A 115343-nucleotide genomic window follows, 5' to 3' on the forward strand; every position below is an offset into this window, starting at 1 on the left:
GCCACATGCAGTAATGTATATTGCCATGGCGCTTTTACATTTGAAAAAGCAAATAGCACGAATTCCTGGATTTATATCGGTGATGATATTAGTGGTAAAAATCCAAATATGGTTTGGAATGATGTTGGTAGTGGTCAGGCCGATTGTGGAACTTGCCATGGATTACCACCGGCAGGTCATCTTCAAAATACAGCTTGCGAAGCCTGCCATAACAGCGTTGCTGGTCCCGGACTTACAATAATTAATAAAAGTCTGCATATAAATGGAAAGATTGATTTGAACAATTAAATTCTATTTAAATTAAAAATCCCCGGTTGCTTAATAACAATCGGGGTGATAAGAAAAAGAACCAAAGCTAGGAATAAATGTTGTTGTTTTATTGCCTGTATTAAAACAGTGGGTGTTTATAAATTGAATTAAAAATCGAAAAGTTGAATAAACTATGAATCACTTCCAAACTGGATTCCCATTTTTTTAAGCAATCCAAATGGAGGTTCTCCTCCTGCAAAAATAAATACATAATCATTTTTTATTCGCTGCTCTTTATCCTGATAATTTATAACAACATCTGTTTTACCAATTTCTTTTACACCGGAACTGAACATTACATTAAGTGTTTTTTCTTTTATCATTTTATTAACACGCTCTTCATTGCGGGTTTTTATTCGGAAAAATTGCTCTTTTCTGTAAGACAAAGTAACTACATTCCCTTTTTGCCTGGCAAGTCCCATTGCCGCTTCAATAGCACTATCGCCTCCGCCAACAACAAGCACATGGTTGTTTTGATAGGTTTCTGCATCCATTAGCTTATACATTACTTTAGATTGTTCTTCACCAGGAACATTTAGTTTACGCGGAGTGCCACGACGGCCTAAAGCCAAAACAACTGTTTGTGCCTTATTGGTTCCATTTTGTGTTGTAACTTCAAAATGACCATTTTCCCTTTTGATATCATGGAGTTTTTCACCAACGACCGGCTTAATATCAAACTTTTCTTCGATTTTTTCCCAGATTTCCAATAGCTCTTCTTTAAAATATTCCGGTTTCGTAAGCGTTCCATACAAAGGAATTTCAACAGGTTTCGTCATAACAAGTTTTTTGCGTGGATATTGTAGAATTGTGCCACCTGCACCCTGTTGATCTAAAAGCTGACATGAAAGGTTATTCTTTTTAGCAGTTAAAGCAGCGCTTAATCCTGCAGGGCCCGCCCCGACTATCAAAACATCTTTTATGGAATCATCAGAAGATGGTTTAATATTTTTTGAAATATGTTCTACAACTTTACTGCCCTGGTTTATAGCATTTTTTATAAGTGCTAAACCTCCTAATTCCCCTGCAATATATATCCCCGTAATATTTGTTTGGAAATGTTCATCCATAAATGGAATGTCATCCCGTTTGCTTAAGTCACCGAGGCCGACAACCAAGCCCTCTACCGGGCAAGCTTCTTCGCATAATCCATGACCAACGCATTTTAACCCATTTATTATTACGGCTTTACCCGAAACTATCCCAAGTACACTGCCTTCCGGACAAGCTGCTACACAGGCACCGCAGCCAATACATGCCAAAGAATCTATTTGGGGATGCTGAGCAACAGCTTTGGTTGCTCCCAGGCGAACAGCTTCTTTTCTCCGGGCATGGTCCGCTTTGCGGGATTTTCTTTCCTTAATTAAATATGGCAGGACTATTACTAAAATAAGAAAAATAGTTCCACCCCAAATTATTAGGTTTTCCATAATTGCTCTTTAATTAACAGGACGATATTTCTAAATGGCAAATTGTAATTGCATTGAAATGGTAGGAGTTAGTTTTAATAAAACAACTTTTAGAAACGGTAACCAATTTCTGAAAAAATCCGGTGTCCCTTACTATCATCGCCCCAGGTATATTCATAATTATTGGATAAATAAAATCTAAATGGTAATTCAATCTGGCCATCCAAGCGGGCCCATTGATTTAAGCGTTCATTCCCGCCAGTTTTTAGATTATAAAAATAATTACCGTAATTCAAGCGTAAAGAATGCCCACCTCTAAAATATTTAGAAACAGATATGGATGGACTCATACCTTCTGTATAGAAATTTGAAAATCCGGAAAAACGTGTTGCCAAAGTCATTCGCTGTTTAAATAAATTGGCTATACTAAAGCCACCGGTATAAGAATATGTAAGATCACGGTTTGAATCCCTTTTCCTCGCGCCAATATTGGTAAATACACGATAATTTTTAAGAAACCTCCAATTAAATGAAACGCGCATTCCCTGGCGTAAAGCATCATTAAAAAGGCCCTCTACCAGATTGCGTGTTTCATATGTAAAATAGTTTTTTCGGTTGTCATAATTTAATCCAACATACATTTTATTTGTAATGTTATAACGCCCATTAATATAAACACCAGTCAGGCTTATTGTTTCCCCGGTGGCATCTTTACGCCAATCGCGATTGATATCCAGCTCAAGGCTCTGATAAAAATTCCATTTTCTACCGGAATTATAGCTGTTTTGAAAATAGAGAAACTCCCTGCTTACGGTAGAACCATGGTATGCACCGGCTAAAGCAAGTGTTGATTCAAATCTTTGCTGCCCATAATCGCCACGTACATAGTTAAGATATAGTCCATACTTCTGAAACCCGGTTTGAACGCCGGAATATTGCCATTCAGGTTGAGTCCCGCCAAAAAGCCCCCAGTGGAATTTATTTGTGACATTGTGTTGCAATAACAGGCCATCGATATAGCCTACACCGCTAAACTTGTTAGAGATAATCCGACCCGCTTTATAGTTTAGGAATGATGAAGGATTATCGTATGAAAAGGAGACTTCATAAATCCGGTTTCGCCATTCTTTTGCTGGTACGTCACTGCTAATGGAACGTGTACGTTTATTATACCTGGACCGTGCTTTTATTTTAAGATTATATGCATCATCCCACATATTTTTTACTTTAAGTTTAAACCGAACTGTAGGCTGGTTAAAATTATTTCTTACATTTTGAGCGTCAACAAACTGGTACCACTGGGCTCCTAAATATCCGGAAACACGTGTGGAGCTTTTTTTGCTTTTCTTGTTTTTTTTCAATTCCTGCCTTGTGCGTCTGCCATTTGTTTCTTTTTCAGTTTTGGGAGTAATTTTTATAGGATTTATTTTGACAGATGCTCCTACTGTTATTGCACTTTTTCCGGATACTATTTCACAAGAGGCAGAATGTTCCGCTACATAAACAACCCTTAACCTGGCAATTGACTTTCCATTTTTTATTATATCGAGAATATCGTTTACATTTACTCCAACTGCTTTACCGGCATCAATATACACCTTGTCTGCAGAAATATATTTCACTTTTACAGATTTTGTTGTTTGTGTATAACCTGATATAACAAAAACCATTGAAAAAAGGACAGCGAACAAAAGCCTTTGCCCTGATTTTATCTTTCGTTTATAAAAGAAATGAGATATTCTTCTCATAATATTTCCTTTAATAGCATTAATCACTTCCATTAGGATGACATGTATAACAGGCCTGGCTTTCCCATACATAATCTTTCTCTTCTTTGTGTTTATCATCCATTTCACTCTGGCGGTGTTCGTGACAGTTTATACATTCAAACTGTTTGAAATCATTGGCATCAACATGACAATCCGAGCACAAATCCCACTCCTCGCGGTGTTTACCGGAAAAAATAGGAAAGAATTGTTCATCATGATCCCAACTTGCAGGAACCCACGCGGATGTTGAATGACAATCTTCACAACTGTTTGGGAAGTTTGCTGCATTATGGTTTGGATCCGTTGTATTATTATAATCTAAATCGTGGCAGGCAAAACAATCGGTTGGAGCATTTTCAAATCCATTTGTATGACAAAGAGTACAATCAATTGAAATATGGGCACCGGTTAATGGAAACTCTGTTTTATTATGATCAAAATCTGCCGGGCTCCAGGCATTGATGTTATGGCAAATCGTGCAATCAAAATCAAAGTTATTTTCAACATGGTCTGGGTAAACCACATTATCATAATCCTGCCTGTGGCAACTAACACACTCTTTTGGAATCGATTCAAGCTTATTATTTAAATGACAAGCCTCGCAATCCAAATTGCCATGACCACCAGTCAAAGGAAATAGTATTGAATGAACATACGTGTCTGCTTTCCAGGTTGTGGCGCTTGGTTGATGACAATTGTTACAATCAAGGTTAAACCCTGCTTTTTGGTGCTCCGGACTTAAGGTGTTCATATAATCATCCAAATGACAACTTTGGCATTCAATTGAAAGATTGGCATACTGGCGTTGTTGCTCTGCAATATGGCAGGATTCACAATCCAGGTTTGCGTGTACCCCAACTAGAGGAAAGTTGGTTTTATTATGTTCTTTAAAAACCTGATCTCTGTTTTCCCAACTATGAGCTGTATGACACGATTCACATTGGTTACCCAATTCAGCCTTATGAAAATCCGTATGACAATCTGCACAGGCTGTTCCAACATCATTAAAAACGAGTGTATTATGGCAGTCAATACATTCTACATATTTATGCTCACCGTCAATGGAAAAACCAACCTGATCATGATTAAATTTGTGCCTGGGAACGTCTCTCCAATCGGATGTTATATGACAAACTTCACAGGCAATATCCAATTGATCTCCATGAGGGTTTGAAATGCTGCTCTGGGCATTAACAAAAACTGAATTAATAATAAAAATGAACATAAATATCTTAGTACATCCTGCCATCGGATTTCCCCTTTGGGTGACATCTAAAACATTCCTGACTATCATAAGAATAATCATTTTCATCTTTATGTTTTCGATCCATATCTGTCTTGTTATGCTCGTGGCAATTTATACACTCGAACTGGCCATAATCACTTATATTTTCGTGACAATCGATACAACTATCCCATGCTTCTTTATGTTTGCCAGAAAAAATTGGGAAATATTGATTATCATGGTCCCAATTTGCCGGTGTCCAGGCAGATGTTGTATGGCAATCTTCGCATGTACCCGGGAATTGAGCTGTTCTATGATTTGGATCGGTTGTCTCATTATATTCCTGCTCATGGCAAGCTATACATTCCATTGGTGTATCATCAAATTTGGTAGAATGGCATAATGAACAATCTAAAGTAGCATGAGCACCCTCCAATGGAAAGTCAGTAATGTCATGGTTAAAACTTTTAACTGGTTCCCAAGATGTTGTATTATGGCAAACTGAACAATCATTATCAAAATCATTAGTCACGTGGTCCGGATCTTCCACGCCTTTAAAATCTGTTTCGTGACAAGACCAGCAATCTGTTGGTAATTGTTCTGAATAACCCTTTGTGTGGCAATCTGCACAATCCACTGATGTATGCGCTCCGGTTAGTGGAAAATCTGTTTCTGAATGATCAAAGTTTGCCGGAGTCCAGGCGGAGCTGCTGTGGCATTTTGTACAATCATGATCAAAATCATTGGTCACGTGGTCCGGATCTTCCACACCTTTAAAATCTGTTTCGTGGCAAGACCAGCAATCTGTTGGTAATTGTTCTGAATAACCCTCGGTGTGGCAATCTGCACAATCCACTGATGTATGCGCTCCGGTTAGTGGAAAATCTGTTTCTGAATGATCAAAGTTTGCCGGAGTCCAGGCGGAGCTGCTGTGGCATTTTGTACAATCATGATCAAAATCATTGGTCACGTGGTCCGGATCTTCCACACCTTTAAAATCTGTTTCGTGGCAAGACCAGCAGTCTGTTGGCAATGTTTGGGTATAACCTTCAGTATGGCAATCTGCACAATCCACTGATGTATGCGCCCCGATTAATGGGAAATCTGTTTCTGAATGATCAAAGTTTGCCGGAGTCCAGGCGGAGCTGCTGTGGCATTTTGTACAATCATGATCAAAATCATTGGTCACGTGGTCCGGATCTTCCACGCCTTTAAAATCTGTTTCGTGACAAGACCAGCAGTCTGTTGGTAATGTTTGGGTATAACCCTCGGTGTGGCAATCTGCACAATCTACAGATGTATGCGCCCCGATTAATGGGAAATCTGAATTGTTATGGTCAAAAGTTGCGGGTTCCCAAGCATTTTGACTATGGCACACAACACAATCTAATTCAAAGCGATTTTCCACATGGTTCGGATCATCCACATTATTATAATCTTCTCTATGGCAGCCAACACATTCTCTTGGTATTCCGGTTAGTTGATTATTTATATGACAATCTGTACATAAAATATTTTGATGAGCTCCCTCTACTTCAAAGCCGGATTGTGCAAAGTGATCAAAACTGGTCCCTTCCCAACTAACCCCATTATGGCATTCGTCGCAAACTGTTGGAAATCCAAAAGTCAAATGATTCGGATCTGTCGCCTGGTCATAATTTTTCTTATGGCACACATAACAATCCGTATCTGTTCCGCCAAAATTATTTAAATGACAATCGGAACAATCCAGGCCTGAATGGCCGTCTTTAAGGGGGAATGTTGCCGGGTGCTCAAAAATGGCTGTTTTCCAGATTGAAGTACTGGGAAGATGACATTTCTGGCACTCCAAATCGAACCCTGCTTTTTCATGTGATGGGCTTATAGTTGCTGCGTAATCGAGAATATGACAGCTTTGGCATTCAACAGAAAGATTTGCAAATTGGCGCTGTTGTTCATTTATATGACAAGATTCGCAATCCAGGTTGGCATGTACGCCAATCAACGGAAAATTTGTTTGGTTGTGCAGCTCAAAAACCTCACGCCTGTTTTCCCAATTTTGCGAATTATGACACGACTCACAATCAATGCCAAGTTCACCTTTGTGGATATCGGTATGGCAATCGGCACAGGCAATTCCTACCCGGCTAAAAACCAAACTTTTATGACAAGAGCTGCAGTCGGCAAATTTATGCTCACCAATCAAGGGATATCCGACCTGATCATGATTAAACAGGTGGTTTGGAACATCATTCCAATTTGCAGTTGTATGGCAACTTTCACATGAAAATTTTAAATCATCACCATGTGGACTAGTGATTGTGTTTTGAGAAAACAGTGCGCTTGCCATTAAAATTAAAATTGAAAAAATTTTCATGGATATTCAGTTTTTCCTTTTTTCTACTTCACCGTATTTAAATAATCGGTTCTATTTGGTACGGTTTCTATTAAGCTCTTTCAGGTTTGTATCTAAATGACAAGACTCACATTTAGTCTCTAACGGCTTATATCTTACAAATAATTTTCCATCTTTGTTTTCATTTTTATGACATTCCTTGCATGCAACAAATTGATGGCCGCCTTCCAGGCTGAATTTAGAGTTTTTTTCATGATCAAATTTTTCTGCAAACCAGTCTGTTGATGTATGGCATTTTGCACAGTCAGTTTTACCGGATTTATCAGTAAACTGTCCCTGGTGCTGATCTTTATGACAAGATGAACATGTTGTCTCAACATCAGTAAACTTCCACATGTCCGTTGATTTTTCATCTTTTTTATGGCAGGAAATACAGCTGGTTGTTTCATGCCGTCCATTTAAAACAAACTTTGTTTTACTGTGATCAAAACTTATTGATGACCAAGACTGTACACGATGACAAAATTCGCAATTATCTTTGTCTTTAAGTGAGGAATTTTTTCTTGAAATTTCCCTTGTTTGCCCTTTATGAACATCCCGGTGACAATCAATACATCGTGTAGATTTAAATGAGAATTGTGTTATTTTTTCACGCCGTCCGGAAAAAACGATTTTTTTATGACAGGCGAAACAAGGCACCGCAAGATGACTTCCTTCAAGCGGATAATCACATTTTTCATGCATTGCAGTTGTAAATGTAGATGGTAAAAAACCATTTACAGTATGGCACTCCTCACAAGCTCCTTTTTGGATGCGACCGTTAAATTGACCTCGATGCGTATCTCGGTGGCAGTCTTTACACTCATTGAATTTTTTTATCTTTAGCGGTTTGCCCGGTTTATGGCATTGCTCGCATTGTAGCTTTTTGTGTTCACCTTTTAAAGGATATTTGGTTTTTTTATGGTCAAAGTTTTTCTGAGAGTAATTTGCCCATCCCGATGTATTATGACATTTTGTGCAATTAGAACCAAACTTGTTTTTATGGATATCTGTGTGGCAATTAAGACATGAATTGAATTTTAAAGGTGAAAATTTTAAATAACTATTGTCATCTGAAAACTTATTATCTGTAACAGATTTATGGCACTTTTCACACTTTACATTTCTATGTTTTCCGGTAAGTTTATATTTTGTTTTATTATGATCAAAATCGGGAGCAGGTTTCCAGCCATTCATATTATGGCAGCTTAAGCAATCGGTTTTCAGCTGTCCACGGTGCTCATCATGATGACAGCTCAAACATTTATCGCCCAGCCCTAAAAAAGTTCTCATTAAATCTTTCTTTTTATCTTTTAATTTTTGAGGATCAAGAATATTTTGAGGGTTATGACATTTACTGCATTCCAGCTCTTTATGTTTTCCCTCCAGTTTGTATCCGGCTTTATTATGATCGAAATTTTCTTTTTCTTCCTCCCAATAAATCATCTCATAGTTTTGCCCTAAATGATCTACGTGGCATGTTTCGCATTGACGGTATTCTTTATTGGAGTGTAAGCCTTTATTATTTTCAATACGTTCTTTAAGAAGTGTATGGCAGGATAGACAATTATCAGGATTAAGCTGTTTACCTTGTTCATGACAGCTGGTACAGTTTTCAATACCTTCCAGGTGCATGTGGCTTTTATGAAGGTCGCCAGGAGAAAGCTGGGCAAAGCTAATTGAAATGCTCAAAAAAATAAATAATATAACTTGAATAAAATGCTGATGGTAGAATTTGCCACAAAGACCTGCAGGGAAGTTACAACGTGGTTTCAAAAAATTTTACTCCAAGAATTAAAACAAAATGCTAACTATTTAATAGTAATTACTTTTTTAAGCTAAAAAAAACAAAACTCTAAAGAAAATCATTTCACACAACTTCCCCCACATGAAAGAGAGCAAATAGTAAACAAAGTTCATGCCAAATAATCCATGGTAGAAAAAACTGACTATTGAACAAGAAGACAAATCCTGCCGTGCACATTATGCACGGAAATACTATTAAGTGAGAATTATATGACACTAAAGTGTGGAATTTAGATTTAAATTATCTATATTTGCGCAATGTATCTATTAAAAATAGCAGTTTGATGGAGCATCTTCGTCTTCTTAAAATATTTTTACTTATCCTGTTTACTAATTTCTTTCTTAGTTGCCTGGATGATGTACCACATGACAACCCGTTGGATTCGCATAATAACCAGGGATTTGTGTTGCAGGGAAAAGTAACAACCTTTTATCCACCGGTACAAACCATTTCAAATGCAGTAATAACTCTTTTTCCTGATGAGACAAAATTCTTTTCAAACGCTGATGGTGAATTTGAGATTTCCGGACTATCGCCTGGTAAATATACTGTCTTATGTTCAGCGGAAGGCTATGCCCAGGATTCAATTACAGTCGATATACAATCTAATATTAATATCGATTTCCACTTGGATGGTTTACCGTTTTTTGAGAATATTTCATTGACTACACACCATGAAATACATTCTTTCCAAGCTGAAGATTTTTTCTTTCTAAATATTGAAAGCATGGTAAATGACCTGGATGGAATAGCTGATATTAACAAAGTTTTTTTTGAAATCCCTGAGGTTTCTGTAATCGACACGCTAGAACCAAGCCTTGATGCTGGACTTTTTAGAAAATGGCTAAGTATTGATGACCTACCGGTTAGTACCATCCAAACACTTATTGGACGTGCATTTATTCTAAACGTTTCCGATGATGCCGGCACAACAACACAATCTGAAAAGCGCTTTTTAACTCGGGTGATTGAGCAAACTCCGAGCCTAACTGCGCCTATTAGTTTTCAAACTGAATTTTCAGATACACTAATATTTGAGTGGCAAAAATTAAATCTATCCTACTGGTTTGAGTACACTATTGAAATTTCTCAAATTATTCAAGGCAGCCCGGTAAAAGCTCAGGATATAAGTAATATTAGCGCTTCTGAAAATAGTATTGCAATTGTAAACACACTTTCCCGCGGCGATTATACTTGGCTAATAAAGGTTACAGACGAATTTGGTAATACAAGTAGCAGCTCAAGCAATGGTCGCTTTCACATTAATTAAACAGGTAATTTCATGGCATTAAAAAATCCATTTGAAACTTTGCTTGCAATAAGCGAAGAAATCAACTCAACACACGAAATTAGTGTATTATTAGATCGCATTATGGACTCGGCATTACGGGTTTTGGATGCAGAACGAGGATTCATTTTATTAAAAAACAAAAGCGGAGACAGTAATTACGAAATAGTTACAGCGCGGAATTTATCAAATGAAAATATTGCATCCATTAAAGATCATTCATCCAGTGTAGTGAATAAAGTTTTACAATCGCACGAGCCCCTGATTAGTGTTGATGCGCAACAGGATGATCGTTTTAGTGGGGCAGAAAGTATCGTAATTCAAAAAATTCGATCCGTAATATGTACTCCGCTTTTGCTAAAAGACCAGATAATCGGCGCAATTTATATGGATCGCCAAATGTCAGAAGATCAATTTGATGATGACAGCCTGCAGTTTTTAAGTGCTTTTTCTGCACAAGCAGCAATCGGGATTCAAAATGCCCGTTTATTTACAGACCTTCAATCAGAAAACAAAAAATTAAAAAACCAGATCTCATTAAGCGATCGATTCCCTGAAATAATAGGTAAAAGTGAATCCATGGTTCGCATGTTCGAAATGGTTCAAAGTGTTGCTTCCTCAACAGCCACAGTTCTAATCGATGGTGAATCTGGTACCGGCAAGGAATTAATTGCACGTGCAATTCATAATAATTCAAATCAAAAAGACATGCCATTCATCCCTATTTTTTGCGGGAGCCTTGCTGAAAATTTATTAGAAAGTGAATTATTTGGGCATAAGAAAGGCGCATTTACTGGTGCAAGTGAAAACAAGCCCGGTTTATTTGAAGAAGCCAATGGAGGCACTGTTTTCCTGGATGAAATTGGTGAAATTAGTATGAACCTGCAAACAAAACTTTTACGTGTTATTCAGGAAGGCGAGTTGAAAAGAGTTGGAGAAACAAGTGTACGCAAAGTAGATGTAAGGATTTTATCTGCTACAAATCGTGATCTTGAAAAAGAAGTTGCTGAAGGCCGATTCAGGGAAGATTTATTTTACAGGCTTAATGTAATAAATATAAAAATGCCTCCACTTCGCCAACGGCCTGATGATATAATTCTACTAGCCGAACATTTCTTAAAGATCTTCTCGTTTAAAAATAAGAAAAGTTTCACTGGTTTTACTAAACGTGCCATTAATTATTTGCAAGAATATAATTGGCCCGGAAATGTCCGCGAGTTGGAAAATACAATAGAACGGTCCGTCATTTTATCAAATGGCAAAGAAATAGACATTGAAGCTTTTCAACTTCGCAAAACAGAACCCAAAATGCCAATTGGAAAAACGCTGAAAGAGATAAATAAATATGCTATTTTAAAAACCATTGAAATGACGGGAGGAAACCGTACGAAGGCTTCAAAAGTTCTTGATGTTTCCAGGCGCTGGCTGCAATACCAACTTAAAGAATGGGACATGATTGATGAACATTAAGAATCATGAAATCATTCATGAAATTAGCCGCGGTGCGATTACAACGGTTTATAAAGCAAAACATCTGAATTTAGACCGTATTGTCCTGCTTAAGGTTTTAAACCAACAATGGCTGAAGGAAGAAGATCTGCTAAAGCGGTTTAAGCAGGAAGCCCAAATTAGTGCTCATTTGCAGCATCCCAATATTGTAAATGTATACGATTTTGAAATCTCACCTGAGCTTGTTTTTATTTCTTTAGAATTTATTGATGGCCAGACACTAAGTGATTTAATAAAAGATGCAAACACACTACCCATTGACAAAATAACATTTATATTACATGATGCTTTAAAAGCACTTCAATACGCGCATAAAAAAGGTGTAATACATAGGGATTTAAAGCCAGATAATATTCTTATTGATCAAAACCTAAAAGCATCAATTACAGATTTCGGTCTTGCTTCTTTTAATGACATCCCTGCAATTACAGAACAAGGTCAAAGCATGGGCACACCTGCTTATATGGCGCCGGAACAAATTCAGGGTAAACCGGGAAATGCTCAAAGTGATTTGTATAGTCTTGGGATTACGCTTTATGAGATGTTAAGCAATACGTCACCTTTCCTAAAAGAAAATACAGCTGCGACTCTTCAAAGCATCTTGTCAGACGATCTTAAAGATATTTGCTCTTTCCGAAATGATATTCCAGATTGGCTAATTGCTTTGACAAAAGAATTAACAAACAAAAAAGTGGAATCTCGATCTCAAAATGCGACCACCATTTTAGAAAAATATTTTAATGAAAAGAATGATGTACAACTGGCAACAAATGGGCTGAAAAATAAAAAGGCATTCACCTATTTTGTTGCGGCCTTAATAATTACCTTTTTTGTTGTGATTTTTTTTAATACGGATAGTGAAGAGAATAACCCTTACACCACCTCACCTCAACTGGAAGTATTAACTGACTCAGTTTCAGAATCTAAAGCAGAAATTACTAACAACAACCCAGAAAAAAATGACAACGAAATTTCGAAAGTTGAGACGATAGATAATCCTGAGAAAGAAAATGTCTCGGATTTAACCCGGACAAAAAGAGAAGTAAAAAGGGATACATTTGGAGGTTTTTATGTGATTTGTACTCCTTGGGCCACTGTTTTTCTAAATGGCGATTCGATAGATACAACACCAATGAAAGAGCCTATTCAGGTTAAAACAGGTAAATATTTAATAGAACTTGTCAATCAAAATTATAAAACCCAGCTTCATGAGGTTGAAATAAAAATGAATATAGTCGACAGTCTAAATATCCGCTTGGAACCAAATTTCGGTTATTTAATGGTAAAAGCATCGCCATGGGCAAAACTATTTATAAATGGATCATATAAAGAAGATACACCTTTGCAAAAAGCAATAATTATACCTGCTGGAAAGAACATTATAAAATTACAAAACCCGACTTTTAAAACAATCACAGACACAATATTTGTTGAAGCCGGAAAAAGCATTGAAAAATATTATTCCTTTATTAATTAATGGCACAGAGTTTGAAATAGAAAGTTTTGTTTATTTGATCTTTGGAGCAACATCATGAATAGATTTATGAAAATAATTGTCATAACACTATTATTGATTGCCGGATTAGGCGCAGGTCAATGGAAGGACCGTGCTGTGCTAAATGTACCGCGTGCCGGTGCAGCAGCGGTTACCTGGGGCGGAAAAATATATGTTTTTGGAGGTAAATCTTTAAATAACAATGTTTTAAACAGCGTAGAAGTTTACGATCCTTCCTCAGACACCTGGGATAGCACCATAGTTGATCCATTTGTCAATGCTCGATACAATACATCTGCTATCGTTTGGGAAAACAAAATATATCTTGTTGGCGGCAGGACAAATGACGAGGTAGAAGATAATGTTGAAATATACGATCCTGTGCAAAATAAGTGGGAAGAAGCGCAAGAATTGCACGAAGGGCGCGAAGGTCATTCTGTGAACATAATAAATGATCTGATTTATACGATCGGTGGACAAGAAGAAAACTATCATTATGTAGATGATATTGAATATTACAATGATCTTAAAGGTGAGTGGGAAGACGCAGAATTTGAAATGGAATATCAACGGGCAGCCCATTTTGCCGAAGTTTTTAACAATGACTACTACATGTTTGGCGGGTATTACTTTGGTTTAACCAACACCATTTACAAAACGGTTCCGGACTCTAAAGAATATGCATGGGTTTTAATTGACACCCTTGTTGAGCCACGGGCATATGGGGCCACAGCCCGCATAGGATCTTCAATATATATCCTTGGAGGAGAAACCCGCCATGGAAAAACAAACCGTGTAGAGATTTATAATGCTGAAACTGATTCACTATATGCAGGTGTTAATTTAACCGAAGCAACCAGCGGAATGGCATCAGCAGTTCTGGATTCAAGTATCTATATTATTGGAGGATTTCAGGGACCTGACAATGAGATAATTGATCATGTTAAAGTTTACAATTCAAATGTAACCAGCATTAGAAATGAGTTTTTAACCACTCCCACAAAAACTCTTTTAGCCAAAGCCTATCCTAATCCCTTTAATGGCAGCATTAAAATTGAATTAAAGATCCCATATAGTGAACAAATGCAGATTGGAATATTTAATACGTTGGGCCAACAAATACGTTTTCTTGAAAATAAAAAAGTAAACCCTGGAAAATATTCGGTTTTTTGGGATGCAAAAGATAACAGTGGAAGTCCTGTTTCCTCAGGACTATATTTCGTCATTGTCAAAACTCAAACACAACACCAGGTTTTGAAAATAACTTATGTTAAATAGAATTGTCCTGTTTTTCTCCTGTGTATTCATATTTCAAACTAACCTGTTTGGTCAATCAACGGATTATGAAGTTTTTCAACTTCGCTTCTTATATGATGAAATTAAATTTGAAGAGGTTATTTTATCGGGGCAAAAATTGCTTAAAAACCCGGATTTAAATAAGAGCAAATTAATCGAAATCCATAATTTTATGGCTCTTTCGTTCTTCAATTTAGGAAAACAAGATTCTTCACGCGCGCACTTTTATTCTGTGCTTTCAATTAATCCTGCCTTTGAACCTGATCCAGTAAAAACATCTCCTAAAATCCTGTCTTTCTTTCAGGATATAAAACAGAATTTTCAAATGGATCGAAATGATCGAACTGCTATCCCCTACAAAAATTATATTTTCGTTAAGGATATCCGCCCACAAGCGGCGTTAAGATCATTAGCTTTTCCAGGTTGGGGACAACTTTATAAAAGGGATGACCAAAAAGGATATATTTTGGGTGGTGCCTTTGTGGGTAGCTTATTAACAACAGCCGTTACCTACACTCTGGAGAGAAATTTGAGGCATGACTATTTAAATGAAAATAGCACAGCTAAAGTAGATAACCGTTACAGAGATTATAACAATATGTCCAAAGTTCGAAGGGTATTTCAGTATACAACCATTGGCATTTGGGTGGCATCAATCGCTGATGCTTTATACTCAGAATACACACCTGCCATTTTAGTAGATGATGAATATGTAGCTTTTGCACTTCAAGTTAGATTCTAAAAACTTGCTTTAAACCAACTACTTTAACAATCTCAATTGAATTACATCCATGTTGAAAAATATTGGTTTCTACTTAACTTGCTTACTTTCATACCATGCAATTCATGGTTTTTCGCTTCATCCACGGAGAGTGATTTATACATTTGTATTTTTTTTAATAACACCTCTTTCGATCGTAATCCTCCACGTCTTTCAACAAGAATTCCGTGCTGAAAAATAAGTGTTGTTGGAACTTGTGTAACCTTGTATGTTCTGAGGACTTCTATATTACATTCAACCTTCAACTTAAAGAAATTAACTACTGTTTTGTTTTCTTTAACAACTGCTTCTACTATTGGCGTCATTTTTCTGCATTTTGAACAGCTTTCTGTCCAAATGTAAACAAGAACTGTTTTCTTGTTTAGAATATTTTCTGAAATATTTTTAAACATTAGTTATCTCCAAAAAAAATCCCCGGTATTTAGGAAGGTTACTTGGGGCTAAACATACCGGGGACTGTGGGATTATTTACCTACATTTTAGCGAATTAATGTCATTTTGCGGCTAAAGGTATTTGCACCTGTGGATAACCTGTAAATATATAATCCACTCGCTACATTATTTCCAAACTCATTATTACCTTTCCACTGAAAATTATAGCTTCCCGCATTTAGCAATCCACTAAAAAGTGTTTTAACTTTGCGTCCGCTAATATCGAACACATCCAGCTTTACAAGACGAAAGCCATCAAAACCGATTGTAAATGAAATTGTAGTTTCTGGGTTAAACGGATTTGGGTAATTTGATTTTAAATCAAACACTTCCGGTAAATTCCTATTTTCATTTGGATCAGTAATTGATGTTAAAGCGTTGGTTCCCAATTTAGATTGCAAAAGCTGAGGGCTTCCGGTTGCGTTCTCAATGGCCCAAAGCGTAACATCATCACCTGGTTGATATTGACTTAGATCCGTTGGTTTATAATTATTATCAAGTATAACTGATGATTCTGTTAATTTGTATTGTGGCCCATCTATCCAAATATGATCTGAACTAATTGCTGAAATTAGGCCGCTTACAACCATTAGCCCCGGCCGATTTTCAAGTTCAATTTTCACGGCATAGAAGCTGCCATCGGCTTGTAATAAACCCTTAATTTCTACAAGATCGCCTACACTCAAGGAATCATATGAAATTGGATTTCCCTGTAAATCGAGCACAACGGTATTGCTATCCACAAAAAACGAATATTCGTTAACAGTAATTGAATCTGTAGACAAAAACTCTATAAATCCGGTGAACTCAATTTCATCACGGTTACGATCTTCAACTTTAATTCGTACAGCCCAGAGGTTTCCATCAGAGCGGAAATACCCTTTTATTTCGACAAGTTGCCCAACAGAAAGCTGATCAAATGTGATAATATTATGATTATCATCCATTACAACCGTCATGCTATCAACAAAGAACAATGTCTGTTCAACCTGAATTTGATCATCCGCAAGGAAAGTAATTGTGCCCGTAAACTCCACTTCCCTGTCATGGAAACGCTTTACTTTAATACGGCGGGCATGGATTATATGATCTCCAGTCAGGCGGCCTTTAACTTTAACACGCAAGCCTTTTTCCAAATCAGCAATGCCAAGAGAGTCGTGATTATGATTTGTTATTTCTGTTCGGTCATCAATATTTACGTGATAACCCAAAAGTTTAATAAAATCATTTCCGACTGAGTCGATTATTCCGGTTATTTCTATTTTACTTTCATCATCTTCTACTTTAATGCGGATTGCAATCAGGTTGCTGTCAAAAACTACTGCTTTTACTTCAACATACATGCCGGCGTGAAGATCGCTAAACTCGCCTAAAACATCGTGGCGGAGTTCAATTAAGGTACGATCATTTACATGGATAATATGATTATTTATAGCAATCGCATCACTTAAAACCGAATCAATCGTTCCGCTAAATTCAACTTCATTATCATCATCGTCATCATCATGATTACGCAATTTTATTTTTGTTGCGATTAATGATGAATCATTGTGCCAATATCCTTCAACTTTTACATCCATTCCTATTCGTAAATCTGCAAATACAAGACGCAGATCGTGTTCTGCTTTTATTCTGGTATTAGCTGTCACTATAAATGTGTAGCTGTTTACTGTGATAGTACTATCACCGATTTCTGAGATTAAGCCTTCCGTTTCAAGCTCATGATCATAGTCATCGTCATCCTCATCATCCTCATAGTCGTCATCAGATTTGGATTCCCGCTTAATCTTCTCAGCATAAAATCGGCCATTCCCTTTTGCCCGACCTTTAACTTCAACATAATCACCAACCCGGAAATCGGAAAAAGATGCATAATCTGAGTCATCATCTTCAATTTCGGTATGGTTAGTTACATCAAAGATAAACCCGTTTACAACCAGGCTATCCGCACCAATTGATTGTATATAACCTTCCGTTTCAAACTCAGAATCATCTGCTAGTAATTGACCTGCCATAAATAAAAAAGCTGAAACAAAGATAATCAGAGGCCTCCATATCCGGCCTGAACTTATAGCTCTGTTCATAATAAATCCTCCATATTGTTATTGTTCAGACGCCATATTTCAATAAATATGCCAAAGGTACAAACCCTTTATTTATAAGGGTTTGTAAGTTATTTTAGTTTGAAGAGAATATTTTAGGAGTGAATTATAAAACAGAATAGTGCACGATTTGCGCTATAATTTAAAAGATCCAGGTATAACCCAGCCAAATTGAGACGCCTGTATGTATCAACATAATTACATACATAATTATAGCAAAAGGTTTGTGAAATACATGCCAGTAATGAAATAGTTTGTGTACCTTGGCCCAGATCATTATGCGGCGATCATACAAAGCTTTTTCAGTTAAAAGTTCTACAAACTGTTTTGATTTATTCTTGGGGATATTTCGCCGGCGTTGTAATTGTCTCTGGATAGATCTGCTTTTGAAAAAACGTGTAATATCTGCAAAAAATATTGCAAACAAACTACCCCTAACTGAACCGGAAATTGCCTTTTCAAGCTGATTAATTTCATCTATTGATATGTCATAAATTGCCTGTAATTTTTGGCCAATTACATCACTCGCTTTTTTAACATCATCCATTGAAAGTTCCTGACCGCGAATTGTACGTGGAATTTGAACATAGAGATAACGACCTACAAACCCACTTAGTGCTACAAGAACCATGGACCAAAAACTTACAGAAACAATTCCGTTCAATTTAAAAGTAGAATGCAGGATTATTAGCAAAGGGCCAACTGTTCCAAAAAAGATATGGATATCAAGCCAACGGCTTATTGCTCCAATTTTCCCAAAAATATTGGTGCGTTTTCTTAGCGAGTAGAATAATAGAAGGATCATCATTGCAGAACCAATTATCCCAACACCATGTCCAAATAGACCACCGGGTTTTAAAAAACGGTATTCTGCATGACGCGGTCTTAGTTCTAATGGAAGAATATAATAATCCCAATACGTGAACAATGCATATCCAATAAACAGAAAAGAGATTAGATACAATGAATATTTAAGAAATTTAAACATTTAAAATCTCGCATTTACTATAACAAAATGAAGATATTATTTAGGCATTCGAACATTTACTTAATCCATTTGAACAAATCGCAAGAACAGAAATAATAAAAAGTGAATATATAAAAAGATATATATCAAATCACATTTCAGAAAAACGGCTGTTTAATTTTGAATTTCATACTTATATACATATATTCCCGCCGCAATTTTTTTATCTAAAATAATATTTTACATTTTTATGAGGTTATTTTTCTTTTGATTTCAACTAATAAAATTACAATGCAATTTGGGGCAAAACCCCTTTTTGAAAATATTTCTGTTAAATTTGGTGATGGAAACCGTTATGGATTAATCGGCGCAAATGGCTCAGGCAAATCAACATTTATGAAAATTTTGGGGCACGATCTTGAAGCATCTTCTGGCTTTGTAACCTGGGAACCAAATAAACGGGTTGGTAAACTAAGGCAGGATCAGTTTGCATTTGAAGATTACAGTGTTATCGACACCGTTATAATGGGGCATGGAGAACTATACAAAATTCGGGCTGAGCGTGAACGCTTATATGCCCTTCCGGAAATGAGTGAAGAAGAAGGAATGCAGGTAGCAGATCTGGAAGTTTCGTTTGCAGAAATGGATGGATACACAGCCGAGGCAAATGCAGGTGAATTGCTTCTTGGAGTTGGGATCCCGTTGGAACAGCATGAAGGTCCGATGAGTGCCGTGGCGCCAGGATGGAAACTTCGGGTTCTACTGGCACAGGCATTATTTGCAAACCCTGACATTCTTTTATTGGACGAGCCAACAAACAATCTTGATATTAATACAATCCGCTGGCTTGAAGATGTTATAAACCAACGTAATTCCACAATGGTCATTATCTCGCACGATAGACATTTCCTTAATAGCGTTTGTACGCACATGGCCGATCTGGACTATGGTGAACTGAGGCTTTTTCCGGGTAATTATGATGAATACATGACAGCCGCGAGTCAAGCCAGGCAACAGATGCTTTCCGATAATGCCCGCAAAAAAGCACAGATTGCGGAACTTCAATCTTTTGTTAGCCGCTTTTCTGCCAATGCATCTAAAGCCAGGCAGGCAACTTCACGTCAAAAACAAATTGAAAAAATAAAACTGGAAGAAGTAAAACCTTCGAGCCGGGTTAATCCGTACATTGTTTTTGATCAGGAAAAAAAATTGTACCGTTTAGCAATGGAAGCCCATAATATCAGCAAAGGCTTTGATGAAGGGCCATTATTCGAAAAACTTGAATTGATGATAGAAGTGGGGGAACGTATTGCGATTATCGGGCCAAACGGAATTGGAAAATCCACTTTATTGAGAACACTTTTAACAGAAATAAAACCAGATAGCGGGAATGTAAAAATATCCGATAATGCAAATATTGGCTTTTTTGCACAGGACAATGCCGATCAGTTTACATCGGACTTATCCCTTTTTGACTGGCTTAGTCAATGGAAAAAAGCAGAAGATGACGAACAAGTTGTACGGGGAGTTTTAGGCAAGCTTCTGTTTCGTCAGGATGAAGTAAAAAAAGCTGTAAATGTTATTTCCGGTGGTGAACAGGCTCGGATGATGTTCGGAAAACTAATGCTTCAAATGCCAAATATTCTTTTTATGGACGAACCGACCAATCACCTTGATATGGAATCTATTGAATCATTAAACACAGCTTTGGAAAGATATCCAGGAACTTTAATTTTTGTTAGCCATGATCGGGAGTTTGTGTCATCGGTTGCAACAAGAATCCTTGAGTTTACAAATGATGGATTAATAGACTATACAGGAAATTATGAGGATTATCTGATAGCCAAAGAAAATAAAAAAATAGTTAATACAATCTAACTAAAAGAAATCATTGTTCTATGGTGATGGTAGAATGAAGAATTTTTTTTATGTCACTTAAAGTAAAAGGCTTAACAATAACCCCGCTAAAGCCATATGCTTTATAATTTGCCATAACCGGATCATTTGAGTAGCCGCTTGAAACAATCGCATTTATCTTTGGATCAATTTCTAACAAGGATTTTATTGTTTCTTTTCCACCAAGACCTCCGGGAATAGTTAAGTCCATAATAACGAGATCAAAAGGAATACCTTCATCCAATGCTTGTTTAAAAAATGCAATTGCTTCATCGCCATTTTTAGCACACTCTACTTCGTAACCAAGTTTTGTAAGCATTGCATTTAAAATATTTCTAATAGATTCTTCATCATCCATAACTAATATTTTACCACGACCATGGTCTTGATATTCAAATGGTGTTTGTTTTTCCTCTATTTTTGCATTTGCAGCTGGTAGGTAAATATGAAATGTGGTTCCTTTGCCCAATGTAGATTCAACGTTAATGTGGCCATTATGCTTAACTATTACTGAATACGAAACAGCCAAACCTAAACCATTTCCCTTTTTCTTTGTTGTAAAATATGGATTAAAAATACTCTTAAGAACTTCATCTCCAATCCCTTCACCAGAATCGATTATTGTGAGTAAAACATAATCTGTGTTTTTAGGCAGGTTTTCAACAGAACCTTTTGGAACATTGCTCATATTTAATGAAATGGTACCACCATCAATAATAGCTTCCTTAGCATTTAAAACAAGGTTTTGAACAACCTGGCTAATTTGTCCTTTATCAATATCAGCATTCCATAAATCTTCTGATGAATTAAAATATGACTTTATATTTGTTCCTGATAAAACAAATGATGCAGATTCTCGCACTACCTCTTCCAGAGAAGCTGTTTCCCTTACAGGTTCGCCGCCTTTTGAAAAAGTTAATAATTGATGCGTTAAATCTTTTGCGCGCATTACAGCTTTCTGGGCAGAACCTAACAATTTATATGCTTCATTTTTTGCACCGATGTACATTTGGGACAATTCAAGGTTACCCAATATGGCAGTCAACAGATTGTTAAAATCATGTGCAATTCCCCCAGCAAGCACTCCAACCGCTTCCATTTTTTGAGTTTGTAGTAGTTGTGCCTGCATCTGTTCTTTTTCTTTTTCTGCCTTTATTCTTTGCTCAATTTGAATATTTAAATTATCATTAATCTCTGACAGGCTTTTGTTATGATTTTTAATTGAACGGACACGCAGCCTAAATAAAGAAAATAAAGATAATACCAGAATAAAAAAGGCAAGTGTTTTAAACCAAAGTGTATCCCAAAATGGTGGAATTATTGTAAGTTTAACCGTTTTAATTTTGCTTTTCCAAATACCATCACTATTGGTTGCCTTAACTTTAAAAACGTATTCACCACCGCTAATATTTGTATAAGTTGCAAAGTTTCGAGCCGCATTTGTATATAGCCAATCTTTATCAATTCCTTCCAATTTATACGCATATTCTATATTTTTAGGTTTTGTAAAATCCAATGCAGCGAATTCAAAAGAGAAAACATAGTTACTATAGGGGATTTTTATGTGTTGTGTATTATTTATATTTTTTTCTAAAATTGTGTTTTGATTTGGTGTAATACTCTCATTTAATACCCTGAAATCTGTGAAGGCAATTGGGGGTCTGTAGTTGCTAATTTGGATGTTTTTTGGATTAAAAAAATCAAGCCCCTGCTTACCACCAAAATACATGTAACCTCTATCATCCTCAAAAATTGCCCGCGGAGTATATTCTGTATTTTTCAATCCATCCGAATGGTCGAAATTAACAAATATCTTTGACTTGGTATCAAATCGGCTTAGTCCGTTTTCAGTGCCAAGCCATAGCATGTTATTTTTGTCTTTCAAAATTGAACTGATTTTATTATCCGGTAATCCATCTTTGATATTATATAATTTGTATTTTCCATTTTCGGGATAAAACTCAATCAACCCATCTTCTGTCCCTAACCAAAAAATTCCTTTCGTATCAACATAAACAGAGAAAAACCGACGGTCGTGGTTTAAGCTTTTCTTAAATTTGATATGACGAAAAGTGGAAGTCTTTTTATCAAAATAATCAAGGCCATTTCCGGTTCCAATCCAAATCCCTAAACTGTCATCACCAAGCAAAAAATAAATTTCATTATGACTTATTGAGTTTGTATCATTCGCCGAATGAATGAATTGACGGATTATTTCTTTTTTCTCAAGACTGAATTCTGACAAACCGCTATTGTCATTCCCTAACCAAATATTCTTTCCATCCTCAAAAAAAGAACTGACCGCAGAAAAGCGAATACCGTTTTTACCACGTTTGGGAATTCTAAAAACGGTAAAACTATTATTGGAAGCATTATATTTGTAAAACTTTTGTTGAGCACCTATCCACGCTACGTTGTTTTCTTTAATTGATGGAGTAATATTTTTAAAGTAAAGAGTTCGATGGTCCTTGGAATCAATGAGTTTTGTTGGAAAATGATTTAATTTTCTTTTTGAAATATTGTAATTGAAAAAACCAAGTATGTTGGAAAATAGAAGCATATTCTGGTTATTAAACTTAATTCCAGACATTGATTGCACTTCCTTACCTTTCAAGCTGAATGTCATATTTTCATCAAATGAAAAATCATTAAATTTCTTATTGGCTGGATTATATTTACTAATACCATTGTTCTTAGTACCAAGCCAAATTATCCCAGATCTGTCTTGAAAAGCGGAACGAATCTCATTATCACTAAGACTTTCAGGATTTTTTTCTATTCTTAAAATCCGATAACTCTGTTCTGTTTTGGGATCAAATACAATTACCCCATTTGCAGTACAGAACCATAGTTTATTTTCTGTATTATATAATATTGAGTTAATCGAATTATTATTATAACGGTACCCTGTTGGCTTTTTGTACAAGTACCTTTTAATTTTCATTGTTTTTAGATTAAGCCTGTTAAAACCTTCAATTGTGCCAATCCACAAAGTTGAATCTTTTGTTAATAGAACACGAGTGGCATTATTATTTATACTATTATCATCTTCATGGGCATGAAAATAGTGTTCAAATTTCCCTGTTTTTGGATTAAGCCTGTTTAATCCGTGGGATGTTGCTACCCATATATATCCATATTTATCTTCTGCTATGGACCAAACCCGGTTATTGCTTAAACTCGTTTTGTCATTTACATCATTTTTAAAAATTGTAATTTTTTTTCTATCTTTATCGATTTTATTTAATCCGCCGGAAAAAGTACCAAGCCATAAATTACTATTGCTATCTTCAAATAAAGTTTGAACCCGGTTATCACTTATTGAATTTTTTTGGGATAGATCCATTACAAAGTGTTTGGCTTTATTGGTTTTAGGATCAAAAGCGTCTAATCCACCACCCCATTGCCCCACCCAAATGATACCTTGTTTATCTATATAAATATTACCAGCATTGTTTAGAGATAAACTTGTCGTATCATCAATAATATTTTTAAAAATTGTAAACCGTAAGCCATCATATTTGTTTAGGCCGTTTGGTGTCCCAAACCAGAGGAAACCTTCATGATCCTGCAAAATAGAATAAACTGTGGAGTTTGAAAGCCCATCTTGTACGGTTAGATGTTCAAAGCGAATTTTTCCTGAATTTGCATAAATCGGATTAAAACAAATTAGAAATAAAAGAACCCGGAAAACTATTCTTTGGATATTTGGAAATAAGTTATTAAGCGACATGCTCTTGAATATCGGAAATTTGACAAAAACCTTTATTTATTGCAGAATTCATTTATGTGGAAATCTGATGAATGGAATAAAAAAAGGGCTCGTAAAAAAGAAATGAGCCCTTTTAAAAAATCATATTTGGTTAATTAATTTGATTTGTTTTCCTCTTTGTCAATATCACGGATTTTGAAAAACAATGCAATTGAGAGAATTGTTATAAAAAGAGTAGCAACACCAAGCCCCATTCTTCGAGAATCATAATCTTCAAGCTCTTTAATCCCAAGCTGAATGGCTGCTTGCGAATTTTTCAAAGCTACATCCGTTTTTTCTTTTACCTGCTGAGGATCAAAAGAATGTACCAGCGTTCTGGAATGAATTAGGTCCTGCCTTGCATCTTGCAGCATAAAACCCATTTCAACATCATCCATTCCTATTATTTGTACTTCTTTTAGTTTGGCCTCTGCAGAATCATATGATGCCGTAACACGAGTAAGCATAATATGAATTGAATCAGCAGCTAAATATCCTTTTTCTCCTTCATCATGACATTCCATGCAAATAGATTTTTCTCCAATTCCCACCATTTCATCTGTTGGTTTTGCAATTTCATGGTTTCCATGGCACTCCTGGCATGCATGCATATCATCAACTGCAAACTCTTTAGCCATTTTAGTTTTAGAAAAATATTCTTCATTTTGAACATGACATGAACCGCACACATGACTCACAGATGCAACACCGGGCGGAGCGGCACCATGGTTTCCATGACAGTCGTTACAAGCCGGGGCGCCTGTATCTTCGCGGTCTAATAAAGCTTTGCCGTGTACGCTCTCTGCATATTTCTCAAACTGATCGGTTTTAATATTATAATCTGCCATATGTTCACTGTTTCCGTGGCAAGAATTGCATGTTTTTGGAACATTTAAAGCATAGACTGATGACCGCGGATCTTTTGCAGACATAATACTGTGAGCAGTGTGACAACTAATACAAGTCGCAACGTTTTCATCTCCTTGTTTAAATTTTTTGCCATGAGTACTCGTATAATATTGTTCTAGCTGGTCTGTTGCTATTCGGGGTTGATATTCACGCATAAATCCAATATCTGAATGGCATTTTGCGCAAAGCGAAGGTATATCTTCAATTTCCGGAGCCCCAGTAAAACCAATGTCTTCGTTCATACTTTCGTCTTCATCATCGATTGTATTATCTCCGCCATGGCAACCAGCACAAGATAGGCCTGCCTGCATATGAATATCATTTTCGCTAAACCCCTCGGGCAATGCCTCTTCTTCAATATGGCACGAAATACAAGTATCATCCGCAGGAAGCTTTGCATACCTGGCTGAAACATCTAATGAATCCTGAACTATTTTCGTCACTTCATTTTCACCTGCCAAACTTAGCGAACAGGAAAAGATAAGAATGACTAAAGTAACTATCGCATTTTTAAATTTACTAAGATATGTTATTTTCATTTTCACCACCTTTATTCCATATAACCGAGAATGGTTAAAACCACAATGTAAATTACCCCAATCGTTCCAATAATATTCATAGGACGAAAACGTGCACCCGGTTTTTTTCTAATTTCCCAGAAAGGAACCAGCACCCAAAGAAGTGCAATTAAACCAAATCCTAAAACCCCAAGAACCTCTCCTTCAATAAACCATACATGTGCCGGAATATATTTTAGTGTTTGAAACATAAACATAAAATACCATTCTGGTTTTATACCTTCCGGAGCAGGTAAAAATGGATCGGCTTTTAAACCAAGCTCCCACGGAAAAAATACGGCAAGATAAAGCAGGATATTTAAAACAATCAGCCACAAAAGAGCATCGCGTAAAACAAAATTTGGGAAAAATGAAATTACTTTCCTTTTAGGGTCATTTTTAAAATGATCCGGTTCATGCATTCCCTGACGCTGAACAAACATTAAATGCAGTCCAATCAAAAGGGTCATTATTGCTGGTATCAAAGCTACATGAAAAGCATAAAACCGTGATAATGTAGCACCTGTCACATCGTCTCCACCGCGCAAAAGCACTTTCATCATATCACCAATAACAGGTACAGCACCAGTTATATCGGTACCAACTTTTGTAGCAAAAAAGGCAAGTTCATTCCAGGGAAGAAGATATCCGCTAAAACCGGCACCCATTGCAACAAACATTAAAAGCATACCGGTAATCCAGGTTAACTCTCTTGGTTTTCGGAAAGCTTTAGTAAAGAAAACACTAAACATGTGTAAGAATATGAAAAATACCATCAGGTTCGCAGCCCAACCGTGAACCTGGCGAATCAGCCAACCAAAATTGACTTTTGTCATAATAAAACGCACACTCTCGTATGCACTATCCACACCCGGCTGATAATAGAGTAATAAAAGAATACCGGTAAAAACCTGAACGATAAATAAGAACAAAGTTACACCACCCATATAATACCAAATACTGTGTTTATGGACAGGAACTTCTTTGTGTTTCATAAAGTCGATAAGCGGCGAAATGTTAAAACGCTCATCAACCCAATTAAATATTTTTGATTTCATAATGATCACCTATACTTGTTTCGGTTTAGAAACAACAATTTCATCACGTACAATATTTACATCAAATTCGATAAGCGGTTTTGGTGGAGGTCCTGATACATTTTGACCATGAAGATCATATAACCCATTATGACATGCACAGAAAATTTGTTTTTGATCGGCTTTATATTGAACTATACAATCCAGGTGAGTACATGTTGCTTCAAAAGCCCTAAACTCACCATCTTCTTTACGAATAAGAATTACAGGCATACGCCCAAATTTTAATATTGCACTTGAATTGACTGCAAAATCAGTCATCAAACCCGCTTTAACCGAATTCACGTTTGCTTCTGCAATTTTAGGTGGTTTTAGGTACGAAAGTATCGGATATAAAGTACTGCCTAACCAGCCAATCAAACTTCCACCTAGAACATAATCAATAAACTTTTTTCGACTTATTCCCATACTTAATACCTCAGTTAATGACTTGGTTTATTTCGGATAAATTTATCTTAATTTAATTATTATATTTATTAATTTAGTATCTTTAAATATTGCTCACAATTTTTTTTCATTTCCTTTAAGAAACATACTTCCAATATTTAAATCATAAAAGGGTTATTATGTTAAAAGATGTTTCAAACGACTATTTTGAAAAGCAATTAATATATAAGGTAGATCAATTTATGGTTTTTGTCTGGGCACCATGGTGCAGCAATTGTAAAACAATGATGCCCATAATTACAGAGCTTGGATCAGAAATATCTGATAATTTCCAGATTGTAAAATTGAACGGCGATGAAAACCAGAACTTTATTAAAAAATACAAAGTTTTTGGATTACCGACTACATTAATCTTTAGTCATGGTTTATTAATAAAAAGAAAAACAGGCATGCAAAGTAAAAAATTTTTAGTAAAACAGATAATGGAAAACAAAAATTTTTCATATAGCAAGCTAAAGAAAAAGAAATTAAGGGATTTTTTGGGTGGGCATTTAAAAAAATAAAATAATAGAAAATAAACGTACACCAAAAATGCGTTACTTTGCTTGTTTTAAAGTAAAATTTCTGTTGATAAAGCCAATAAAATCAATTTTTTAAAAAAACACTTGCTTTTTTTAATCCTGCTTTGTAGAATTATCCCGCAAATAATTGTACATGTTTTTTCGCTTTGTGTTTTAAGTAAGTTGCTTTATGTAAATAGCTTGTAAAAATAAAATTCGTTGAGAGTAGGGAAAATAAAGTCCTATTCAAAACGATTTTTTTTTGCCCGGAGCAGTTTTAGAATTAGATGTACACAACCCATATTTTTTTTAAGTGAGGTGTTTTCATGGAAACAGGAACAGTTAAATGGTTCAATAGCTCTAAAGGCTATGGATTCATCAGCCGCGAAGAAGGCGATGATATCTTTGTTCACTACAATGCGATTAATTCAGAAGGATACAAATCGCTTGATGAAGGTGATAAAGTAGAATTTGAAGTTGGCGAAGGCCCTAAAGGTTTACAAGCAGTAAACGTTTCAAAGGTTCAGTAAACAATTTTACAAAAAAACCCCGGTTGTAATAACCGGGGTTTTTAATTCTTAAATATATCTATTTCTTAAAACAATTCTGATTATTTCCCCTTTTCAATAATCTTTAAAAGCATATTTGCTTTAACATTATCTGATAAAGCCATTGCACCATTTAATAATGCATGTTGCTCTAAATCTTCATCCTTAACACCAAGTTTTTTTAAGGCATCTTTTAAGCTAGATCCTCGGGTAACTTTCTTAATCCGGATTCGGTCTGGCTGGCGGTTTATTTTATTGCGGTCTGTCAAGGTTTTAAACCCTGTCATCGTTGCTTTAAAGGCAGGTTGGTAAGTTACAAATCCCTGGGTAGAAGAATAACCTAAGAATGAATAAACATTTTTCCCCTTTTTAATAAAATATACCATCAGCTTTAAAACACCATTTTGTGTTTGAACTGTACCGATAACCTCTTCAGCATTTTCACCATGGACTTTTACAGATTTTTGGGATTCAACAGTCAATTTTGCATTTGTAATAAAAGTAGTTGCAGCCTGTTTTTGGTTATCTGTTGGCTCTAGTTTAAAAACCATCACACCTTGTTCATCTGCAGCTACCATCTGAACCTGCGATGGCAAATTATTTACATTCCAACCTTCCGGTGTAGGAAACTGAAATTTTAAACCAGGATGATAAAAGTTATTATTCTCAACAAAACCTTGCCTCGGATCTGGGCCAAATACAATCCCGTTAATCTGATTTAAATATTTATCTCTGTTTACAACAAAACTTTTACCGGGTAATTTTTTCTGCCATTTGTCTGTTTGCTTATTAACTTTTACTACTCTATCAGCCGGATTAGGATGAGTAGACAGAAAATTTGGAAGACTGTTTCCGGAACTACTGTGCATTTTATCCAGAACGTTAAAAAAATTAGCCATATAATGTGAATCATAGCCGATTTTGGTAGAGTATTCAACCCCTAACTTATCTGATTGCGTTTCATCATCACGTCCAAATTTTAGAAAAAGTAAACCCGTAGCCTGTTGCGCTAAGCCGGCATATTGATCAAATCCTTCTACAAGCACAGAACCCAGCCCCAAGCCAATTTGTGCCAATTGTGCCTTGCTTTGCTGGCTTACGGAATGTTTTGCCGTTATATGGCCAATTTCATGCCCCATAACACCGGCCAGTTCTGCTTCACTATTTAGATATGCCAAAATTCCACGAGTGAAATAAACATAGCCACCAGGAACAGCGAAAGCATTTATCACCGGGCTATCCATCACCTTTATTTCATATTTTAAATGCGAACGGTGAGAGATTTTTGCCATTCTCTGACCTAAGTCATCAACATACTTAAGTAATTTTTCATCATCATAGACACCATACATTTGTGAAATTTGCGGATCGTATTCTTTGCCCATTGCAATTTCACGTTCTTCTGAGATTAGGCTAAGTTCTCTCTTTCCTGTAACAGGGTTTACAGCGCAGCTAACTATAAAACTGAATAATAACAGAAAAGAAGTAATTCTTTGTAACATTTTGCCTCCTGATTTTACATCTGAATTAAAAAAAGAAAGTATATATTTTTTAATCATAAATCACTTTTTTTTAATGTAAATAAAAAAAAACGATAGTTAATTTATTTTGTTATAAAATGTATATCCACTCAACTTTTTGCCTAAAAAATTAATAAGTTTTAAATTATTGAAATACAAAATGGAAACTATGGCAACATGAAAATTATAGACCTGAAAACAACAGAAAAATTTGTTGTATATTTGCTGGATCAAATAGAGAAACATAAGGAAGACTGGTATATAGAAAACCAGGAAATGCAGTCCACAAATAACGAATTAAGACATTTTAAAGCTCTTGTTGAAAAATCACCACTTGTACCCATGGATATCAAAAAGAAAATTGCTGATATTAATTTTACCTTTGATGAAATAAAACACAGCCGAAAACAGTTTTTCAGAAATTTTTTTACTATCTGGCAAAGGAATATTTTTAGTAACTCTGCAGAAGAAACAGATAGTGATAAATTTAAGCTCAAATTAGAAAAATTGCGGGTTGATTTAATTAATATAAAAAGGATGATTAATTTGCATAAATAATCTAACTATTTCCTTTTGCCTAATAATCTCTCCACTAAATCTTCACGCTTCAGTGTGCGCAACGTGTTTCTTATCCAATCCCAGTTTTCTTTTTTATACCAAAAGAAAAAACGATGCTGCTCTTTTTTCTCAGTTTTGGAACGGGCGGTAAAAACAGGTTTCAATGTGTAAGGATGGTAACCGGAATAATAAATTACTGTCGCTACTGTCATCGGGGTTGGAGTAAAGTCCTGCACTTGTTCCAGGCGGAAACCCAGGTCTTTGGTTTCGCAGGCAAGATTTGCCATACTTGCTGCTGTTGACCCGGGATGGCTTGAAATAAAATATGGGATCAATTGCTGATTCAATCCTGCTTTTTGGCAAGCCTTTTCAAATTTCTTCTTAAAATCATAAAAATACTTGAAGGATGGTTTGCGCATTATTTTTAACACATCATCCGATGTATGTTCCGGTGCAATTTTTAAACGCCCCGACACATGATGACGCGTCAACTGATCTATATACTTATCGTGAGATTGATCGTTTTCATTATTAGATTTTGGACGCACGAGCATATCATAACGGATGCCGCTGGAAACAAAAGCTTTTTTTACCTGCGGGATTTTATTTACTGATTTATAAATGTCAATCATAGATTCATGGCTTGTATCCAGGTTATAACAAATAGTCGGATCAACACAAGAAGGGCTGACACATTTATCGCAGATAGCCTGATCAATGCCTTTCATTTTGTACATATTTGCCGATGGCCCGCCTAAGTCGCTGATATAACCTTTAAAATCTGGCATTTCAGTTATTGCTTTAACCTCATTGAGAATTGATTTTTTAGAACGGCTGGCTATCATTTTTCCCTGGTGAGCAGAAATGGTGCAGAAACTACATCCGCCAAAACATCCACGATGCATATTAACCGAATGACGAATCATCTCATAAGCAGGAATGACACCCCGTTTTTCATATTTTGGATGAGGAAGACGGGTGTATGGCAAATCAAATGAGGCATCAATTTCTTTTTCATTCATGGTTTGAAAAGGCGGATTGATTACAATTGTCTGTAAACCATTTTTTTGGGTCAACCGGTCAGCAAACTGTTTGTTCGATTCGCGCTCAATATGCTTGAAATTTGCTGCAAATTTTAATTTATCTTTCTGGCAAATTTCATGTGAATTAAGATCGATAGTATCCCAGCTTTTTACTTTGGGAAGTTTTTCATCTTCTGAAAGTACTACTGCTGTTTGTGGAATGTTTTTTAAGGAACTAATAGGAACGCCTTTATCCATTAAGCGAAGCACTTCTTTTAATGGCTTCTCACCCATTCCATAAATAAGCATATCTGCAGCGCTATCAACTAAAATGGAAGGTTTAAGCTTATCTGACCAATAATCGTAATGAGTTAAACGGCGAAGAGAAGCTTCAATTCCGCCAAGAATAACAGGGGTTTCCGGGAAGAGTTTTTTCAGGATTTTAGAATATTCTATCGAGGCATAATCTGGCCGAAAAGACTGTTGGCCTCCGGGAGTATACGCATCATTTTGGCGTCGTCTTTTTCCAGCCGTGTAATGATTCACCATAGAATCCATGCACCCGGACGTAACCCCAAAAAAAAGCCGAGGCGTACCCAGCTTTTTAAAATCCCGCAGATCATCTTTCCAGTTTGGCTGTGCAACAATCGCCACATGAAAACCAAAACTTTGGATTATTCGGCCAATAACCGCCGGCCCAAAAGCCGGATGATCTACATAAGCATCACCAGAAATAAGTATTACATCAAGCTGGTCCCAACCAAGGTTATCTACTTCCTTTTTTGTTGTTGGCAACCAATCTGTTAACGGGCGTTTATTGTTCATAACAAAAATCAAATCCGGAATAATTTAAAATCAAAGGGCACTAATGTGTCGATCAACAAATACATATTAAAAAGATTACTTTATTTTAGCTATCAATTTCTCACTCTTGCAAAAAATAATCCGAATAGTTTAAACTTCACTTTATTAGGTTTATTATGCTTAACTCAGTTATCGATTCTGAAGAACTTGCGATAAAAAATGCAGCAATCTTTCTATTTGCAAAGAAAGGGTTCAACGAAACTACAATTGTAGATATTTCCAAACATGCCGGTGTAGAGAAGAAAAGTGTTTACCATTATTTTGTTAATAAAAAGCAAATCCTCACCAGTTTACTGGAATATATATGGGAACAACTTGCTGATGAAATGATATCGCTTTCCGAGGAAAACTCCCTTGATCCATTAGAAAAAATTGATAAACTGATTGACCAGACAATCGATATTTTTGTGGGAAAGCCCAAACTGGCAATGGTCTTTTTTAATGAGTATAATCCTGTAATCCGCGGAAGCAACGATCTGCTAAATGCGCATTATATAAATTACCTAAAAGCTTTTGCCAAAATTTTTGATACCGGGGTTAAAAAGGATTATATCCATCAAAATATCGATGGGCGTGTATTTTTATTTTTTATTCATGGCGGTTTGCGTAACCTTATTAATGAATGGGCCATGCATTCTAAAATTTTCCCACTTGAAAAAATCCGGGAAAGTATAAAGTACCAAATAAAACATGGTATTTTAAAATGGTAACTTCAAAGTTATCTTTAGTATGTTGTTATAAGAATTCCTCTGGAAACCCAACAACCTCTAATTCATCAAAAAGCTTATCAGCCGCTTCTTTTTTTAAAGGCAAATGAGGTGGACGCATATTAAGCCATTCAGGTTGAGCCAAGTGTCTGGCCAAAACCATTTTCAATGCGGAGATCATCGGGTAGCTCGAAACAATATCACGTAAATTATTAAGTTTGTTTTGTAAGGTTTTTTGATTTTCATTTTCATGAAATAATTTTGCTGCCACTTTACTACTTATATTAGTAGATGCTGATATGCAACCTGCCAAGCCATTCTTTTTTACATTAGTCAGCAGTTTTTCTGTACCTGCAAATACTCTAAAATTTGAAAACTTTTCATGCATTCCCAGCATATTTTGCCAATCACCACCGGAGTCTTTTATTCCGGCAATATGATCAGGAAAATGATTTAGTAACTTTTCAATTAATTTAAACTCAATCGGCATTGAACTCATTTGTGGAAAGTGATATAAATATATTTCTAATAAAGGATCATTAATTTCGTTGATTATTCTTTCGAAAGAATAGAACAATCCATCAACACTAACATTTTTGTAATAAAAGGGAGGCAGCATTAAAACTCCACCAACACCTTTTGATAATGCATGTCTTGTTAAATTTAAGGAATCAGGTAAAGCACAACAGCCGGTACCGACTAATAACTTTTGTGCTGGGATACCAGCGGATATAACACGGTCCAAAGCATCTTGCCTTTCTGCAACACTAAAAGAATTTGCTTCACCCGTTGTCCCCATCAAAACAATGCCATCACAACCACATTCCAGTAGATAAGTGCAATGATCTATTAGTTTTTTATTGTCAATCTGCAGATCGTCCTTAAGCGGTGTTAAAGTTGCTGTATAGAAACCGTGTGCTAATTTCCAATCGTTCAAAGTTTATCCTGAAAAAAATTTAATGTTTGTAGAATACTCAATCCTTGTTCAGGTCTTTTGCCAAACCACTATATTTGCGTTCAACCTTAAAGCCAAAGCGGTAAAAATATTCGGGCCGGAAAAAACCGGTGGTTACAGTTTCAATATGTTCGCTACGCATACGGTTAAAAAATTCCTGCATAATTCCTTCACTTATGCCCTTACGGCGATACCGGTTTGAAACTACAATTTTTTCCATATAAACAGTTTGGTGATCTATATAACTGTAAAAGAGACCGCCAATAATATGCCCGCGCTCTGAAATGGAGACAAGGAATTGATGCTCCGGTCTAAAGCTGACCGGCATTTGGGCATCCATAAAAATTTGATGCAGTTTTGAAATCTCTTTTGGGGAAACCGGCTTACGCAACAAATATGGCAGGCCGTCATAATCCTCCAATTGGATAACAACATCGGCATGCTGCTCACCTTCGCCATGTAAGCTGATAAACTCTGCTGTATCTTCAGGCTTAAGATGCGGATAACTTAAGCGAGCAAGGAAGAATGTTTCCTTTTCAGTAAGCTCAAAATCCTTTTGTAAATGAGATATTAATACAATGCTTTCATCGGCAGAATAATACTCGTTGTGTTGTTTTTGAACGATATTAAAAAGTGCTTTTCTAAACGCCTCAGAAGAATCTGCAAAAACAGTATTTAGGAAGAAGTTGGGACGGGTTTCAGGATATTTTTTCTCAATCTTACTCAACTGATATGTATCGTATAATTCATTTAATGTCCTTGCCTGTGCGCTCAATGCAGCATCTTTATTTATTAAACTCCAACGCTCAAACCTGCGGATTGCAAAAAAGAGACGTTTGGGCAAGTAGCCATTTCTTTTATAATTATTTTTATATTCTTTTGCTTCCCTTGTTATTTCTTCTTTATCAGAGCCTGTTTTTATGATTTCATCAATTAGTTCAAAACCACGCTCTTCTCCTTCAGAATTTAAGACCGCGGAAAAAATATAATGCCAAACTGAGCCTTGTTTAAGCACTTCATGACTTGCCTCACCCTGCACAACAAATTGCTGATGAAAATCATTAAGCAGTGCTTTTAAGTTTGTTGATTTTACTCTTTTTTGAATTGAGATATGTTTTATTCCCATCTGATAATCATGGCTTGGGATAACAATATTGCCAATTGTTTTATCAGCCAGTTCCATTGTAAAATTTGTTCTCCGCCAAAACTGGATATGTGCCCAGGCCGCGGACCAAATAAAAAATGGCCACAGAAAATAGAGTCTTTTATTATTCTCAGGGCTGCTTTTGCGATAGACTCTCTGCATAAACTTTTCGATTGAGTTGCTTGGGATGTATTCTTTCGTCCACAACTTATACGCCTGCCAGTAACCGCCAAAATTATCAACCAGATTTTCGCCGCTCTTAACCGTACTAATGTGGATTAGCCAATTTATTTCATCACGCAATTCTTCATGCATATATTTTTTATTTAAACAAAGAACAAGATCATAAGCACCCTGATACCTTGTCTGGACCGATAATCGATAAAAAGTCTCATTTTCTTTTTCTTCAATTAAACTAACCCAAATTCCACCCGGAGGAATATCGTACAAACGCACCATACTGCCGCTGGATAATAAAAAAATAGCTTCACGCACAATGGACGATTCTGAAATCCCTGATAGAATTGAATCCCTGTCTTCTGCAACAATATCTTCTTCAAAAGTAATTACTTCCGACCATTCATATTCTTCTCCTGTTTCCACATCTACCGCAACAGGCTGGTTTAAGCCAAGCCAGCGACGGAAACCATCCAGCATTTTTAAACGAGCCTTATGTGCGGTTTTTACAAGCGCAGGTATTTGATAGGTAAGCTGGTAACGCACAATTAACTGGCGTACGCGTTTATACCGTGTAGGATGGTGGATTCCATATTCAGCAAGCAAATCAAAAAGTGATGGGATAAAACTGTTATCAGGGAGTTTATTGTCTACAAGTTCTTTTATTTCTGTTTTCAATATTTTGTAAATAGCTTCAAGATTTTCATCGCCCTTAGCATCTTTTATTACATGCAGAATAGTTTCCTCATCTAATAGCGCCCAATCGACAGACAAATAATCATGTAAATATTTTTGAAACTCTTCTGCTTTGAAATATGGCAAACCTATATTAAAAAGCAATCGGCGCGCTTTTGTAGATAGGCATAACTTTGGCCTTGAAACAATGTCTTTTGCAAGGTTAAAAAGCGGTAGGCTGTCATCTTCCAGAATAAATTTAAAATAGTCAATTGCCTGCTGTTGCAACTCCAAATCACCACTTTGAAAAAGAAGTACTGCAAAATGCAGTCCTTGCAAAGAATATTCTTCGCCATCGGCAATCGATGTAAATTTCTCAATTGTTTCCTGCTCTACTTCCTGATGACTGACAATTGAATTAAAGTGCATTCTCTTATCTGTTGTATCAAGCCGGTACCATTGGTAGATCGAATCACCGGTAAAATTGACAATATCATAATCTCCAAGCCAGTAAAGCGGGTTATTTAAAATAATCTGGAAATCAACAAATTTTATATAATTATCAAATATAAAATTACCAATAATGATTTGAGACTTATCATGGTCAACTGATTTTAGGCTAAGCGATTGATTATATTTCGGGATAATTAAATTATCTTCTTCGATTAAAATATCATGAGTCAGACATCCTTTCTCACGTAAAAACCAATTTGGGATGCGAATATCCTGATCTTTCCAGCTTAAGTCGATGTAGTTTTTTGTGTACATCGTTTTAATAACTGAGTCAAAATTCTTTTCAATCACTCGCCTTTTATATGTTCCTTTGGGTGTCAGCTCACCTTCTTTTTCAGCAAATGGCCTATCAATCAAACGGAAATCAACAATTCGTTCAAACGATGCTAAAAATTTATTAACAGTAACAACCACGGTGGAGAAATAATTTTGTTTTTGCTCATCATCCATGGCCACAAATTCCTTCTTTTCAATATCTGGAAAAATAAGCACTGTATTAAATTGCTGATGATCACCAACAAGAAAAACTTGTTTTACAAACTCAAAATCACGGAAAAAATTTTCAATTTTCTGGGGTGCAATCGTCTCCCCTTTTATATTTTTATAAATCTCCTTTTTACGGTCAATGATTGTATAAAAGCCGTCATCATCCAGCGTCATTATATCACCGGTGGGCAACCATCTTTTAAGGTCCGCTTTTATATCATCTTTACCGTCATAATAATCCATCATTACATATGGACCACGGATAAGCATTTCACCGTCATCACCCAGTTTTACTTCAATTCCGGGTAAAGGCTTTCCTAATGAATTCTCTTTATATTTGCCAACAGGGGTCATCGTTATTCCACCGGTCGCTTCCGTCATCCCAAACCCGCTCATCAGTTCAATACCGTTGCGTTGAAAAAAGCGAAAAACATCCGGTTCCAAAAATCCTGCGGCAGAAAGTCCCCATTTTAGGTTTCCACCACTGGCTGCATTCACCGCATTTAAAATCTTTTCCGGTTCGTCAAATTCTATATCAACTTTTGAAGAAACGTGATTATACAACTCATACCACTTCTTAGGTATGCTGATAAAAATGGAAGGTTGGATTCGTTTCATATTATCTAACATTGTTTCCATAGCCGGGTTTTCCATAAAGGCATATTCTGCACCCCAGAAAACTGCACCAAGCATTTCCAAAAAACGGCCAAATGTATGAAACAGCGGTAAGAAAGATAAATAACGATCCGAATCACCAATCTCCGGCAAAGCCATGGCTCTGCAAAATCGTTTGTAAACCAGGTTCATATGAGAAAACATTATCCCTTTTGGATCTCCGGTTGTACCACTTGTGTACATTATTGTTGCCAGAGATTCTATGTTCACAGAGCCTTCTAATTCAGCCACCTTTTTTGCATCCAACTGCTGCCCTAATGAAATCATTTCCGACTGGGTAATGACCCATTCTTCAATACTACTGCCGTCCATTAAAACTACAATCCGCAGATGATTTAATTTATGTTTTATGGATTTTATTTTAGCAAGTTGTTTGTCATTTGAAACAAGCAGTATTTCAGCTTTAGATTGGTTTAAGATAAATTCGATATGTTCCGGAACACTGTTGGCAGCAATCATGACATTTATTATTCCACTTGTCAGACATGCCAAATCCAAAGTTGCCATTCGTAAACTATTTTCCATCAAAAAAGCAATTTTTGCATGCGGTCCGTTAGAAGAATATGCCAGGGCCGCAATACCGTTTTTAAGTTCTTTTATTTTTTCGCTTACGGTTTGCCAGGAATAACTTTTTACTGTGTTCGCTTTAACAACATTAAATAAGGTTTTCCGCGGGTATTCTTCCAGGCGTTGATTAAATAAATAGCCAATATGAAAGTTACTTTTTAGAATGAGCTGATAAACTAATTCTTCCCATATTTTCTGATCATATATATTTTTTAAAAAGGACGATTGACGAAAGAAGTTTAAATAGAAATGAACTAAAGAGTCGGATTGACTTGAGCTTTTGTTGCCTTTATAATCTGAAAGGAGCAGCGAGCCAAACTGAAAAAAAAGGTCCGGTTCAATTCTTAGGCTTAATGAATGCAACATATCGCTACTTTGAGCAGAACTGCCTATAACTTCCCATTTTTCTCGAAATGAAAGCTCATTTCCCTCAACAGTTTTACGAAGAAAAGAATTTAATTGGCTGCCTATTTCGTCAATTTCTTTTTCAGTTTTAGAGCTGGTTCCGGCAGCAATCTCCATAATCCAATTATCTAACAGGATTTTACTTTTTGGAGGAAGGTTTTCCATTATTTCTCCAAGTATAAATTTTTCCTTACAGCAGGAAGTCTGGTTTGAGTTTTAAAACACGCGGATTTAATTTCTCCACTTATTACCCAATCCTATTCCTACCAAGGAGGCGAAGTTGTACTTTATTTATTCTGTTGGTTTAAGATAGTAAGATTGAGGACAAAAAAAAACCTTCCAAATAATCAATCTGAAAGGTTTTAAAGAGTTAGGCTAATTATTAATCAGCTTTCGCGAATACGTATACTTCCATTTGTTGTTTTTAAATAAATCATCATTCCGCCATCGTTAACAACAGCTTCCATTTTTCTTTTGGAGCGATTATAATCTCTCATATTTGGTAAGTCGCAGCTTATACTGCCATTGGTTGTACGCGCGCGGATTTCTGCATCAATATCATCCGGGACAAAAAGTTTTATAGATCCATTTGTAGATTTAAAGCTCATTTCATCATCTTCAGAAACTTTAATCATAGACACATTTATTGAACCATTTGTTGTTTTACAGCGCACAGAACCGGAAATATCATCGGCAATTATTTTTCCATTTGTTGTTTCCAGACGCATTCGGCCATCACAATCAAGAATCTCCAGCCTGCCATTTGTAGAACCAACATCAAGGTCAAATTTCATTGGAACACGTATTTCGTAAGAAACAGAATAATGTCTTCCGCTGGACCCGCCCATCAACCAACCAAAAAATCCACCGCCACCCCTTCTATTATGACGATCCGGGTACTCTGTAATTATTTCAATTTCATCACGGTCTTCAGTTATGGAAATTTGCAGTTCTTCCATTAGGCGCTCTGCAGTTTCGCGGTCATCAGCCCGTACTTTTTTATAAGCAACAATTTCCACCTCATCATTGTCCCATGCTTTAACCTCGATATTCCCATTCCGGTTATCAACGGTCAGCCTGGTAGCAGTATCTACGGAAATATTTTTCTTAAAAGTTTCTTCAAGTTCACGGGCAGAAAGTGAGGAAACAAAAAAAGTTAAAAAAATTGCTGTTAAAATTTTAAAAAAGTTAGTCATTATTTTGGCCCCTGTTTATCTAACTACTCTAAAAATAGTAATACCCCATTTATTTTCTTTGTATGGTGCACTTGCATTCCAATCTGCATAAGAATGGCTGTCATCCGAAATATAATGTACAGTATAAGTTCCCGGTTCTAAAGTGATAATCGTATCAATTTCACGGTTCTTTTTTGCGCCGCCGGCATGGTCGGTATTTCTATAACGCATCCGCCATACTTTTCTACCGGTCCTTTCATTTTCAATCCAGCCATAATCATACATTTCATCCCAATCGCCCTCACCAAGAGCATTTATTCGGATTTGTGTTTCACGGTCCAGAACAAATTGTTTTCTTATATGTTCGTCATCGCCAACACGGGTCAGTTCAGCAAGCAGGTTTTCAGATTTAAAATTCCGGACATTTGTTTTTTTAGCAATTATTTCTTTCCCGATTGGTGAAATTGTAATTCCCCACATTTCAGGCTTATGAGGTTTTGTTGAGTTCCATTCTTCATAAGAATGTGAGCCGTCTGTTTTAAAATGAACAATATACTCGCCTTTTTTCAGAGAGATAACTTCATCAATTTCTCTGTTTTTACTTGTACCTCCGGCATGGTTGGTTTTATAGTATTCCATTTTCCAAACCCTTGCCCCATTCCGTGCATTTGTTATCCAGCCATAGTCAGCCATTTTATTACCACTGCCTTCGCCAAGAGCATACACACGAAAACTACCATCTTTTTCAACAATCAGGCCTTCTTCTTCATACTCACTATCACCCAACCGGGTTATGCTAACAATTGGTTCTCTCTTTTTTTCATAATATTCTTTTACTGCCGAGCGATCAAAGTTTTTGTCTTTCGCAAATATCGTTACTCCCCAAAACTCCGGATCGTATGGTGGATTTGCATTCCACTCTTCGCTGGAGTGGTTATCATCACTTTTGTAATATAGAATATAGTCGCCAGGACTAAGTGTTAATTTTTTCTGTACCGATCTGTTTTTTATCGCACCGCCAGCATGTTCTGACCTGGAATGTTTCATTTGCCAAATTCTTCGCCCTGTATTGGCATCTATCAGCCACGGATAATCAAACATCTCACCATCGTGGCCTTCACCAATGGCATAGATTTCCACATTGATGTTTTCGTCAATGGAAAACCCACGGCTTAAGTAACTTCCATCTCCGGCGCGTGTTAAATTAATTAAGGCATTCTCTTTTAAGGCACGTTGATATTTCCTGACAGCGCTTTTAGAGAGTTTAGCATCTACCGGTGAAACTGATATTTTTAAATCACGAGAGTGTTCTTGCCAGTCATCCTCAAATAATTTATCTATTATTCTTCCAATCGACAGGTTACCCCTTTGGCTACCTGGCTCCATTGCTGCATAATACAACTCATACTCACCCTCAGGAAGACGGACGTTTTCATCAAATTCTCGATTGTCCTTTTCCCACCAATCCCCGGAGGAATTACTTATTGTTGTCCTCCAAACCATCTCACGGCTGTGGGCATCTAAAATCCATGCATAGGCATATAAATTAAAAGGATCAATTTGGTAATCAGTTTTATGGACTTTTTTATATTCTTTATCTCCGCCGGCGCAAACACCATTTATTTTTACAATTCCATCATTCTCAAGTGTAAAACCAACAACCTCAACTTGATCTACACCCATTCTCGAGAGTTTAACAGACTCTCCCTGGGCTAAAATGAAGGCCGGAATAGTAAAACCAGCTAGAAATATTTTAAGTATTTTTATCATATTTAGTCCGTTAAAATGGTTTAACCATCCTGAATGAAAATATTATCGGGCTTTTTCCTGTATCCAGGCGTTTGGCAAAGCTAAAACGATATTTACCTTTATCCATGGTAATTGCCAAACCAATATCCGATTTTAATTTATTGAACTGCATTTTGTCAAAACCTTCGTACCAGTTTTCATCTTTATCTTTATTTGATGCCCAGGCATCACCAATATCATAGAATACAACATAGTTTAGTTCATCAAAAATAAAAACATCAGTAGAAAAAATTCTTGGGTTAAGGTTGTATTCAAAATTTGCTAAAAACAGCCTGTCACCAACTAGTGATTTATTTCTATAAGCCCTTAATGTGCTTAAGCCACCCATTTGAAATACCTTCTGTACAGGAAGATCGCCTTCAGCCGTTCCTAATTTTACCCGGATATCCAAACGCTCTTTATAACCAAAAGTCTGGTATCGTCTCAATTCCAAAGTATATTGATTGAATGAAAAGTCGCTTTTAAGTTTACTGTTTGATGTTTCAATGGCTAGCTTTCCAAACCATCCCTGACGAGGCATATCAATGTTATCACGCGTATCAAGATAAAGTTCGCCATATATACTGCGCATATTGCCCTCATCGCCACCTAAAGATGGATTTGCCCGGAATTTGTCTTCCTTGTTAAACAAAGACCAGCTTGCTCGTTTGGAAACCGATTCATAATCATCATTGCGATAAGCCAATTTACCTTTTAAAAATATTGTGAAGTTTTGGCTGGCATGTATTTCATATCCTGTACGTCTGTAAAAATCATGATAATCATCTTTTAAGAAAAAGGAAGCAAGGCTGTTTTCTGTCATAGAAATCAACCAATCATCACGCGAATCAGTTAAATCATATATTTTGGCGCCAACTTCAAAACGATATTTCCTTTTATCAAAAAACCAACGGTCGAGCCCTAACTCATAGCGCCATTTTTTCTCTTTAAAACCATACCCTGCAAATCCGTGCAAAGTAAAATAATTATATTTTCCACCAATAAATTTTGGAATTCTTGGCCCAATAAACAATCCTTGAACGCGATTATATCTTAAAACTACCGGCTCATCTAATTCACGAAGAGTAAGCGTGCTATAATTACCATAAAACCTGCGAGACCAACTCCAATCCCAATCTTCATCTTCATACTCCCGGGCTCTTTCATAATCATATTCACTGTCGTAGTCATCATACCATTCATCATGCGGAAATAAATTCTTTGCCTTTGTTTCAATCTGGTTACCGGTAACTTTGGCATTGCGCGACTGATGAATTCTTCCGTTTACTGCGGTAGCATTGCCATCAACAACGGCATCTTCTTTCAAACGAACATCACCATAAAGTACAAGAACATCGCCGTTGATCTCTCCTTTAATCGTAAGGTCTCCCTTTACAACCACAACATTCCCGTCGATCGTTTCATCTTTATCAATTTTAGTGTTACTACGGTAGCGGTATTCTTTCTTGGATGCGTCTTTGAAATATTTTTGTTTAGCTTTCTGTTCTATTTTACTGGTTTGATAGTCTTGGCCGACTAACATTGTACTAAACAATAGGATCAAAGTTAATATTAGTACTTTTTCTGAACGCATGAATCCTCCAATTATAATTTCAGCTTAAGTTACGCGCAGACAATTAAAAAGTTACATTCAAATATAGTTACTAAAGCAATTAATTTAACAGACAAATTTTGCTCAATTAGCTAACCGAAAACAGGTATTTAATTTTAAGTTAGAAATATTTTAATATAGTTTAACTATACCTTTTTGTAGATTGTTTAATAATTAAATGATGTGAAAAACAGGTCGATTTAAAAGTAAAATTTACATTTTTGAATTTATTATTACAAATTTGAAACCTTGTTCCCCTAAGTGAAGTAATTATTTCAGATAAACATTTAAGGAAATATCTATATGACAAACTTAAGAACTAGTATACTGCTACTGATATTTTTAATTTCTTCTTTAGTTGCTGACGATCAAAAAACATTTCAAGTTCAAGAATTAAAAGCATTACCCCAGCATCAAAGAGTCGTCCAAAAAGTAACACAAATTCTAACAAAACTTCATTATAAAGATGTCAATATCAGTGATTCTTTGTCATCCCAATTATTTACAAATTATTTGGACTTCCTCGATTATAATAAGAGTTATTTTTTAGCAAGCGATATTGAGGGATTTGAAATGTTCAGATATAATTTTGATCAGTATATAATTACCGGCAATCTCGAACCTGTTTATTTTATGTTCAACACCTTTCAAAAAAGGATGAGCAAGCGGCTTGATTATATTTATGAACGTATTGATATGCCCTTCGACTTTACAATTAATGAGTATTATGAACCCAGCCGCGACAGTATATACTGGGCTTATAATATGGATGAATTGGATAATTACTGGAGAAAGAGACTAAAGAATGAATTCCTAAGTTTAAAAATTTCCGGAAAAGATGATGACAAAATAAAAGATGTTTTACACAAAAGGTATACGAACCTGAAAAGGAGACTTAGTCAGAGCCAAAGCGAAGATGTCGTTCAAATATACCTGAATGCATTATCCAGAATATTTGACCCACATACATCTTATTTTTCACCAAAAGCAACTGATGATTTCCAAATTAGAATGAAACAATCTTTAGAAGGAATTGGGGCGCGGCTCTCAACAGAAAACGAGTATACAAAAGTAGTAGAAATAATTACCGGTGGCCCTGCTGATAAAAGTGAATTGCTAAAGGCCAACGATTTTATTATCGGTGTAGGACAAGAGGAAACTGGTGAAATTGTTGATGTAGTTGGCTGGAGAATTGATGATGTCGTTCAGTTGATCCGTGGACCAAAGAATTCAAAAGTAAGGCTACAAATTTTGCATGGTGAGGATGAGTTGATTGCTGATGCCGAGACAATTACAATCACACGTGATAAAGTAAAACTTGAAGATAGTGCCGCAAAGGGAGACACAATTCATATTAAACAGGATGGTGAAGAATTTATACTTGGGGTTATAGACATTCCCGCCTTTTACCTGGATTATGAAGCCCAAAGAAAAGGGGATCCAAATTTTAAAAGTACAACCCGAGATGTTGAAAAAATCTTAAATGATTTTGAAGGACAGAATGTAGATGGAATTATTATTGATTTACGCCAGAACGGCGGCGGTTTCTTGTCGGAGGCAATTGATTTAACAGGCTTATTTATTGAAAATGGACCGGTAGTTCAGGTACGTAACATGCGTGGCCAGATTAAAGTTGAACAAGACCATGACCCTAAGCTGAAATATTCCGGACCAATGGCTGTTTTAGTAGATCAATTCAGTGCCTCTGCATCCGAGATTTTTGCAGCTGCAATACAGGATTACGGTCGTGGAATTATTGTCGGCAACCAGACTTTTGGAAAGGGAACGGTACAAAATATGTTGGATTTAAACCAATATATTCCAGGAAGTACCCACAAATATGGACAGGTTAAATTGACCATAGCCAAATTTTATAGAATAAATGGTGGAAGCACTCAGCATGTCGGTGTTATTCCAGATATTGAACTGCCATCTCGTTTTAATCATGATGAAATTGGTGAGAGTTCGCAAAAGAATGCATTATTGTGGGATCAGATTTCCGCAGTAGACTTTTTAAAAGATCAACAAAAAATATCAACCTTTTTACCATCATTAAAATTGAACCATAATTCTCGCTTTTCCACTGAAGAATCGTTTGCTTCGTTCAATGAGAAAATTGAAAAGATGAAAGAAAAAAAACAAAAAAGACGTTATTCCCTAAACGAAGAAACCAGACGCGCTGAACGAGAAAAAGCAAAAAACAAAAAAGAGAATAGAAAAGAAAATGAAGAGGATTTACTACTTGTAGAAAGTGGAAACATTTTGGCAGATTATATAATGCTAATTGAAAAATAAAATTTCCCCGGAATATTGCGGGTATCAATCCGCAATATTCTTTTTTAATTTCCTCTAATCTCTCCCTAAAAATTATTCAAAAACATATCTTAATTTGATTGTTTTCAACAAATCAAAACCTTATATTTAAATTGTTTTAAACTTATTTAAGACAAACAAATCTTAATTACTATTAACGGTTCAGTTTTTTTGTTAACTATTTATTATTCGGAGGTTATTATGAAGAGGGCTTTACTATTCAGTATTTTACTTACTTCTTTCTTATTTTCAGATTTATTAGCTCAGGATGGAACATGGGTTGTAAATGGCCAGGTACGTCACAGATTCAATATGATGGGACAAGATTTTAATGGAGATACTAAAACTATTAATAACAATGAGTTAAGGACACGTATTGGTGTTAAGTTTATGCCAACTGAAGACGTTATTGGTTTTATTCAGCTTCAAGATTCCCGTGTGATGGGCACCGAGAGCAGCACATTGACAGATGGGTCTGCCGATGCATTAGATGCACATCAAGCATATGCGCAAATTAACAAATTATTTGGCATGCCACTTTCTATGAAAGTTGGGCGTATGGAAGTAGCGCTTGGAAATCAAAGATTAATTGGCGCAGTTGGTTGGCATAACATTGGGCGCAGTTTTGATGGTATTCAATTTACCCATGCAGCTGACAATCATTCTTTACATGTGTTTAATTTTAAAACCGGGGAAGCGGGTGGCTTTGGAGATACAAGTGATGTTGAAGTAATGGGGGCATGGGCAGATTTTAAAGTTAATGAAGATCTTCGCGTTCAAGGATACGGAATTTGGGACAGAACTGTTGGTCCAGGAATGATGTCTCGCATAACTGCCGGTACACAGGTAGATTTTAAAATGGGTGACCTTTCTGCTACCGGTGAATTTGCATACCAAACAGGCCAAATAAGTTCGACTGTTGATTATGCAGGAATGATGTATGCTTTAAATGGTACCTATAATATGAATGGAACTTCTTTCTCAGCTGGCCTTGCTTCATTAAGTGGTGATGATCCAACAACAACAGATAAAGTAGAATCATTTAACACTTTGTTTGCAACAAACCACAAATTCTATGGAATGATGGATTATTTCTTAAATGTTCCTGTTCATTCAAAAGGTGGTGGATTACTGGATATCCATGTAAAAGCTTCTACAAAAATCTGCGAAAAAACCAGCATAAAAGGCGCTTTTCATATGTTTAGTGCAAATGAAAAAGTTGGTGGAGAAGATGCTATTGGGAACGAAATTGATTTATTCTTAACACATGGCTATAACAAAAATGTTAAATTCCAGGGTGGATTTGGTTATTTTATGCCGGGTGATTTTGTGAAAAATGTTGGAATCAATAAATACTCAGGTGAAGACGCATCTACATATCTTTATCTTATGACAATTATTAATTTGAACTAAAATTCAATTGTTCTTAAAAGGCTTTCGGCTTACCGGAAGCCTTTTTTATTATCTCCAATTCACTTTTTTCAAAGTATGCCCATCACTTTCAATAACTATTGCACCAATCTGGTCAGTCCTGTAAAATTCAATTCCCAAATTGGAAAATTTTTCCAGTGTTTCCGGTGCTGGATGTTTAAACTTATTTTTTCTACCTACGGATATGATGGCAAACTCTGGTTTTACCAATTCCAGAAATTCTTTACTGGATGAGGTTCTGCTGCCATGATGCCCAACCTTTAAAACATCAACGTCCAAAAATGATTCATAGTTTTGCATTGCTTCTTCACTTTCAACTTCAGCATCCCCGCTAAACAAAAAACTATTATTTCCATACATTAATTTAAATACAAGTGAGCTGTTATTTATTGTCTGGCCTCCATGCGAGCCACTCGTCTCAAAAGTTGTATCAGGATGCAGAATGTAAATTCGTGTTCTTATGTCAGGAATAATTATATCCCCTTCGTCCGCATATTTAATAAATACACCCTTTTGTTTTGATTTAGAGATTATCCGCTTATAAATCTTTGATGATACCTTAAACTCATTCATGACAAGTGTATCAACAAAATAGTTGTCCAGTAAAAACTCAAACCCACCAATATGGTCACTGTGAGGATGGCTGCCAATGAGATAGTTTATTTTTGAGATCCCGTAATATTTTAAAACAGGATCAACATATCTTTCACCAGCATCAAATCCGAAACCTTTATTGCCTGCATCAACCAAAGCATTTTTTCCATTTGGAAATTCAATCAATGCGGCATCTCCCTGGCCAACATGGATAAATGTAATCTTCAGATTTTTTCCCTGGAAATTGGTTCCAATTGTTAAAAACAAAAAAAGTGCAGTAACTGCCAGAAAAGCCAATCTTGCCTTAGAGTTTTTTGCATTGAAAAATAGAAAAATGCCAATTGTAACTAGAATGATTGAGACAAGGGATGGGTGACCAGTAACAATTTGCACATAAGGAAGATTGGCAAAATTTGAGATAATCCAGGTTAAAAAATCCAAAACTGAGTTTAAAAGAATAGCTATTCCGGTTGCGGGTAATATTTTAATCGACGCTGTTATTAGAAGGAAAATGCTTAAAAAAACGACTATACCAATTATGGGAATTACAAAAATATTAGCAACCAATGCACCAATCTGAAAAGTACCAAAATAAAACCATGTTAAGGGCAATGTTGCCAGGATAGCACAAAATGATGCAATAAAAGGTTTCCTTATAAATTTATTAAAAACCTTACGAAACCATGTATTAGATTTAAATGCCGGAAGCAAAGAGTTCAGTTTTGAGTTGCCATAAACTAATCCGAAAACAGCAGCAAATGAATATTGAAATCCCGGCAGTAAAAGTTCTTCCGGTTTGAAAAGTAAAATTGCTATACCAGACAATGCCACAATGTTAATAGTATTTTGCGGACGATTTGAAAACTTTGCAATAAAATACACCGTCATCATTAACGATGCCCTTACCACCGGTGCTTTAAAATTTACAAGGGCCAAAAAGAACACCAGGAAAAGAATAATAAGAGCCATATTTATTTTTTGTGGTACCCTCAGAATAGACAAAATAAATTGCAGGAACAAAGCAATAAATGCGACGTGAAGTCCGGAAATTGCCAGAACGTGGATAACACCTGTTTTTTGAAAATCTGCAACAACCCCTTTTTCCAGGTTTCCACGTTCACCTAAAATTAATGCTTTGACAATTGACGCTGAATTGCCAGTTAGATGTTTATCAATTATTGAGCGGATTGAATGACGTGTTTTATTAAAAATATTGCTTTGTGCCCAATTACCTTTTCCACTAAAGATATGTAAAACTTTGGTCTCTTTATGCAGACGGAACTGTAAAAAACGGTTATTTAATTGCAAGTACCGCCTGTAGTTAAACTCTCCCGGATTTGTTGGTAAACCCGCTTGCTGAGGTTTGCCGAAAATATGCAGGACATCCCCATATTTAAAGCGTTTGCTATACTTACCCTGACTGATCACAACAAATCCATCTGAAACAAGCATTTTGTCTTTTAAAAATACTTTGTCACATTTCATCAGGTAAATATCAGGTTTACCTTCACGAACACTCACACTTTCAATCGTTCCCTGAAAAGCATCAATATTATTATAAAAAAGATTATTCTCTGCTTGCGAAAATGGATACAAAGAAAACCAGGATTTTAATATACCGGATAATAAGAAAAGTATAAGTACAGCATAAAACAATCGGAAATCATTTTTAAAATTAAGTGCAGCATAGATGAGAATGACTAAAAAAGCAGCCATTAGATAAATTGGAGAAACAAAATTCCCGCTGATCCATCCAATGGTAATACCAGTGCTGAATATAAAAAAAAAGTAAAGCGATGGCAATGTATGATAATACTTTATGAGTTTCATTAAATAAGGTTTAGTTTCATTAAATCGTCTGCAATTTCAAGATTAAAATTATTATCTTTTAGTATTCTATTTTTTAAATCCGGCGTATCGTTTTCAGGATAAATATGAGAAACAACAGTATGTTTGATTCCACTGTTATTTATAAACCTGGCAAGTTTAGCTGGTGTCAAATGCCCATCTACAGCCTGTTTATCACTTCTTGAGCATTCAACAATTGCCATATCTGCCTTATGGGCAAACTTAACCAGTTCATCCTGGTAATCGGTATCACCACTATAAAAAAATCTTTTCAATCCTATAAACATGTAAGCAATAGAATTTTCAGTATGTAATGTTTTCTGTGTTTTTATCTTGTAGCCAGCCCAGTCATATTCCGAGCTATCGGATTCAATGAGAATTGGTGGTAATTTTTTTATCCAATCCCCCTGGGTTAAAGATAAACAGTTAAACCAATATTTCAACCCAACCGGTCCAAAAAGTACCATTTTTTGATTAGAATCCGCTTTTAATAAATATCTTCTCATCAAAATAGCCATAACGTCCGAACAATGATCTTGATGAAAATGTGATAAAAAGATAGAGTCAATATCAAGCACATCTACATTAAGTTGGTTTAATTTTTGCAAAACTCCAGGGCCACAATCTAACAGGGCCTTGTGTTTTTTACTTTCCAGCAGGTAACCTGAGGGGTTTCGCTTAAAAGGAGAAACCATAGTTCCGGAGCCTAAAATTGTTATATTCATAGAAATATTTTTATTTGTAAATTTTATATGTATTTTATATACGATTTTTTATTTGGTACTTAAATTATTTTATGATCGACCAGAGGGGGTCTGTATGAAACAGTTAGTATTATTAATCTTCATTGTTTCTACTTTTTTTCTTTTACAGTGTGGCGGTTCAAAACTAGAAGAGGGCGATCAACAATATGCCCAGAAAAAATACACACACGCACTAAACAATTACCTTGCTTATAAAAAAGACAATCCACAGGATGAAAGTGTGAATTCTAAAATTGCCTTATCTTATATGAACAGAGGTAAAGAATTATACACAAAGACACGCAATATTGAAACTTTTTCAGGAAATTTTGAGAAAGCTAACAAGTTCTTAGGAAACGGTTTCTCTACTACTGAACACAAGAACGAATATAGTGAATTACTTTTTGATCTAGCCTTAGCATATAAAGCGACAAAGCCGCAAAACGAGATACAAAAAGAGCAATACTTTAGCAACACCTTGGATTATCTGGCAATGGCGCTGGATAACAATGAAAATAATTATAAAGCCGACTCTTTGCTAAACCAGATTTATGATGAGAACTTTCAAAAAATGTATGACAAAGGGATTGCTTTTTACAATAGAGCAAAAAAAGAAAGAAATAACCCTGATTTATATTTAAGCGCAGAGAGATATTTAAAGCAAGCTGTGGAGTTTAACTCAGCAAGTGAAGAAGCTGAAAAATATTTAAGCAAAACACGAAAAGAAACAATAGGCATATTACAAAGCAATTATCCATTTTCATTTTGTGTTCCAAATTATCAAAAAAAGGCAAATATTGTTTATATAGATTTTACCATTCAAAACTTTTCCACAGAAACGATTACTTTCGAGATGGATAAATTACAGTTAATTTCCACAATGGGTGATGCGTATAAAGTTGACCTTAAAAAAACAGAAGAGTTGGAAAACGCTTTTGTTGATAAAACAAAATTAGAACCACGTAAAATGGTCGATGGCCAGATTGCCTTTGTATTTGCAAAGGATGCGCAAATTGAATCGTTGAATTATTTTTATGAGGACAAAGAGATTACCAAATACTTCCCATAATCTCTCACCAAAGTGTTAAAAAAAAGGCGTCCCGAGTATTAAGGACGCCTTTTTAATTTAAAACCAATGCTAAATTATTTAAGCATTAAGATTTTCTTACGTAGTTTATGTTTATTATCCACTGTGATTTGATAAACATAAAACCCGGAACTCACACTATTACCTGATATATCTTTACCATCCCAAACAGATGTTTGAACTCCGCCTTCAAGTTGCTGATTAATCAGCGTTCTTACTCTTTGGCCGAGAACATTGTAAATTTCAAGCTTAACATGTGCCTGCTCAGGAATTAAAAATGTAATTGTTGTGCTTGGGTTAAATGGATTCGGGCTATTTTTAGCGACCTTAAAACCAACTTCGCCTTCAATATCTTCAAGTCTTATATTTGAAACCTGAACTGCCGCTGAAGTGCTTCCATCTGTACTTGCACAAGTAACAACATTTGCGTCAGAATCATAAGTGTATCCTGTTTTACTTACATCATCAACGCAGAACTCAAAAGTTCCATTACCAAAAATCCAACGTGATGAGCTTGAAGCTTCGCCATTTGAATTTGTCGTTAACGATACAGATTGTGTTACACTTCCACCCCAGCTGCCATCAATAGATGCGTTGCTAACCGGATCACCATTCTGATCAACGATTTTAACTGTTGCATGGGCTCTGCTAAAAACAAAGAATGTCTGTTTAGAAACATTAATACTTTCAACATGCATTTCATCTCCAGCAGGTGGATCAGAAACAGTAATATAATTTACCTTGGTTTCAGTATCATTTCCACAGGCATTAGTTGCTGTTAATGCAACTGTATAGCTGCCGGCGCTGTTATATGTATGGTTTGGGTTCTGTGCTGTTGAAGAACCACCATCGCCAAAATCCCAGCTGAAGCTTGTTGGATTATTTGTTGTGTTGTCTGTAAATGATACATTCAATGGAGTATCACCGGATACCGGTGTTCCACTAAATTCAGCAACAGGTAAATCACATGGAGGATCTGTAACAGTTATATAATCAACTTTTGTCTCAGTATCAGTTCCACAGGAATTTGTAGAAGTCAAAGCAACTGTATAAGTCCCGGCTGAGTTATAAGTATGGCTTGGATTCTGAGATGTAGAAGATCCGCCATCACCAAAGTCCCAGCTCCAACTTGTCGGATTATTTGTTGTATTATCAGTAAAAGCTACATTCAACGGAGAATCACCGGACAATGGTGTTCCGCTAAAATCTGCAACAGGTAAATCACAAGGAGGATCAGTTACCGTGATGTAATCTGTTTTTGTTGCACCATCACTGGCGCAAGCGTTTGAAGCTGTTAAAGTAACAGTGTATGTGCCGGCTGCGTTATAAGTATGATTTGGATTCTGCGAAGTAGAGGATCCACCATCACCAAAATCCCAATTCCAACCGGTAACATTTCCTGTTGAAGCGTCTGTAAAAGCAACATTTAATGGCGAATCACCTGACAGTGGTGTTCCGCTAAAATCTGCAGAGACTGTTGGATCTGTTACAGTAATGTAGTTGGTTTCTGTATGAGTATCGCTTCCACCTGGTCCTGTAACAGTTAAAGAAACTGTATATGTTCCTGCGGAAGTATAATCATGAGATGGGCTTTGTGCAGATGAAGAACCACCATCACCAAAATCCCAGCTCCATGTATCAATTGTGCCAGAAGAGTTATCCGTGAAATTTACAGTAAGAGTTGGGCAACCACTTGTTGGGCTTGCTGAAAAAGCTGCCGTTGGCGCTGTAGGTGTTCCTGTATTAACTGCATTAAAAGCATTGATACGACCAGCACCTAGTTTTCCTGCATAGGCAGAGTTTCCTGCAATACCATAAATGTCATCAGCAGTATCAAATAATCTTTGTTTAACTTGTTCTGCTGTCCATGATGGGTTTTGAGACCAAATTAAAGCTGCTGTACCGGCTGTGTTAGGAGTAGCCATAGATGTACCACTTAGTGAAGCAACATAATCATTGTTTGGATCATCATGATCATGGTAAGTGGCATAAATATCTGTTCCAGGAGCAGAAATATCAACAAATGTTCCATAAGTAGAAAAGTCAGATTTTACATCATTTTGATCTGTTGAAGCTACACCAATAACATCAGCTCTATCTAACATATAATCTGAGCCTTCATCATCATCATTTCCGGCTGCTTTAAATACAAGACCGCCACTGGCAATAAAATAATCAAGAGCATCGCCTAAACCACCAGAGTTAGAAGAACCCCAGCTACAAGATGCAATACGCGCACCATTATCTGCGGCATAAATAAAAGCATCGGCAATATGGCCCATATCAACATAGCCAACTTCAAAAATAAACAGGCGTCCGGAATAACCAATACGCAACGCCATTAATTTTACACCATTTCCATTTACCTGCTGGCTGCCATTTCCCCAACCACCGGCAACTGATGAAACAGCATAACCATTATTGTTTATCGCGCCAATTGTTCCGGTAATATGTGTTCCATGGCCGTTAAAATCTCTTGGATCATTATCTGGAGTATCCGCATCTTCACCGGAAAAACCAGTTTGATTGTCAACAAAGTCCCAACCGATCCAGTCATCAACATACCCATTATTATCATCATCAACACCGGCAACACCATTTTTCTCTGCTTCATTAATCCACATATTCCCGGCAGAATTTTCAGGATTATCTATAGAAGCATTTGCACCACCCAAATCTTTATGAAAATAACGAACACCTGTGTCCATACAAGCAACAATTATTTGGGAATTACCGGTTTCAATATCCCATGCTTCAGGCGCATCCATATCATGGTCGTTTGCCTGGTCCAAATGCCATTGATCAGCTAAATTTGGATCATTTGGAGTACCATATACTTTGTGTATTCCGGAAGGTTGAGCATCAATTACACCTGGAAGTGCTTTATATCTCTTGGCAACTTCTTCAATGTCTAATTTGGAGTTAACGGTAACTTTAAACCAAAGCGAAAGATCAATAACCCTATCTTGATAGAACTTTGGTTTTTTATTCGGATATTTTTGCAGCAATTCAGAAACGCCTACCAGCTTATTTAGAGCATCTAATTGTGGTAAGCCAGTTACGCCTTTTTTATGTGCTGCAGAGGCAACGATTTTATTTACGGTTTCTTTACTGAATTTTACAACCAAATTTGTTTGGTTATACCCGGCAAATGCTGGGACGTCATTTTTCTGGTCAACAGTTTTAACTTTTAGCTCGGATGCAAATAGAAAAGAGGTAAAACATAACAACAGTAAAATGGCAAAACGATTCATAAATATCTCCTTCAATAAAATGAATGGTTAGTAAAAGGTTAGTTGATTAATACGATATAAAAGTTCCTCCTTTCATTGAGTGAAAAAAGTATTGTTAATATTTCAATTTTAGCAGGGAAAATTAATGGCTGATTCTATGCAACAAAAAACACGAATGCAATAATTTAATTTATGGAAAACAGATCAATCGAAACATTTATCACAATAATTACATTTATCGTTTAACATTTCTGTAGATTATTATATTTTTTTTCTAAATAGTGTAGTTAGATTATAAAAAGAAGGCAAATTCGTATTAGAAAAATTTATTATATGAATTCATCTTTTATATTAAAAAATTCCGGGTGTTTTCCTAGCCTGACAAATATTTTTACAAGCTCCGGATCAAATTGAGTACCGGCATTTTTTTCCAATTCAAAAAAGGCCCTCTGAGGAGTTTCTTCCGTTCCATAATATCTTCGGGAAACGATAGCTTCATAAGTATCTACGATGGCGAGAACACGGGCCAATATTGGTATGGCCTCTCCTTTTAAACCATCAGGATAACCATTGCCATCAAACCGCTCGTGATGATGCCGAATTATAGCTGCAACCTCATGTAGCTCATCGATATTACCAACTATTTTACTGCCGATTAGCGGATGTTCTTTTGCCTCGTGATATTCACTTTCCAGTAATGAACTGTTTTTTTTCAGAATATGGTCAGAAAGACCAATCTTTCCGATATCGTGTAAAATCGCCGAAAGATTTAAACAATATTTTTGGTCATCAGTCAAATTAAGCTCATCTCCCATTAATTTTGCGTAATGAGCCACTCTCATAGAATGGCCGGAAGTATAGCTATCTTTCGCTTCTAAAGCACTAATCAATGCCTTAATAGCTTTTAAAAGGGCGGTTGCGTTACGTGGATTTTGACGATCATGTTCGATGCGTTTTCGTTCAATATTTCGACTGATAATGGTTGGGATATTCTGCAGGTTAAATGGCTTGGATAAAAAATCTGATGCTCCTTTACTTAATGCCGACTGAAGCAATTGTTCATTTTCGGAGGCAGTAATAACAACAAATGGTACATCCAGCAAATAATTATGAACAGCATCCAAAAGCTCTAAACCAGATCCATCCGGTAAAACTATGTCTGAAAAAATGATATCAAAGTGCTCTGTTTTTACTTTTACCATAGCATCAGAAAGGCACTTTACCCCAACATAGTTATATTTGTGTTTTTCAAATGTTTTACAAATTGCGCGATGAGTTACTGCCTCATCTTCAACTAATAAAACCTTATGACTCAATCCATTGCTCATTTAAAAGCACTTTCACCTGTTATATGCTGCCCCACAATTAAGGTATGTATCTCATGTGTACCTTCATATGTGAGTACAGATTCCAAATTCATTGAGTGGCGCATTGCCTGATATTCATCTGAAATACCATTAGCGCCTAAAATTGTACGTGTACTACGGGCGATTTTTAAAGCATTGTTTACGTTGTTTCTCTTAGCCAGCGAAACATGGTAATGTCTCGCTTTACCCTGATCTTTTAACCGGCCAAGTTGATAGTTTAAAAGTTGTGCTTTAGTAATCTCAGTTACCATTTCAACAAGTTTTTCCTGGGTTAATTGAAATCCGGCAATAGGTCTATCAAACTGAATACGATCTTTAGAATAGGACAAAGCCTCATCATAACACGCCATGGCTGCACCAATTACACCCCAGGAAATTCCATATCGAGCTTCGTTTAAACAGGATAACGGCCCTTTTAATCCGCTGATATCCGGCAATCTGTTTTCTTCAGGAATTAGGCAATCCTGAAAACTTAACTCAGCCGTATCGGAGGCACGTAAAGAAAATTTACCACTGAGCGCAGTAGCTGTAAAACCCGGTGTTCCTTTTTCAACCAAAAAGCCTTTTACTCCGTCTTCCGTTTTTGCCCAGATAACCGCTACATCAGCAAGTGTACCATTAGTGATCCACATTTTTGAACCATTAAGTAACCAGCCGTCATTCGTCTTTTTAGCTTTAGTAAGCATTCCATTTGGGTTGGATCCAAAGTCAGGTTCGGTTAATCCAAAACACCCAATTTTTTCGCCCGATGCCAGTTTTGGCAACCATTTGTTTTTCTGTTCTTCCGATCCATATGCTTTTATTGGAAACATTACCAGGCTACCCTGAACAGAAGCAAAAGACCTTAAACCGGAATCGCCTCTTTCCAGTTCTTGCATAACTAACCCATAAACAAAGTTAGATAATCCCGGTCCACCATATTTTTCAGGAACGGTAACACCCAATAAACCCATTTCACCCAATTGGGGAATAATATCCATTGGAAAAGTGCTTTCACGGTGATGTTTTTGAATTACAGGCATAAACTTTTCGTCCACAAACTCGCGGACAGTTTGCCGGATCATCAATTCATCTTCGGAAAGCTGATCTGTTATGTTATAATAATCAAGACCCTGAAACATTCTATACTCCAGATAACATAACTATATAAGAAGAATACTTTTCAATAGCTATGATGCACATTACAAATATTAAAAAATAAGCACTCCTCATGCTTATTTCTGCATAAAAAAGTGCTGAATTGTTTTTTGTTATTTTCGTGAGATAAACCGGTTCAACAAACTTAAAAAATCCAGTTTATTTCAGCACCATAAATTAAAGCATTATAGGTCTCATTGCCATTAAAAAAGGTAGGTTCTGTGTCAGGATTTTGAAGCACCTTTAGCGCTTCGGAAGTAGAGAAATCCATTTGGCGTGTATTTGTGCCGCCAATCAATTTCAAAGAGATGGTATTGTTGAAAAAATATTCCAATGATACGCGCCCATCGGCTTGCCAATAGTTGTTAATTAAATCATCATCACCACCGTTTTGTGCTTCATTCATTGCAAAATTAAGCGTAGACTCGAACACAAGTTTACGTGGCATTATATCCCAACGGCTGCTTTGGTAGATAAAGAAATTATTACTAGATTTAGAGTCCGTGAGTAACAAACGGCTAAAAACGCCGCCTCCTGAAAAGAAGATATTATTTGTAGGCCGCGTGTAGAAGTTAAGGCTGCCAATAAACTGTTCCGTTCCAAGAGGAGCACCTCCAGGGATTTTGCTGTCATCATCTAAATCAAGATAGATTGATGTGAGGGAAATGCGGTTGATATTAAAATCATGCGAAATACGGGCTTCCCACTTTCTGGAAATTTTATTCGTCCTTGTTTCCTCTTCTTCATCATTAAAAACCGATCCACTAATATCATCACGAAAACCAAATGCTAAAGTTAGTTCAGGAAATTTTTTTATTCCGGTTGTAACTGAAAGATCGCCAATACGGGTTGTTGTGGTTGGGATATTATTTTCATTTTCAAGATTGTTATCATACTGTTCTACATCCGCACTGAGTAATAAAATATTTGGGAAATTGTAAGCGCTTTGAACCCTGAAACCCTCACGATCATTCAAAAGAAACGGGTAGCCTGCAGAGTAAAAATTGAAACCCAATCTCTGGTAAAAAGCGATCAACTTAAACTGATCATAACGGAAATCCAGACCACCTTTATAAGTAAGGTCGCTTACACTTCCAAAACCTACCGTATCCTTTTCACTCAAAAAACCTTCACCGAAAAGCTGGATATGATTATCCCATAAAAACAGAGATGCATCACCACCAAAATTTTGATTGCCAAGTGGATCATTTAATGATTCGCCAATTGAGCCTTCTTCATCTTCAGCACGTAAATAATGAAAACCTGCTTTATAAAACCCACGTTCACCTGCTTTTACAGACACAGCTCCAAGATATCTCCTAAACTGACCGCTTGTCTCAAATTGCTTATAAATGTTTCGAATTCGCGAACCCTGAGAAAATGCTTTTTGGGCTAAACCGTAAACAGTCTTAAACTCGAAAAATGACTTGCGGCTCCAGACATTATCAAAGGCGAGCTTTACTTTTCCACCTCTAATCTCACGGCTTTGAAGGAAAAATTCCGAGCCGGATTCATAAAAATCACCCAAAACAACTTCATGGTTAGAAATGCGCAGACTAAGGCTCAAACGGTCTATATCATTATGACTGCTAAAATCCAAAGTATTCCAATCATTATTGCGAATATCACCAAGAAGACTTACATCAAAATCCTGCGTTCTTGCAAAAATTGAAAGATTTAATGATTGACTTAAACCAGGGATCAAAGTTGTTTTACCGTAATCTTTGCTAGACACCGTATCCGGTTTGATTTCCGATTTTTCATCGTAATCAAAATTAAGGGTGCTTAAAGAAACGCGCCCGGTAACATCAACGCTTTTTTGGGCCAGTATTAACGTTGGTAACACCAGTAAGAGAATGAGATATTTTTTCATGTTTTTGTCTTGGTAGTTATCGAATAATAATCCGTCTTGTATTATCGCGGGTAATGTTTCCGGCCAAATCTTCTGCATAAATTTGCAAAGGATTTTCGCCACGGACCAAATAGATTTCGGTCTGAAAACTACCATCGGTATTTGGCTGTATTTCTTTACCGTTAATCAAAATTCGTTTTAGCTGTGAAGAAGGTTGCGGATCAATTATAACACCTCTGATAATCTGGAGAAATCTTTCGCCACGGGCATTATTGATTCTATCTGGTGGCGGTGGCGGCTCCAATCTAAAAAAATTAGTTTGTGCAGGCTCGGTTATTGTAATGATTGGTTTTACCGTATCCAGGAATATTCTTTCGGCCATTTCCACTGAGTTTTTAGAAAGATCAATAGCTGCAATTTTGATATCGTTGCGCCCTTCATGCAAAATAACTGTTCTGTTAAATGTACCACGACCCCGTACTTCGGCAACTTCATCTCCGTTAAAAAATACTTTTATTTTATCAAGAGGTGTTTCATCAAAGACAGCACCACTTAAACTATAATTGCGTTTATTTAAGAAACCGCTAACCAACGGTGATGAAAGCTGAATTTGCGGACGGCGCGTATTTACAAAAAGGCGTACAGTTTCTACTGCGGACTTGCCATCTTTTTCTGCAGCAACCCGAATATTATTAAATCCCTCGCGGATCGTAACCTTTCCGGAAAACTGTCCGTTTGGCGCTACATTGATTGGTACTCCGGCAGCCATAACTCTTGCGCCTGCAACTGTACGTCCGCTAATTTGAATGCCACTTCCTAATACAGCAGGATCAGTTTGTTGAGCCGGAATTTTATCTACCTGTAAAACAAAATCACTTGGCGTGGTTTGCTGGTTCTGGCCGGTGGATTGAGTCGGCTCGGTTGGTGCCTGCCCTTTTTGAACCGTTGTTTGCTGATTTGCACCAACTAAAACCTGTCCATCTGCATCTTTGGATGATACTGCTACCAGACCCTCTGTTACACTTACTTTGGTGGTTAATTGCTGGTTAACATTAACTTCCAGCTCCGTTCCACGGATAGCCACAACAGCACTCGGACTTTCAATTCTGCGGCTTTGGCGGCCACTGACCACTTTTTTAAACTTGGCCCAAATATTTCCCGCCCACAAAGAAAAAGACATTTTATCTTCGCCATCTTCATCTTTGGTTTTTATTTCTTTTATATCAAAAATTGTGCTCTGGTCGATTCTTAATTTCGAACCATCGGGCATTTCAATTTCCACCCGCGAGTTAGAGGCTGTTTTAATGCGGTCGCCCTGATAAACACGTCCATTAATTTTTGCCTTTAACCAGGATGTTTGTTTAGCAGGCAAGCGCTGTACATCACCAATAACAAATTTAATTTTGGCCGAACTTTGCTTTTGGGCAAATGCTGCAGGCAATAAAAACAGAACAATTAGAAATATGTATTGAAGTTGTTTCATTTTGGGTCCTCTTAACTCAGAATTTTTCACAGGATTCACTGGCACGATATTTCCTGCGCATTATCAATTTGTTATCGGATTAAGATCATTTTTTTGGAAGTTGTAAAATCACCGGCACTAACCCGGTAAAAATAAATACCGCTGGCTACCTGTTTCCCGAGGCTGTTTTCACCATGCCAACTGACCTCTATTTCGCCACTTTTAACCTTTTTGTTTAGCAGATTTTTTACTTTTCTACCAAGGACATCAAAAACATCCAGTTTGGCCTGAACGCCATCTGCAAAAAATGGAACGGAAAGTTTGATTGTCGTGACCGGATTAAAGGGATTTGGATAGTTTTGGGAAAGGGCATATTTAACCGGTAAAATTTGAGGCGTAAAATTCTCATCTTCAGAAGCAATCAGTTTTAAATGGTTTTGTGTTTTATTGTTTTCAATCTTAAAAGAATCGCGCTCTTTTAGATTGAACCACTCACCGCTTTCCAAATGATACAAATAAAAATGTATTTCTGATGAACTGCCAACATTCTCCCAGCTTAAAACAATTTCTTCTTTATTACTTCCTTCCACAATTAAGTCCCAAACCTGGGATGAGTCGACTGAATTGAAATCTTCAAGACCTGATGTAAACAGACCCTTTGTTTCTTTCGAAAAGAGACGGATATTATCATAAATTGCCGGAGGTTCTAAAGCACTTTGATAAAAATAAGGATACTCCTTTTTATCAACGGCAAGACCAAAATAATTATCTGTATCAGCCGAGCGGCCCTGCTTTACTTTTAAGCGGATAACTGCATCCTGTTCATTTTTGCTGAGAATTGAGCTTGTTTTTGGCAGGCTTGTTTCGAGCAGAACAAAAGGTTTCGGATTATAGTGAACTGAAAGCTCCTGGTTTGTTTTTAACCAGTATCCTGTGTTTATGCTCATTTTTGAGGATGTTTCGTGCCGGTAACCACGAGAGATATTTGATGCATTCCAATAATAAATTCCGGAATTTATCAAACCATCAGAAACAGCCTGTTCAAAAGTGAAAGAAGTTCCTGAGTTCGTTGAGAACGTAATTTCATCAAAGCTGATATTCCATGACCAGGGATTGCCGATCATATTCCAGCCATTCTGCAGTTTAACAACAAAATTGTTATTTGCATCAATCATTTCGTATTGCTGCAGATCCACATGAATTATTGATGTGCTGAAAACCCAATAACCCAAACCAGCCAGAATCGAATCTGGCGTAATAAACTGATAGCGCTCATCCTGCCAATGGCGTAGTGCCTTTAGATTTGGTGCGTTAATTTCAACACCACTTCCTAATATTTTGCGCGGCAAAGCTACCATCTGCCAGTAACCATCCATAATATCAATCTCGCCCGATTTGACATTTACCGAAACTGAAGAGCTGTTATCACCCAAGGCGCCATTCCCGGCTGTATCAAGAGCGGCCACCTGGAAAAGATAACGGCCGTTTTCCAGCGGATAAAAATCCAAACGTTGTTCATTTGTTGTATCGGATTCAATAACTGTTGGCTGTGCATCGTCAATTTTTGCAAAGCGGTAAATATAACGCATCAGGTTTTGTGGAGTGCCAATTGTACTAAAAGCCGTATCATTTGCCTCAAATGCAAAAGTAAGATTTGCCTGACGAACCGTATCGGGATATGATTTGAATAAAGTGGTTTGCGGGGCGCGTAAATCCCGATAGGAAACCAGCATTTGAACATCCATACTTGTGTGAACAGTTGTATCTTCCTGGACTACAAAATCGAGTTTACTATTATACAAAGAGTCTTTTACCAAACTTGCAGCGTCAAACCGAAATACAAAAACATCGTTACTGTTTCTATCCAGCTGAAGTTGTTTTGGAAAAACCGTAAGCCAATCCGGGAGATTGCCTTTTATAGAAACGGTAACCGGAACTGTTCCGTTATTCAGTAAAGTAACAGGCCGGGTTAGAGTATCGCCCTGTCCAAGCTGTACACTTAAAAGTGATAGAGAACTTCGTATTTCCTTAAAATCAATCCGCCCCTGCAATACTGGTGAATATGCGTTCGATGCTCCGTTGGTATCCACAAAAGCAAAGCGGTAATAAAACTCTTTGCCAAAATTTAATTCGTTGTCTTCAAAAGAAGTTGTGCCAAGCGGTATAAGTGAAAGGGCATTTAATGTATCAGGTTCAAAATTATCAAGGGAATCACGAAAAATCATTGTTCCTTTGAAAAGCCCTTCTTCTTCTGCGGCCACCTGTTGCCAACTCAAAGTAACTGATGAATCTCTTATTTCAACTGCTGCCTGAGGAATAGAACTTAAGGCCTGGGGCAAAGCAAGGTTTCCAAACAATCCAATATCTGACCGGGATTCTGTTTCACCATTGAATATTGCCGGATCGCCTTTATCAATAAGGCCCGAACCCGGAGATAATTTAAGATCATTAAATCCATCGACGTTCCCATCTGCACCAAATGGGTTGTACATAAACACCATCAAAGGGTCATCGGCAATATTTCCACTTCCCAGAGATGCGCCTGCTAATGCAGTATTATTCACGTAAAAATCATTATAGTTAATATCAATGCTGGAATTATCAGAACTAACGGCTGTGTTATTGGCCAATAAAATAGAATTTCGTAAATCTACAATGCTGTTATTTTTAGCAAAAAGACCACCACCATTTTGATTGAAAAGTGAATCATTATTGGCAATAATGGAATTTAAAATCGTTGCCTGACTATTTTCTAAAGCCAGCCCAATTTTATAATTATCTACCAGCACACTGTTTTCAATATTTAAGATTGCACCATTTGTTGCAAAAACTCCATTTCCATCACTATTCAGGCCATTGCTCAGAGCTTCGCCAACAAACGTAAATTGCATGTTTATGGTAGAATTGTCTATAAGAATATTAGCATTCCCATTCTCTGATAGAGACGTTTCCAGCAAGGTTACATTAGAATTATTTCTAAGATTTAGTCCTGTGCTGTTTGAAGAAACGTTGCTGCCGTTTTCACGAATTTCTGCATTTATAATAGATAGATCAGAGCTTAATGAGGCAACACCGAAAACATTATTACGCTGGACTTCCATTTGTGAAAGCGTCATTTCAGAGCCATTGAACTGCATACCTCTTTCATTATCTTCAACAAAAACGGCATTCAGCTTTCCTTTGTTATTATTAAACTGGGCTGCTTTCTCAAAATGCCTGATGTGAATTTTTTCAAAAACCAGACTATCATTGTTTTCTGCAAACAAAGCCTGTGTCCCAGATTGAATTCCATCATCTTCAAAAGTAAGGTTATAAGCTTCGAACAACTGTGTGCCTGATACATTTAGAACTGTCTGTGAAAATATATCCTCATTATCAAATTTCAGCACAACAGGAGCTGTATCTTGTGATGCAACAAATAAATCGTGATTAATAGAAATGTGTTCTGTAAAAACGCCCGGATGAATAAGAATTGAATCACCACTAAAGCTTTTAGTAATTGCCTGGTTAATCGATACAAATGGATTAGCAAAACTACCATCGCCATCTTCAGCATTGCCATCAACCCACCAGATTTTTGCCGAGCGGCTCTCATTCTCATAAATAACCCAGGATGTAAAACCGTCAATCTGTTCATAAACAAGAAGATCCAAATCGCCATCAGCATCATAGTCGATTGATAAAATGTTTTTAGGAAGAATTGGAACCGAAATAATATCTTGCGTTTGTAAAACCCCTTTTTCACTTAGCAGTAGGGTTATGTCGTTATTTGAATGCCCGATAGCAATATCGTTAAACCCGTCAGAGTTAAAATCTGCCGCATAAACCGACTCAATTGGATTCGCAAATTGACGGCGGTCTTTTTCAACTAAAACACCGTCTTCATCAATATTAAAAAGTTTTAACAGATTTTGCCCGCCACCTGTCCCGGCAATTATTATTTCTTCAGCATCCTTAAATGTACCGTCCTCCAAAACATTCGCTGTACTGATAATCGTCTGAGAACCGATTTCTGGCAATGTATTAAAGAAAGATGTGAACGAAGTTTTCTGATTGATAATCCTGGCAATATTTGTGTTATCCGTTCCGTTTGATGAAACCATATCAAACAGACCGTCATTATTCCAATCTGTCCCCGAAAATGTATGTGCCGTCCCATTTAGAATTATAGAAGTAAGAGTGGTAAAATCATAACCGGAAACCAATTCACCATAATAGCAATCTATTTGCCGGAATTCGTCCAGATCCAGCAAAATAGAAATATCAGGGATGCGATCATTATTAAAATCCTCGATTAAAACATCATTAAGAGTACCGGTGTTTGTATAACTTTTAGAAAATGTTTCAGTAAACCCATTGGCCAAATCATAGCTATAAGCAAAAAGGGATGTATTATTAAAAAGGATTATTTCATTTATACCATCCATATTTAAATCGGCCAGCCGTAATTTTGAATATTCAACACCGCTATCAAAGCTATTTTCTTCGCTATATGAACCATTAATATTTTTAAAGACCGTTACCTCTGTTCCGGACAGCTCGATTAATTCCGGGATTTGATCCGCATCAAAATCATTAAAAAGATATTCGTTATTTCCGTTTCTGGTTTGGATTATTCCTGCCTGTTGAAACTGGGCTTTTCCACGAAATGCACTTGTTCTGAATCTCCAGCTAAATCCATTTTCCAAGGCACCACTGCTTTTGGTTTTAATAGAATCAGTCAAAGTAACCGTAATAATTTCCCCGGCTTGTAATTTATCCTGCGCTGTTAAATAGAGTGTATTTGAGGGACTGTTAAAAAATGGACTAAAATCTATATTGCCTGAAAAAGAACCTTTGACAGCAATGTTTTCTTTTACCAGGCTTGCTTCATCCATTTCTCTCTGAAAAAAGATTTTAAACGGATTATCTTTGTCAACATCTGCCCTGTTTGGTGTAGGATCGACTAAAAATAATGAGCTCTGATCCAAACCTATTGTGTACAAATTAATATTGAGAGCGGACAAAGAAGCACTTATTTCAGAACCATCATTATTCGTTTCAGTATCTACCGCTTCCCAATTGGAAGCATTATTTTCAAGAATTTGAATAGATTCCGGCAGTGGCCGGCCTAATAGATCAAGTTCTGAAGATTCAAGATAAAAAGTGATTCTTGCATCGCTGGATGATAAGCTGACATTGCTCCAATCGAACTGGTAAATCTTTGGTAAAAATGATTGAATGCCCTCATCGATATTAAAAGTTGTATCGGGATGCGTTTTGATTACCAATGTGCTGTCTCCAACTGGGTTTAATTGTCCCGAATTAAATTCGATTTTACCGTCTGCAAACCATACATTTTTTTGAGGTGCAAATAATTTTATCTTCACGTCTGAAGCTGTGCTGTCAAATAATTCCCAGGATGTATTTATTAATGGAATAGATAGTTGTTGCTCAACCGATGCCTGGTCTGTTGTACCCCAGTAATTCTGGCTTAAATTGAGACTGGTGATAGTAGTTGTTGAAGTTATATTATTCAGTTGAGTTTTGTCGCGGTTATGGAAAAGGTTATTGCTAAGATTTGCCGCCCCACCTACTGAAACCTGAATAGTATTATCAAAAAAGAGACCGCCACCGTTATTAAGGGCTGTGTTTCCTGTAATTGTATTTGTCCAAACATTAATAGCTGAACTAATATTGGCAAAAGCCAAAGCCCCGCCATTATTATCTGCCTTATTATTTACAATAATATTCTTTCTAAAAAACACATTAGCCGAAGATTCAATAGATCCTGCACCACCATTATTTCCTGCCTGGTTTTCAGCGAAGGAATTTGATCTGAATGTCCAGACAACCGAATTCCCTTTTAGATTAAGTGCTCCTCCATCTGTAGATGCCGTGTTATGAGATACGATATTGTCTTGAAAAAAACTATTTCCACTTAGCCCGTTTGAACGGATAAAAACCGCACCGCCACTATCTGCAGAATTTGCGTAAAAATTATTTTTGTTGATTTTTACATCAAAACAATTTACTAACGCCAGGGCACCTCCGTTATTGTTTGCTGCATCATTATTAAAGAATTCATTTGAATACATTTCAATGGTGCTGTTTTCGCCATAAATACCGGCACCAAAACTATTCTGATTATTGAAAATTTCACAATTTTCCAAAGTTAATGAGCTGTTAATTATTGATAATCCACTGCCATTGGCTGATTCTGTATGTGTAATCTTCAGGTTTTCAATGCGCATTGCCAAAGTAGAAAGAGAATCACCAGGGTTTAGGGTAATCGTTGGTGTATTTGCAGAACCAATAATTTGAGGTTTGGATGCCGTAGTTTCACCTTTTAAAACAAAATCGGGTTTATTAATGATTGAAATATTTTCATTGTAATCACCTGCAATAACAGAAACTGTATCATTTTTAGAGATATTACCTATGGCAAAGTTTATCGTTTTATATGGATTTACCTTGCTGCCGTCGCCGGAAGTATCATTTCCAGATTCACTGACCCAAATTGTTTTAGGCGGTAAAGACCAGGCTTTTGAAGAAAAGCCATCCATAGCAAAGAGGTAGATACATCCCAGTAAAATAGTAAAAATCCGATTGCGTGAATAATGCATATCGCACCCCGTTTAAATAGTTGGTTTTAAAAAGGGAAAAATGAACATTTATCGCCGTTTCATAAATGACAATAGTCACAATAGATAAGAATTATTGACCACTTTTTATCTTTTCTGTAGATAGGTTTTTTGCCAATATTTGAAGGAAAGCCAATCAGACTAAAATAGAAAATTATAAACAGGGGTTGAGGAAATTGAATGGTTACAGAATTTTTTTATAGATAAGGTATGTATCCCAAATTTTGTCCACATAGGTTGTTGTTTCGTGCGAACCATAGAAATACCCATATTTTGGCTGGCCATTTGGCCAAACCTGAAGGTGTAACTCCCAATCAGATTTTTTTAGCATTCCCAGATATGGTTTTACAATAGGCCATTTATTGTCCGACTTTTTATGATAAGAGGCTATCTCTTGCGCATCAAACACCCTTCCAGGCCCGGCATTATAACTTGCTAAAGCAAGGCGTGTACGGTCAACAGGTTTTGAATCAGGAAAATATCGCATTTGCTTCTTTAGATGGTAAATACCTGCTGTAATATTTTCACGTGGATTTTTCATTATGTATTTAATATCCAGTTCACGACTTATTTCTTCCGCCGTCATTGGCATTAATTGCATCAGGCCTTTTGCTCCCACACGGCTACGGGCTTTTTCTTTAAAACTTGATTCCTGAGCTATTTGAGCTACAATCAAGCGCCAGTCGAAACCATATCTTTTGGAATATTTTTTTATTATTGGTTTGTATTTATCAATGGAACGTCCTAAACGGCTGTTTTTTAAATTACGGCTTAATTTACCAAGATGTCTTTTATCCTGCAGACGTTGTTCAATTTCCGCAATAAGTGAATCACTGGACACATCACTTTTATCTACAACGGTAGGTTTATTGCAGGATAAAAAAGATAAGGTAAAAAATATAATGAGCAATGTAATCAATTCTTTCATCTAATTGAGGCTCATCCCTATTATTAAACCAACAATCAAACCAATCATTATAAATATACCACCAACAACAATGCCAACAGCCAGGTTGCCTTTTTCAAGTTCGCTTGGAATGTCAAAACGGGTGGTTTTATTAAAAAGTTTATAAGTCCCTACAGAAGATAATATGCCAATTATCACACCAAGTATGGCATAAATAAAATTTCGTAGCATGATAAAATCAAAAGAATCCATTTCCATAACAGGCCTCAAAATTTAAATATCTTTGGTTCGAATCAGATCGATAATACAGTTTTTTATATTTTATGTCAATCTTTGATTATTAAATAGCTTCTTTACTTTTTTTGCGGCCTCTGCAATTATTATAACATTTGCTGCACTCTTCCAAGAGGACACCTGTCACATTTTGAAACGCGGCAATAGCTCTCATCCAGCTCTATAAAGGCCTGCCCAAGTGTAAATGAAGGCCAATAAGAAATATAATATTTTAACCAGGGCTTTTGGCGATAGATACTTTTATAGGTGCATGTCCCGGGAATGTACAGATAAAAATCCTCCAGGTATGAAACAAATCCGATATTTCCTTTTTGTTGCGCGTGAGATAAATGTAAAGGTATCAACAGGTTTACAATTATTTCCTTAATACGCTGCCGGCCCAAATAAAATTTGTTTGTATGATTTTTAACAGGTTTTTCCAAAGCATAATGTTCCTGCCAGTAGCTGTCTGTTTTTAAGCTTAAGTATTCTTCAAGTTGCGATAATAAATCCGGATAAGGCAAGCGTTGTTCGATAAGCGAATAAAAAAAATCAAATAAGGAGTCCGTCTGATAACGGGAAATTAATGCAACCCAACCGGCCAAGCGGAATTGGGGATGGTTTAATGGCCTTACGGCAGCAAATTGCCAGTTAGCCTGCGAAAGTGCTGCAAAAGGCAATGAAAGTGACAATTGGTTGAAAATTCTTTTTAAACTAAGGGCGAAAGAATCCTTAAAGTCTGAATCAAGAAAACCGGCCAACCCCATGTACATGGCCAGCAACTGAAGCGGTGATTTTCTATATTTATTAACTTGCTCAGCACTGACCCGCAGGGCCAACCATTCAAAAACGTGTTTATTATACGGGTAACCCAATGCCCTTAAATAGGCTTGGTAAAAAAGCTGGTGAACAGAATGATTCTCCAGTTTTTTACGGAAAGCATGCATTTTATATTGCAAACGGTTGATTGCCAATTGCTGCAAATTTTTTTTAATATTTTGCGGTTTTTTTGCTGCCCGGCAATTTGTTTGAATATTTTTCTTTAGATATGCTTGCGGCACCGGTAGAACAAATATTGGAATTGCTTCAGAAAGCTGAACATGACGCGTACTTTCATCGCATCCAGGTTCATTAAGAAGAACATGAAGTTGTACCTCGCGGTAGGCAGGGTTATAATGATGCTGATGCCCGTACCAATCATTAAGCGAAATATGCATTTCAACTGCACCATGAAAAAGTACGCCGTTAAGCTCAAACCGGGCACCCTGATAATCCGGGCCTTCATGTTCATTTAATCTCCCGGATGAAATTATTTTTAAGGTACTCTGCCCCCAACTAAGAATCTGATCTGTAGCGGCGTAGTACTCCCAAAACCTGTATAGATTGGTTTCTTGCATTTAAGGTTTTCCATTAATAAATTCCAATCGTTACAATAAATCACATTTGGAATATAACACATGGAATACAAAACTTCAAACGAAATAAATAAAGCAAAAGAAATTTCAGACCGGATTGATTTTATCCGTCGCCAAAACAATTTAACCCAGGAACAACTGGCGGTGGAACTGAATATCAGCCAACCGGCAGTTAGTAAATATCTAAAAGAACGCATTCCGCCGTCAGATGTATTATTAAAACTGGCCAGATTGGGTCAAACAACCATCGAATGGATTTTAAGTGGGGAAAAAAGATATTTCTATGAAGATCAAGCCAGCCGGGTAAAGGATAATGAAGATACTTATTCGGTGGATACGGATATAATTCTTGCCAGGAAAATTGCATTACTGCCAACTGAAGCAAAAAAAACAATCAGTGATATGATTGATTTGCTGTTAAGTTATTGCAGGTAACGCCGGGCTGACACAAAATGCTCAACATAGTAGGTTGCAGTTAAATTATCAATAACTACACCGCGAGAGCTTGAGGCATGAATAAAGCGGTTCTGCCCGATGTAAATTCCAACATGATCCACACCGCGCCCGCGAATGTTTTTAAAAAACAACAGATCCCCGCATTTAAGCCAGTTACCTCTTACAAAAGTACCGGAACCATACATGGCCTCAGTTGTGCGGGATAATTTATAGTTAAATACCTGAAGATAAATCTGTTGTACAAACCCGGAACAATCAACACCGTTTTTTGTATTTCCACCATATAAATATGGCGTACCCATCCAGGGCTTAGATGCAGAAACTATATTATGACAAGGCCGGTTTTCATCTGAAGTTTTAAATCGGGAAGAGCGGTCAATTATTGAAACGCATGAACTGATCAAAAAAGCAAGTAATAAAAGGGGCAAATAGTTGAAATATTTCTTGCTGCAGATTATGGATTGCAAATCCGAGAATATCTTTTTCAACTTATTTATGACCTTATTTGTAATTATCTAATATTCTCTTTTTTGAATATAATCGCTTAACTCAAGCATTATTTTTTTATGATCGGATTCCGGGAAATGCGATAAGCACTGATATGCTTTTTCAAAATAATCATTGGTCAAATTATTTATTTCATCCAAAACACCTTCGCTGTGAAGCGCCTTTCGGTAGGCTCCCAAGTCCAGTTTATTAAAAGCATCTGCTCCAAGTTTTTGACGCAGTTTAATACTCAAAATGGTCTGCTTGTGCATTTCAAAATCCGAACCCACTTTTTTGCCCAGCTGTGATTGGTCTGCAACAATATCTAAAATATCATCCTGAAGCTGAAAACCCATGCCAAGGTTGTGGCCAAAATCGTAAAGCAGTTTTTCCTTTTCTTTATCAGCACCGGCTACCATCGCGCCCAATTGGCAGGACATCCGGATCAAAGCCGCGGTTTTTCGTTCAATCATATCCAAATATTGTATATCCGTAATAGAGCTGTTTTCTTCAAACATTTTATCCAACCCCTGGCCTTCACAGATAATAATCATTGCTTCTGTAAAACGGTCTGCCAAATCGGCCCTGTTTTTTACCGGGCTTTGCAAAAGTTTCTGAAATGCAAAACCAAGCAGTCCGTCTCCGGAAAGAATGGCTGTATTGACATCCCATTTTATGTGAACCGTTTCTTTGCCACGCCGTGTTTCATCCTGGTCCATTATATCATCATGAACTAATGTAAAATTATGCAGCAACTCCACAGCAGCGGCGGCATATGATGCGGATTTTGTATCTCCACCGGCAATGCCACAACTGAGCATAACCATCAAAGGTCGTATTTTTTTTCCGGATAATTCCAGAACATAATAAATCGGATCATAAAAAAGAGGTACATCCTGGTAAGTTGTAAGGCTGTTCATTTCCTGATCAATAAGCTGTAGATAGGGAGATAGTTTTTCTTGTAATGGCATATTATTTTATCAAAGTTTTGGGTTTGTATTTCTGCGATTTTGTAGGTTGAAAAGAATCGGAAAGAAAGCAGAATTCTATAATCCTTTACGCGTTTTACTTCCTACTTCTTAAATCTTACTTCTTATTTTCATTTCTAACCTTCGCAAAGGATATCATAAATATCATCTTTGTTGGGGGCCTCTAATAATCTCTGGCGTACATCATCGTTTTTAAGAAAACGAGAGATACTGGCTAACGCCTGAATATGCGGACCAGATGTATCGCGTGGTGACATAACCAGGAAAATAAAATGAGCCGGTTTTCCATCCAGGGACTCAAACTCAATACCTTCACGATGAAACCCAAAAGCAATAATCAGCTTGTCAACAGAATCACTTTTGGCATGTGGTACCGCCAGTCCATTTTCCATTCCGGTACTTAAATGTTTTTCCCGTGTTAAAATATCCTTCAAAGCATCTTCACGGCTTTTAACAAGCTCTTTTTCATGCAATACATCCAGCAATTCATTAATAGCATGTTTTTTATTTGAGCTTTTTAAAGGTGCGACGATTACATCTGGTGTTAAAATTTCTGATAATTTCATCAATCCTCCATGTATTTTGGAATTTAGCTAAATGCCTTTTTGATGTCAAAATAATGATTCTGTTTTTAAAATTCATTTAGCCAATATTTTTGGCTTGTAAATAATCTGTAATTAGATTACGAAAAAATTGGAGACGAAAGATGCAGCTAAACGATTTACTAAAAAAAGAAAATATCAAAATCCCCCTGGAAGCGAGAGAGCGTGATTTCGCAATAAAAGAGCTTATTGGGCTGATGGATGGACAGATAAATGATAGTGAGTTGGCTTTTAATGCTGTATTGGAACGAGAAAAAATAATGACTACAGGGGTCGGCAACGGTATCGCCATCCCACATTGTAAACATCAATCTTGCCCGGATTTTACAGTTGCGCTGGGCGTTGCAGAAACAGAGATTGATTTCGCTTCAATCGATAATAAAAAGGTAAAATTGGTGTTTGTACTTCTCGGCCCTGAAAACAGCCCGGCAATTCATATTAAATTATTAAGCCGCATATCCCGGTTAATGAGCAACGAGCAGATTCGTGACCAATTATTATCCTGTGCTACTGCTGAAGAGGCTTTCCAACTTATCAAATCTGAAGAAGAAAATTTCCCGGAAATTGAATAAAAATTTTGCCTCTCTGCTTTGCTGAATAAAGTGGGAATTAGAATGTAGGAAGCAGGAAACTCTTAACGGGAAATCTTAAACAATCATTTTGACAACATAGCAAAAATGCAAAACGACGAGAAACTAGGCAGTTATAAAATAAGCGGGAAAATTGGTGAAGGCGGTATGGCCGAAATTTACAAAGCCTACCAGCCAGCACTTAAACGCCATGTGGTCATCAAAAAATTAAAAGACCCCAACCGCGAAATTATTGCCCGTTTTAAAAAAGAAGCTTTGCTCAGCGCATCTTTTAGCCAGGAAAACGTGGTTGCCATATATGATTTTTTGTATATGAACCGTGCCTACTACCTGGTAATGGAATATGTTGATGGTGAAGACCTGAGAGCGCTTATAGACTGCTCTGCACCCATGTCAACCAGCCTTGCCGCTATGATAATCCTGGAGCTTGCACATGGCCTGGAATATACGCACAACCAAAGTATAATCCACCGCGATATTAAACCCAGCAACGTACTGATCTCCAAAGAAGGTAATGTAAAACTAATTGATTTTGGCGTGGCGAAAGATGATACAAATGTCCGCTTGACAATGACCGGCCTGATTGTCGGGACTCCTTCATACATGTCACCGGAGCAGGCACATGGCGATCCGCTTGGGCCGCAAAGCGATTTATATGCTTTGGGGATTTTACTCTATGAAATGCTGACCGGCATAAAACCTTTTTACGGGCAGAATAATACGGAGATTTTAGCAAAAGTGGTCCGCAGCAAATACACTCCTCCGCATCGTATCAACCCAGAAATATCTCTGCGCTTAAGACGTGTAATAAAAAAACTGCTCAAAAAAGATATGCGCTCCCGTTATAAAAATGCCGCTGCCTTAATCCATGATTTGGAAAAATGTGTCTCCTGGCAGACACGAAGTCGCAAGAAAGAGTTGTTTGCACGGGTTTTAGACAACATGGATAAAACGGCAATAACCCATTCCGACGATACCTTAAAAGCAGCTATTCTGGAAAACACATCTTCCTGGGGTTGGAATGCTTTGCGTTACAGCCTTGTTGCAGCTTTGCTGATTAGCGGATGGGCAATATTTAAGCAATTCAGCAAAAAAGAGTTGGGTTATATAAAAGTTGAAAATCCTGTTAAGAAAATGGAATTGGTTATTGACAATAAAAAGGTTAAACCGGTTTTAAGCAGAAGTGCCCTGCTCGGGCCCTTTCTAAAAGGCGGCCATTATCTGCAGGCCAGCGACCCTGCCAGCAACTCAACCTTTGTGGCCAAAACCACAGTAAATGCAAACGACACAACCTTGATTAAAGTTGAACTCCCAAAAAACCATACTTTGGCTTTGCTAAATATTTCCATTGAACCTACAATTGCTGAATTACTCATCGATGGATTTGTTGCGAGCCCGGATGAAAACAACACGATTCAGTTAAAAGCAGGCTGGCATGAAATAGAAATAAGAAAAACGGGGTATGAACCCATAAAAGATAAACGCTTTTTCCGCGCCGCCGAAACCTACATTATGGAATATAAGCTTACCAAAAAGTAAAACACATGGCTCTACACTTTCTTTTTTATCTTGCCTTATATTTTTGTAATTTTCCCGCTTTAAAAAACCAATAATTCTAATCATGGCAAAGAGAACAATCAAAGCATTCTCTGCTAACTCTGCGCCCTCTGTGGTAAATAAAAATACTCTGAAAGAAGGAAAAGTATTGAACCCAATAAGACGCATAAAAGGCACACAGGATATTCTGCCAGATGAATCTCCAAAATGGGCGGCATTGGAGCAAACCATCCGCCAACAAATGGAATTGTTTAATTATAAAGAAATCCGTACACCCGTTTTTGAACTGACCGATCTTTTTGCACGTGGCATTGGTGAGCTGACAGATATCGTCTCCAAGGAGATGTACACCTTTCAGGACCGTTCTAAAAAGAGCATAACCCTCAAGCCGGAAATGACAGCGCCGGTTATACGCGCCTATATTGAAAACAATCTTCAAGCCAAAGCGCAGATTAATAAGCTTTTTTACATAGCCTCACTGTTTCGCCAGGAAAATCCACAAGCCGGACGGCTAAGACAGTTTAACCAATTTGGCGCGGAATTTATCGGGAACGGTGGCCCGGAAGCTGATGCTGAGACAATCAGTTTGGCACTTGGCATTTTTAAAGCAATTGGTCTTCAAGGACTGGAACTGCGCATAAATTCTGTCGGCGATGCAGAATCCCGGGAACCGTACAAAAAGATCTTGCAGGATTTTCTGCGCAACGAAATTTCTGAACCTTCAGAAGAACTGTCAAAAAGAATTGAAAATAATCCTCTGCGTGTTTTGGATAGTAAAGATCCAAGCTTGCAGGAAATTATCGGCCGGGCCCCAAAATTAATTGATCACCTAAATGAAGCTTCTTCACAACATTATCAAACGGTAAAAAATATTTTAGGCGCCCAGGATATCACTTTTGTGGAAGATACAACCCTTGTCCGCGGACTCGATTATTATACGCATACGGTTTATGAAATTACCAGCTCCGGAATTGGCGCACAAAATGCAATTTGTGGTGGCGGCCGTTATGATTTATTGGGTCAGGAGATTTCCGGTAAACCTGTACCTGCAGTTGGATTTGCTGCCGGAATAGAACGAATTTTGATGGTTCTGGAAAGCCAGCAAAAAGATATTGCCAAACCAAAAGGACTGGATATTTTTATTGTCGCACTTGGCGGGGAAGCAGTTGCCAAATCACAAAATTGGTTAAAGAAATTACGAGAAACCGGTTATTCAACAGATACCGATTTTTTAAAGCGCAGTATGAAAGCACAGTTCCGGGAAGCTAACCGGCAACAGGCACAATTTGTATTAATCCTTGGCGAAAATGAATTACAGAAAAATATTTTTTCCGTTAAAAATATGGAATCCGGTGAGCAGCAAGATGTAGCAGTTGATGAAGTGCTTGCTTTTTTAGAAAACAATTTAGCGAAATAAGTTTAAAAACTATTTATCGCTGAGATCGCAAAGTACACAGAGAAGAATTAATAGTATTTTTATGTTCCCACTCGTGTAAACCGTGATATTCGTGGACAAAAATTAAACTGTAAAAGGATCATCAAAAGCATTTTTATATTTGATCGAAATATGTTGAAACCCTTATCAAAAAATAGAATAAAATTTTATCAAAAACTGAATCAGAAGAAATTCCGTGATAAAGAGAATCTGTATATAATAAGCGGTCTGCGCGGTGTTCAGTCTGCTTTGGAGAACGATGCCGGTTGCGCATTTGAAATAATTATTGAGGACGGGAAAGAAAATCTTCTGGAGAAAATTGGTATCAATCAGCATAAAAATGCCACCACAGTTTCAGCAAAAGATTTTAAACTTTTAAATGATGAAATAAATCCGCAGGGTATTTGCCTTATAGCAAAAAAAACGGCAACAGCTTTTAACGTCGATTTGATTCAACCGGGGCAAATTATTTTTCTCGATCGGATTAGCGATCCGGGTAATCTGGGTACAATTTTAAGAAGCGCTGCCTGGTTTGGAATTAAGACCATTTTGCTTAGTGCAAACTCAGCAGATCCATTTCAACCAAAAGTAGTTCGTTCTTCTGCAGGGGCAATTAACTCTGTCAGTATTTTTGAGAATGTTACCAGCCTTGAAATTTCGCAAATCAAATCCCAAAAAGATTACAAAATATTTGGGACCGATGTAGTTAATGGACGTAGTTTGGCCGCCACTACATTTAGTGAAAAAACGCTTTTTTTGTTTGGCAGCGAGGCCCATGGCCTGGATAATGAATACAAAAATTTATGTGATGAAAACACCTTAATTCCTAAAACAGGAACAGGGGAATCTTTGAATTTGGCTAATGCGGCATCGATTGTTATGTACCAGGCCAGTTTAAATAAATAAACAGAAGCTGTCTCTGATAGCGATCTCACAATAATAATATTCTAAAAGGAAAAACAATGCTTGTTGTAATGAAAAACAATGCGGAAGAAAAAGACATTGCCGCGGTTGTAGAAGCTATTGAAGCACTTGGTTTTAAAGCCCGGCCGATCCCGGGAAGTAACCGCACCGCCATTGGTACAATTGGTAATACCGGGCAGGTTGATGATACATCGATCCGCGGGCTTGATGGCATAAAAGAAATTGTGCATATCACTAAACCATATAAACTGGCCAGCCGTGATTTCCACCCGGCAGATACAATTGTGCGCATTGCCGATTCTACATTTGGCGCCAATGATTTTACGATTATTGCAGGTCCTTGCTCAATTGAATCTGAGGAACAAATCAATAAATCAGCAGAGTTCCTTTCGTCAAAGGGAGTTAAGATTTTACGTGGCGGTGCTTTTAAACCACGCACCAGCCCATATGCCTTTCAGGGCTTGGGAGTTGAGGGATTGAAAATGCTGGCAGAAGCCGGGCACAAAAATGGAATGCGGGTAATCAGTGAAGCAATTGATATCGTATCACTTGAAGATGTAGTTGAGCATAGCGATATTATCCAGATTGGAGCAAGGAATATGCAAAATTTCCCTTTGCTGAAAGCCGCCGGAAAAGCCAGTAAGCCAATCTTGCTAAAACGAGGACTCTCAGCCACATTGGATGAAATGTTACTATCTGCAGAATATATTTTAAATGAAGGCAATCAGAATATCATAATGTGTGAACGCGGCGTACGTACGTTTGATAACCATTCACGCAACACGCTGGATATAACAGCTGTTCCGGTTCTTCAGGAAAAATCGCATTTACCAATTATTATTGATCCAAGCCATGCAACCGGCAACCGTAAAAGGGTTACGCCGGTTTCTAAAGCTGCCCTTGCTGTTGGTGCCCATGGCTTAATTGTAGAAGTGCATCCGGAACCGTCTAAAGCATTATCCGATGGTGCTCAATCATTAACGTTTGATCAATTTGACGAACTTATAAATGAGCTGAAACCCATCGCTAAAGTAACAGGCAAAAAACTGTGAATAAAATAAAGATTCCGGAACCGGTAGAAGCACTTGTTGTTGTATTATTGTCCTTTAGCGGACTTGTACTGTTTTCTTTAACATTCCTCGGCTTTATATCCGGTGGCACAGAAAACCAATCTGACACAACTCTTTTTTCTATGATTTTTATGTTTGGCAAGATTGTGTTTTTTGGCCTGCCGGTCTTTTACTGTTATAAAAAAAATTATCCTCTCCAAAAAATATTTAAGATTAAACCTGTTTCAAAAGAAGTAATAATTTTTTCCATAATTATCGGCCTTTCTCTTATTGCAATCACCGATGAAATTCAGCGACTTGTTGATTTGATTGTACCAATGCCCGATTCTATGAAAGAACTTTTAAAGTCGGCAAAAGATGTTGGTGGAATGGAATGGGCTTTACTATTTATCGGCTCTATTTTTATTGCACCATTGGCCGATGAGGGACTTTTCCGCGGTTTCTTGCAAGTTAGCCTGGAAGAAAAAGGCGATCCTGTTCGGGCAGTTATTTTAACATCTGTTACCTGGGCTTTAATTCATATTTCCCCTTACCTGGCCATACCGATTTTCATTTTAGGAATATTTCTGGGTTATCTTTCCTGGAAAACAAAGTCAATTCTACCATCGATTGTAATTCAGGCCTTGTTTGGATTTATTGCGGTCATTCTTTTGGACTCTTCCCTTGAGGAGGGTTTTAATTCGTGGTATTTAATGGGTGATCATGTGTCACCGTTTATACTTATCCTGTCTGGAGGAGGGTTATATTATTCAATTAAAATGATTGATAACCTTGGTGATGAATGAAGGCCACATGTAAAAATAATTTAGTGGAAATCCAGAAAAAAAAGGAATATGTTAAATAACAGTTAGTTAATTTTAATAAAGGAATGTTATGTCATACAAAGTTAGTGCTGTTATCGAAAAAGACTCTAATGGCTATTATGCCTATTGCCCAGAGTTAGAAGGGTGTCAGACCCAAGGTGATTCTTTCGAAGAAGTTACGCTGGCAATTAAAGAAGCAATTGAGCTTTATTTAGAAACCTTACCGGAAAATGAAAGAGTACAGTATCTTAGTCAGGAGATTTATACAACTTCTATAGAGGTACAAGTTGCCTAAGTTACCACGTCTCACAGCTAATGAAGTTGAAAAATTACTATTGTCAAATGGATTTGAATTAATAAGAAGCAAAGGAAGCCACAGGATTTATTGCAAGGATAATAAGCGTCAGATTATTCCTTTCCATTCCGGAAAAGTATTACACCCAAAAATCATAAAACAAGTTTTAAAAATTATTGAAGACTAATTAAATTTATTGTTATTTCCAACTCGACTTCACTCATGTATTCCCAACTTCAATTGTAACTTCTTCCATTTTAGATCTTAGAAAATCAATAACTGTCTGTTCTGCCTCAATCACTTCAATGGCATTTGCGTTGCGCAGGGAATCCCAAACAGCCTGTGGTGAAACACCTTCTAAATCAGCAACCTTGTCATAGGTTCCCATCTCTTTATATTTCCAGTATCGGCTGCAATTTATATCGCTCCAGCGCCCTTTTATGGCATAAATAAGTGAATAAAGTGTGTTTATATATTTATCCAATTGAGGGTCCATAGAATGGAAATTAACACGGCTTTTTAATTTCTTCGCCCTGTTCAAAGCAGTATTGGCTCGATGAAAAGCAGGCCCATCCATTTCAATTGGAATATTTGCACCCATTTTCTGGATTCGCCCAAGTCCAATTCCAAAACGGAGTTCGAGTGGAGTAAGCAGCCTTTCAAACTCAATCATAATAGAATGTGCATTTGGAATATTGTGCACAACACCTTGAAACTCATCGCCTTTCGTGATCATAAATTGGGCTTCAATAGACGATGCCCAGTTTTCATTAACCTGAACGATGGCCGACTTTAAGAAGAGCTGCCATTCATAGCGCTCCATCTCTTCCATTTTTTTTGAGCCTTTAATATCGGCAATGATTACGGCGTATTTTGGATTCATAAACTTTGTATTAATGGAATTTTGGAATAATGGAGTGATGCAAATCCCGGCATTCCTTTAATCCAACATTCCAATATTTTCATTGTAGTTTTTTCTGGTGTTGGGCGATTTTTTCCAAAACCGCATTGGCAAGCTTAAGTGCCTCAAGACCATCTTCGGCAGAAACAGCAACAGGCTTATTATTTTGAACAGAATCTACAAAAGAGGCAAGTTCATTTAAAAGCGGGTTTACATCTTTCCGTTGAAGCTTTGTATAATTGATGTCGCGTTTTTGGTCGCCCTGATCTATCTGGCCAAGTGAGAAGGCCATTGCGCTGTCTTTAAAAGATGCCTGCCCCGGTTCCGGAAGATAAAAAATCTCGGAAAAGCCATCTGTAAAATCCAATGAAATATAAGCATTGCGTTGAAATATGCGCATCTTACGCATTTTTTTGGCGGAGATCCTGCTGGCAGTAACATTTGCCACACAACCGTTTTCAAATTCAATCCGCGCGTTTGCAATATCCACATTTGTCGATACAACCCCAACACCACTGGCATCCACTTTTACAGGCTTGCTTTTTACGAGATGTAAAATCAAATCCAGGTCATGAATCATCAAATCAAGAATAACGGCCACATCCGTTCCACGCGGATTAAAAGACGCAAGCCGGTGCGCCTCAACAAAAACTGGATTAATTGCAACATCCTCCAGCGCCAGCATTGATGCGTTAAATCGCTCGATGTGCCCAACCTGGATAATACAATTTTGCTCTTTTGCAAGCCGGATTAAATCTTGTGCTTCCTTTTCGGTTTTTGTGATTGGTTTTTCGATAAAAATATGTTTCTTTTTATTCAATGCCATTTTTGCTATTTCATGATGAGTCGTTGTCGGCGTAACAATATTCAATGCATCAACACTATCAATTAACTGCTCAATCGAATCAAAGGATTTGCACTCCAGCTCTTTGGCCAACTCTTGTGCCTTATTCTGGTCCTGATCATAAATCCCGATTAGTTCTGCCTGCTCAACCTGCTTAAATAATTTTGCGTGTAATTTCCCTAAATGCCCCGTTCCAATCACTGCAACTTTTAGCTTTTCCATTTTTTAGTTTTGCCCCGTTTCCTCATCAATTAATGTAAAAATACCCGTTTTATTTTTGTCAACAAAAGTGAAAACCATTTCGCCATTTTTATCAGTATACTTCCAGATTATATGCGGAACAGAATTAACTGAATATTTTCTGTTTTCGACCTCAGTTGGTTCTCCATACAACAATAAAATTCTTCCACGATCTGTTTGCCATCCTTCTTTAAAGCGATTAGAATATTGTCGTACGGCCTCCGTTACACGCTTGTAAAATTCATCCAATAATTCATTGTATGTTGTATTTGGAGATGGATCGCGCTCCTTCCAAAAAGCAGTGAACCAATTATCAAGCTCTTCAATTTTTAATTCTTTTACTTCCTCAATTTGCTCTTCACTTAAAAGATATTTCATTGGTCTGATTGCTAAATCCGATCTGTATAAATATAATGGCTTTGAAAGCCAGGCTACAGAAAACTGTCGTTCAATTTCAAAATCATCCTGCGCGGTGCCAAAAGAGAAACGTATAAGATAATCCCCTTCTTCAAGCATCTTATAAGGCAAAGCATAGCTTAATTCAAATATTCCGGATTTGTTTGCTACTTGTTTTATAAATGTCTGGCTGATCAAGCTTTTTTCAGAATCATTTCTTTTATAAACCCTGATATTAGTTCCGAGAGAATCAACATCCGGCATTTCAATTGTAGCCATTGCATTGTAAGGGCTGTTAAACTCAATTAAATTCCTTGTTGAAGAAAGCCTTAATTCTGTTTCGTTTTCATTATTTTCATGTGAAAAAAAAGCAATGGCAGATGCTGAAAATTTTGGATTTTCGTTTGGTTTAGCGATCACCAGTTTTCGTTTATTTTTATATTCACGGCTACTCAACAAATCATGTACTTCGATATGAACCTCGTATTCACCGGGAACAATATCTAACCCTTCATCAGCAAAAACTATTTTATAATTTTTTTTCTGGAAATCTTTTCTGGAATTTGTTTTTTCAAAGTCTAATAATTTTTCTTTTTGCTGCCAGGTTTTGGAAAGAAGTGTTTTTTGCTCATCGCGGATAGTAACTGTAATCTGGAATTCTGTTGTAAATTTCCCTTCTGTGCGGGTAAACTGAAGAAAATCATTTTGTATGGAGACAGTAAGATAAAGCAAGGGTTGCCAGTCCGTACCTTGGTAATCCACAAAATAATTAAAACCCACATAGGCCGGCCGGTAAATTTCATAACCATATCGGGAGGTAATTTTTTGAAAATCCTGCTGGTACTCTTGCCCAAAGGTATTAATTACCAGAAAAAAAATAATTAGAAATGATTTTTTCATAAAAACTCCAAGGTTTAATTTAATCGTGACACAGCAGCAAATCAAGGAAAGTAGTTTTAATTTAATCCGCACTCTATACGCTCAAAGCCTGTATAAGATCAATCAATCAAAATAAATTTTCATCATAAAAGAATAAATTTTCTTTTAATAATTACAGTGCTTTTTATTTATTGTGTTTTCTTAATTCTTTAAATCGGTAAATATCTGAAAAAGAAAAACCTTTTCAAGTTAAAAAAAAGTCTCCCATTAACTTTTTAAAAACCCGGACTTTGGATATTAAAACTGCATTATTTGTAAATGATTAAATTAGCACACATATTTTTTTTTATTGATTTTATCTTTATAATGATTTTTTTTTATTCGAATTCATAAACGGAGGTTACTGCCATCAAAGAGAACAAAGAACTCAGCATTTGGGAAGCACTTATTCCCCTCCTTCTGCTAATCGGTTTATTGGCTTATAATGTATATGTTTTTGGCGATGACGCATTAAGCGGTTCTAACCAGTTTATCTTATTGATTGGCGGTGCTATTGCTGCAATTGTTGGGTTTATGAACGGAGTCCCTTATAAAGAAATGATTCGTGGGGTGGCCGGTAATTTTAAATCTACAACTGAAGCAATCCTTATTTTATTGATTGTAGGTGCTTTAGCTGGTACCTGGCTTGTAAGCGGTATTATTCCTGCAATGATTTACTATGGATTAAAAATCTTAAACCCGACAATTTTTTTACCTGCAACAGTGGTAATCTGTGCCATCATCTCCATCGCAACAGGAAGTTCCTGGACTACTTCTGCCACTGTTGGCATTGCGTTAATTGGAATTGGAAAAACATTGGGATTGCCGCTGGGAATGGTAGCAGGAGCTGTTATTTCCGGCGCTTATTTCGGCGATAAAATGTCCCCGCTTTCCGATACAACAAACCTGGCGCCTGCTATGGCCGGTTCTGAATTATTTGACCATATCCGATATATGGCCTTAACCACTGTTCCCAGTATTACCATTGCTTTAATTGTTTTTATAATTTTAGGACTGACTTTTGAAATCAGCGGAACTACAGATACAGATCTTATTTTATCTTCAATAAAGCAATCTTTTAATGTTTCCGGGTGGCTTTTTATCGCCCCGGTTATTGTAGTGTTTTTGATTATTAGAAAAACCAAACCTTTAATTGCTTTAATGGCAGGTGTTTTTCTTGGCGGAATTTTTGCAATTATTTTCCAACCGGATATTTTAAGAGCAATTACAGGAACTCAAAGCTTAACTTTTGAATCTGCCTATATGGGCGTTATGAAAGCAATAACGGTTGATACCACAATTGAAACAAGTAACGCTTCTTTGAACGATCTTTTTTCTTCAGGTGGTATGTATGGCATGATGACCACCATTTGGCTTGTAATTTGTGCGATGGTATTTGGTGGGATTATGGAGGCAATTGGTGCGCTGCAGAGAATCAGTAATTCATTGTTAAACCTGGCGAAATCTGTGTTTGGTCTTTTTGCAAGCACTGTTGCCAGTTGTGTTGTTTTAAATACAACTGCTTCGGATCAGTACCTGGCCATTGTGGTTCCCGGTAAGATGTTTTCAAAAGCATATAAAGATCGTGATCTGGCACCTGAAAATCTGAGCCGTACTTTAGAAGATTCCGGCACTGTAACCTCTGTCCTGGTTCCTTGGAATACATGCGGCGCTTATCAATCGGGTGTATTAGGTGTGCCAGTTGCTGATTTCTTTTTTTATGCCGTTTTTAATTATATCAGCCCGTTTATGACTCTATTATTTGCATTCTTTCAAATAAAGATTAGAAAGCTTTCCAGTTCTGTAGAAAAAATCAAATAATGGTTTGGTTGAGGACAATTATTACGGAAAACAGAGAAAGCTTAAATAAGCTCATCCACATTATCTTCATTAATTGCAGGGCAGCCGGAAAGTAACAAATGCTCATTAAGAGGATGTTGAAGTACAAGCAGTGGAAATGATGCTAGATGAAGAGTATTAAAATATTCTTCAAGCCTCCCTCCGGAACTGACATATAAAAATAAAACCTGGCTCACTTGCTTAAACAAAAGATTGTCCCTTTTATCAATGTCGCTTTTTGCAGCCCTTTTTTGTCGACTTTGCGCTGAGATAAGTAACAATTTATTTTCATCATCTAACGTGTGTAACTTTTGGCTAATTTTCAATTGTGATAAATCTTTTGCCGTATAGAAAATAATATTGGCCTGCATTTTATTATTCGTTTTTTCAACCATTTTTTTTTCCAGAGGTGCCTGCCACCCACCTGCAATAGAAATATTCTTTTCCATCAATTTTGAAAACAATTTTTCTGCAAAAGGATAAATTTCCTTCGGTGTTTCTTTTGATGAAAAAACAGCAATTATTTTTTGGCTTAATAATTCAATATTACCTTGTGACTCAAACTGAGTAAGTAATTTCATATATCACGTTATTAAAATGATGAATTATTTTAGCTTAGCAAATCAACGTTATTTTATCAAGTTGAATTTTTGACAAAAAAAAACCTCGCCGTTTCCGGAGAGGTAAATTTAAAAACCAAACATTTATTTTTTTCTATGATAAAAGTGATGCCAGGATAATTCCAAGAATCAGCCAGATTGGAATCGAAATAAGTAAAGCCCAGATAATTCCATTCGCCGTCTTTAGTGAAGTTGCTAATCCTTTTTTCTCCAAAGCACGGTTAATTTTCATTCGTACTTCTTCAATATGGAAGGGTTTGGTCAAATAATCATATGCGCCTTTTTTAATAGCCTCAACTGCAGTTTCAATTGTTGGATGAGCAGTGATCATCAAAAAAATCACTTTCTTGTCATCATTTCTTACTCTTTTTAAGAGCTCAATACCATCCATTTCCGGCATATAAAGGTCTGACAGAACTACATCAATTTTATTATTCTTAATTACTTCCAGCGCTTCTGCCCCACCACTTGCTACATATGGAACATAATTCATGCTTTTTAAAACATTATGTAAGGTATCCCTTACATCTTCTTCATCATCGACAACTAAAATATGGCGGCTTTCACTCATTTTTCAGATTCTCCAAATCAATAGGATTGTACATTTTGTGACATCGGATTAAATATATAATAATTTAGCAATAATTTCATTATTTAAGAAGCAGTTTGCTTGATGTTTTTTTCAATGGTCTCTTTAAAACTTGTCCATCTAAACTCATCCAGTAACTGCCCTAATTTGGAGAGATTATTTTTTATGTTATAATAATGTCTTGCAGATTGAATTTTACCCAACTCAACCTTTGGTTGGTCTGCATCAAATTCCCAGGGATGCATATACATGATTGCCGGAATTCCCTCTTTATTTACTGATTTTATTCCCATTCGGGTAAACCAGTTTGGGAAAATTCGCAAATAGCCGCCGCCACCAAAAGGAATATTTTTTCCAAAAAACTTCATGGTAGACATTGGAAATTCTGTTAAACTTTTTTCTTCCTTTTCAATTGCGGTGTAAACTGATCTCGGTGATAAGGGTACTCCATAGCGGTCATGCCAAATTGGGTAAATTGATGAATCGTATTCAAGGCCCAGTTTAAGCATTATTTCCCAGGCCCAAAAGGTTTCTTCCACAACACTAAAAGTTGGTGCCCTGAAACCAATTACTTTGTGGCCTGAAATGTCTTCAAGTATTTTAATAGATTCCCCAAGATCTTTTTCAAATTCTTCCGGAGTAAGCTTTGTTACCATTCTGTGCATAAGCCCATGGGAAGCAATTTCGTGCCCGTTATCTACAATTTTGCGGATCATGTCAGGATGTTCATTGGCAACCCAACCCAACGTAAAAAAAGTAGCTTTTACATTTTTTTCTTCAAAAAGGGTTAAAAGTTTTTCTACATTTTCGTGGACTCGGTAACTTTGTTCGGACCATATTTCGGTTGGAAACTGATATTGTAAGGCTTCGGGGTGAAACCATTCTTCAACATCAACAGATAGTATATTCTCGATCATTAAAATCCCATTTTAAGCTTGCAGTAGTTTTCTGTATTTGGTTGGTGAAACACCTTTGCGTTTTTTAAAAGACCTGCTAAAACTTGATAATTCACTATACCCAAGGAGCATTGAAATATCTTTTGCCGGCAAATTGACTTTTGTAAAAATTATATCTTCATAGTAATTTAAAACAGTTTGCATAAAAGAGCGAAAAGATAAATTTGTTTCACGTTTAAATTCCTGGCTAAAATACCCTGCGCTAATATTTAAATAATCAGAAATTGCAATAATATTACAATCCCTTATTGGCGCAGTCTCAATATAATCCATTGCTTCTTTCATTCTCTTGGAAAGCAAATCATATTTTATTCCTAATTCTTCATAAGGAATTTTTCTCCAAAAATCATTTTTCAGCTGAACAAATAATTCGCTTAAATTTGATTTCCTATTTTCGCCTATAATCATTTTTACTTTAGATGTTCTGGCTATCTCGGGGATTTCGACATAGTTGAGAGAATGATTGTAAAAGATTGTTGACAGATCGGGGGTATAAAGTTGTGTGTTAGAAATACTTTTTATTGTTTGGTGATTTAAATCAGAGACTAAAATAAATAAATAGTCCAGATAAGCGCCATTTTTGTTTACCTCATCCAAAGAGTTTACAAAATCTCCCTTTATTTCACCCACAGTGTTAAGCAGGCTTGCAATTTCCTGCCTAATTTTATCATCTTGGGTAACGATTAGCCCTTTGTACATATTGTCAATCCCCCTTTTGTCCAAAAATCTATTCTAAATATTAGAGTTTCGCAATAAGAAGGATTGTGATTAATGTTGCTAAAAAAAGGATTTGTTTCTAACGGACAACTATAATCTTACCAGAAGTGACTTTTTTATTTTTTTCATTCTTTACAAGGTAAATATATAATCCAGAGCTAACTTTTTTGCCAGCATTGTTTTCAACATTCCAGGCAAAATACGAAGATTGAGTTTTTGTTTTAAAAACAGGTTCGCCCAACATATTATATATTTTTACTTCGGAATTTAAAGGTAAATTGATAAATGAAATCCCGTTTTCCTGCAAATCGGTGCCTGCTTTGTATGGAATAGGAAATACATTTACTTCGCGGCCGGATTCTGTTGTAAATTCATAAATTGGGGACGTGCTGGAAGTACTATCCATTTGCAATGAAACAACCTGATAGTAATATGTTGTATTTTCTTCCAAACCAGCTAAAATATGGAAGTGTTCTTTTGCGAATGATGTTTCTGGTTCTGTTGATATCCATTCAGACGTGGCAACATCCTTCTGTTTATATTCAATTAAATCTTTGGTTTCAATTGAGGTGTTATAGCTAATATTTTTATTAGTCCCAGAGCCGTAAGATTGTACCAGAATGCTTCCATTAACTGTCTGTTGCAGCACGTCTACAGCAAAACCAATTTCTGCCTGTTCACCAAAACTGTCCTGAACTTTCAACAAAAACAATTCAGTGCCATAAAATCCGGAAGGGGCAAAAAATGTCAATTGATAATATGTCATATCGAGAAAGATGCCAATAAAACTACTGCCTTGATTTAGCACACTTATATCAACGATATCTTCAAACCCATCCGCATCAACAATTATCTGGTCCAGATCAATTGTGTGAACAGAGTTTTCGATTATCGATATGGTACCAATAGTATTTAACTGAGGAAGATCATTAACACCGGAAACTGTAACAAGCATTGTATCAAAATCCACATTATTATCAGGATCTCTTAGTTCCAGATAGATTGCTTCTGTTCCAAACCAATCAGCATTGGGTACCAAAGTCATTTCATTACTGCTATCATCAATGATGATATCCAGGTTTAATTCATTTGAATAACTCCATTCTAATTCATCAACAGAATTATTAGGATCGCTGGCGTGTTCATCAAGGCGTATTACATGCTGGTTATCTTCATTAAATGTAACAGAGCTTAACCCGGAAATAGTTGGAGCATTGGCTTGATCCTGCCTAAAAATAGTTATTTCACTTGTGTCTTTTGCGGCGCCAGGGTCACTTACAAAAATCTGGATTTTTTCCTGTCCCAACCATGAATCAGCTACTGAAAAAGTGGCAATACCACTCTCATCGATCGCTACTGTTACATTTGTAGCAGAAGAGGATGTCCAGCTTAAATCACCCAAATCATTGTCAATATCGGTTGAATAATTTTGCAAGTTTATCTGGCGACTAAGCTGCGCAGATAAATTTACAGCTGGGAGAGCAGATAAATGTGGTCTGTCATTTACCGGAACAACCGTTACTGAAACCTGGGCGCTGTCTTTATTTTGATTCGGATCAGTCACATACAGCCAAACATCTTCTGAACCATTCCAGTTTTCCTCCGGTATAAAAGTCGCAATATTTGTAGTATGATCAATATTTATTGCAACTTTATCACCCGTACCATTGTGCCAAAACAAATTTTGAACAGGATCATCAGCATCTGTAACATAATCGTTTAAGGCCAACTGATCACTTCCATCTTCATTAAACTCTACTTGTGGTAATGTTCCAATTTGTGGCCCGCTTGTTCCACCAAGAACACGTACTAACAAAATTGCCTCTCCTGTAGCGTCAGAAGGATCTGTAACACTTACCAAAACATAATCAAAACCCGATGAGTCCGTTAAAGCAGTAATTGTTAATTCTTTAGTTGTTTCATTAAAACTTAAACTGGTTCTAATCTCATTTGAAAAAGACCATGAAAGGTCATCATCACTATCATCTACATCTGTAACATATGGAGAGAGATTTATAACTACAGAACCATTGGGTTCAAGTACTTGTTCAGGCAGGGCTGATATTTCAGGTGCATCATTTATGGCAGTTACGGTGACTGTGAAAGTCGTTTGATCTGATAATCCGCCTTCATCTGTGACAGTTGCTGTAATTGTACGTTCACCAAACCAGTTGGCTGCCGGTTTTATAGTCAGCACATCGTCATTTACAGTTAAAGTAATTGAATTTGTTGTTTCAGCTGCGAAAATCAAATCCTCAATATTGCTATCAGAATCTGTAACATAATCAGAAAGTTTCAGGTTTATCTGAGTATCTTCATCCAGTTCCTGGTTCGGAACTTCAAGGAAAACCGGGGCTTCGGAAGAACTGCCACCTTCGGTTGATTTAGCAGTAAATATTTTGCTGTCATAAAAGCCTTCGTCATCTGCTGCTTTAATTGTCAGTTTTTCCTGACCTGTCCAATTTGATGGTGTTGTAATTGTAATTATTTTGTTAGCAAGACTAACTGTCAGTTTATTATCACCGGAATATGACCACACAAGTTGAGCATTGTCATCATCAGGATCATCTGCTAAAGATGCTAAATTTATAGTGATTGTTGTATCGGCAGGTAAAACCTGTTGAGAAGGCAGCCCGCTTATTTTGGGAACAGCCAAACTAATCTCATCCGAATATTCACCTGCATTAAGTGAATAGTCTACCGCTCTTAAACGATAAAAATATTGAACACCCTTCTCAAAATTATCATCTGCATAACTGTTATGTGGATGTTGGACACAATCTATTTGGGTTGACGCATTTGCCGATGTGCTGCGAAAAATACGATATAAATAGAGATCTGATTCCGAGCCTGCATTCCAGGATAAGTTTAATTGATTTTGGGCATTTACAGATTGCAGAAACAGCACAATAAATATTATAGTTGTTTTTATTTTATTACTTAACATCAATTTTTACCTCCTCAGAAAAAGCGCTTTCTACACTATTCATAATAGAGGTTACGCATATAAAAATGGTGTTTGATGTATTCGATGGTTTTTTAAATTCATATAAGTTTTCACGAATTAAGCTTGGATTGATTTTTTTCCAAGGTGCATCCGGCCGGGTTTTAGCATACACGTTATAGACTGCTCCGTACACTTTGCCCCAATGAATAACAATGCGATCTTCTTTTATCTCAGAATAAACGTTGGATGGCGGCCTACTCTTTTTAATGCGGTGAGAAGTATATCTGGTACCCGGAGTTTTAATTTTAATTCCCGGCAAATTAAATCTAAATGTAAAGCCAACCCTGTGTGTATTTCCAAGGTCTTCAAAAGCATAAAAAGTATAATCAACCAAGTACTTTTGATCAATATTAAGCCCGGCACCATATCCGGGAGTAAATTTTTGGTCTGCTCTAAACTGGTTTCCAAAACGAAGGGAAAAAGTTTTTAATAAAGTATATTCCAAACCTGTGGAAAGGGCAAAATCGCTATCAATAGATTTTACTCCGTCAACTGCAATCTTTAACCCCGTATTACGAATTTTGTACGCTAATCCCGCACGATAAACAAATGGAATTTTTTCTTTTACAGAATCGTATTGAATATTTCCACCAAGATTTTGAACAACCAAACCCAAGGTTAAACCCGGTACAAACATATAGACATAAACCCCGGCATCAATGGCAATACCACTTGCCCTGTAACTTGCAAGCTCTTCTGTAAAATATTTAACACCTAACCCAACATAAAGGCTGCGATCAATTTTATACCCTAGCCCAAGATTAACAATACTACTGGAGACATTTATATCACCAGCTGGTATTCCAAAATGGTTTTTACTTTGAATTGCAGGCATCCAAAAATGCGAGATACCAATCGCAACACCCAGTTTCCTGTCAAAATTGTAACCAAATACAATGTTATCGATCCGCGTATCTTCAATCCATTGAGTGTGGTTTAAACCAACCGCACCCATTTTAATATTCGCAAGACCGGCAGGATTGTAATAAAGGGCATTTTCATCGTCTGCTATTGCAGTGAAAGTTTCTCCAAGACCGGCAACCCTTGCACTAAGCCCGGAGCGGAGGAAAATATTACTGGCACCGCCTGCAGAACCGGATGGACTTTGGGAGTATAAAGGGAGGACAAAGAGAATAATTAAAAGGACAACCATATATTTGTTCATACTACTTCCATATTTTTCCCGAGCATAATTGCAACAATAGTGCCATAAGGGAAAACGCATTCATCCAGTGATAATCTGCAATGCTCAAATAAACAGCTTTTGACGCTTGTACAAATATTTTACAAAGAACGTCTTTATTACCTGTGTTTTAGATCAATCTTGAAACAACTTTTGTTAATGACTTAGGCGATACAAGCAGATTTGTATAGCTTGCGTTGGCCAATGGACAGGCACATTCCTTGTTTTTAATGCTTTTCCGGATTTTACCTGCCGACCTGCTGTTCCACACCTTTTCAAAATCATAATCATTTTCACGCAAATTACCCATGGAATCTGCACGTATACAACAGGGCCACACATCTCCATCCGGAGAAATCTGGCACGATGTTACTCCTGCAAAGCAAGGAATATGCTGTTTTTCTTCCAACAAATATTTCTGTACCAATTCATAATATTCAAAACGGAATGACTGGGCAATTTTTGCCACACCGCTTAGTTTGTTCTTTTTCATTTCTGTCACAAGAAAATCAATCACTTTATGATATTTCTCATAAGTTGGCGTAATGGGTTCCTGCATGGTCCCTAATTCGACACGTTCTTCAGCAATCTCTGTTATATATGAATCTGGTTCGAGTTTGATCAATTCCTTATATATATCCGGAAATTTATGGACATTGAAGTTTGAAATTACAGTATGAATGCCAATTGTAAAATTGGGATAATGGCGAAGTTTTGAGAGTTCTTCATAAGTTTTCATCGCCCTTTCCCAATTGCCTGGGAAACCACGAATTTTATCATGCTCCTCGCCGATATCATCCAAAGACAGGTTTATGATTATATCAGAATTTTTACAATACTCAATCATTTCCTTTACTTTGCCAGGTATGATTTTATAAAGACTGCCATTTGTAGGAATATTTATAATTCCCGGCTGAGTATGATCATAAGCTGCTTTAACACAATCGACAATATCCTTTCTTAAAAAAGGCTCGCCACCACTAAACGTAAACCAATAAGGGGCCTTTCCTAATTTTGAAAAGATTTTACTATACTCATCTACTGTCAGGTTTTCTACCCTTTTTTCATACACATTACAGGTCATACAACGCGAATTGCAAGAGTATAAAAGGCTTATTGTAATGTTCACCGGAAGAGGCGCATTTTTTCCACCCAGGCGATAGTGTTTATGAAATCCCGGAATTCGTGAGAGGAGCTGTATTTTTTTTGAAGTCTTTGGATGCATCGTTTCTCCGAAAAAGTTAAATCATTTATGTGAAAGTATTTCCTGGCTTTGATTAGTCTGCGGTGTTCCCAGCAGCGGACTTAATAAAATTTTTATTTTATTCCAGCGTGTATATTTTGCCCCAAATGCGAAAACAGCTAAAATCTTAACCGGAAAAGTAACACCAAATTTTATACTGGTTATAATTATTTTAGCCAATAGCATTTGTTTACGAAGATCTTTTATAAATCCTGATTCAATTATTTGGTCATATTTATTTAATTGAGCGGCGCTAAAATCATTTTTTTCAAATGCTTCCAGAATCACTTTACACGAAGCTTCGGCCGCATCGATGGAATAATCTATCCCGGCACCAAATAGAGGGCTAACCATTCCCGCCGCATCACCAAGGACAACTTGCGAGTCATCTGAAAAATGGTCAATAAGCCACATGGGAATGAAACCACCTTTCTTGTCTACAAATTTCCGGTTCTTTAATAAAGGTGCGGTTAGTTTATAAGATTCAATAAAATCAAAAAAAATGTCTTTTACTTTTATTCCTTTATCAATCTCTTTGTTTATGGTTCCAACACCAATATTGGATTCGTTTTTATTTGGGAAAATCCAGCCATAACCCCATGGAAACAATTTATGGTCTAGGTAAATTTTCATCTCGTTTTCCGCGAATGGAACACCCTCAACCTCATAAGCATAGGCATAAGCCCAGTACGGTTTGTTTTTTGTATAATCAAAAAGGGGATTGTTTTTTGCCAACGTATGTGGGCCATCCGCAAAAGCAACAACATTGCATTCAACAGTTCTTTTTTCTTTGTTTTTTAAATCGTGGAGCTCAACTTCAACTTTGCCGGTCTCTTTAACCGAATAGCCAAGAGCTTTGGTTTTATTTACAAGATTAGCTCCGGCTTTTTGGGCATTCTCTGAGAGGTGCCTGTCAAATATTCTTCTTTTTACTGTAACCTGATCACAATCGTAAACAACTTCTCCCCAGGGCATAATAAAAATATTTTTAGTAATATTTTGCTCAATAACTTCAGGATCAGTCACATACTTTTTAAAATAAGGCATATCAAACAGCCCGCCGCAGGCACTCGTTTTTCCAGCAAACTCATCTTTTTCCACAAGAAGAACACTTTTTTTCGCCTCCGCAAGAAGTTTTGCCAAAACAGAACCTGCCGGTCCGGAACCGATCACTACAACATCATATTTTTCCATTAACACTTTACCTTTAAAAGTTATAAGATTGGCATAATCGAATCAGAAAGGGAATTACTTAAATTAAGACTCATCGAATTTTAACGAAAAAGACCTATTTGAATTATTTCAAACAGGTCTTAAAAATTTTCCAAAAACTATGTTTTAAAACAGGATTGTTAAACTATTAAATACTTTATCTAACAAGTGTCATTCTTTTTATTATTGACGATCTCCCCGCCTGTAACAGATAAATATACATGCCGCTTGCTACAGCCTGGTTTTGATCATTTTTTCCATTCCAAACAATGGAGTAATTTCCATCAGCAAGCGAGCTGTTAAAAAGCGTTTTTACTTTTTGTCCAAGCTGATTAAAAACAACCAGCTTAACAGTTTGTCCATTTTCTTTTTTGGGTATTGAAAAATGAATGCGTGTATTGGGATTAAATGGATTTGGATAATTCTGCTGCAGCTGCAACTTATCAGGCAGTAAAACATTTACAACCCTTACCAAACCGTTACTTACAAAATCAATCTTTATATCCGGATGAGTATAACGTTTTCCATCGTAGGTAATATCAATTAAGTGATATGTATAATGCCGTCCTTTTTCTACTTCATAATCTACAAAGGTGTAATCTTTACCAAAACTGGATGTACCCAATCCTTCCAAATCTTCATTTTCATTATAAGAGCTAACCAAGCTGAATGAAGATTCTGAAGATGATTTACGCCAAAGTTCAAACCCAAAATTATTCAACTCACTTGCAGTTTGCCAGCTCAATTCAATCCCAAATTCTGTGACAGCTCCTTCAAACGAAACAAGTTCAACGGGTAGCGAATTATCGGTAGTTGAAGAGCCCATTGTAAAAACAGAATATTTGGCAAGCTCTGAAGAGAGCCCGGAAACAGTGATCGTATCATTAACAGTGTCCCGAGTTTGACCTGTCCCGGCTACAACCCATTGGCCATCAGTCCCGCTTGTTGGATCGAAGTAACAAATTCTCAGATCGTTTTCATCGTTGATGGCTGACCACTCAGTTATCCCGGAATAAGAAAATTTTATTTCTGCATTGTATGTAGTAGCCGCTGTTGTAATTGTATAATAGCCATTTGTCGCAACATGGTCGACCCCAGTACCTACCAGGCTTTTATTTGTAACTTTGCCCTGATTGTAAAAAACGGAAGTATTACCGTCAGAAAATCCTGAAGCAAAATCAATAATAACTTTGTCATTGCTAAATCTTACTGTATCCGGATCATTGCCAGTTATATTTCTTTCATCGGCCAGGTCATTCTCCCACCAGGAAAGCTCATTATCATCCTGGGCCGTTGCAATAATATCCACATCGCCATCGCCATCCATGTCTTGCGCAACAGAATAGTAAGCTGCTGTAAATGTTGTAGTTATATTTGTCTTTGTAAAACTTTCACTGCCGTCATTTTCATACCAATCAACCGAATCGTCATTATCAGCGACTGAAATCATGTCCATATCAGCATCTCCATCAATATCTGCTGCCTGAACATTTCTGGCATTTTGATAGCTACTTGTTACAACATTCTCGCTACCAAAAGAGCCACTTCCATTATTCGCCCACCAGGAAATCTTATCCACGCCCCAGGTCGCCAATAAAATATCATTATCTCCGTCACTATCTACATCAGCAGTGCTTACAACCCATGGACCATTACTTAGTGGGGTAATGCTGTTTTGAGTAAAACTCTCGCTACCATTATTTGACCACCAAGATAGATCTTTACCGGCATTACCGGCATTCGCTTCACCTGCCGCGACCGTAACTATGTCAATATCGCTGTCACTATCTATTGTAGTTGCTTCAACAGATGCGGCAGCTTCATAATTGGAAACAAGTGTATTAGCTGAAAAACTTCCACTTCCATTATTATCAAACCAGCGAATTTTATCCCCGCCATTGTCATTTTGAATATTATAATAGGATGCTAAAATTTCCAGGTCCGTGTCTTCGTCTATATCAAATGCATGTATCGTATAAATCACGCTATCTGCTGTTCCAACGGAGTGATGTGTCCAACCACCATTTGAAGGTGTTCCGTCATTTTCAAACCAGGATAATGGCTGCCTGCCATCTCCTCCTGCTGCAACATCCAAATCTCCATCCTCATTGTAATCGGCCACCCAAATAGAACGCGCCCCTAATGTTGAATCGGATATCGTGTGCTGAGTAAAGGTTTCTGTACCATCATTCTCAAACCAAACAACTGTACCGCGCGGTGATGTAGTTTCGTCATTCGCAGCACTAACTATATCCATATCTCCATCATCATCTAGATCAACAACATTAAATTTTTTGGCAAGGATCAATGTATCACTAACAACATTTTTTGTCGCAAATCCCTGCGCAAAAGCAAATTGAGATAAAACCAAAATTGAAAACAATAACATTAGTGGGGACATTCTTCTCATAAGCTAAAATTCCTGAGTAAATCTATTGTTTATTAAAAGCAAAACCTTCAATACCTATCTTTGCAATAATACTCGAGCCCAAAAAAGAGGGTGCCATAAGGCACGCTTTGGTAATGGTCGGCCATAAACCATAATAAAAAAGTTCGCAAATGGTTTAAACCAGCTAGCAGTATTTAAAAACCAGGTTGTAAATTTTTCAGAATCAAACCAACGTTTTAACATGTCTGAATATTCAAAACCGGGAAGGATCTCTTCTCTCCACCAATTTTCATATTCAGCCAAACTGCTGGTAGAAACATCATTATTTGAAATTGCTGTTTCTAAAACTTCTGCAGCTTTCATAGCACTCAAAACAGAATAATATATTCCGCCGCCAGTTACAGGATTAATAAACGCAGCGGCATCTCCAATCAATACTAAACCATTTGTTATACGGGAGCCTGGAAGTGTTCCTAGAGGCAAAGGTGCCCCTTTTATTTTATCTATCGGCCTGGCTCCTTCCAGAACTTCCTTTAGGTTAGGGTTATTTTCTATAACGTCCAGAAATATTTCGCGGATTGTCTTACCAGAAGCAGTTTTATATTTCTTATTAATCATAATCCCGACGTTTGCTTTGTTTTCAGCCACCGGGAAAACCCAAACATATCCGGGCAAAGTGTGCCTATCATAAAAAAGATGGACAGCAGAGTCAAATTTTTTTCCTTCATAATACCAGCGCAAACCATCAAAATAATGTTCTTCTTCCCTTTTCAATAAACCAGTCATTCGCGCTATATTGGAATTTGCACCATCCGCTGCTACAATTGCATCGACAATAATTTCTTTTTGCTCTGCACTTTTTACATTTTTTAAGATTATTTTTTTCTTACCGGAAACATCTTCTATTTTTAAAACCTTATATCCGGTCATAACGGAATCAGCGGCGGCGGCCGCTTTTTTAAACAAGTTATTATCAAAATTTTTGCGCGGAATGCAACCACTCTTAGTGCTGGCATCTGCTTTTACATTTCCAAAAGTTACCACTTTGTGCTGTGGTGAATAAACCTTTAAACGATTGATTTTGTAACCATCTTTAAAAAGCTCTTCTTCACTAAAACCAAGCTTTTCCAGAAGATTAAATGTTTTTAAGGGAATCCCGTCTCCACATACTTTGTCTCTGGGAAACACAGCTTTGTCAATCAGCACAACACTTAAATTCCGATTTTTACAGCTGATTACTGCCGATGATCCTGCAGGGCCTGCTCCAACAACTGCAACCTGGTATTGACTCTTTTTAATATTCACTAACGGGCACCTATAAATTTTACAAGTTTCTTAACTATGTTTCGGTCAAACTTCAATATAAGTAATATGTAAACCAGCATACTTGTAGCAATTGTGATTATCAATTGGTTTAGTTTTGTAAAACCATTTAACCCAAAATGGTTAAAAACAAGGATGATTGCCGTGAAACTGGTCACGCCAATAGCTGGCAGGAAATATGCTTTTATCAGATTATACCATTTCATCTCAATCAGGTTTAAAGCTTTATACTGTGCTATTAACAGGAAAATCCAAGTAACCAAAGATACAGAAGCAGCTATTTCTACCAATCCAAAAGCAGACGCAAAAATAAGAACCGGAATCAAAATAAGTGAAAATGTCATATTTATTTTTAGTTCTATTTGAGGTTTCCCTTTTGATAAAAACACAACACTTGTTGTTGCCCAGATTGATCTGAAAAATCCTGCTGCAGAAAGAAGTTGTAAGGGAAGTACAGCTGGAAGCCATTTCTCACCATATAATAATTCAACTAAAAATGGGGCGATTAAAATTAAACCGACAAAGACTGGCATTAAAATCAATAACAGATGATAAACAGTGGTCCCATATAAATTCCTGAAATCCTGATGGTTATCCTGTAGTTTTGAAAAAGCAGGAAACATTACCCGTAAAACATTCTTGGATATTCGCTGTACCGGAAACTCTACGAGTTGATATGCAATACTGTAATAGCCCAAAGCAGAGGCACCTAAAACTTTGCCAATAATAAAGTTAGGTGCATTGGCATTTAAATAGGCAATTACTCTTGTTCCCAAAACATTTGATCCAAAATTCATTAATTCTTTAAATGCTGCTTTATCAAAAGTGAAGTGAGGTTTCCACCAGGCAAAAAGGTTTAATAACAAAGTAAGAACGAGCTGTTCAGCTATAATTCCGCAAACAAAACTCCAAAGACCAAAACCGTATAATGCACAGCCAATGGTAACGACACCATAAAAAAAGACAGAAATAATCTGCAAAGATCCAAACCTTTTAAAGCGCATTTCTTTTTGCAAACGGATACGGGGCATTGCATTTAATGCATATAACAGAAAAATAATTGTCAAAGTTTGAAGAATTTGTCCCAGTACGGGTAACTCAAAAAAAGCTGCGATTGCGGGAGCAAATAAAAGAACCAGAATAATATAAAGTGCAGCGGAAACAAGGTATATTAAAAACGTTGTTGAATAGTGTGTTTCACGGATATCTTTTTTCTGGATTAAAGCTGAGCTAAAACCAAAATCAAATAGGACATAGGCCAGCTGTGTAAATATTAGCGCTATCCCAATAACTCCAAAGTCTTCCGGGGTTAATATGCGGGCGAGGACAATGGTAGTTCCATATTGAAAAAAACGGATAAAGATTTCAGCAATCCCGACCCATTTTATCCCTTTGGAAGATTTATCCTGGATATCCTGATAATTTTCTTTTTTTTGAGTTGGCATTTATTTATGTGGAGTTGTAGGGACAGAACAATGTTCTGTCGTTACGAAAAAACTATTCGTTTATTTTAATAACATAATAATGGTGCCAGGGAACTGCAATATCCCGCTGATCAACCACTACATTCATATTCTTAAATAAATTATCTCTTACATGTTCAGCACTAAATTTTACTTTATCCGTCTCCAAACCAACTTCCCAAAAATGATCATCTCCAAATTTTTTATTGGGATTTCGAAAACGTCTGGTTGAAAAAAGTTTTCCGAGCATAATGGGCAAAGTGCCAAATATTGTCCCGCGAAGTGAAATAAAATAACGCATATCCGGAACTGAAATCAGCACATATTTACGGGCGATTTTTACCATATTTTGCACGGCCAGAATAGATTTTTCAAAAGGCATGTGCTCTAAAACTTCGTAACAGGTTATCACATCAAAACTATTTTCTTTCAGTTGCCTCGGTGCGATTATATCATCTACATAATCTGGTTTGAGATCATCATTTATATCAACTGTTTTCACGGTCTCATATCCAAGGTAATCATGTAAAAACGCACTGACAAACCCGTTTCCTTTTCCAATTTCAAGGATAGAATCTTTTTCATCAACGAATTTCTTTACAATTTCAATTTGCTCCACAAAAGAATACATGCGTTCTTTTTTGAGATATTTTCTATCAAAATAATGTTGCTTGTCTATGTTGGCTTCTTTATTCATTTATATACTCTGTGCTTTTAGTCGATTATATATTTCATTTGCCTGAATTAATTGTGGACTGCTTTTAACTGAATCCATAACCCGTTCTTTTAATTTTTTGCGCTGTTCATCCGGAAACATATTTTTTTGTGTCTGTCCTGCAAAAAATTGGTTATTTACTTTTTTTAATTTAGTAATGATCTCATCCTGTCTGTTTTCAATATCTCCAACAAGATTATAATTTCTGGAATATTTTTGGTTAACGGCTTCAATCACTTTGTTAAAATCTTTCGTTGCCGTTTCAAAAGATGTAATTAAAACTTTATCGGCCAATGCTTCAACAATCTTATGAAATTGAATATATGATTTTAAATAGAGTGATGCGTTAAGCGAAGATTGGAAAACCAGGAACGAGGCCACCGCTTCTTCCGGGGAACGCAAAACAACCACATTTGGGATATTCATTTCTGCAGCACGGATAATTTGTGCAGGAACATGTAAATGATGCCCAACTTTGACATCCTGGTTATCAAGTTTAAAAGCCACCACCGCGTAGGAATTAGCCGACCGCGGAAAACCCTCGATACAAATCTCCGTTTGGTTGCTAACTGCCATTTGATCAAAAGGAAAACTACGGGCAAATAACCTGTAATATAATCCAGGAGTCAAACCAATTGAAGATTTTAAACTATATTTCCAGTCATTTATTTTTATTAAAAGAGACTTCATTATAAACCTAGTAGTTTTTCAATATTAAAATCTTCTTTTGCTTTTATAAGATTGGCTGACAGGCTTTTTAGTTTTTCGATGGAATCTCCATAGATAAGTTTTTTCGTTTCGTCCAATAGTTGCTTACCATCCAGATCGAAATCAAATCCCGCACGCATATTATATTCACCAAAAGGCCATTCAAAATTCAAATCTTGCCGGTCATTGCAAAAATGAACTGTTTTGCCAATCTCAAGCGATTCCAGTCGTCGTCCGTTTCCTTCCTGCTCAGAATGAGATGGCATCACGATGGATGGTTTCATGTTTGCTAATACTTCCATTGTTGTACCATATCCACCGTGATAAATAACCAGATCACTTTGCTCAATGGCAGATGGACCATGAACCCAATTCTCAAAATGAACATTCACAGATTTTCCATTCAACTTATCGGCTTTAATGCGGTTACCTGTTGAAACCAACACGCTATATTCCTGCATATCAAAAATTGCAAGAATTGCATCAAAAAACTTTCTTTCCTGGGAACGCCCTGCACCACCACCAATTGAAACATAAATTTTTGGGAATGTACTCTCTTCATTAAAAAAAGGAATATTTTGGTTGTGCGTTTTTACTTCTGCCAACGGACCGCAAAAAGTAACACTTTCATCCGAACCTTTTATTGGTTCAACTTCCGGGATAGCCGGGATGAGATATTTATTACCTTTAAGCAGGTCTTCTGCTTTTTGGATATCCGATAAATGCAATTCGTTGAGTAGCGGCATAAATGGACCAAGTGCCAAAGGCTGTTTGAAATTTGCTGAATTTTCTTTCCACCAAAAAAACTCCGGCTGTGGTGGATATCCTGCCAGACGGGTTATTTGTATAACAGGAATTTTGAATTTTTCTCCGGCTAAAAAGGTTAGAAAATGCGTATCACCAACAAGCAAATCCGGCTTAAACTGTTCAATAATTTTAGACAATTGTTCAAAGCGGAAGTTGACCAACTTTGGTGTCCAGTAACCATCTCGGGGAACCTGGTATGATAAGCTGTTAAATTCCACAAATGCAGGTCTTTTATAAACTTTGCTTTTAAGTTTTATCCCTGGTTTAAAAGGTTTTTTAAACTGATATTTTACAAACCGGTCTTTCCGGGTATCCAATAGAAAAGTTTTGTAATCACTGCCGGTTCCACTACTGTAATGTTTTGGCTCTAAAACAATGGCCGATTCTTTGCCAAAACTACGCAATAATCCGGCCAGGTATAAACAGCGAGAAACATGCCCCCTTCCACCACCATGATCGCTTGGAATGATTAGAATCCGCTTCATTCTGGTTTTTCCTTGCCATTTAAAATCACAATAGTTCCATTGTCACCATTTACGCGGATTCTATCGCCGGATGAAATTCTTGTTGTCACATCTTTAACGGCCGCAATCATGGGAAGTCCATATTCCCGCGCAATAATCGCACCATGAGACAGGGCGCCTCCAATTTCAGTAATAACAGCAGAGGCTGTTACAAAAAGTGGTGTCCAGCCTGGATTTGTAGAGCGTGTTACCAAAATATCACCTTCAAGCAAATCATCAAACTGATCGGCATCCAGAATGATTTTAGCTGTTCCTTCTACCACACCGCTGCTGCAACCAATCCCGCTCAAATCTGCCACATCTGTTTCTTCTTCATAAACAGGACGCCATATTTCTCCAATTTGCATAATCCTGGGTGGATGAGTATCCAGGCTAAACTTTGCCCTACGGTTACGGCGTTCCGATATTTCTGATTGAATATCATTTAAGGCTATTTCATTATCTACATATTTTTTTATCTCAGAATTTTCTAAAAACAAAATATCATCATTTTTTAAAAACAAACCATCTTCTTTTAAAAGCCGGCCAATATTTAATAAATGCCTTTTAAGCTCGCTATGTGCTTTTACAAAAGCCTGTTTCAGATTTTCACGTTGCGTACTAAAGAAAACCGCTTTTTTATATAAATAATTAAAAACCCATTTCCTGGGGCCAAAAAGCTCTTGCTGAACTTTTTTAAGATTAATCCGCCGATTTTTATGAAGCATATCTTTTTTATTGCTCAAATCGAGCGAATCATTTTTTAGATAACTTTTGATATTGGAATAGATATATGCCCGATCTTCCCACCAACGTGGATAGAGTAGTTCAAACTCATGCAGGGCTTCGTGACCAAATTGAATTATGAACATTTTTATTTGTTGAAGAACTTCTTTTCCTTGTTCAGATTTGTTTAATTCTTCTTCTATGTCGTAAGGATTTTTTAAATCAAATAAATGACCAAGCCCGCGCTTTTTTACAAATTTTGAAAGTTTCCAAAGTGCCTCCCCACTCTTTGCACTTTCTGCAGAATCCAGGCCACTTAACAACTGTCCGGCAGAAATTTTATTTTTCTTTAATCCGTTGCAAACCTTATTTAAAAACTGGTAATAAAGCTCCGCAAAAATTGTATCGGAAACATGAAGGAACATGGTTTGCATATGCAGGCTAATTAACTGCTGTGCATGGTTATAAGATTTTCGTTTATTAAGATTTTTTATATAGAGATTCTCTGAAAGCTTTTTTTTATGGATTGAAAAATGATCAGTGATTTGCTCCGGTAGCTTGTTGGAAAATCTTAAAAAACTGATCAAAGCAAAAAATAGTTTAAATGGTAAACTTGCCAAACGCGCCAGTTTAAAAATCTTGCTACCGCTTTTTTCTTTTATATCATTTAAATAGGTCGTTAAATAAAATCGCTGCAGTGTTGCATTAAAAGCTGTGCTGTTAAAATAAACTTTTCCTTTAAAAAGCCCAAACAACCCTTCAACAGGATAATCTTTAATGCCCAGCCCTTTTAAAAATCCTTTAAAAGCATTATTTGTAATCGGGTTTAAAATACTCCAGGAAAATGGTGTTACAATATCAGGGATTACCTCGCCAACGTTCTCATCAGTCCATAAAATACTTTTCTGACTGATGGTTGTAATCGATCTCATTTGAAGTAAATAAAACTCATTGTTGGCAAAGGCCCATTCAAGATCCACCGCAAGACCTGTTTTGCGTTCTAAATCACCCGCGGCAGTAACCAATAGGTTGAGGACATTCGAATATCTTTTATTTATACCCTCAGCATTTTTAAAGCTTTTTATTTTGCGATTGTAAACCAGATGAACCGGAGTTTTTTCACCGCTAACCAGAGCTTCACCCAAACCATCAACGTATTCAACAATCATCTCATCTTTGTTAAAATTGTATGGGTTATGAGAAAACAGCACTCCGGCAATTTCTGAATCCACCATTTCCTGAATTATAACTCCCATTCCTGGTTCCGGTGCCTGAAGCCCTTGTTTAAAAGTGTAGGCAATAATTGGCTCGCTCCACTGCGATGCCCAGACACTTTTAATATTTCTTTCAATCGCAGATACAGTTAGACCTACATTTAATTCAGAAGCATATTGCCCTGCAAATGAGTGTTGTTCTAAATCTTCATTTATTGATGATGAACGAATTGCCAGCTTAACATTTTGGTTTTTGAAATGAGGAATAATTTTTTCCCTGATCTCCGTTGTTAAGCTTCCTGGAAATTCTGCTTCACGGATAGCCATCCGGAAATTTTTGGCTGCCAGTTTGCATTCAGAAAGTCCGTTTCCATTTTGTATGCTTTTTTTTAGCCTCAAAAGCTCATTGTCAAGCCGGTTAATTGTTAGAAAATCCTGCAGAGCAGAGACAGAAACAAAAAATGTTTCAGGAAGATTGTACCCGAACTTATTGAGCCTTACAAGGTTAGCTGCCTTGGCACCAACTTTCTCAATGGAAATATTTTCGTTTATTTTAGAAATATAAGCCATTACATGAACATCTCTTCATAAAAACAGGTTACTTCACGGCCATCATCCAATTTACCCGTACGCCGATATCGCACATATCGGGAGTTGGCTATCATTTTTTTGAGTACTGAAAACACTTTGTATTTACCGCTAATATGGAAAAGTACTTCAATGATTTTTATAAACAAGGTAAACTGTTTAGAGAGGCCTGACATAAAAAATATTATATCATCAATTTTGTTGGACTTATTTAAAGTAAATGCAAAGTTTTTTTGATTTGATTCGTAGTTGATTTTGTTTTTATCACTTTTTACTTCCGGTGAGTGATCGATCGTTAATCCTGAATTTGTAACATCTAAAGCTATTTTTGTAGTGATCTTGTTTTTTGAAATAATCTCGCCATAAATAAACAACTCATCTTCAATAAAATATTTTCCCCAATACCAATATTTTAAGGCTTTCTTTAAATTCCCACTCCCGGAATTAAAATCGTGGTACCCACGGCCTTCAAGATTTAATTGATTACCATCCCAATTAACTTTTCCTTTTCCTTCACATAAAGGCGCGTATACAATCCAATCAAATGCAGCCTGTATATTTGGATCATTTAAGAGTTTATTTTTGGGTGGTTCTTTTATTTGTAGTTTATCTTTAAATGATAATTCTAAATCAAGTTTCTCATCCTGAACTTTAACAAATATTTCATTGCCTGTTTTGGTTATGAAATTGTTTTTGTCATATTCCAATCTAAAAGGGTCTTCGCTAAATGTTTCCTGTGATGCAGGCAAAACAAAAAAATGATGCAAAAGTACCCGGTTATCTTTATAAATGTAAATATCAAAGATAGCAATTGGAAAAACAGAGTTAAATGGTTTTGGATGAATGGTACAAATTATATCGTGTCCATCAGGACTATGCAGATCGAAATAGTACCATTTAAAATCGGGATAGCAGCTCAAATTTTATAGGGGAATATTTAAACCTTCCAGGATTAAAACCCGGAAGGCTGATAAATTAGTGGATTAAAGTCATCTTTTTAATAGTAGTAAAACTCTTGCTTTGCAGGCGATAATAATAAATTCCACTGGAGACAGAATTGCTGGTATTACCTTTTCCATCCCAGACAACCGAATGTTCACCAGTGTTAAACTCGGCATTAACCAATGTTTTTATAAGTCTTCCATTTATGTCAAAAATATCGATTTTTACTTTTGCATTTTCCGGTATTACGAACGGGATAAATGTTGATGGATTAAATGGATTAGGATAGTTTTGTTTCAACTCAAATCGTCCCGGCAGGACATCCTGTGCCAATAAAACAGGACCATGATTTTCAACTTTTCCTGCATAAGAAACATCTTGAATTATATACCAAACCTTCTGGTTCTTTGGATCAAAATTATCTGTGAATGAATATGTTTTTTTAGTGGAAGCGTTTCCGCGCCCAAGTATTAAATCTTCATTTACTTTAACAAAACTATCCATTTCAGGAGATTGATGTTCATTATTTACAGCCCGCAAAATATTAAACCCGGCATTTTCAAGCTCAGATTGAACAACCCAACTAATCACATTACTTCCATTTACCCTGTTAGCAGAAAAAGATGATAATTCTACCGGTAAAGAACTGTCTCCATTTTTTGCAAAAACCAAAACTTTATGTACATAAGGAGATTCGTTCGCAAATAGTTTTAAAGTGTGAGAACCAGTTGTTGCCACATCGCGACGGATGCAAATTGTTTTAAAGTCTCCAAAAAGAGTGTTCCCGACAAATGATGAACTGTCAACTTCCCATCCAAAATCATAGCCATCCAATTCAATCCGCAATTCATCATCATCCGTGCTGTCAATAAATGCAGTCTGATGTTTCCAGCCCGGTTCTTCATCTGCGCTGCCACTAACATAGATTACAACTTCACCCGCATCTGCATTGAAGTTAAAAGTTTGCCATTCAAAATTGTTGCTTGCTGCCGGCGCGCTTGCATCTACTGTCTGGTTTAAAACAAGATAACCTCCATTACTACCAACAACAGTCGCATCATATAAAATAGGTGTTTTTTCGGTTTCAAAAGAAAGAGAATGTGACCCGGCTGAAAGTGTTGTATCAATTACAATTGTCTTCAGAGCGCTTTGATCAACATCGCCATTCCAGCTTCGGGCAGAATTAAAACCAAAATCCTTGGCATCCAGAATCATTTTTATATCATCATCGGTATCGTAGCTATCAAGCTCTTCTGCTTTACCGGATGCAATAATTACAACTTTTGCACCACCTGCCGGAACAGTAAAATTATAAGGCCCTTTAAATGCACCATCTGAAATTCCATCATCGATTTCATTTATTACTTCGCGCAATAAACGCGCACCAACCGGGGCATAAGAAGAATCAGCTTTATAATCACCTTTTTTAATTTCAATAAAATCAACAACAAACTCACTATTCCCGGTCCAGTTATTTGATGTAACCTTTATTGTATCATTCCCTGAAATTGGATTTGTTGTAAAGCGATATACCAGATTATCATTCCAACAGTTAAACGAATAATCTTCATTCAATATCCCGCTATCAGGCCAATCTGCCGGCGCCTTGCTTTGAATGAGAACCCCATCAATATATTGCTCATAAGAATTCCGGCCGTCCCGAATAACTTTGTAGGTATGCCATTGCGTATTGTCAATATTATGTGGTGAACCATCATCAAGATCTATACTAAAATCATATGAAGGTAGGACAGTTCTGTGTGTTCGTGCTTTCCACCATGTTTCTTCAGCTGCCCAGGATGAATCCAGGTGTGCAGTTTGTTCCATAAACCAAACCGCCTGATTTATATTTATTGGTACCCCTTCTGATTTCCAAAATCCCCATCCCCGTGAACCTACAGGCAAAGCATTCAATGTTTTCACGCGAATTGTCACAATCATATAATCATCTTTGCCATAAATGGGACGTTGGTCAGCAGTCATTATGCCCACATTATGCATTCCATCAAAACCCGTTCCGGGTAATAAATCTCCATCACCTTCAGGATCAGATAAAACAGCATATAAATATCCTCCCATTGAAGTAGGATCCAATTCTCCACCATGGTTTTGAAAAATCCACCAGGTTTTATCAGAGTTGAAATCATCTCTTTGAAGATCGGGAACGATATAAGCTTGAGAAAATAATTGCTGTGCTATAAGTAGGAAAAAGAAGATTAAACGGACATCCTTGTATTTAGCCACGCTTCACCACCTTGGTAAAAAATTTAAAGATAAAACTATTCTTAATCATTGTTGGGGAAAAGACCCCTCGTAACATGCCCAAAACTATAAAGATTGTTACGAATTTCCAATTATAATATATCAAGATCATGTTTAAGGATATGGCAAAAATCACACTAGGAAACGAATGATGAAGAAATTGAAATATACTGCTTCCCGATGGTTTAAAGGGATTAACATCAATCTTGTTCTTACTAAATATCAGAGTAAAGCTGTAAAAGTACATTCCTATATATAAAACTGCTGTTCCAATTAATGCCAGGAAAGGTAGAAATTCTAAATAGAACAAACTTGTGAGAAAATATAAAACTATGCCTAAAAGAAGAATTTTTTCTGCTTCCAGGGAAAATCGCAAAATTGTTTCAACTTTTTTTTTTCCCTGACCAACTGTATAGGTTGATGTTCCCGTAGCAATATCATTTTCATAATCTTCAAGCTGATGATTTATATCGGATGAAGCCCCGCGGAAAAAAACATAAACTGCAAGAAATAAAAGCTCCCATCCAAAAGAAAAATTAAATGCAGTAAATACAAGCAGGATTGGAATTAGCCTTTGAGCAAATACGACAAATAGTAAACCGACTTTACCCCGCTCTTTTAAACGAATAGGCGGTAGACTGTAAAAAGTTGTAATCACTATCCAGAATAGCCAAAGAAGAGCAAAATTTTGATTACTTGTAAAATGCATCCCTGCAAAAATACTTAGGACCAAAAATAACAAACTGACCAGGATAGCTTTGGGTTTAGAATCATCTTCGAAGGTATTACTTTTACCATGCTCCCGATCCAGGTCGATATCTGCATAGTCGTTAATTAAATATCCGTAGGTTGTAGAAAAAATGCTGAACAAAAGGAAAATGAATATATCCAACATGAACTGATCGCTGTAATTAAATGTGCGTAAGCCAATGTAAAAAACAACAAAAAGGTTTTCAAAAATTGAATTGTACGTTAAAACAGCCCAATTTCGCCAGCCAAGATATTTTTTAATAAATGTCCACATAGTTTAAAAATTACCCAATGTAGGAAGTAAGTATCTTATTTTAGAATCTAAAAAGGAAGTCTATAAAATTAAGAAAAAGTAAATACTGTTCTTTGCCGCTATTCCTGAAAAACCAGGACTCTATTTAGAACGGGTTTGTTTTCAACATAGATTTTTAAGGTGTGTTTTCCGGCTGGAAGGTGTTCCCGGACAACAATAATATCGCTTAATCCAAATTGGCGGTTTCCATCAAGAGAAGACTCAGGGTAATCAACTTTCTTCCCATCAATTTCAATGCTTAAATGATCATCACTTTTATCATCATGTGTAGATTTATCTATATGGTTCCAGCCTGGACTTTCAGAGGCAATCGCACTTAAATATATCACAACGGGTTTTCCATTAGAGATAAAAGAATAATTTTTGTTTTCTGATTCGTTCAACAGGACTTTACCGGACGGACTGTTTAACACTAAAAGATCACTTATAAAAGGTGTGTTCTCCGAAATAGCTTCTAATTTTAACAAATCGGAGCTGTTATCCAGTTCAAGAATTTTATTGATCTTGTTATTATTTGAACCATGCCAGGCTGTTTCTACCTTATTATTATTTTCTGAAAGTCGCAAAGTCAGTTTGTCTGGTCTATCAAAATCAGCATAGCTTTCTGCATTTACGGACATAAGCACAATTGTTTTTCCTGGTAAAACAGATATTTCCTGATCGATTAATTTTTCATTATTAGTGCCATTACCAAAAACCAATGGTTTTTCATACACCTTAATACTTCCTTCAACTGGATAGGATTTTCCAGTATTGTAACCGGAGTAAATTTTGACATAATCCACAACCATCTCACTTGTTCCACTCCAGGCAGCCCTTTGAATTCCTTTTGAACGGCTGTAAACCTGGTTGTCAATCCATAGGTGAAAACCCATTCGTCCGGTTGGGGCAATCCCACCCGATGTATGATAGAGTTCTCCATCGACAAAATAATCTGTCCTTTTGGAATTCAAATCCCGTACAATTTTATATGTGTGCCATTCGTTTTCTTTTATTGCAATGTCTTTTAAATCAACTCTCTTTTTCTGGATTGTACCAAAACGGCTCCAGCTAAATTTTGGCTTCCCTTCAAGATGTTGTTCCATAAACCAGGCCAGGTTATCGGCCTTGCCCATTTTTGCAGCTTTCCAAAAACCCCAACCACGACTTCCAGGAAGCATATTATTTAGAAGTTTTACACGGGTTTCAGTCGTGAGAACTTTTATTCTTTTTGAATAAATGGATTGGCGCTCCGAAATTCCTACGTTGCATTCCAAACTATTTTCAGGATTTAATAATCTTATTTTTAGATAACCCTTGCCGTTTATAATTGATTGAGGATCATCTGCAACCAGGCCATCACGATGATAATCCCACCAGCTTTTTGTGCTGCTGAAATCATCAATTTTTACCGGCAAAATGGTTTGGGATAAAAGTGTACTAATACAAAGAAATGATAGTAGAATTATTTTCATAAGAAGGAATAAGGATTCCACCACTCATGGTGATGGAATCCTTTTTAATTTAGCTGACCCGTTTAATTAAAAAATCGCTCAAGGCTTTAAGCTCGTTGGCTTTGTCCCCAAAAATATCAAGTGCTCTTAAAGCTTTTTCAGTGTACTCTTTAGCCTGTTTTTCTGCTTCTTCTTTTCCAACAAGCATCACAAAATTCATTTTATCATGTTCAAGATCTTTACCAACAACATTTGTTTCGCCGACAACATCCAGAATATCATCTACAATTTGAAAAGCAAAACCAATGTTTTCAGAAAAATCTTCAATAGCTTTAATCTGTTCAGTAGAAGCTTTACCAATCAAAGCTCCTGCTTTTCCGGCTGCTGTAAAAAGTGCAGCTGTTTTCTTTGCGTTTATAAACTCAACAATATTAAAATCTATATTTTTACGTTTTAGCTTTAAATCAACAAATTGTCCGGCTGCCAATCCTTCAAATCCATAAGACTGTGTTAAGATTTGCGAAATCTTGTTTCTAGTTTCAAGGTCAATTTTTTCATCCATTAATACCAAATCTACAGCTTTAGAAAGCAACGCAATACTTGCACACAGCGCCACATCTTGTCCAAAAACCACATGGTTTGATGGCTTTCCTCTTCGGAGCTGAGAATCATCCATATATGGCAGGTCATCCATAATCAACGAGGCGGCATGAATCAATTCCACAGCGCAGGCCGTTTTGTGCATTGCTTCTTTTTTTATACCAAACATATTGCCAACAAGATTTGTAAAAACCGCTCTTACCCGTTTTCCACCACCAGCAGAATATGCAGCGGATTTATATAAACCATCAATCAATGGTTCATTGTTTACTAAAGCACTTTCAATTTCCGTATCAACCATACGTTTTATTTCTTCTAAAAAAGTATTTATTTTTTCACTCATAGGGAACCCCTTGGGTTAGTAGGTTTTAATTGGTACAACCAATATTTTGTATTTGATGTTTCACCATATTTGAGTTTTGTAAATATGTCACTTTCACTGTTCACAATCTTTTTTAAGAACGGCCGCTTTGAAAAATCTTTTTCTTCAATAAACAAAAATTCTGCTTTTTGATGTTTCAAATATACACTCAAACCGTCCAGCGAAGCAAAAGGTACAGGACAGTATTTTACTTCTGAAAAAAACGAAATATGTGGAACCAATGAAGCTATTTTTGAATCCACACCAGCTATTCTTTTTAATTCGCCTGCCAATTGTCGATAATAATCTTTTTCTTCCATTTTTTCTGTTACAAGCATATATGAAGGAATTATAGTTAAAACGACCAACGCGGTAATCGCCACCATTTTTGTGTTTTCGTTTGATATAAGTTTCCCGAACAATTCAGCCAGGTAATCAAGTCCTGCACTAAAAAAAACAATTCCAAACGGGATGATCAAATGTAAAAACCGCTCTTCAATGTGGGTAACCAAGTAAACGGATAAAGGCGTGATCATTAGAAAGCCGTATAACAATAGCTTCCTTCTGGCTTTTAACGTTTTTCTTAAAGCAAAGAAACCCAATACAAAAAATAAAATATATACAATTGGCGTTACAATGCCTTTGGCAATTCTATAGGCAACCATTTTAATATTGTAAAAGATATATTTAAATAAGCCTGAAACCGCCCCGGATTTTTTTACAGTTATTTCTTTAGAACTGTTCATTAAGTCGATTGTCGCCGCATCTTTGTATAAAAGGGCATGTGTTGCAAGTTGAGAAGAATCTGCAGATAATGCGTATCTTGCTTGCAGCCCAATTTCTTTGTTGTCCAATTTTTGACCGGATTTTTCAATAAGTCGTTTTTGATGTGCCTGAAACTTGCCTTGCGCCCTCACAAAATTAATTTTTGGTGAAATTGAAAAATATCCTAACTCTTGAGAAACGCTTATCCCGTAAAAACTTGCACCAAGCGCAAAAATAATAAGATTTGTAAACAAAAGCTTAACCGGCATTCTTTTCATAAATAATAACACAGCCTGAATAAATATGAAGACTATAAAAAATAACAATGCTTCCGGCCGCGTCATAAAGGCCAGTACATAAAGAAATGCGAGAGCAATTGTATTTTTGATAGTTGGGTTGTTAATCAAAAACCAGCCTTGTACAAAGATTGACATCATCAAAAAAAGATAAAGCGATTCTGTGGCTACCTGGCTGGAAACAGCTATCAAACCGGGGTGAACCGCAATCAGCAAAGCAGCAAAATAGGCTAAGTTGCCTTCAGGTTTTAATGATCTTACAAAATGGTAAACCAGCAATACAAGCAGAATTCCAAAAATGAGAGATACTATTTTGCCAGCCATAATGGATGAAAAAAGAATACTAACCAATCCCAACAACAAGGGATATAAAGGTGGCTGGATTATATCGGGGAAATGAGCCCCGTTACTTTCGTATTTAAATTCATGAACCAGATTATATCCAAGTGTAGCATATTGCGTCCCATCAGGTGAGATATAATCAAATGATATTATAAAATAAAGCCTGAGAATTAAAGCTACAGCAAGAATTATTAAGAGAAATTTATCCGGTTTCAAATATTGTTTTCTATTTGGCATTTTTTATGGATTTTGCTTTCTTCTTTTTAATCATATTTGTGAATTCACCAATTAGGTTTTGATAGTCACTTTTTCTAAAGATAAGATGTGTAAGGGAAAAGGAAACGAGTGTAGAAACGCCAACTGTTATAAACATAAAAATCGATTCTTGTGGGAAATACAATAACGCTCCTCTGGTTACTCCAGTTAAAATTGCTACTTGAAATATTGCATAAAGAAGAGCCGTTTTTTGTGATCTAAAAAAGTCTGATATCTTAAAGTCCAGATTCTTCTTCATTAATCGAATCATTAGAAGCGCATAGATTGTGTTGGCAATAACGATTGCTAAGGCAACACCGGCAATATTGTATGGCAGCAAAAAGTAAATAAGAACTGCCATTGAAAAGAGAAAAATAATCTGGGCTTTCAAACGGTCAGATGTTAAATCCATTGCCAACGTGACTGGGAAAAAAACCATAATGAGTGTATTCAATAATCCGGATGCACACATAATTTGTAAAGGTAAAACAGTCGGCAACCATTTCTCGCCATACAAAACAACTATTAGCGAGGGAGCAGCAAAAAACAACCAAATAAGAACCGGGTAACCTACCAGAGAAACATAGTTTAATACTTTGGATAAATTTTTAACAACCCGTTCACGATCTTCATTTATTTTGGAATAGGCTGAAAAGAGTGTTTCATTTACTGTCCGCCCTAATTGCTTGCGGGTTAGGTTCATCAGATTAAATGCGCGTTCATAGTAACCTAATGCGCCCATTCCAAGGAATTTACTTATTAAGAAATAATCAATGTTATTAGTAAAATAATTCAAATAAGATATAAATGAGACTTTCATTCCATAAGCATATACTTTTTTAAAACTAGCAATACTAAAGTAAAAATTTGGGACCCAACGCGAATATAAAACCATTGCAAGCATCATGGCCAGCGTCCCAATCAATTCACCAAGAATCAAACTCCACGCCCCAAAATTCATTAAGGCCAAACCAATTGCAGCCGGGTAATTAAAAATCGGGCGCATTGATCGGCTTATGGAAAGCTCTTTAAAGCGTAAATCTCTTTTTAAAATATTTCCTGCAACCAAACTAAAAGCTGCAGCTAAAAATGTAAGAGAAATAACCTGGATAACTTTAGTTACTTTTGGCTCATCAATCCACTCTGCAAAAAACGGGGCAACAAAATAAAGCGCAGCAGCTACTATAAGGTTTATTGCAAAACTTGCTGTAAAAATTGTATCAATTTCGTTTTTAGAGATATCTTTTCTTTGTACAATTACAGAAGCGAATCCCATATTTGTCAGTCTGCGCGAAAAGCGGATTATAATTAGTGCAAGTCCATACAATCCAAAATCTTCAGGAAATAATAAACGGGCTAAAATTATTCCTGATATCAGGCGAAAAAATTTATTCACCACAATATTCATGGCATTCCAAATTATGCCAAGTTTGGTTTTTTTGGCTAAATCAGTTTTCATATTGTGGAATTAAGTAAATAATAAAAGATTAGCGGACTAAGTGTAGTTTTTTTGTTTGAGTAAAACCAGATGAAGTTAAAAGCCGGTAAAAGTAGATACCACTACTAAGTGAACCTGCATTAAAGGTAATTGAGTATGCCCCCTGGGCTTGTTGCTGATTTACCAGAACACGAACTTTCTGCCCTGACTCATTAAATAATTCCATCTTAACATGGCTTTTAGCAGGGATGTAATAGTTTATTACAGTTTGAGGATTAAATGGATTTGGATAGTTTTGCGAAAGGACAGCCGTTGGTGGAAAAGGATTTGTTGATATTTCTAAAACACGTAACAAAGAAACCTGCCCATCCAAAGCCTGTTCCGATAACCGATAATAATAAACACGTGATTCTTCAACATCAGTATCGCTGAAAGAATAATTTGAAATGACAGAGCTATTTCCTTTTCCCTGGATTTTGGCGATTTCTTCATACACCAAATTTTCTGTGGCACGTTCCAAAATAAAAAAAGCATTATTTAATTCAGATTGTGTTACCCAATTTAAAACAATTTTATCTTTTTCAACTTTGGCATTAAATGAAGACAATTCTACCGGAAGTGATTGATCAGGGTTATCCAAAGTATTAAACCAAATCGTCCCAGCAGAAGTATTTTCAGCAACAAAAACAACATCACTTGTATTACTTAATATCTGGTAAGAGAGAGAAACATTATTAAAAGCATCACCATTGTTTTGTAATACAGGTACCCAATCTGAGGAAGAAACATTACTTAAATTATCTTTATCCAAAAGAACGTACTCAATTATTCCGTCATTTTTTGCACCAATAATAAGAGTTTGTGTATCACCATTTAATGCCAATGCAGGTCTGGTTGCACCCAATCCATCAACTTCATAACTCTCCCAGGTTGCATTAGAATTTCTTTTATAAAGATAAAAATAGGGTGGCGGACTTTTTTTATTTTTCCCAATCATATACAAATTATCACTTGCATCCCGGATTATATTTACATGATCATCCGCATCCTCGCCCGAAGTTGGTAAAGATTCACTAATCCAGTTAGATGGTGTTGTTGGGGAATCTGTATCCGGCAGTCTGTAAAACTGGAATCCCTGGTTTGAAGATCCATCGCCTATAAAAAGACCAATCTGATCATCAAAGGCAATAGCATCTGTAATAGAACTTGCATCCACGCCGGTTGTAATTGTTAAAGTTGTCCAGCTTACTCCATCGTTTGAACTATATAAAGCTTTTACTGAACCGCTGGAACAATAAAATATAAAAAGGTCTCCATCTGCTGCTTGTGTAATACAAGCCGGATCATTACCTAAAACGCTTTCAAGATTGATGGCAATTGGAAATCCGCTATCTTCAGTCCAGCTTCCACCACTGTAGCTAAGGCGGGTAAATTGCTCAGAACCTTTGGAAACAATCATGTATAATTTATCAGTTGATTCATTTACAAATGCGTCAGCACTGGATTCCCCGACAATTCCTGTTTCCAAATTCAGGGACCAACTACTTCCGCTAAGTTCTGCAATAATCCATTTATTATTTATAGCTTTAAATACACCCCACCAGGTGTTATCGTGATATAATACCTGGCTTTGGTTAGATTTTTCCATATCTGCGCTTGCATTTGAAATGGCCGCGCCTGAT

Annotated in this window: 83 protein-coding genes (1 of these 83 running past the window's edge); 24 read left to right on the plus strand and 59 right to left on the minus strand. The window is 36.6% G+C overall.

Translation table 11 applies throughout. The features are described 5' to 3' along the window. Positions 1-288, plus strand: the 3' portion of a protein-coding gene (locus HND50_12615) for a cytochrome c3 family protein (protein ID NOG46076.1). It extends 747 nt beyond the left edge of the window; only the last 288 of its 1035 coding nucleotides appear in the window; its start codon lies beyond the left edge, outside the window; its stop codon occupies positions 286-288. A gap of 152 nt (positions 289-440) precedes the next feature. Here HND50_12615 and HND50_12620 read toward each other — a convergent pair whose 3' ends face one another. The 5 genes from HND50_12620 to HND50_12640 all read right to left on the minus strand — a co-directional run bounded on the left by HND50_12620 (position 441) and on the right by HND50_12640 (position 8862). Then, entirely contained in the window at positions 441-1739 is a 1299-nt protein-coding gene (locus HND50_12620; protein ID NOG46077.1) for an NAD(P)-binding domain-containing protein, read from the minus strand. An 89-nt stretch (positions 1740-1828) separates the two neighbouring features. Beyond that, positions 1829-3466, minus strand: a complete 1638-nt coding sequence (locus HND50_12625; GenBank protein ID NOG46078.1) for a hypothetical protein — start codon at positions 3464-3466, stop codon at positions 1829-1831. Between the two features lie 19 nt (positions 3467-3485). Then, entirely contained in the window at positions 3486-4736 is a 1251-nt protein-coding gene (locus HND50_12630) for a hypothetical protein (GenBank protein ID NOG46079.1), read from the minus strand. Continuing rightward, complete coding sequence (locus HND50_12635) at positions 4720-7068, minus strand: hypothetical protein (protein ID NOG46080.1); 2349 nt, start codon at positions 7066-7068, stop codon at positions 4720-4722. The genes HND50_12630 and HND50_12635 overlap by 17 nt, the downstream gene beginning before the upstream one ends. 51 nt (positions 7069-7119) lie before the next feature. Continuing rightward, the gene (locus HND50_12640) at positions 7120-8862 is read right to left on the minus strand and encodes a cytochrome C (protein NOG46081.1); all 1743 of its coding nucleotides are present in this window, start codon (positions 8860-8862) and stop codon (positions 7120-7122) included. Between the two features lie 314 nt (positions 8863-9176). Here HND50_12640 and HND50_12645 point away from each other — a divergent pair, with 314 nt between their 5' ends. Genes HND50_12645 through HND50_12665 form a run of 5 tightly spaced genes read left to right on the plus strand, consistent with a single transcriptional unit; the run spans position 9177 to position 15223 of the window. After that, the gene (locus tag HND50_12645) at positions 9177-10163 is read left to right on the plus strand and encodes a carboxypeptidase regulatory-like domain-containing protein (protein NOG46082.1); all 987 of its coding nucleotides are present in this window, start codon (positions 9177-9179) and stop codon (positions 10161-10163) included. A 12-nt stretch (positions 10164-10175) separates the two neighbouring features. Continuing rightward, the gene (locus HND50_12650) at positions 10176-11651 is read left to right on the plus strand and encodes a sigma 54-interacting transcriptional regulator (protein ID NOG46083.1); all 1476 of its coding nucleotides are present in this window, start codon (positions 10176-10178) and stop codon (positions 11649-11651) included. Then, positions 11641-13167, plus strand: a complete 1527-nt coding sequence (locus HND50_12655; protein ID NOG46084.1) for a serine/threonine protein kinase — start codon at positions 11641-11643, stop codon at positions 13165-13167. The genes HND50_12650 and HND50_12655 overlap by 11 nt, the downstream gene beginning before the upstream one ends. Before the next feature lie 54 nt (positions 13168-13221). Continuing rightward, the gene (locus HND50_12660; GenBank protein NOG46085.1) at positions 13222-14463 is read left to right on the plus strand and encodes a T9SS type A sorting domain-containing protein; all 1242 of its coding nucleotides are present in this window, start codon (positions 13222-13224) and stop codon (positions 14461-14463) included. After that, positions 14453-15223: a hypothetical protein gene (locus tag HND50_12665; protein NOG46086.1), complete on the plus strand. Its 771-nt coding sequence runs from the start codon at positions 14453-14455 to the stop codon at positions 15221-15223. Before HND50_12660 ends, HND50_12665 begins: the two co-directional genes overlap by 11 nt. Positions 15224-15264: 41 nt before the next feature. Here the strand turns inward: HND50_12665 and HND50_12670 are convergent, their stop codons facing one another. From HND50_12670 to HND50_12680, 3 genes are all read right to left on the minus strand, one after another. Beyond that, the gene (locus HND50_12670; protein ID NOG46087.1) at positions 15265-15654 is read right to left on the minus strand and encodes a thioredoxin family protein; all 390 of its coding nucleotides are present in this window, start codon (positions 15652-15654) and stop codon (positions 15265-15267) included. 87 nt (positions 15655-15741) lie between these two features. Next, positions 15742-17778 (minus strand): T9SS type A sorting domain-containing protein, encoded by a 2037-nt coding sequence (locus HND50_12675; GenBank protein ID NOG46088.1) that lies wholly within the window; start codon positions 17776-17778, stop codon positions 15742-15744. 160 nt (positions 17779-17938) lie between these two features. After that, positions 17939-18784, minus strand: coding sequence for a hypothetical protein (locus HND50_12680; protein NOG46089.1), 846 nt, complete (start codon positions 18782-18784; stop codon positions 17939-17941). Positions 18785-19030: 246 nt separating this feature from the next. Here HND50_12680 and HND50_12685 point away from each other — a divergent pair, with 246 nt between their 5' ends. Next, positions 19031-20641: an ABC-F family ATPase gene (locus HND50_12685; GenBank protein ID NOG46090.1), complete on the plus strand. Its 1611-nt coding sequence runs from the start codon at positions 19031-19033 to the stop codon at positions 20639-20641. 10 nt (positions 20642-20651) lie between these two features. Here HND50_12685 and HND50_12690 read toward each other — a convergent pair whose 3' ends face one another. The 4 genes from HND50_12690 to HND50_12705 all read right to left on the minus strand — a co-directional run bounded on the left by HND50_12690 (position 20652) and on the right by HND50_12705 (position 27381). Next, positions 20652-24392, minus strand: coding sequence for a response regulator (locus HND50_12690; GenBank protein ID NOG46091.1), 3741 nt, complete (start codon positions 24390-24392; stop codon positions 20652-20654). A gap of 134 nt (positions 24393-24526) precedes the next feature. Further along, complete coding sequence (locus HND50_12695; protein NOG46092.1) at positions 24527-25858, minus strand: hypothetical protein; 1332 nt, start codon at positions 25856-25858, stop codon at positions 24527-24529. Between the two features lie 11 nt (positions 25859-25869). Beyond that, entirely contained in the window at positions 25870-26937 is a 1068-nt protein-coding gene (locus HND50_12700; GenBank protein ID NOG46093.1) for a cytochrome bc complex cytochrome b subunit, read from the minus strand. Positions 26938-26943: 6 nt separating this feature from the next. After that, entirely contained in the window at positions 26944-27381 is a 438-nt protein-coding gene (locus tag HND50_12705) for a Rieske (2Fe-2S) protein (protein NOG46094.1), read from the minus strand. 158 nt (positions 27382-27539) lie between these two features. Between HND50_12705 and HND50_12710 the strand changes: the two genes are divergently transcribed. Together HND50_12710 and HND50_12715 are read left to right on the plus strand one after the other, a co-directional pair. After that, the gene (locus HND50_12710) at positions 27540-27923 is read left to right on the plus strand and encodes a thioredoxin family protein (protein ID NOG46095.1); all 384 of its coding nucleotides are present in this window, start codon (positions 27540-27542) and stop codon (positions 27921-27923) included. A 323-nt stretch (positions 27924-28246) separates the two neighbouring features. Next, a complete protein-coding gene (locus tag HND50_12715; protein NOG46096.1) occupies positions 28247-28450 on the plus strand; it encodes a cold-shock protein in 204 nt (67 codons plus the stop codon). Positions 28451-28530: 80 nt separating this feature from the next. On the opposite strand, the gene HND50_12720 is transcribed toward HND50_12715, so the two are convergent. Continuing rightward, positions 28531-29970: a M48 family metalloprotease gene (locus HND50_12720; GenBank protein NOG46097.1), complete on the minus strand. Its 1440-nt coding sequence runs from the start codon at positions 29968-29970 to the stop codon at positions 28531-28533. Positions 29971-30165: 195 nt separating this feature from the next. On the opposite strand from HND50_12720, the gene HND50_12725 reads away from it, so the two are divergent. After that, a complete protein-coding gene (locus tag HND50_12725; protein NOG46098.1) occupies positions 30166-30546 on the plus strand; it encodes a hypothetical protein in 381 nt (126 codons plus the stop codon). Between the two features lie 5 nt (positions 30547-30551). Here the strand turns inward: HND50_12725 and HND50_12730 are convergent, their stop codons facing one another. Further along, positions 30552-32393: a YgiQ family radical SAM protein gene (locus tag HND50_12730; GenBank protein NOG46099.1), complete on the minus strand. Its 1842-nt coding sequence runs from the start codon at positions 32391-32393 to the stop codon at positions 30552-30554. 155 nt (positions 32394-32548) lie between these two features. On the opposite strand from HND50_12730, the gene HND50_12735 reads away from it, so the two are divergent. After that, positions 32549-33142, plus strand: a complete 594-nt coding sequence (locus tag HND50_12735; protein ID NOG46100.1) for a TetR/AcrR family transcriptional regulator — start codon at positions 32549-32551, stop codon at positions 33140-33142. Positions 33143-33167: 25 nt separating this feature from the next. Here HND50_12735 and HND50_12740 read toward each other — a convergent pair whose 3' ends face one another. The 5 genes from HND50_12740 to HND50_12760 form a co-directional block, all read right to left on the minus strand. Continuing rightward, positions 33168-34076, minus strand: a complete 909-nt coding sequence (locus HND50_12740) for a dihydrodipicolinate synthase family protein (GenBank protein NOG46101.1) — start codon at positions 34074-34076, stop codon at positions 33168-33170. Positions 34077-34113: 37 nt separating this feature from the next. Beyond that, positions 34114-38901 (minus strand): GNAT family N-acetyltransferase, encoded by a 4788-nt coding sequence (locus HND50_12745; GenBank protein ID NOG46102.1) that lies wholly within the window; start codon positions 38899-38901, stop codon positions 34114-34116. Between the two features lie 221 nt (positions 38902-39122). Beyond that, a complete protein-coding gene (locus HND50_12750) occupies positions 39123-39932 on the minus strand; it encodes a DUF4097 family beta strand repeat protein (GenBank protein ID NOG46103.1) in 810 nt (269 codons plus the stop codon). A gap of 15 nt (positions 39933-39947) precedes the next feature. Beyond that, on the minus strand, positions 39948-41681 hold the full coding sequence (locus HND50_12755) for a hypothetical protein (GenBank protein ID NOG46104.1): 1734 nt from the start codon (positions 41679-41681) through the stop codon (positions 39948-39950). A gap of 10 nt (positions 41682-41691) precedes the next feature. After that, a complete protein-coding gene (locus tag HND50_12760; protein ID NOG46105.1) occupies positions 41692-43293 on the minus strand; it encodes a BamA/TamA family outer membrane protein in 1602 nt (533 codons plus the stop codon). A 321-nt stretch (positions 43294-43614) separates the two neighbouring features. On the opposite strand from HND50_12760, the gene HND50_12765 reads away from it, so the two are divergent. Together HND50_12765 and HND50_12770 are read left to right on the plus strand one after the other, a co-directional pair. Then, positions 43615-45606, plus strand: coding sequence for a carboxy terminal-processing peptidase (locus HND50_12765; protein ID NOG46106.1), 1992 nt, complete (start codon positions 43615-43617; stop codon positions 45604-45606). A gap of 219 nt (positions 45607-45825) precedes the next feature. Then, positions 45826-47037, plus strand: a complete 1212-nt coding sequence (locus HND50_12770) for an alginate export family protein (protein NOG46107.1) — start codon at positions 45826-45828, stop codon at positions 47035-47037. A gap of 48 nt (positions 47038-47085) precedes the next feature. Here the strand turns inward: HND50_12770 and HND50_12775 are convergent, their stop codons facing one another. Continuing rightward, the gene (locus HND50_12775) at positions 47086-49479 is read right to left on the minus strand and encodes a DNA internalization-related competence protein ComEC/Rec2 (GenBank protein NOG46108.1); all 2394 of its coding nucleotides are present in this window, start codon (positions 49477-49479) and stop codon (positions 47086-47088) included. Next, positions 49479-50222: a ribonuclease Z gene (locus tag HND50_12780; protein ID NOG46109.1), complete on the minus strand. Its 744-nt coding sequence runs from the start codon at positions 50220-50222 to the stop codon at positions 49479-49481. Before HND50_12780 ends, HND50_12775 begins: the two co-directional genes overlap by 1 nt. Before the next feature lie 94 nt (positions 50223-50316). Between HND50_12780 and HND50_12785 the strand changes: the two genes are divergently transcribed. After that, entirely contained in the window at positions 50317-51309 is a 993-nt protein-coding gene (locus HND50_12785) for a DUF4352 domain-containing protein (GenBank protein ID NOG46110.1), read from the plus strand. A gap of 74 nt (positions 51310-51383) precedes the next feature. Here the strand turns inward: HND50_12785 and HND50_12790 are convergent, their stop codons facing one another. The 9 genes from HND50_12790 to HND50_12830 form a co-directional block, all read right to left on the minus strand. After that, the gene (locus tag HND50_12790) at positions 51384-54581 is read right to left on the minus strand and encodes a PKD domain-containing protein (GenBank protein ID NOG46111.1); all 3198 of its coding nucleotides are present in this window, start codon (positions 54579-54581) and stop codon (positions 51384-51386) included. Between the two features lie 308 nt (positions 54582-54889). Beyond that, entirely contained in the window at positions 54890-55888 is a 999-nt protein-coding gene (locus HND50_12795; protein ID NOG46112.1) for a response regulator, read from the minus strand. Further along, entirely contained in the window at positions 55885-57048 is a 1164-nt protein-coding gene (locus HND50_12800; GenBank protein ID NOG46113.1) for an acyl-CoA dehydrogenase, read from the minus strand. The genes HND50_12795 and HND50_12800 overlap by 4 nt, the downstream gene beginning before the upstream one ends. A gap of 161 nt (positions 57049-57209) precedes the next feature. Further along, entirely contained in the window at positions 57210-58937 is a 1728-nt protein-coding gene (locus HND50_12805; GenBank protein ID NOG46114.1) for a hypothetical protein, read from the minus strand. Positions 58938-58953: 16 nt separating this feature from the next. Then, on the minus strand, positions 58954-60399 hold the full coding sequence (locus HND50_12810; protein NOG46115.1) for a FecR domain-containing protein: 1446 nt from the start codon (positions 60397-60399) through the stop codon (positions 58954-58956). A 71-nt stretch (positions 60400-60470) separates the two neighbouring features. Continuing rightward, positions 60471-66983, minus strand: a complete 6513-nt coding sequence (locus tag HND50_12815) for a T9SS type A sorting domain-containing protein (protein ID NOG46116.1) — start codon at positions 66981-66983, stop codon at positions 60471-60473. A gap of 202 nt (positions 66984-67185) precedes the next feature. Beyond that, positions 67186-67929: a transglycosylase SLT domain-containing protein gene (locus HND50_12820; GenBank protein ID NOG46117.1), complete on the minus strand. Its 744-nt coding sequence runs from the start codon at positions 67927-67929 to the stop codon at positions 67186-67188. Further along, a complete protein-coding gene (locus tag HND50_12825) occupies positions 67930-68160 on the minus strand; it encodes a DUF350 domain-containing protein (protein NOG46118.1) in 231 nt (76 codons plus the stop codon). Between the two features lie 128 nt (positions 68161-68288). After that, positions 68289-69578: a DUF2851 family protein gene (locus tag HND50_12830; GenBank protein NOG46119.1), complete on the minus strand. Its 1290-nt coding sequence runs from the start codon at positions 69576-69578 to the stop codon at positions 68289-68291. A 60-nt stretch (positions 69579-69638) separates the two neighbouring features. Here HND50_12830 and HND50_12835 point away from each other — a divergent pair, with 60 nt between their 5' ends. Then, positions 69639-70031 carry a helix-turn-helix transcriptional regulator gene (locus HND50_12835; protein NOG46120.1) on the plus strand — a complete coding sequence of 131 codons (393 nt, stop codon included), beginning with the start codon at positions 69639-69641 and terminating at the stop codon, positions 70029-70031. On the opposite strand, the gene HND50_12840 is transcribed toward HND50_12835, so the two are convergent. The 3 genes from HND50_12840 to HND50_12850 all read right to left on the minus strand — a co-directional run bounded on the left by HND50_12840 (position 70019) and on the right by HND50_12850 (position 72093). Then, complete coding sequence (locus HND50_12840) at positions 70019-70540, minus strand: C40 family peptidase (protein NOG46121.1); 522 nt, start codon at positions 70538-70540, stop codon at positions 70019-70021. The genes HND50_12835 and HND50_12840 overlap by 13 nt on opposite strands. Positions 70541-70567: 27 nt before the next feature. Beyond that, the gene (locus HND50_12845; protein NOG46122.1) at positions 70568-71509 is read right to left on the minus strand and encodes a polyprenyl synthetase family protein; all 942 of its coding nucleotides are present in this window, start codon (positions 71507-71509) and stop codon (positions 70568-70570) included. Between the two features lie 134 nt (positions 71510-71643). Next, positions 71644-72093, minus strand: coding sequence for a PTS sugar transporter subunit IIA (locus HND50_12850; GenBank protein ID NOG46123.1), 450 nt, complete (start codon positions 72091-72093; stop codon positions 71644-71646). Positions 72094-72233: 140 nt separating this feature from the next. Here HND50_12850 and HND50_12855 point away from each other — a divergent pair, with 140 nt between their 5' ends. From HND50_12855 to HND50_12890, 8 genes are all read left to right on the plus strand, one after another. Beyond that, the gene (locus HND50_12855; GenBank protein NOG46124.1) at positions 72234-72701 is read left to right on the plus strand and encodes a PTS sugar transporter subunit IIA; all 468 of its coding nucleotides are present in this window, start codon (positions 72234-72236) and stop codon (positions 72699-72701) included. 105 nt (positions 72702-72806) lie between these two features. Continuing rightward, complete coding sequence (locus HND50_12860) at positions 72807-74258, plus strand: serine/threonine protein kinase (GenBank protein NOG46125.1); 1452 nt, start codon at positions 72807-72809, stop codon at positions 74256-74258. A gap of 82 nt (positions 74259-74340) precedes the next feature. Next, on the plus strand, positions 74341-75693 hold the full coding sequence (locus tag HND50_12865; GenBank protein ID NOG46126.1) for a histidine--tRNA ligase: 1353 nt from the start codon (positions 74341-74343) through the stop codon (positions 75691-75693). Between the two features lie 150 nt (positions 75694-75843). Further along, positions 75844-76617, plus strand: coding sequence for an RNA methyltransferase (locus HND50_12870; GenBank protein NOG46127.1), 774 nt, complete (start codon positions 75844-75846; stop codon positions 76615-76617). 56 nt (positions 76618-76673) lie between these two features. Beyond that, positions 76674-77687, plus strand: a complete 1014-nt coding sequence (locus HND50_12875) for a bifunctional 3-deoxy-7-phosphoheptulonate synthase/chorismate mutase (GenBank protein NOG46128.1) — start codon at positions 76674-76676, stop codon at positions 77685-77687. Continuing rightward, positions 77684-78490: a CPBP family intramembrane metalloprotease gene (locus HND50_12880; protein ID NOG46129.1), complete on the plus strand. Its 807-nt coding sequence runs from the start codon at positions 77684-77686 to the stop codon at positions 78488-78490. Before HND50_12875 ends, HND50_12880 begins: the two co-directional genes overlap by 4 nt. Positions 78491-78578: 88 nt before the next feature. Next, positions 78579-78803: a type II toxin-antitoxin system HicB family antitoxin gene (locus tag HND50_12885; protein NOG46130.1), complete on the plus strand. Its 225-nt coding sequence runs from the start codon at positions 78579-78581 to the stop codon at positions 78801-78803. After that, entirely contained in the window at positions 78796-78990 is a 195-nt protein-coding gene (locus HND50_12890; protein NOG46131.1) for an addiction module toxin, HicA family, read from the plus strand. Before HND50_12885 ends, HND50_12890 begins: the two co-directional genes overlap by 8 nt. A gap of 33 nt (positions 78991-79023) precedes the next feature. Here the strand turns inward: HND50_12890 and HND50_12895 are convergent, their stop codons facing one another. The 3 genes from HND50_12895 to HND50_12905 form a co-directional block, all read right to left on the minus strand. Further along, positions 79024-79686, minus strand: coding sequence for a hypothetical protein (locus HND50_12895; protein NOG46132.1), 663 nt, complete (start codon positions 79684-79686; stop codon positions 79024-79026). A gap of 79 nt (positions 79687-79765) precedes the next feature. Then, positions 79766-80770: a Gfo/Idh/MocA family oxidoreductase gene (locus tag HND50_12900; protein ID NOG46133.1), complete on the minus strand. Its 1005-nt coding sequence runs from the start codon at positions 80768-80770 to the stop codon at positions 79766-79768. A gap of 3 nt (positions 80771-80773) precedes the next feature. Beyond that, on the minus strand, positions 80774-82084 hold the full coding sequence (locus HND50_12905; protein NOG46134.1) for a GWxTD domain-containing protein: 1311 nt from the start codon (positions 82082-82084) through the stop codon (positions 80774-80776). 387 nt (positions 82085-82471) lie between these two features. Between HND50_12905 and nhaC the strand changes: the two genes are divergently transcribed. After that, positions 82472-83923 carry a Na+/H+ antiporter NhaC gene (gene nhaC / locus HND50_12910; GenBank protein NOG46135.1) on the plus strand — a complete coding sequence of 484 codons (1452 nt, stop codon included), beginning with the start codon at positions 82472-82474 and terminating at the stop codon, positions 83921-83923. A 41-nt stretch (positions 83924-83964) separates the two neighbouring features. Here nhaC and HND50_12915 read toward each other — a convergent pair whose 3' ends face one another. From HND50_12915 to HND50_13025, 23 genes are all read right to left on the minus strand, one after another. Continuing rightward, complete coding sequence (locus HND50_12915) at positions 83965-84522, minus strand: hypothetical protein (protein NOG46136.1); 558 nt, start codon at positions 84520-84522, stop codon at positions 83965-83967. Positions 84523-84655: 133 nt separating this feature from the next. After that, positions 84656-85132, minus strand: a complete 477-nt coding sequence (locus HND50_12920) for a sigma-54-dependent Fis family transcriptional regulator (GenBank protein ID NOG46137.1) — start codon at positions 85130-85132, stop codon at positions 84656-84658. An 83-nt stretch (positions 85133-85215) separates the two neighbouring features. Continuing rightward, the gene (locus HND50_12925; protein NOG46138.1) at positions 85216-86067 is read right to left on the minus strand and encodes a DUF3473 domain-containing protein; all 852 of its coding nucleotides are present in this window, start codon (positions 86065-86067) and stop codon (positions 85216-85218) included. Between the two features lie 12 nt (positions 86068-86079). Then, positions 86080-86805 carry a helix-turn-helix transcriptional regulator gene (locus HND50_12930; GenBank protein NOG46139.1) on the minus strand — a complete coding sequence of 242 codons (726 nt, stop codon included), beginning with the start codon at positions 86803-86805 and terminating at the stop codon, positions 86080-86082. A 97-nt stretch (positions 86806-86902) separates the two neighbouring features. Next, entirely contained in the window at positions 86903-89770 is a 2868-nt protein-coding gene (locus HND50_12935; protein ID NOG46140.1) for a tandem-95 repeat protein, read from the minus strand. Then, the gene (locus tag HND50_12940; protein ID NOG46141.1) at positions 89760-90995 is read right to left on the minus strand and encodes a PorV/PorQ family protein; all 1236 of its coding nucleotides are present in this window, start codon (positions 90993-90995) and stop codon (positions 89760-89762) included. Before HND50_12940 ends, HND50_12935 begins: the two co-directional genes overlap by 11 nt. A gap of 148 nt (positions 90996-91143) precedes the next feature. After that, positions 91144-92238 (minus strand): radical SAM protein, encoded by a 1095-nt coding sequence (locus HND50_12945; protein ID NOG46142.1) that lies wholly within the window; start codon positions 92236-92238, stop codon positions 91144-91146. 21 nt (positions 92239-92259) lie between these two features. Then, complete coding sequence (locus HND50_12950; GenBank protein NOG46143.1) at positions 92260-93450, minus strand: NAD(P)/FAD-dependent oxidoreductase; 1191 nt, start codon at positions 93448-93450, stop codon at positions 92260-92262. 175 nt (positions 93451-93625) lie between these two features. Beyond that, entirely contained in the window at positions 93626-95869 is a 2244-nt protein-coding gene (locus HND50_12955) for a T9SS type A sorting domain-containing protein (GenBank protein ID NOG46144.1), read from the minus strand. Between the two features lie 63 nt (positions 95870-95932). After that, positions 95933-97162, minus strand: coding sequence for an NAD(P)/FAD-dependent oxidoreductase (locus tag HND50_12960; protein ID NOG46145.1), 1230 nt, complete (start codon positions 97160-97162; stop codon positions 95933-95935). Then, positions 97162-98625 carry a lipopolysaccharide biosynthesis protein gene (locus tag HND50_12965; GenBank protein ID NOG46146.1) on the minus strand — a complete coding sequence of 488 codons (1464 nt, stop codon included), beginning with the start codon at positions 98623-98625 and terminating at the stop codon, positions 97162-97164. Before HND50_12965 ends, HND50_12960 begins: the two co-directional genes overlap by 1 nt. Before the next feature lie 52 nt (positions 98626-98677). Further along, positions 98678-99340 carry a methyltransferase domain-containing protein gene (locus tag HND50_12970; GenBank protein ID NOG46147.1) on the minus strand — a complete coding sequence of 221 codons (663 nt, stop codon included), beginning with the start codon at positions 99338-99340 and terminating at the stop codon, positions 98678-98680. Then, positions 99341-100048 (minus strand): hypothetical protein, encoded by a 708-nt coding sequence (locus tag HND50_12975; protein NOG46148.1) that lies wholly within the window; start codon positions 100046-100048, stop codon positions 99341-99343. Then, positions 100048-101358 carry a hypothetical protein gene (locus HND50_12980; GenBank protein ID NOG46149.1) on the minus strand — a complete coding sequence of 437 codons (1311 nt, stop codon included), beginning with the start codon at positions 101356-101358 and terminating at the stop codon, positions 100048-100050. The genes HND50_12975 and HND50_12980 overlap by 1 nt, the downstream gene beginning before the upstream one ends. Then, a complete protein-coding gene (locus HND50_12985; GenBank protein NOG46150.1) occupies positions 101355-103886 on the minus strand; it encodes a hypothetical protein in 2532 nt (843 codons plus the stop codon). The genes HND50_12980 and HND50_12985 overlap by 4 nt, the downstream gene beginning before the upstream one ends. Then, a complete protein-coding gene (locus HND50_12990) occupies positions 103886-104824 on the minus strand; it encodes a hypothetical protein (GenBank protein ID NOG46151.1) in 939 nt (312 codons plus the stop codon). The genes HND50_12985 and HND50_12990 overlap by 1 nt, the downstream gene beginning before the upstream one ends. 55 nt (positions 104825-104879) lie before the next feature. Further along, positions 104880-107063: a T9SS type A sorting domain-containing protein gene (locus tag HND50_12995; GenBank protein NOG46152.1), complete on the minus strand. Its 2184-nt coding sequence runs from the start codon at positions 107061-107063 to the stop codon at positions 104880-104882. Between the two features lie 19 nt (positions 107064-107082). After that, positions 107083-108132, minus strand: coding sequence for a UbiA family prenyltransferase (locus HND50_13000; GenBank protein ID NOG46153.1), 1050 nt, complete (start codon positions 108130-108132; stop codon positions 107083-107085). Between the two features lie 98 nt (positions 108133-108230). Continuing rightward, positions 108231-109625 (minus strand): hypothetical protein, encoded by a 1395-nt coding sequence (locus tag HND50_13005; GenBank protein NOG46154.1) that lies wholly within the window; start codon positions 109623-109625, stop codon positions 108231-108233. Between the two features lie 49 nt (positions 109626-109674). Further along, positions 109675-110547 carry a polyprenyl synthetase family protein gene (locus tag HND50_13010; protein ID NOG46155.1) on the minus strand — a complete coding sequence of 291 codons (873 nt, stop codon included), beginning with the start codon at positions 110545-110547 and terminating at the stop codon, positions 109675-109677. Next, positions 110544-112205 carry a hypothetical protein gene (locus HND50_13015; protein NOG46156.1) on the minus strand — a complete coding sequence of 554 codons (1662 nt, stop codon included), beginning with the start codon at positions 112203-112205 and terminating at the stop codon, positions 110544-110546. The genes HND50_13010 and HND50_13015 overlap by 4 nt, the downstream gene beginning before the upstream one ends. Beyond that, positions 112195-113682 carry a lipopolysaccharide biosynthesis protein gene (locus tag HND50_13020; protein ID NOG46157.1) on the minus strand — a complete coding sequence of 496 codons (1488 nt, stop codon included), beginning with the start codon at positions 113680-113682 and terminating at the stop codon, positions 112195-112197. The genes HND50_13015 and HND50_13020 overlap by 11 nt, the downstream gene beginning before the upstream one ends. 28 nt (positions 113683-113710) lie before the next feature. Next, a complete protein-coding gene (locus HND50_13025; protein ID NOG46158.1) occupies positions 113711-115309 on the minus strand; it encodes a T9SS type A sorting domain-containing protein in 1599 nt (532 codons plus the stop codon). Positions 115310-115343: the final 34 nt, after the last annotated feature.

It is taken from the genome of Calditrichota bacterium, from assembly GCA_013112635.1.
In the GTDB taxonomy this organism is placed as follows: Bacteria; Calditrichota; Calditrichia; order Calditrichales; family J004; genus JABFGF01.

Excerpts from the sequence above, each read along its gene's own strand:
- HND50_12760 (NOG46105.1), bottom strand. The coding sequence starts at position 43,293 with ATGCGTTCAGAAAAAGTACTAATATTAACTTTGATCCTATTGTTTAGT.
- HND50_13000 (NOG46153.1), bottom strand. The coding sequence starts at position 108,132 with ATGTGGACATTTATTAAAAAATATCTTGGCTGGCGAAATTGGGCTGTT.
- HND50_12885 (NOG46130.1), top strand. The coding sequence starts at position 78,579 with ATGTCATACAAAGTTAGTGCTGTTATCGAAAAAGACTCTAATGGCTAT.
- HND50_12940 (NOG46141.1), bottom strand. The coding sequence starts at position 90,995 with ATGAACAAATATATGGTTGTCCTTTTAATTATTCTCTTTGTCCTCCCT.
- HND50_12875 (NOG46128.1), top strand. The coding sequence starts at position 76,674 with ATGCTTGTTGTAATGAAAAACAATGCGGAAGAAAAAGACATTGCCGCG.
- HND50_13005 (NOG46154.1), bottom strand. The coding sequence starts at position 109,625 with ATGAAAATAATTCTACTATCATTTCTTTGTATTAGTACACTTTTATCC.
- HND50_12970 (NOG46147.1), bottom strand. The coding sequence starts at position 99,340 with ATGAATAAAGAAGCCAACATAGACAAGCAACATTATTTTGATAGAAAA.
- HND50_12645 (NOG46082.1), top strand. The coding sequence starts at position 9,177 with ATGGAGCATCTTCGTCTTCTTAAAATATTTTTACTTATCCTGTTTACT.
- HND50_12690 (NOG46091.1), bottom strand. The coding sequence starts at position 24,392 with ATGTCGCTTAATAACTTATTTCCAAATATCCAAAGAATAGTTTTCCGG.
- HND50_12825 (NOG46118.1), bottom strand. The coding sequence starts at position 68,160 with ATGGATTCTTTTGATTTTATCATGCTACGAAATTTTATTTATGCCATA.
- HND50_12895 (NOG46132.1), bottom strand. The coding sequence starts at position 79,686 with ATGAATCCAAAATACGCCGTAATCATTGCCGATATTAAAGGCTCAAAA.
- HND50_12670 (NOG46087.1), bottom strand. The coding sequence starts at position 15,654 with ATGTTTAAAAATATTTCAGAAAATATTCTAAACAAGAAAACAGTTCTT.
- HND50_12800 (NOG46113.1), bottom strand. The coding sequence starts at position 57,048 with ATGTTTCAGGGTCTTGATTATTATAACATAACAGATCAGCTTTCCGAA.
- HND50_12735 (NOG46100.1), top strand. The coding sequence starts at position 32,549 with ATGCTTAACTCAGTTATCGATTCTGAAGAACTTGCGATAAAAAATGCA.
- HND50_13025 (NOG46158.1), bottom strand. The coding sequence starts at position 115,309 with ATGGAAAAATCTAACCAAAGCCAGGTATTATATCACGATAACACCTGG.
- HND50_12625 (NOG46078.1), bottom strand. The coding sequence starts at position 3,466 with ATGAGAAGAATATCTCATTTCTTTTATAAACGAAAGATAAAATCAGGG.
- HND50_12955 (NOG46144.1), bottom strand. The coding sequence starts at position 95,869 with ATGTCCCCACTAATGTTATTGTTTTCAATTTTGGTTTTATCTCAATTT.
- HND50_12820 (NOG46117.1), bottom strand. The coding sequence starts at position 67,929 with ATGAAAGAATTGATTACATTGCTCATTATATTTTTTACCTTATCTTTT.
- HND50_12650 (NOG46083.1), top strand. The coding sequence starts at position 10,176 with ATGGCATTAAAAAATCCATTTGAAACTTTGCTTGCAATAAGCGAAGAA.
- HND50_12780 (NOG46109.1), bottom strand. The coding sequence starts at position 50,222 with ATGAATATAACAATTTTAGGCTCCGGAACTATGGTTTCTCCTTTTAAG.
- HND50_12770 (NOG46107.1), top strand. The coding sequence starts at position 45,826 with ATGAAGAGGGCTTTACTATTCAGTATTTTACTTACTTCTTTCTTATTT.
- HND50_12675 (NOG46088.1), bottom strand. The coding sequence starts at position 17,778 with ATGAACAGAGCTATAAGTTCAGGCCGGATATGGAGGCCTCTGATTATC.
- HND50_12635 (NOG46080.1), bottom strand. The coding sequence starts at position 7,068 with ATGAAAATTTTTTCAATTTTAATTTTAATGGCAAGCGCACTGTTTTCT.
- HND50_12715 (NOG46096.1), top strand. The coding sequence starts at position 28,247 with ATGGAAACAGGAACAGTTAAATGGTTCAATAGCTCTAAAGGCTATGGA.
- HND50_12920 (NOG46137.1), bottom strand. The coding sequence starts at position 85,132 with ATGAGTGAAAGCCGCCATATTTTAGTTGTCGATGATGAAGAAGATGTA.
- HND50_12980 (NOG46149.1), bottom strand. The coding sequence starts at position 101,358 with ATGAAGCGGATTCTAATCATTCCAAGCGATCATGGTGGTGGAAGGGGG.
- HND50_12860 (NOG46125.1), top strand. The coding sequence starts at position 72,807 with ATGCAAAACGACGAGAAACTAGGCAGTTATAAAATAAGCGGGAAAATT.
- HND50_12950 (NOG46143.1), bottom strand. The coding sequence starts at position 93,450 with ATGGAAAAATATGATGTTGTAGTGATCGGTTCCGGACCGGCAGGTTCT.
- HND50_12925 (NOG46138.1), bottom strand. The coding sequence starts at position 86,067 with ATGATCGAGAATATACTATCTGTTGATGTTGAAGAATGGTTTCACCCC.
- HND50_12865 (NOG46126.1), top strand. The coding sequence starts at position 74,341 with ATGGCAAAGAGAACAATCAAAGCATTCTCTGCTAACTCTGCGCCCTCT.
- HND50_12795 (NOG46112.1), bottom strand. The coding sequence starts at position 55,888 with ATGAGCAATGGATTGAGTCATAAGGTTTTATTAGTTGAAGATGAGGCA.
- HND50_12630 (NOG46079.1), bottom strand. The coding sequence starts at position 4,736 with ATGGCAGGATGTACTAAGATATTTATGTTCATTTTTATTATTAATTCA.
- HND50_12705 (NOG46094.1), bottom strand. The coding sequence starts at position 27,381 with ATGGGAATAAGTCGAAAAAAGTTTATTGATTATGTTCTAGGTGGAAGT.
- HND50_12835 (NOG46120.1), top strand. The coding sequence starts at position 69,639 with ATGGAATACAAAACTTCAAACGAAATAAATAAAGCAAAAGAAATTTCA.
- HND50_12985 (NOG46150.1), bottom strand. The coding sequence starts at position 103,886 with ATGGCTTATATTTCTAAAATAAACGAAAATATTTCCATTGAGAAAGTT.
- HND50_12850 (NOG46123.1), bottom strand. The coding sequence starts at position 72,093 with ATGAAATTATCAGAAATTTTAACACCAGATGTAATCGTCGCACCTTTA.
- HND50_12655 (NOG46084.1), top strand. The coding sequence starts at position 11,641 with ATGAACATTAAGAATCATGAAATCATTCATGAAATTAGCCGCGGTGCG.
- HND50_12855 (NOG46124.1), top strand. The coding sequence starts at position 72,234 with ATGCAGCTAAACGATTTACTAAAAAAAGAAAATATCAAAATCCCCCTG.
- HND50_12930 (NOG46139.1), bottom strand. The coding sequence starts at position 86,805 with ATGTACAAAGGGCTAATCGTTACCCAAGATGATAAAATTAGGCAGGAA.
- HND50_12900 (NOG46133.1), bottom strand. The coding sequence starts at position 80,770 with ATGGAAAAGCTAAAAGTTGCAGTGATTGGAACGGGGCATTTAGGGAAA.
- HND50_12745 (NOG46102.1), bottom strand. The coding sequence starts at position 38,901 with ATGGAAAACCTTCCTCCAAAAAGTAAAATCCTGTTAGATAATTGGATT.
- HND50_12775 (NOG46108.1), bottom strand. The coding sequence starts at position 49,479 with ATGAAACTCATAAAGTATTATCATACATTGCCATCGCTTTACTTTTTT.
- HND50_13020 (NOG46157.1), bottom strand. The coding sequence starts at position 113,682 with ATGAAAACTGATTTAGCCAAAAAAACCAAACTTGGCATAATTTGGAAT.
- HND50_12945 (NOG46142.1), bottom strand. The coding sequence starts at position 92,238 with ATGCATCCAAAGACTTCAAAAAAAATACAGCTCCTCTCACGAATTCCG.
- HND50_12965 (NOG46146.1), bottom strand. The coding sequence starts at position 98,625 with ATGCCAACTCAAAAAAAAGAAAATTATCAGGATATCCAGGATAAATCT.
- HND50_12725 (NOG46098.1), top strand. The coding sequence starts at position 30,166 with ATGAAAATTATAGACCTGAAAACAACAGAAAAATTTGTTGTATATTTG.
- HND50_12720 (NOG46097.1), bottom strand. The coding sequence starts at position 29,970 with ATGTTACAAAGAATTACTTCTTTTCTGTTATTATTCAGTTTTATAGTT.
- HND50_12785 (NOG46110.1), top strand. The coding sequence starts at position 50,317 with ATGAAACAGTTAGTATTATTAATCTTCATTGTTTCTACTTTTTTTCTT.
- HND50_13015 (NOG46156.1), bottom strand. The coding sequence starts at position 112,205 with ATGCCAAATAGAAAACAATATTTGAAACCGGATAAATTTCTCTTAATA.
- HND50_12905 (NOG46134.1), bottom strand. The coding sequence starts at position 82,084 with ATGAAAAAATCATTTCTAATTATTTTTTTTCTGGTAATTAATACCTTT.
- HND50_12810 (NOG46115.1), bottom strand. The coding sequence starts at position 60,399 with ATGAAACAACTTCAATACATATTTCTAATTGTTCTGTTTTTATTGCCT.
- HND50_12790 (NOG46111.1), bottom strand. The coding sequence starts at position 54,581 with ATGAATCGTTTTGCCATTTTACTGTTGTTATGTTTTACCTCTTTTCTA.
- HND50_12680 (NOG46089.1), bottom strand. The coding sequence starts at position 18,784 with ATGTTTAAATTTCTTAAATATTCATTGTATCTAATCTCTTTTCTGTTT.
- HND50_12665 (NOG46086.1), top strand. The coding sequence starts at position 14,453 with ATGTTAAATAGAATTGTCCTGTTTTTCTCCTGTGTATTCATATTTCAA.
- HND50_12620 (NOG46077.1), bottom strand. The coding sequence starts at position 1,739 with ATGGAAAACCTAATAATTTGGGGTGGAACTATTTTTCTTATTTTAGTA.
- HND50_12870 (NOG46127.1), top strand. The coding sequence starts at position 75,844 with ATGTTGAAACCCTTATCAAAAAATAGAATAAAATTTTATCAAAAACTG.
- HND50_12710 (NOG46095.1), top strand. The coding sequence starts at position 27,540 with ATGTTAAAAGATGTTTCAAACGACTATTTTGAAAAGCAATTAATATAT.
- HND50_12845 (NOG46122.1), bottom strand. The coding sequence starts at position 71,509 with ATGCCATTACAAGAAAAACTATCTCCCTATCTACAGCTTATTGATCAG.
- HND50_12915 (NOG46136.1), bottom strand. The coding sequence starts at position 84,522 with ATGAAATTACTTACTCAGTTTGAGTCACAAGGTAATATTGAATTATTA.
- HND50_12730 (NOG46099.1), bottom strand. The coding sequence starts at position 32,393 with ATGAACAATAAACGCCCGTTAACAGATTGGTTGCCAACAACAAAAAAG.
- HND50_12695 (NOG46092.1), bottom strand. The coding sequence starts at position 25,858 with ATGAAAATAACATATCTTAGTAAATTTAAAAATGCGATAGTTACTTTA.
- HND50_12830 (NOG46119.1), bottom strand. The coding sequence starts at position 69,578 with ATGCAAGAAACCAATCTATACAGGTTTTGGGAGTACTACGCCGCTACA.
- HND50_12765 (NOG46106.1), top strand. The coding sequence starts at position 43,615 with ATGACAAACTTAAGAACTAGTATACTGCTACTGATATTTTTAATTTCT.
- HND50_12750 (NOG46103.1), bottom strand. The coding sequence starts at position 39,932 with ATGACTAACTTTTTTAAAATTTTAACAGCAATTTTTTTAACTTTTTTT.
- HND50_12660 (NOG46085.1), top strand. The coding sequence starts at position 13,222 with ATGAATAGATTTATGAAAATAATTGTCATAACACTATTATTGATTGCC.
- HND50_12815 (NOG46116.1), bottom strand. The coding sequence starts at position 66,983 with ATGCATTATTCACGCAATCGGATTTTTACTATTTTACTGGGATGTATC.
- HND50_13010 (NOG46155.1), bottom strand. The coding sequence starts at position 110,547 with ATGAGTGAAAAAATAAATACTTTTTTAGAAGAAATAAAACGTATGGTT.
- HND50_12975 (NOG46148.1), bottom strand. The coding sequence starts at position 100,048 with ATGAAGTCTCTTTTAATAAAAATAAATGACTGGAAATATAGTTTAAAA.
- HND50_12935 (NOG46140.1), bottom strand. The coding sequence starts at position 89,770 with ATGTTAAGTAATAAAATAAAAACAACTATAATATTTATTGTGCTGTTT.
- HND50_12805 (NOG46114.1), bottom strand. The coding sequence starts at position 58,937 with ATGAAAAAATATCTCATTCTCTTACTGGTGTTACCAACGTTAATACTG.
- HND50_12755 (NOG46104.1), bottom strand. The coding sequence starts at position 41,681 with ATGATAAAAATACTTAAAATATTTCTAGCTGGTTTTACTATTCCGGCC.